Source organism: Tenacibaculum geojense, assembly GCF_042676005.1.
GTDB classification, from domain to species: Bacteria; Bacteroidota; Bacteroidia; order Flavobacteriales; family Flavobacteriaceae; genus Polaribacter; species Polaribacter geojense.
Window position 1 is genome coordinate 230,687 of sequence record NZ_JBHTJR010000051.1, and the last position, 115,343, is coordinate 346,029.

The following is a 115,343-nucleotide window of genomic DNA, read 5'->3' on the forward strand; positions in this document are numbered from 1 at the left end:
AACTTACTTAACGATGAATATTATAAATCCCCTGACTTTGTTGAACTTGGTTTTAAAAGTAGCTATATTTTTAAACTACCAAAACTAAAAAGTAATGTGGAGATCTCGGGAGGTGTTAAAAATATTTTAGACAGTTATCAAACAAACTTTGATACTGGAAAAGAAAGAGATAGTAATTTTATTTACGGACCAGCAAATCCAAGAACATTCTTTATCGGGTTAAAATTCACAAACAACTAAAGTAATACAATCACAATACATACAAAAGCTCTTAACATTAAATAAACATTCTAATAATGCAAGCATAATTTGGTAGTAACATTGTATTAACAATATACCCTCACATTTGCAGGGTATAAAAAAATACAAATATTTATAATGAAAAAAGTACTACTAATTGCTTTATTAAGCATTTGTCAGTTAATTTTCTCTCAAGAAAAAGGAACCGTAGCTGGTATGGTTACTGATAAAGAAATGAATAGTGAACCTTTACCGTTTGCTAATATTTTTATAAAAGGAACATCTATTGGAGGGACATCTGATATGGATGGAAAATATTCTATACCTGTTCCTGCTGGAAATCATGTTTTAGTTTTTAGTTTTATTGGTTATGAAACAATTGAAAAGCCAATTATAGTTGTTGCTGGTAAAACTTTAACAATTAATCAAGAATTAGGTGCTAGCCAAGGTGTAGCACTAGACGAAGTAGAAATAAAAGGAACTACTAGTAAAGAAAAATCAAGTGCTTTATTACTTGAACAGAAAAAAGCAACCGTTATTAAAGAAAGTATTGGTGCTGAAGAATTATCACAAAAAGGAGTTAGCGACGCTGCAAGTGCCGTGTCTAAAATCTCTGGTGTTTCTAAACAAGAAGGATCTAGTAATGTATATGTACGTGGTTTAGGCGATAGGTATTTAAACACTACCATGAATGGTTTATCATTACCTTCTAATGATATTGCAAAGAAAAATATAGACTTAGGTTTATTCCCTTCAGATATTATTCAAAATGTTTCTATCAGTAAAGCATATTCTTCTAGTTTTTATGGTGATTTTGCTGCTGGTAATATTGATATTTCTTCAAAAGAATATAACGGTAATGGTTTTTTTGATTTAAATATTGGAACTGGTGTTAATTCAAGAGCAGCTGGCGAAAATTTCAAAAAAAGCGAAGGTACTGGTCAATTTGGTTTCTATAATAGATATCAACACAATCCATTCGCTGTAGTATTATCTCACGGAATAGATCCAGTTGATGCTGGAAACCCAATTAATGGTTCCATTGGTTTTAATGCAGGAAAATCATTTGAATTTAAAAACGGATCAAGATTAAGCCTTTTTGGTACTGCTTCATTTGATAGAAGTTTTCAATATAGAGAAGGACCATTAGTAGATTATACAAATGTATTTAAAAAGGTGTTTCCAAACTCTAAAGAATACGAATATTCTACAACAACAACAGGGATGTTAAGTGCTACTTACAGAATTAACAGCGACCATAAATTAAAATACACTTCATTATTTTTAAATAACTCAAGCGATCAAACAGGATACTATGGTTATAAAGGTTTAGGTCAAAATCGTGATGCTTTAATTAACACTGATCAAGGTTTTTATCAAATGAATGTTCAGTTTAACCAAGATTTAGTTTTTGTAAATCAAATTACTGGTGAGCATAAATTTTATAATGATGAAGAAAGAGAAGATTTAGAACTTACATGGGGAATAGGATATAATAATGTATATGCTCATGAACCAGATAGAAGGAGAATTAGTATTGAAAATTATCATTTAGCTTTAGATAATAACACAGCTACTAATCCTGTTTTCTTTATTAACAACTCTTTTGATAATCAGAGATATTTTCAAAAAATCATTGATGAAGAACTTAACAGTAGAGTTAATTTAGCGTATAAACCAACCGAAAAGTTAACATTTAACTTTGGTTATAACGGAAGAACAAAACAAAGAAATTTTGAAAACATCAGATACGGTTATGAAGTATTAGATAGAAATGCTACTCCAATTACAGATGTTAACAATTTAGATGCACTATTTGATATTAATAACATTCAATTTTTCCAGAATCAATCAGGAAAATTATTCAGATTAGATGTATTTAATCAAATTCCAGGATATAACGGAGACAACATTGTTAGCTTACCTGGTGTTAATGAAAATGAATATGTTGGAGACTTATCAATACATGCAGGTTATGTTTCGTCAGAAATTAAAGCATCTGACCGTTTAACTTTAATTCCTGGTATTAGATTAGAATCATTTACTCAAGAAGTTAAATACGATGTAATAAACATTGATCCAAGTGATCCAGGAGCAAGAAAAGTAACCGAAACTTTCTTTTTACCTAACTTAAATGTAAAGTACTCATTAACGGAAGACCAAAACTTACGTTTTAACTTTAGTAAAACTGTTTCTGTACCTGAATTTAAAGAAGTAGCCCCTTTTATTTATGAAGGTATTGGACAAAGAATAGCTGGTAACCCTAACTTATTAGATGACCCTTCGTTTTCAGAGATATACAATGCAGATATCAAATACGAATGGTTTATGTCAAGAGATGAATTATTATCATTTGCTACGTTCTTTAAGCAAATTAACGACCCTATCAACTTAGTTGCTGAAAGTAGTGCTGCAGGTAATCAACGTTATTTCAGAACCAGTGAAAGTGCTGAAGTATTTGGTTTAGAAATTGAGACTAGAAAAAATATTATAAAAAATGAAGATGAAGAAACTCAATTATCTGCTGGATTCAACTTCACTTATATGTACACCAATCAAGATTTAATTCAAACAATTCAGGGTGGATCTTCTCAATTTACCACTTCATTTAATAGAAGCAGTGATAAACTACAAGGAGCATCAGACATTCTTTTAAATGCAAATTTAAATTATAGCCCTACTCAATTTGATAATTACAAACCAATTGCCTCTTTAGTGTTCTCTTATTATTCTGATAGAATTTCAGCATTAGGTGCTGGTACGCTAGGAAACATTATAGAAAAAGGAGTGCCTACATTAGATTTTGTATGGAAAAATAAATTTGGAGAAAACTGGGAACTGAATTTAAGTGCAAAAAACTTATTAGACCCTTCTATAACTAGAGTTAGAGAGGACAAAGCCTTAGGAGATATCATAATTTCTGATTTCAAAATAGGGAGCACAATATCATTAGGATTAAAATACAAACTATAAAAAAGAATATTAAACTATTAAATTAAACTTAAAACGATGAAAAATAATTTATTACTTGGCTTGGCTTTGGCTGCAACTATTTTCACCTCTTGTGGAGAAGATGGTACATCTGATATTGTAATTAACGATAACAGTGTAAACAACAACAATAATGGTGGTGACAATGGTGGACAAACTACTGGTGAAACTATCGAATTAAATGGTAATTATACTGAGAGTATGACGTTAGACCCGATTAATAATTATATTATTACTGGTCCTGCTATTTTTGAAGATGGAACTACATTAACAATTCCTGCTGGTATGACTATTACCGCTGCTGCAACTGGAGCTGATGTTTATTTAGCTATTGCTCAAGGAGCAAAAATAATGGCTGAAGGTACTTCAAGTCAACCAATTATCTTTACTTCTGCAGCGACTACTCAAAATGCTGGTGATTGGGGAGGTTTAATTATTTTAGGTAAAGCTCCAATCAATTCAGTAGCAGGAGGAACTGCTACTTCAACTTCAGAAATAGCTAGTTTACCATACGGTGGAAATGTTGCTGATGATAATTCAGGAATGTTACGTTATGTACGTGTAGAATATTCTGGAGGTAAGGCTGACGGTCAGTCTGAAAACAATGGTTTCTCTTTCTATGGTGTAGGAAACGGTACTGTTGTTCAATATATTCAAATGTTTGAAGGTAAAGATGACGGTGTTGAATTTTTTGGTGGTACAGTAAACGTTAATAACGTATCTGTTGTAAACGCTCAAGATGATTCTATTGACTGGACTGAAGGTTATACTGGAACAATTACTGATGCTTATGTTAAGCACGGTACCAATCATGATAAAGGTATTGAAGCAGATGGTTACAATACTGATATAGGTAACTTATCTTCACCTGTATATTTTTCAAAGCCTACGGTAAATAACTTAACTATTGTTGGTTTAGGTTCAGGAACAGAAAATGAAGCTATTAGGCTAAGAGCAGGTACTCAAGGAGTGTTTACAAATGTATTATTAGATGGTTTTGCTGAAGGTTTTGACTTAGATGGTGATAATGGAAACAACCCAACAGGAGCTGGTGTATTAAGTGGAGACTTAGTGGTTAACTCTGTATCTTTCTTAGATGTTACTTTAAACTTAAAGAATGATACTGGTGAAACTTTTACTGATGCAGATTTTTATACAGAAGATACTAACGCTACAGGTACTGACTATGAAACTTGGGGTGCTGGTTGGACAAGACAATAATTATAATTATTAGTAAATAATACAAAACCCCGAGATTATATCTCGGGGTTTTGTATTTGTTATCCGCTTAAAACTACTTAACTGCTAACTTAGTATCTTCTTTCCAGTGTTGAACACTAGCTATTGTAGCATCTTTATAGTCAATTTCTTTAAGGCCATCTTTAGTCCACATAAACCACTTTCCTACTTTCTTTCCATTATTATAATGTGCTATGGCTGTTTTGTTTCCTTTTTGGTCAAATGACATCCAAGTACCAGTAAGTAATTTATCTTTATAAAAGCCCTGTTGTTTAACGGATCCATCTTCATAATAAAAAGTAACTTTTACTAAATCTCCTGCTTTCTCATATTGAGGCTTCACTTCTTGTGCGTTTATTAAACTACCCGCTAATAAACCTGCAATTACTACTAATTTTTTCATCTTAAACATTTTAACCGTTAACATTTATATTACAAATATATAATTTTTTTTACGTTTAAACAACTATTTAGTAACATTAAATTAACATTAGAGTTAAGATAGCTTTATCATTCAATTACGAAACATAAATTGTATATTTACTATGTATTAACTTAAAAAAATTATTATGGCAGTAATGAAAGTTATTGAAGTGTTATCTAACTCTGAAAAAAGTTGGGAAGACGCTACGAAAAAGGCTATTAAACAAGCTTCTAAATCGGTTAAAAATATTAAATCAGCATTTGTACAATCACAAAGTGTTGTTGTAAATGATGATGAAGTTGCTGAATTTAGAGTAAACCTTAAAATAACCTTCGAAGTAAATTAACTATTAAACTTAAAACCTATGGAAAACCATAGGTTTTAAACTTACTACTACAATAAAGATCATTAACAATTAAAAAAACTATAATGGAAAAATACTTGGAAAAAGCACAAGAACTATTCATCGACTATGCGCCAAAAGTAGTTACTGCTTTGGCAATTTTAATAGCAGGATTATTTATTATTAATCTTATTATTAGAGCTACAAAAAAAGTTATGACAAAACAAAACGTAGATATTACGTTACAAAAATTCTTAACTAACTTGCTTAGTTGGACTTTAAAGGTTCTACTTATAATCACTGTAATTGCTAAATTAGGTATTGAAACTACTTCTTTTGCTGCAATATTAGCTTCTGCTGGTTTGGCCATAGGATTGGCTTTACAAGGATCTTTAGCGAATTTTGCAGGAGGTGCTTTAATTATGGTTTTTAAGCCTTTTAAAGTAGGAGACTTTATAGAGGCACAAGGAGTAAGTGGAAAGGTGAAGGAAATTCAAATTTTTACTACACACCTTAACACTCCACAAAATAGGTTGGTTATTTTACCAAACGGATCTTTGTCTAATGGCAACATAATAAATTTTACAGCTGAAAATAAGTTAAGAGTTGATTTAACTTTCGGTGTTGGATATGAGTCTGATATTAAAAAAACGAAACAAGTGTTAATGGAAGTATTAACTTCTAACTCTAAGGTTTTAAAAGACCCTGCTCCAGCTGTAATGGTTAGTGAATTAGCTGATAGTTCTGTGAATTTTGTTGTCAAAGCATGGACTGATGTTGCTGATTATTGGGATGTTCATTACGAAACGATAGAAAACACAAAAATAGCATTAGATAAAGCTGGAATTGACATTCCATACCCACACTCTGTTGAAATTCAAAAACAAGGTTAATTAAACCTTCTTTTTTTCAGGAGTTACCACAAAATCTTTTAAGTAAAAAGGTTCAAAATAAGCGACATCTTCGATGTCGTTTTTTTTGTACTTAACAAAACTTAATTGGGCCATTTGATTGGCAGAAGGAAATTTATCATCAATAAAAAAAGCATTTTCATGCTTTAAAATGTCTTTACATTTTTCAGCACCATCACCAATAAAATAAACTTTATTACTGTTTAAATAATCAGAAAAAGAATGTTCATCAATAATTTCGGCTTTAATTTCTCTAACTTGATTATAAGAACTATCATAAACAGCAGCGTAAACCTCCATTCTTCTAGCATCTAACATAGGTACTATAAACCCTTCATCTATGGTAGTTGTATTAGCAAGTGAAGTTAGCGTTTCTACACTAATTAAGGGTTTATCATAAGCAAAACATAACCCTTTTGCTGCTGAAACACCAATACGTAAACCTGTATATGAACCAGGGCCTTTACTCACAGCTATTGCATCTACTTGAGAACTAATAATATTAAGCTCGTTTAACAACTCTTGAATAAAAGGGTGTAATGTTTCAGCATGAGAATAATTACCATTATTTAACTCTTTAATACCAATCACTTCACCGTTTTTAGCAATACTTACTGAACAATTTTTGGTAGCAGTTTCAATGTTTATAATAATAGCCATTTAAGTAAAATTTTAGCAAAGATAATTATAGCTAAAAGAAAAACCTCATAAAATAAATTTATGAGGCTTAAAATGTATAAAAACTATTATATTAATCTAAAACATCTTCTCCAAAATAAAATTTAAGAACTTTAGTTTTAAAAACATAGTCGTATTTAGCTCTAATTAGTGCTGCTTCTGCATTTACTAATCTATTTCTTACTTGGTCGAAATCAAATAAAGTCATAGCTCCGTAATTGAAACTTTCTTGTGCATTTTTAAATGCTTCTTTCTGTGCGTCTAATGAAATTTGAGCAGCTTCAAATGCTTTTGCGGCAGCTTTAGCATCAAGATAAGCTTGTTCTATAGTTTGCTGTAAGCGTAGTTTTTCATTTTCTAACGCTAATTCTGATTGCTCTTTATTAATAATAGACTTAGCAACTCTATTTTTTGTCTGAAAACGATTAAATAACGGAACATTTAAAGAAATCCCAATATTATATCCTAATTCATCATTTAGTTGTTTAAAAAAATATTCATTGCCTCCAAAGGTTGTGTCAAATCTATTTACATAATTTGTTCTTGCTCCTGCTCCAAAACCAATAGTTGGATAATATGCTCCTTTGGCTAATTCAATTCCTAAATTAGAATTTTCAATATTTAACTTTGCTCTTTCAATTTCTGGTCTATTTGTTAATGCTTTAGCATAAACCATATCTGCATTATTATATAATAAGGCGCCTGATGGAGAATCAACTTGAATTTTTTCAACATCAAAACCATTGGATGTAACTTGTAATAATTGTGCCAACCTTAATAATGATAAGTCTAAATTATTTTGTTGTGTAACAACACTCTGTGCATCTGATACAGCTGTTGATTGAACGTTTAATAAATCTCCTTTAGGAATAGCTCCTGCATCAAACTGAGCTTTGGCTCTTTCTATTTGCTTTTTACTTATTTCAGCTTGAAATTGAGAAGCAAGTAGATTCTCTTTAGCAAATAAAACATTTAAGTAAGAATTAATTACTTGTAAAGAAATATCGTTTTCTATTACCTCTAAATCTAACTTACTAGAAGCCACTCCTAATTTAGCTTGCTTATATGTATTTAAATTTCTAAATCCATTAAATAAAGTAGTTCTAGAGTTTAAGTCAAAAGAAGTATTGAAATTATCTGTAGAAACTCTAGCACCATTTTGTACACTTAAACCAAAACTTAAACCAGAGTTCGCAGAACCATTTAAATCCGGTAAAAAATTACCTCTGGCAATAGCTACATCTTTTTCAGCAAGTTGAACATTTAATTTATTTTGCTCAACAGTTAAGTTATGTTTAAGAGCATAGTCGACACACTCTTTTAAAGTCCATTTTTTTTGAGCAAAAGTAGCTAGTGTACTAAATGAAATGGCTAGTAGTAAAAGTTTAGTTTTCAAAATGTATTTTTTTTTGCTATTGATATGACGACTAAATTTAGCAATTGTTACAATAACTTTTACTTTTATTTTGTTTTACTCAAATTTTTCTTGTGTCTGTATAAAAAATAGAAAATAACACCTACCAAAATATATGGAAAAACCATCAAATAAGTAATTCCATTATTAACTCCTTCTGCTATGGTTTCATTACCTCCTTCAACCACTGCTTTACACATTGCACATTGAGCTTTTATAGCCGATGTTGTTAGTAAAAAGAATAAAAAAATAAAACTTTTTTTAATGTACATAATACGGAGATATCATTAAATAAACTATAACACCTGTCACTGCTACATATAACCACAATGGAAAAGTAATTTTTGCAATTCTTTTATGAGCTTCAAAACTACCTAATCTAGCACGCATATATGTAAACAAAACAAACGGTATTATTACTATTGATAAAAGAATATGAGTTATTAGGATAAAATAATACACATATTTAATCACCCCTTCTCCGCCAAATTCTGTAGAATCTGATGTCATATGATAAGCCACATACATAACTAAAAATAAAGCAGAACATATCAATGCAAGAGTATTTAACCGCTCATGTTGCAATCTGTTTCCTTTTTTAATAGCAATTACTGATGCAACTAACAAAACCGCTGTTAATCCGTTAATGGTTGCATAAATTGGCGGCAAAAATGATAAAGGCGCTACATTAGGAATTTTAATTCTAAATAAAGCTGCTACAGCTACTGGAATAACCACAGAAACTATAGTTATGAATTTCTTATATTTTTTTTCTTGGGAAATTACACTACTCATCTAATAAAGTTTTAATATCTTCTTTTAATTCTTGAATTTGATGATCGAATCCTTGTTCATTTAATGCTCGATAATACATAATTGGATTACCATACTCATCATACCTAGAACGAATATAACCATCTTTATCTACTAAAGCAAAAAGTCCAGAATGCTCAAAACCTGCATGGGCTTCATCTCCAGAACCTGCATATAATTTAAATCCGTGATTGGATAATTTATAAACTTCACTCTCGGGCTTACCAGTTAATAAATGCCAATTTTTATGAGTTATTTTATAATTATCTGCATATTCTTTTAAAACTTTAGGAGTATCAATTTCTGGTGTTATTGATATGGAAGCTATTCCAAAATTTGGATTTCCAAAAAATTCATTTTGGATGGTTAACATCTTTTGATTCATTAATGGGCAAATAGTAGGACAAGTGGTAAAGAAAAACTCAACTACATAAACTTTTCCCTCATAGCTTTTATTATTGATTGTTTTACCATTTTGATTTATAAATTCAAACTCTGGTACTTTTGTAAATTTATGTAAGCTTGGTTTTTGAAAGTGTGCTACAATTTTTGGTACAGAATAAATACCAAATAATAATATTATAAATGATATTCCTATGTATGAATAATTTGATTTCTTCATGTAATTAATAGCTTAAAACATTAGATTTCTCTGTCGGCATTATTCTTCTTAAGTGCCAATCTATACTCTGCTAAAACCACTTTAACATCATCTTTCATCTTGTCATTTAATTCACCCACAGATTGCATATTGTAACCATATAATAAACCTTCGGCAACATCATCATCGTCATTTCTTCCTCTTAGATTAAGTTCTTTATCAATAATAAATGCTTTAGAAGTATGTAAGTTAACATCTAATGATTGATTAACCTTGAAACTCTCATAAATAATTTTTATTTCAGCATCAGAAGCATAAATAAAATTCCATTTTACCATAGGAGTAAACTGACCTATTTCTTTAAATAATTTTTCAGCAGCTTCTTTGGCATCATTTGGAACAAATACAATCATTTGAAAATCTTTAAAGCCATAAAAAGGCTTGTAAATTTTTTGATTAAGATTAAATAATTCTCCTTTTACCTTGTCAATGTCTTTTCCTAAAAAAGTAACAATAGATATCCTTTTTTCAAACTGATACTTGTTATCTATAGCAGACACATCTGTTACATTAGTAGTTAATACTGGTAATTTTGCAAAATTGTTAATTCCCATTGATAAAAAAATATAGAATAATAAGGGAACAATAAACAAGCAGAATAATACTACGTATTTTTGAGTTTTGCTCATAATAAATAAAGTTAAATGCAAAAAAAAGGTGGTTAAAACCACCTAATTTTTTATGAAATTACCATTTAATTAATGGTTTTAATGTTTCGTGTAAATAGTCTCCTTCAATTAAAACTAAAGTTACTAAGTAAGTAATTAAGAAAACTGCTGTCCAAACAATTGATCTTCTTAACCAAGTTTTTTCACCTTCTAAGTGCATAAAAGCCCATGCAATATAGTATGCTTTTACTAATGTTAAAATAATGAATATCCAGTTTAACCAACTTGTTCCAGGACCATGTAAGTGTAGAGCTTCCGGTTTAACAATACCTAAACCTACTTCTACCGCTGTAACAATAGATAAAATTGCTAAAACAACCCAGATTCTTTTTGTATTTGATTCGTGTGCGTGACCTGCCATTTTTACTATTTTTTATAATTATACTAAGTAGAAGAAAGTAAATACAAATACCCAAACTAAATCTACAAAGTGCCAATATAAACCTACTTTTTCTACCATTTCATAGTGACCTCTTCTCTCGTAAGTTCCAAGAACCACATTAAAGAAAATGATAATGTTTAAAACTACTCCAGAAAATACGTGGAATCCGTGGAAACCTGTAATAAAGAAGAAGAAATCAGCAAATATAGGGTTTCCATATTCGTTAACTCTTAAGTTAGCTCCTTCAACTACCTCTTTAGCTGTTGCTAGTTTAGCTAAACTTTCTTCTCTAGATAATATGATTTTTTGTTTTGTTTCAGGGTTAATTTTTTCTAACCTTAAAAGTAAAGAAGGATCATTTTTAAACGCTTCTTGTACTTGTGCAATTGAATATTGAGAAATTGTCTTTTCTGATTGAAACCAAAGACCATTCTTTTTAGAATGTTGTACTCTTCCGTCTTGTCTTTCTCCTTCAATAAAATCAGCTAAAGCAATTTGATGACCGTCTTTAACAAACTGTACTATGTGGTTATCGGCTGTTTTAACAGCACCGTAAGAGCCATTGATAAAGTTTTTCCATTCCCATGCTTGAGAACCTAAGAAAATTGCTCCGAACACAATAGTGAAAAACATATACCAAGCTACTTTCTTTTGTTGCATTTTATGACCTGCATCTACAGCTAATACCATTGTTACCGATGATATAATTAAAATAAATGTCATTAATGCTACATAGTACATTGGTGCATGTACACCGTGTAACCCTGGAAAGTGGGTAAATACTTCATCAGCAATAGGCCAAGAGTCTATAAACTTAAAACGTGTTAAACCATATGCTGCTAAGAAGCCAGAAAAGGTTAATGCATCTGAAAGGATGAAAAACCACATCATCATTTTACCATAACTAGCGCCAAGTGGTTTAACTCCACCTCCGCCCCAGGTTTCTTTGTTGTCAGAATTTACAGCAATATTTGCTTCCATAAATATCTATTAGTTAATTTTTGTTAAATCGTCCGCCAAAATTACGCAATTTTCATCATCTAATAAAATAGAAAAAGAAAAATAGGTAAATCCATAGTACATCTACAAAATGCCAAAAGATTGCACCTAGTTCAAATCCAAGCATATCAGCAGATGAATACTTCTTTTTAAAATGATTATAAATTACTACAAATAAAACTATTACTCCAGCAATTAGGTGTAAAACGTGCATAAATGTAATGCCGATAATAAAAGAGGTTGACACTGTACTTTCTGGTCCAGTAAAATATAAACCAACCGCTTTTAACTCATTAAATCCTACATATTGATACCAAACAAAGCCAGTACCTAACACAAAAGTAAGTATTAAAAAGGCTAAAGACTTTTGTAAATCGTCTTTTTTTAGTAGTTGTTGTGAAATAAATAAACTTGCACTACTTAGCAAAATTAAAACAGTACTAATGTAAAATGCTTGAGGTAAATCAAAAGTAACCCAATCTTCTCTATTCATGCTAACAACATAGGCACTAGTTAAACCTGCAAAAAACATAACCATACTAATCATAGAAACCCATAGCATTGGTTTTGCTGATTTTCTTTTACCTTGTCTCAACTCTTCATTTATAAGCTCTCTATTCATTAGTGTAAAAATTTATCAATAACATATATAATTGGTAATGCTGTAATGTAAAAAACACTAGCTAACATTAATTTTCTTGCGTCTATATTTGATTCTGACTTATATAATTTAATTGCATAAAACAACATTAACAACCCAAGTACAAAAACTAACACTGCTGTTATTGGGTAAATATATAAGTTACCTGTTACCTTTAAAACTGGCGCTATAGAAACTAAAATCATGATACAGGTATAAAAAATCATTTGTACAATAGCTCCTTTGTCTTTTTTATCCATAGGAAGCATATGTAAACCTGCTTTATTATATTCTTCATATTGAAGCCAACCTATTGCCCAAAAATGAGGAAATTGCCAAAAAAACTGAATCATAAATAAAAACCCAGCTTCTATACCGAAATTACCGGTAGCTGCTACCCAACCTAACATAAATGGTATAGCACCTGGAATGGCTCCTACAAAAACAGCTAAAGGCGTGATAGCTTTTAAAGGGGTATAGGCACTTGTATAAAGAAATATAGAAACTGCACCAAATAAAGCACATTTAGGATTAATTGCATATAAAATGGCTAAACCTGTTAGTGTAAACAATGTTGCAATTGTTAGTGCTGTAATGGATTTCATTCTACCAGAAGGCAATGGTCTGTTTTTTGTACGTTGCATTAACGCATCTATATCTTTTTCTATAACTTGATTAAAAGCATTCGAGGCACCAACCATTAAATAACCTCCTAGAGCTAATTGGAAAATAATAGCATAATTAATGGTTTCAGCACCTAATAAATAGCCCGCAATAGAAGTAAATACTACACTTATAGATAAACCAACTTTGGTAAGCTGCTTAAAATCAAGAAAAACAGTTTTAAACAATGTTATATTATTTACTGATGAAAAAGAATACACTATGTGTTTTTACAAAAAATTTTTGCAAAGATATTTTATTATTGACGAACTACCATAAGTTTTAAGATGAAATAATTTAGAAAAAAATTAAAAACTGCTTTGTTTTTAAAAAAATGGTGTTATATTTGCACCCGCATTCACAGTAATGCACGTTCATTAAAATAATTTATGACTATGCGAAAGTAGCTCAGGGGTAGAGCATCACCTTGCCAAGGTGAGGGTCGCGGGTTCAAATCCCGTCTTTCGCTCAGAGTTTTTAAAAAGCACATGCTGAAGTGGTGGAATTGGTAGACACGTTGGACTTAAAATCCAATGAGCCGTAATGCTCGTGCGGGTTCAAGTCCCGCCTTCAGTACTAAAGCCTCAAGAGGTTTACTTTTGAGGCTTTTAATTACGATAGTCAAAGCACAAAGATATACGCAGAAGTGGTGGAATTGGTAGACACGTTGGACTTAAAATCCAATGAGCCGTAATGCTCGTGCGGGTTCAAGTCCCGCCTTCTGTACTAGAAAGCCAAAACAATTAATTGTTTTGGTTTTTTTTATGCTTAAAAATCACATTTCACAATTCAATAATCCGATTAATTTAGCAATTGGCCCAAAAAACAAAACCCACTCTAAATGAGTGGGAAAAATTGCTATGAAAAAGAAAAAGAAAGTGGTTTAATAACCACGTTTCAAAGATAAAACCTTTTTTCTCTTCTACAAATCTTTTTAACACAAAATTAACTAGTTATTAACTTTTAACACAAAGCCATCTACTAGCTTATACGCATCATTATTTTCTGGGCATTTTGCCATTCCTTCATCGTCAAAATTTAAACGATGTCCATACTCACTAACCCAACCTATTTGTTTAGACGGATTACCAACCACCAATGCAAAATCTTTAACTTCTTTAGTAACAACAGCTCCTGCTCCAACCATAGCATACTTACCTATAGCATTCCCACATACTATAGTAGCATTTGCACCAATACTAGCTCCTTTTTTTACTGTAGTAGCTTTAAATTCATCTTTTCTATTAATTGCACTTCTTGGGTTAATAACATTAGTAAACACCATTGATGGACCTAAAAAAACATCATCTTCACATATAACGCCGGTATAAATAGACACATTGTTTTGTACTTTAACATTGTTACCTAGAATCACATCTGGTGAAACAACTACATTTTGACCAAGATTACATCTGTCGCCAATTACACAGTTACTCATTACATGACTAAAGTGCCAAATTTTAGTATCGTTACCAATAGTACACCCTTCATCTATCACAGCTGTTTCGTGTGCAAAAAAATTATTTGAATTACTCATAATAACAAAAATAAAAAACTCAATCATTTAGATTGAGTTTTTGAATATTATTCCACCATAAAAGTTATGGGTAACATATATTTAACCTTAACTTTTTTTCCATTTTGTTCTCCAGGAGTAAACTGTGGAATTTTTGAAACTATCTTTATAGCTTCTTTCTCCAATGCTTTATGTGGTGCATTAATTCGACTCACAGATACATTTCCATCTTTATCAATAATAAACTCCGTAAAAATTCTTTTTTTTCCAGGTGATAAACCTAAGTCTTCAGCAATAGAGGCATCAAAATAACGCTGTACTAATCTTTTCATCTTAGTATCAAAACATTTTTTTGATGCTTCTTTTGACAAACCTTCACAGCCTTTAAAAATAGGTATAACTTGTACACTATTGAAAGAAGTTGGCTCATCATCAGGATTAATAAAATCATCTTCTTTCATTGTATGACTCTGTAAAAACTCATCTAAATCATTTGTTTTTTCTGGTGTAACATCTATAACTGTCTCTTTTGTTACATCAGTATTATCAACAATATCAACTTTATCTGCTAAAGTTTGTTTAATCTTTGGCTGAACATCTTTAGGTTTGTGCTTTGGTTTTGGTTTTTCAATATCAAAATCGAAAGGTTTATCAAAATCTATTTTCTTTACAACTTTGCTATCACTTTCAAGAGTTGGAATAGCAACAATCTCCGAAGCATATTCTAAAGAAATATAAACAACAAATAAGACAAGCACTAAGCCTATTTGCATAAAAAGATTAGAAAATTTTTCTAATTGAAGATTCGGATTTTTTTTAACATTTTTCATAATACGTAGTTTTAAAGTTAATGAAATGTTAAAAACAAAAAATATGCCAATAAAAAAAGCAACTATCACTAGTTGCTTTTTTTAACATATATATTGTAAAATACTATTCTACATTAAACGTAATAGGCAATGTATAACCTACACGTACTGCTTTACCTCTTTGTCTACCAGGAGTCATTTTAGGTAATTTTTTTGCAATCCTAATTGCTTCTGCTTTTAATCTTGGATGCGGTGCTCTAGCATTGATACTGGTAATAGATCCATCTTTATCAATCTTAAACTGAACGTAAATTCTTTTTTTACCAGGAGGTAAACCTAATTCGTTTGCTAAATCTGCATTAAAGTTTCTTTGTACGTGTTTAGACATTTTTTTATTTAAACACGCTTTCTTTTGAGCATTAGTTCCTGTACATCCAGGGAAAACTGGTACTTCTTCAATAATTGAGAAAGGTACATCTTCTACAACTTCTTCTTCCTCTTCTATCTCAACAATCTCATCAACTTCAACAGCTTCTGACTCATCTGTTTCAGTAGATTCAATTACAGTTTCTTCAATCTCCTCTTCATCTTCTACAACCTCAATCTTCTCAGGTGCTGGTGGTGGTGGAGTTTGTGGCGGTGGTGGTGGAGGTGTGTTTTGAAGTACAATTGTTTCTTCTTCAACCTCTGATGCCATATTTGCTGCATCTAATTGTCCGTACTCTTTATCGTATGTTTTATTTTCAATAGCTACATACGTAACGAACAACGCCAAAACTAAACCAAGTTGCACAAACAACTTACTGTAGTTTTCTAAGTTAGATTTTGGGTTTTTCTTGATTTCCATCCTAGAATGTTTTTAATAGTGCGCTAATTTAATTAATTTATTTCAACTTATACAAGCTAATTGCTAATTACATTATGTTTTTTAACAAAAACATTGAAAATTAACAACGCTAAAACACTTCCTATTGAGTTTGCTATCATATCTAAATAATCAAAACTCCTATAAGTTGTAACTGTTTTTTGTAATACCTCAATAATTATACCATATAAAATGCACAAAACAGTTACTAAAACTATTTTTTTAGGGCTAATTTTAACTGCTAATAACCACATAAAAGTTAAAACAAAATAAGCCACACAGTGAAAAACTTTGTCTTTATGAGATAAATTAACCGGTATGGGTTGTAATTTAAGCAAGCTTAAAAAAGCAATAAATACCGTTGTAAATATGGCTAATAATAAACTATTACGCTTTGATAAGTTCTTGATAAGCTGTAGCATCTAACAAACCTTCTACTTGGCTAGCATCTGATAATTTAATTTTTATCATCCAGCCTTGTCCGTAAGGATCTGAATTTACTAACTCTGGCTCGTCTTCTAAAGTTTCATTAAACTCTACAATTTCTCCAGATAATGGCATGAATAAATCTGATACAGTTTTAACAGCTTCTACAGAACCGAATACTTCTTCAGCATCTAAAGTTTCATCTAATGTATCTACATCAACATATACAATGTCTCCTAACTCACTCTGAGCAAAATCTGTAATTCCTACTGTAGCTACGTCTCCCTCTACCTTTACCCACTCGTGGTCTTTGGTATATTTTAATTCTGATGGTAAGTTCATTGGTTGTGTGGTTTATTTATTGTTTAATTTCCTAAATTATATACTATATTAAATCCGGCGTTGATTGATTGTCTTGGAAAGTTTGTTGATATAGCGTACTCAAACGTATTGTGATTATAGTAAAAAGATGCTGTTAAGTTTTTACTTAAATTATAATCTGCTATAAACTTTAAGCCAAATAACCTTTCTCCTCCGGTAATTTGATTGTTATTTTCATCTACAGAACGTATCAATGTTAAATTATCTCTTAATGAAATATCTGCTCTAAGATTAACATCTCCTTTTAAGGTTTCTTTTTTACCTGTTATTCTTGTCACAAATTTAACATCTCGTATTCTATACCCTAAACCTAAAATAAACTCTGTACCTTTAATATCTGTTAAGGTATTGTTATTAAAGTTTAATGTTAAACTTCTATCTTTTCTAATTTCTCCTTTAAAAGAAAATGAGTTTCTCATTTTCATATCTACTCTAATAAGTGGAGAAAATTCATCGATTAAAGTTGCCGCCGAAATTAATAATTTAGGTTGATAATTACCAGTAATATTTGTTTGGGATGCATCTTCTGCATCATACTGTAAATTATTCGTGTAATTACCTAAGGTATAAGATGATTTATAACCATGTGATAATGTGAAAGTACTAAAGTTTTTCTTAAACCACTTATATTTCATCAAACCATTGTATCTAAGTGTCCAGTTTGGTATCGGAATATTTCTAAAAATACCCGTGTCAACACTATTTGGATCTGTACCAGAATAGGCTGCTAAAAATGCTGGAAGCATAGCTTGTTGCCCATTAGTTTTAAAACCAGGATTATTATTATCTGTTGAAAAATTATTTGTAGCAACTCCTCTTTCTGATGCTATTCTTTGAGATATAGTTTCTCTGTAATTTAAAAAGTTTTGATATAACACTTCACTATCTGTAAATGCAGTGCCTAGCATGTAGTGGCTTATGCTAAAATTACCCGTTTCAAACGCTTGTAATTCTTCATCTAACTCCCCATTTACAACATCTATTTGTCTATTAAGATTACTAGTTTTAATTCTGTTTCCAATAAAATCTATACTAAAATCTTTTAACGGTTTTACAGAGATATTATAATCTAAATTAGTAGCTTCTGTTCTACCATAATTTTTGTTGTAGTATTCTTCATCGTCAGATCTTGAAACTAACCAATCGTTAGCAATTGCTGTTCTTAGTATTTCTGTTTGGCTTCCAAATACAAAACCTAAAGTTGGTGCTAAACCTCCGTTGTAATTATTTCTCCCTAAGAAACCTACAGAAGGTCTATAACCTTGCAATAACGTTCCGTTGTTTTGTGAATAACTAATTTTTGCTCTTTTCACAGATGTTAACACATCGTAAGTACCTTTAAGTATCTTTTGTGTAAATGATGCATTCTTTTTTAATTTGGCTTTAGTATTTGTCTGTTTTTTACCCCCTAAAGCTACACTTCCTTTTTTTACTGGTTGCTTCTTTTTGGTTCCTTTTAACATAAGCTTGTCTAAACCTATAGCTTTATAAAAACGATCGAAGGTAATGGTAGTATTTAAGTTATGCGTGTTGGCATTCTGAATCATATTCCCAACTTTATCTGCATAAGTTTCACCTGTAGCAATTCCCGTAGATTCATCAAATAAAGGCGCTTGTGAAGAACCTTGCCAATCAAAATCTGCTGTATAACCATAATCAGCATCAATAAAGTTTAAAAATGGTATTTTGCTTATTGGTAATTTGTAAGTAGCATTTAATTTTTGATGATATTGATTAGCTCTACCAATAGTAAAAAACTTATCGTAAATTTCTAAATCTTCATCTCTACCAAAACCGTCATAGATATAATTATTGGTAGCATTAAAATTTAAATTTAAAGACTTTGTTAAATCAAAACCTATTGTGTAATCCCAATCAAATAAAAATCTACGCTGAATTAATTCTGGTTGTGCTGTAAATCCAGAAACTAAATTTCTTGACTGTTGAGCATTATAATTTCTGTTGATTCTTGAATTTACAACTAATGATTTAGGAACAGGATTAAAATTAATATCTCTAATAATTTGCCAATATTTTCCTTTAAGCTTTTCTGATTTCTTGAAAGGCTCTATAACAAACGGCAAAAAGTTAAAGTTATAGCTTGCACCTGCCATTAAATTCTGATTTACATATCGCTGTATGTTAAAATCTCTATGGAACTCTTCATTAAATGAATACGAAACCGAAAAGTTTTCTACATCATAAAATTTAGGTTTCTTCTTACTTTCTGGATTTCTATTTTTCTTTACATTAATAAAACTGATACTTTTTCTACGTGTATAATCTTGAGCATTCTCAGCATTATCTTTTACCTCATCAGAACCTGAATTTAAAGCATCTTCTTGTTCTACATCTTGGTACTGTGGATTGTATTGTGGGTCTTTAAACTCCTCACCATAGGTAACACTCATTGGAACTTGCATATTCCAGTTTTTAGGCATCATTTTACCTAATTGTACATTGGTTGCCACATTATACTGCTTTACTTCTTCAATACTTCGTTCTTGAACCCTGTCTTCTACATTACCAAAACCTACAGTAGACATTCTACCAGCTAAAGAAACATCTGCAACATCTGCAAAATTAGCATCAGCATTTAAAACAGCAGCCCAACCTCCTTTATTATCAAAACCAACTGCGCGTAACTCGTTAAACCAAACTTCCGCACTTTTATTAGTTAGTGCACTATTTTTAACCCCTAGCATTACCGTTCTTATTTGAGCAAGCGTTGGGTTACCTTTAACAGCAATAGTTAAACCATTAGTTGAGACACCTTCATAAACAGTTCCAGCGGATAATCCTGCACCATCTCTAAGCACTTTTAAATTTGCTAATTCTTTTAATGGAATATCTAAATTATTTTCTGATAACCATACTTCTTCAGAAGAAGGATTCACAAATGTGGTTGATAATTTTAGCGGTTTTTCAATCTCGTAATAGTTATCATTTAAATCGGTACCAAAACGAATGATTGCTACCATTTCATCATTTGAAGCAGATTGCGGTGTGCCTTCAGGTCTACTTTCGGCATGTAAGAACATACGTAAATTATTATATCTACGCATATCTATACTTATGTTTTTATAAATAGCTCTACTTTCTTCACTAGGTAAATCTGTAACTTTTAAGGTTACCGATTGCTCATTTTGTCTTTGCACTCTGTTAGTACCTTGCAATTGTTCACGTGGAACTCCTGGTGGTAATGCATATCTTTCTTCGTTTTGCTCTATACTTACAACACCAACTTCAAACTTATTAATTTCATCAATATCTAGGTCGCTATTAGCATCATCTAAAGTTTTTGTATATCTACGCCAATCACCACGTACTAACTCTAACTCTCCAAATCGTAAAACTACAGGCATTTTAAAGCCTGTTAAAAACATTCGCATAAAACGAATACTGTTAAAATCTGTAATACCTCCAACTCTATCTGTAAAACCACTTCTTACAGGAACTCTAAATTGATACCAAGTTGTTGTTCTCGATTCACCGTTAGGTAAATCGATAGAAGTAGTTTTAGTATCTACTATATTGTTAGTCCCTAGAGCTAATTCTGATTTGTTTAATGATATTTCATACTCAAAATAAGCACTAACAGGATTCATTGTTTGATCTTTGTTAATGTCTTCTGTATCTGGGTATGTAGTAGATGATGTTGGGAAAGCTTCATCTGACTGTGCAGCTGTTGGTGAGTTGCCCTCGGTACCATTATAGTTTTTATAGCGTGTTAAAATGGAAGCATTAATTGCATCTAACTCACTTCCTCTAAAAAACTGGAAATTATCGGCTGCAGGATCTTGTTCTGCAGCAAAAGCTGGAAATTTGTTACGCTCGGCCTCGTCATTTAATCCATCTAGTCCAATATCTTGCTGCGTTCTTTCATCATTAGCATTACTAAATGCATAAACAATTGATGGGCTTACCGGTACATTTCCCCATATAGTTTCTTGAACTTGAGTGGGGTTTTGAGTAGTTGGTAATCCGTTTTCATATTGTTTGTATCCGTCACGTAATATATCTTCAGAAATATTTCCTAAATTAATAACTAGTTTCCCTACTTGATTTGAAAGGTCTTGTGGATTAACTCCTGCTGGTAATCCTTCATCTTGATTAATTGAATAATTCTCATAAGGATCCATTAACCAAAACTGAATATACTCTACATTAGCCTGCTCAAAGTTATTGGTAGTTAAGGCACGCATAATACCACCCCAGTTTTCTTCAGGTTGAGTGGTATCGGTATTAAAATTATACGGTCCTCGCTCTGACGGATAGTAAGCTAAATCTAGAGTTCTAACTAAGTTTAACTGAGTAATATCTAAATCTGTTTGAGAAAATAATTCAGAATATCTAATTTGACGAACCTCGTTTCTAGATAATTCTATTTCATTGATATTAGAAGGCCTGTTGCTACTTGAAGTATAAAACAACTGATCTATATTATACCATGCTAATTTAGATCTGTTATCGTTAACAGAAATATCATAATCATTCCCATTAAACCCTTGAGAAATTGGTGTACTGGCTAAAAACCACTGTTGCGGTGAATTTAAGTTAATAGGAATTTGTGTTGCTTCAAAATCATCAACATAAGAAGTGGCTGTACCATTTACATCAATTCCACTTGGTGAACCCGGAATTAAGTATGCCATATCTGCTCTAACCGATAAATTTGAAGGAACCTCTGTATCAACAAATGGTAACTTGTTGGCTAACTTTGTAAAATATGGCACTTCTGTGCTGTAATCTACATTTAAACCTAACATTATATTGTCTATAGGTTCAGCACCATAATTAACCTTTGGCGTTATTGGTTTTTCACTTACATTTAAAAAAGTTCCTCCTAACACAAAGTTTTCATTAAACTTATGCTCTACATCAATACCTATAAATGTTTTTCTTTGTTGATTAAAAAAGGTGTTATTTTCAACCGATGCATTAATAGGAACTCCAGAAGCTTCTAATCCTGGATCTAAAATTTGTACACGTCCTAATTGATAATCTACAACATAATCCACACCTTCTACTAACTGCCTTCCTCCTGCTGAAACTCTTACAGAACCTCTTGGAATATTAAAAGCTCCTAATGAAATTCCTCTACTAGTTTCTGATTTAAAATACCCTTTTAAAAAGAATTTATCTTTATTTTGATATTCATTTTTTGCTTGAATTTTAGTAGTTAAATACAGCTCATTAAACAAATATTTAGTTTCGTCATCTGGATTGGTTAATTTTTCATCTAAATCTTCACCAAAAGGTTCAGTTTCTGGAAAATAAATTAAACCTCTATTGGAGTTTACTGTAATCCCCTCTACAAAATCAAAAAAACCATCTCCTCCTTGAACTGCGTATTGACTTTGATCTAGTCTATCTAATCTTAATAAATTAATAATAGTTTGATCTCTTAAAGCTACTTCATTTGCCCTTTGTAATGTATTTTGAAGCACTCCACTTTCATCATCACGATACATTAACTCAAACCTAAAGCCTTCTTGTTGTAACGGGTAAGCACCTAAGGCATATACGTTTTTCATCATTAATTGCCAAGTTGGAAAAGCTTCATTTGAGTTTTCTCTGGTAGTTGTTAAAATTTCACTTCGTAACAACTTAACCGCAATATTTTTAGGAGCAGTTATACCATCATTAGAAAATTCTCCTACTTTAAAAGTAGTTTCATTATTAGATGCTCCAACTACTGTATACTCATAAGCTACCGCTAATGCTTCTCCATCATTCAATCTTCTATTTAAAGAGATAAAACCTAATTGTGGATGCAAAGTATACTCATTAGGCTGAAGTTTTCTAGCATTTTGCAGGTACGAATAATCTTGACCTTGCACCATACCCGGTGGCAAGGTTGAATTTAAAGTACCAACATCTCTAATTCCGTTATCTGGAGTTAAAAATGTAGCAATATTATTCGCATTATTATCCGGTAAATTAGCTTGCACACCGCTAAAGTCTACACTTGCTGGTGTAGTTGGTGTTACAAAGTTATCATCGTCAACTAAATTGTTAGATCCGTTGAAATTGGTTTCTCCTATATCTGCAAAAGCTACAATACTTCTGTAATCTTGTACATTTTGATTTTGATTGGTAACCCAAACTTCTACTCTAGTAATGTTAACTGGACTACTAACTAATGGATAGTTTAACAATGCTCTATCGTAAGTTTCTCTAAAGAAATGAGATAAAAAGAAGTGACGATCATTATCATAATCTGTAGCACGTAACTCAAACTCTTCAACTACAGCGCCTCCTTCTGCCACTACTGTTTTTCTTTGAGAATTTTGTTGAGAAAATGCGGTTCTAATGGTAGTTTTACCAAATTGTAAATCTGTACGTATACCAAATAAGGCTTGTGCACCGTTAATTAACGAGTTTTTAATAGGGAGATTAATGTTACCTGCATCTATTTTTTGAATAATATCATCTTCAGTAGGCGTATATTCTAATTTAATTACATTCTGAAAATCAAAAGTTGATTGTGTATCATAATTAGCTGTAACCTGTAAACGTTTTCCTACTTTAGCTTGTAAACTTGCACTTATTTGCTGGTCAAAATCAAAAGTAAAACTGCTTTGATTTTCTACAGAAATTCTTGGATCTTCTGTGTTTTGATATACTCCACCTAGTTTTATATTAATTTGACCACTAGGGATAACTTCTACTTCGTTTCCACCAAATATTGATTCAAAAAATTTAGAATTTACATAATACTTTGGGAGTAAGTTTTTTCTCGCATCACTACTTCCTTTTTTACCAGAAGCTGCATCTACTTTTTCTTTAAAATAATCTTTCATATCGTTTTTTAAACGATACTTATCATACTCTCTGGGAGTCATAAAAATTGGAGTTCCTACATAATAGTCACCAATTTTTTCTACCAATACAAATTTGTTAATGTCTTTATCAAAAGTAACCTGAAGATTTGATGGGTAATTTAAAAACAAGCTGCCTCGCTGCTTGTGTGAAAAATTATACTTAAGCGGAACAGTATCTATTTTTCTAATAGTTAAACTATCCGATTTCTCTATACTTTGTGAAAACGAAACAACACTTACAAAAAAAGTAAGTGCTGCAATTAGTGTATGACAAAAATTATTTCTCAACTTTTTTTACAAGTTTTTTAAAGCCTCCTTTAATAGAGTTTCTACATTAGCGCTTGGGTTTTCTTTTAAAATGTTTGTTAACACCTTGTCTGCTTGTTTCCTAACAAAACCTAAAACCTCTAATGCTGATAACGCTTCTTCTTTATTTGTATTGCTTTGACTTACTGAAACTTCATCAATATCAAACGTTTTTAATATTTTATCTTTTAAATCAACAATAACTCTTTGGGCTGTTTTAGCCCCAATACCTTTTACTGTTTGGATTAAAGCTACGTTTTCTGATGCAATTGCTTGCTGAATTTCTTCTGAAGTCATAGAAGACAACATGGTTCTAGCTGTACTAGGACCAACACCAGAAACAGATGTTAACAATCTAAAAACCTCTCTTTCTGTTTTACTAATAAAACCAAAAAGTGTGTGTGCGTCTTCTCTAATATTAAGGTGAGTGTATAACAATACATTTTCATCGCTTGGTAAAGCACTGAATGTGTTAAGTGATATATGTAATAAATACCCAACTCCGTTGCAGTCTACCACTACATATGTTGGATTTTTTTCTACAAGCCTCCCTCTGATTTGTGTTATCATGTAATCCCCTCTATTCTTAGGGTTTAAAAGTAGGAAAATTATTTTGTATTGAAAATTAGAATTTTCCTACTAAAAAACTATCTGTAAATATTCTTTTCACGCTCTTGCGCATCAACAACAGCTACTGCTGCCATGTTTACCATTTCGTCTACACTAGCTCCTAATTGTAGTACGTGAACTGGCTTACTTAAACCAAGTAGAATTGGACCAATAGACTCCGCTTCATCTACTTGTTTTAACAATTTATACGTAATATTTGCCGACTCTAAGTTTGGAAATATCAATACATTAGCTCTTTTTCCGTTTAATTTAGAAAAAGGGAATTCTTTAGCCAATAATGCTGGATTTAAGGCAAAATCTGCTTGTAACTCACCATCAACTACTACATTTGGGTGATTTTTATGCATATACGCTACAGCCTCTCTTATTTTAGCAGAACTTTCAGATTTTGTAGAACCAAAATTTGAAAAACCTAGCATAGCTACGTTAGGTTTCATACCAAACATTTTAGCTAAAACGCATGTATATTGGGTAATTTTAGCTAAATCTTGAGCAGTTGGGTTGATATTAATAGTGGTATCTGCTAAAAACAATGGCCCTTGTTTAGTGAGCATCATATTAGTAGCTGCTACTTTATTAACACCTTTGTCTTTTTCTACCAATTCTAAAACTGGTTTAACAACAGATGAATATGGTCTTGAATATCCTGTAACTAAACCATCTGCTTCGCCTTCATTTACCATCATAATAGCAAAATAATTGCGTTCACGCATCTGTTTTTTAGCCTCTAAAAAAGTTACTCCCTTTCTTTGACGTGCCTTCCAGTATTTTTCAGCAAAGCGCTGTCTTCTCTCGTCTTCTTGAGGTGTTTTTGGATCTATAATAGGTACATCAGCCTCAAAACCTAATTCTTCTTTAAGTTCTAAAATAATTTCTTTATTACCTAATAATATAGGCTTTGCTATGCGCTCTTCTAAAACTCTTTGCGCTGCTTTTAAAACATCTAAATGATCAGCTTCCGCAAAAATAATACGCTTAGGATTTCTTCTAGCACGGTTATGTAATAAGCGAACTTCTTTACTACCAGACCCAGATCGATCCATTAATTCTTCACGATACTTATCCCAGTCTTCAATAGGTTCTTGTGCTACACCACTTTCCATAGCTGCCTTGGCGATTGCAGGTGGAATTTCATAAATTAACCTTGGGTCAAACGGTTTCGGAATTATATACTCTTTACCAAAAGATAAACTTACCTCATCATATACTATATTCACCTGCTCTGGTACCGTTTTTTTAGCTAAATCTGCCAAAGCATGCACCGCTGCTAATTTCATTTCTTCATTAATTTTAGTAGCTCTAACATCTAAAGCACCTCTAAAAATAAATGGAAAACCTAAAACATTGTTAACTTGGTTTGGATGATCTGACCTTCCTGTTGCCATGATAATATCTTCACGAGCATCAACTGCTAAATCATACGATATTTCGGGTTCTGGATTTGCCATAGCAAACACAATAGGATTGCTTGCCATAGAGCGAATCATATCTTGTGTTACTAAACCTCCTACAGATAATCCAAGAAAAACATCTGCACCTTTCATGGCCTCTGCTAAATTGCTGTAAGATTTATTAGTAGCAAATTTTTGTTGGTTTGGTGCTAAATCGGTTCTATTTTCATGTAATAAACCATTTACATCAAACATAATAATGTTTTCTGGCTTAGCCCCTAAAGACAAGTATAACGTAGCACATGATATTGCTGCTGATCCTGCTCCGCTTACTACAATCTTAACATCTTCAATATTTTTTTCTGCCAGTTCTAAGGCATTTTTTAAAGCTGCTGCAGAAATAATAGCTGTTCCATGCTGATCATCATGCATTACAGGAATATCTAGCTCTTCTTTTAATCTTCTTTCTATCTCAAAAGCTTCTGGCGCTTTAATATCTTCTAAATTAATTCCTCCAAATGTAGGCGCAATAGCTTTTACTGTTTCTACAAATTTATCCACATCAGTAGCGTCTACTTCAATGTCAAAAACATCAATATCAGCAAAAATTTTAAATAGTAGTCCTTTTCCTTCCATTACAGGTTTGGATGCTTCTGGTCCTATATTTCCAAGACCTAAAACAGCTGTTCCGTTAGATATTACTGCTACTAAATTACTTTTTGCGGTGTATTTATAAACGTTTGTTTTGTCTTTTGCTATTTCTAAACAAGGTTCAGCTACTCCTGGCGAATACGCCAATGATAAATCGTGCTGAGTTGCATATTTTTTGGTGGGTACAACTGCTATTTTTCCTGGTTTAGGTTTAGCATGATACACCAAAGCTTCGTGTCTTTTACGAGAGTTTCTCATAAGTTTTCTTGTTGTTTGTGAACTGACAAATATACGGTTTGTTATTGAGTATCATAATTTATTAAAAATGATAAATATCATTTTGCATGTTTTAAATGTTATAAAACTTTGCTGTGAACAAACTTAAATAATACGTTATGAATACTACAACCCCCGTTACCATTATTAATGAAGAAGTAACATGGAACAAAAACAAAACTATTGTTAGTAAAACTGATGTTTATGGAACCATTTTATATGCCAATGATGTTTTTTGTGAAGCTAGTGAGTATAAAACCCTAGATCTTATTGGTGAACCTCACAATAAGATTAGACATCCTGACATGCCAAAAATAGCTTTTAAGCTGTTATGGGATGCTCTTAAACGTGAAGAAAACTTTCATGCTATTGTTAAAAACCTAACAAAAACAGGGAAATTTTACTGGGTTATTACAGATTTCACCATTGATAAAGACAAGACTGGAAAAGTTACTGGCTATACTGCTAGAAGAAAAGCGGTTCCAAATAGTGTAGTTGCTAAAATTGAACCTTTATACAAAACACTATTAGAACTTGAAAAAACAAAAGGTGAAAAAGTGAGTGAAATGTACTTTAAAGCTTATTTAAATGAAGAAATTGGGAAAAGTTATGATGAATTTGTAGTTGATTTATTTGAAGAAGAATCAAAAAAAGAAAAGAAATTTATAGAAAAAGCTAAACGAATTAAAGGCTTACAATGGTTCTTTTTTAGTGAATATGATTACTAAAAAACTATCAATACAAATACCTGAATGAAAATATCATTCGGGTTTTTGTACTGGTTTTATAAAGTTTATGTTTCTTGTTAAACCTGAATATTTTGTTCTTTTGACAGCTGATTTTTTAAACACCTTTTTAAAGGTCTCTTCTGTAATTTCTTCCCAGTCTTTTTTGGAAAAAGACAACATATTTTCTTTAGGTTGAAACAATGGTTCTTGATGTGATTTTGAAAAACGATTCCATGGACAAACATCTTGACAAACATCACAACCAAACATCCAATCATCCATTTGGTCTTTAAATTGTATTGGAATACTGTCTTTTAATTCAATGGTTAAGTAAGAAATGCACTTACTACCATCTATTTGATTATTGGGTAATATTGCTTGAGTAGGACATGCATCTATACATTTAGTACACCTTCCACAATGATTTGTTGTGAAGGGATGATCGTGAGCCAACTCTAAATCTATAATTAACTCTGCTAAAAAGAAAAAAGAACCTTGTTGTTTTTGAATTAACAAAGTGTGTTTGCCATTCCAGCCTAAACCTGCTTTTTCTGCCCAAGCACGTTCTAAAACAGGTGCTGAATCAACAAAACACCTTCCGTCTACCGCCCCTATTTCATCTCTAATGCTCGTTAATAATTCAAATAATTTATCTTTTACTACCTTATGATAATCTTCACCATAGGCATACTTGGCAATTTTATAAGAATTATCTACTTGTTTTTCTTCCGGGTAATAATTAAAACTTAATGAAACTACTGATTTTGCTCCCTCTACCAACAACCTTGGGTCTAGTCTTTTATCAAAGTGATTCTCCATGTATTGCATACTACCATGATGCCCATTTTTTAACCACTGTTCTAATTTGGGAGCCTCATCCTCTAAAAAGTCCGCCTTCGCAATACCACAGGCAGAAAAACCCAAACGGCGGGCTTCTTCTTTGATAAACTGTGAGCGTTGTTCTAAGGATTTCAAAAATTAAACATTTTATTAACTACAATATTACAGATATCTTTTAACTTTATACTTTTGTTTGGTTCAAGATATTTTTCAACATAAACTCCCTTCAGTTATGAAAAAAGCGCTTAAAATTGGCGGTATATTTATTGGTTTTGTAATCTTAATTTTAGCCGTTATTCCATTTTTATTTCAAGACAAACTAGTTGCATTGGTTAAAGAAACCGTTAACAACAACATAAATGCAAAGTTTGAGTTTTCGGATGCAAATTTAAGCTTGTTGTCTAGCTTTCCAAAGGCTTCTGTTACTTTAAATGATGTTTTAATAACCAATTTTGAACCTTTTGAAGGTGATACTCTTGCTTACGTAAAAGATGTTCAGTTAAAATTAAAAATTACCGAAGTATTTAAAGCTGCAAATTCACAATTAAACATCAATTCTTTTACTATTGACAATGCAAAGGTTAACATTCTTGTTGATGAAAAGGGAAATGCCAATTATGATATTACTAAAAAAACTACCACTTCAAGTAGCACAGAAAACAATAACGAAACTGCTAGTAGTTTTAGTTTATCGCTACAATCTTACGCAATTAACAATAGTAGCTTATTGTATAGTGACAAACAAGGTAAAATGCATGTTGAACTTAATGAATTTAACCATTCTGGTAGTGGTGACTTTTCTCAAAAAATTACAGAGCTTGATACACAAACCACTACTTCTATTTTATTTGAAAAAGATGGCAGTGTATACGTAAATAACCAACATTTAGATTTAGCTGCTATACTGGAACTTGATTTAGAAAACAGCAAATATTCTTTTTTAAAAAACGAAGCGCACATTAATCAACTTCCTTTAATTTTTGACGGATATGTTCAGTTGCTTGAAAATGAAACCCAAGAAATTCATCTAAATTTTAAAACACCTTCTTCAGAATTTAAAAACTTCTTAGCGCTCTTACCAGAAACTTACGCTAAAAATATTTCTGATGTAAAAACCACTGGAAACTTTGATGTAAAAGGTAAAATTGATGGTAAGGTTACTGCTAATACTATACCAACAATTGATGTTACAATAACTTCAGACAACGCTTCTTTTAAATACCCTAGCTTACCAAAAAGCGTACAAAACATTGCAATTAACACACAAATTAAAAATACTACAGGAAATATTGATGATACTTTTTTAGCCATAAATAAACTTGCCTTTAATATTGATAAAAATAAATTTAGCGGAAATGCTAGAATTAGCAACTTAACTAAAAATCCATATGTTAATGCTACTGTAAATGGAAAAATAGATCTTGCTGATATTAAAAAAGTATATCCTGTTGAATTAGAAAATGAATTAAGCGGAATTATCACAGCCAACTTAACATCTAGTTTTGACATGGACGCCGTTCAAAACAATAAATATCAACGTATTAAAAACAATGGTAACATTGAAATTAATAATTTTCTTTTTGATGGCGATGCAATGGCTAATTCTTTAAAAATTCATAATGCTAAAGTTGATTTTGCTCCATCAAAAATTTCGTTAACTAATTTTGATGCAATTACTGGTACCAGCGATTTAAAGGCAACAGGAACTTTAAATAACTTTTTAGGTTTTATTTTATCTGATAAAAAATTACAAGGAAATTTTACCTTAAATTCTTCCACATTTAAAGTAAGTGACTTTATGACTGCTGATGTTACTAATTCTGAAAAGAAAGAAACTCCATCAGAAGAAAATAAAAAAGAAGAAAAATTAAAAATCCCTGCATTTTTAGACTGTGTAGTTAAAGCCAACGCAAAAGAAGTTTATTACGACTTATACAAATTAAATAATGTTAGCGGAACTCTTATTTTAAAAGATGAAACAGCTACTTTAAAAGATGTTAATGGAAATATGTTCGGAGGTAACATAGCTTTAAATGGAGCTGTAAACACTCAAAAAGAAACTCCTGTTTTTAATATGACCTTAGGCGTAAAATCATTTGATATCGCTCAATCTTTTACCAACATTGAATTATTTAAATCATTAGCACCTATTGCTACTATATTAAACGGTGAACTTAACACCAATATTAATTTATCAGGTAAATTAAAAGATGATTTCACTCCTAACCTAGCCTCTTTAAGCGGAAAAGCATTGGCTGAAATTTTAGCAACCAACATAGATCCCCAAAACTCAAAAGCATTAAGTTTACTTGATAATAAATTAAATTTTATTGATCTTAAAAAACTTAACTTAAAAAACTTAAAAACAAACTTATCTTTTGAAGAAGGAAAAGTAAATGTAAAACCATTTAACTTAAAATATAACGACATAGATATTACAGTAGCTGGTAGTCATAGCTTTGATGAGCTAATGAATTACAATGCAACTTTTAATGTACCTGCAAAATATTTAGGCAAAGAAGTTACAGGGTTATTAGCCAAAGTAGGTAATAATCAACAAAACACTACTGTACCTGTTACTGCTAATTTTTCTGGAAGTTTTTCTCAACCTAATTTAAAAACAGATTTAAGTGATGCTGTTACTAAACTTACTACTAGCCTAATTGAAAACCAAAAAAACAAACTTATTAATAATACTTTAGGAAACATTTTAGGTGGTAAAAAAAGTGATGAAAAATCATCTGCTACCGATACTAATTCTGGTGATAAAACAGTAAATAAAGTTAAAGATGTTTTAGGCGGTCTTTTTGATAAAAAGAAAAAAGATACTACTAAGAAAAAATAATTTAACAACATTTAAACAATAAAAGTATGCAACATATTATAAGTTCGTACTTTTATTGTTAAAGTTTATGATATGCAAAAAATTACTTTTCTAATTTTAATCTTGAGCTGTACTGTTATAAATGCTCAAATTAAAGGTAAAGTAACAGATAAAAATAATAATCCGCTACCTTACGTTAGTATTTTTATTCAAAACACTCTTGTTGGAACTACAACCAACGATAATGGCTTTTATGAGTTACCTATTGCTAAAAAAGGCGAATACACTGTAAACTTTCAATTTTTAGGTTATAAAACAATTAAAAAGAAAATTTCAGTATCTCAATTACCTTTTACATTAAACGTAAAAATGAGTGAAAAGCAAGAGCTTCTGAATGAGGTGTCTATACAAACCAAAGAAAATCCTGCCAACGCAATCATCAGAAAAGCTATTGCTAACAAAAATAAAAACACTCAAAAATCTGGAACATATACAGCAGATTTTTACTCTAGAGGTCTTATTAAAATTAAAAACGCGCCTAAAAAAAGACTTGGTTTCGAAATTGGTGACTTAGGTGGAGGGTTGGATTCTACTCGTAGTGGTATAATTTATCTTTCTGAAACAGTATCTAAAATTACAGCTCAAAAAAAACCTAAAAATTTTAAAGAATTTATTGTAGCCTCTAAAGTTAGTGGCGATAACAATGGCGTTTCATTTAATCAAGCAGCAGAAGTTAACTTTAACTTATACAACAACTTAGTACCTTTAGCTAACAATGATTTATTTTCTCCAATATCTGGATACGCTTTTTCTTATTACAGATTTAAACTTGTTGGTTCTTTTTATGATGAAAGTAACAGGTTAGTTAATAAAATTCAGTTACTCCCCAAAAGAGAAAACGACCGTGTTTTTGGTGGATACATCTATATTGTTGAAGACGATTGGGCTATTTATGGTGCTGAACTAACTGCTACTGGCGCACAAATTAATAATCCTGCAATAGATATATTACACATTAATCAAAATTACACCTATGATGCTCAAAGCAAGGTTTGGGCTTTAATGTTACAAACTATTGACTTTAAAATTGGAATTTTAGGTTTTAATATGAACGGACGCTTTTCTGCTTCATATTCTAATTATAATTTTTCTCCAACAATTACTGAAAATACATTTACTAAAGAAATTTTATCTTTTGATGAAAATGCTACAGACAAAGACAGTAGTTATTGGAGAGAACTAAGAAAGGTTCCGTTAACTTCAGAAGAGCAGAATGATTATGTAAAAAAAGATAGCATTAGTAGCTACAGAAACTCTAAAAAATATTTAGACTCGGTTGACACAAAACGCAATAAATTTAAAATACTAAGTCCTATTTTAGGATATACCTTTAGAAATTCTCATGAAAAATGGAATGTAAGTTACACGGGGATTTTAGGAGATTTAAACTTTAACACTGTGCAAGGTTTTAACACTTCTGCTGGTCTAAATTATACAAAAAGACTCAATGATAAAGGCAATGCATACACAATTGGTGCAAGCGCTAATTACGGTTTAGCAGATAAAAGATTAAGACCTAGTGTTTTTTTTAATAAAAGCTGGAATAACTTTAGCAAACCATATTTAAGTTTTGAGGCTGGTGTATCCGTTCAGCAATTTGATGATAGAAACCCTATAAGTACATTATACAACTCATTATATTCTTTATTTGCTAAAGAAAATTATGCAAAGTTTTACGAAAAATCTTTTGCCAAAATTAGTTACTCTAGAGAGCTAAAACCAGGAATACGTGTGTATTCAAATTTTGAATATGCCAGAAGAAACTCTTTATTTAACAATACAGATTATTCATTTTTTAATAGAGATGGTGAATACCAAACCAATAACCCGTTTGACAATAATGATTCATCAGCTTCATTTAATAAACATTATGTATTTACAGGACAAATTGCAGCACAAATTAACTTTGGTAGCAAATACATTACCTATCCAGACTCTAGGTTTACAGTAACTAGTAGAAAATTTCCTACTTTAACACTTGGCTATAGAAAAACTTTTGGATCTGGAATGCCTTCTTTACATTCAGATTTTATTTTCTCTCGCTTACAACAACAAGTTAGTTTTGGAAATTTTGGACAATTAAATTATAATGCACGCGCAGGTATGTTTTTTAACACAGATAATCTTCCTTTTATAGATTATTATCATCCGTTAGCAAATGAAATTGGGCTTGCAAATTTTGACAGGTTAAGTGGTTTTAATATAATGCCTTATTATAAATTTAGCACAAATGATCAATATGCCGAAGCGCATATACAGCATAATTTCAAAGGTTTTTTATTAAGTAAAATACCTCTTGTAAACAAACTAAATTTCCACACAGTGGTTGGATTTAAAGGTTTTTACTCAAACAAAAAACCATATTCAGAATACACTCTTGGATTAACTAATATTGGATGGGGAAAATGGCGTTTTTTACGTTTTGATTATGTAAAGTCATTTCACAACAACAACACGCATGATCAGTTTTTATTAGGCATCACTATATTTAATAACTAATATTATGGAAGTACAAATATTGTTATTTGGCATTACTACGGATTTGTTAAATACTAAAGAACTACTGATTACTTTAGAAGAAAATAGCAATGTAGCTGAGTTTAAAAAGATGTTATCTGAAAAATATCCGCAGTTAAAAAGCTTACCCAGTTATGCTGTTGCCGTTAATGAAGCTTACGCAGATGATTCGTTACTTCTTAAAAAAAATGATATAATCGCAATTATACCTCCAGTAAGTGGAGGTTAATTTATATCTTAAACAAGATTAATCTTATTCTTCCCTATAAAATATAGTTTTAAATTATTTCCATCTATTTCTTTAAAACGGGAAATCTGGCTAAAACTATAAAGCTCTATTTTAAAAGCTAGATTCTAATGAAACACCTTCTTTTTAATACCTATAGAAGAATAGTAACTTGAATTAACCTCATTACTTCTTTAAATATTTTCCAACAAAAAAGGTTCCGAAAGGAAGCAAAGAAAGCAAACAAACAATTCCGAATTCTTTATTATTCCAATTTAAAGTTGGCTTTAATAAAAATGCCAAAACTATATATGCTACAAATAATAATCCGTGAGGCATTCCAAACATTTTCACGTAACTAGGATCGTTACCTAAACTTTCTAAATACTTATATGGCATTCCTAAAAAAACTAAAAGTAAATATGAAATACCTTCTAAAAAGCTGACAATTTTGAATAATTGAATCATAATAATAATATTTAAAAATTTGCCATTAAAGACAATGATAGGTTTCGTCCTGGTGCAGAAATACTAGATGCGAACTCTTTATAATGTTCATCAAAAATATTGGTTAATCTTGCTTGTAAGGCAAAATTTTTATTAACGGTATATTTAGTAAATAACCCTACGGTTGCCCAACTTGGTGTTCCGTAATATTTATCAACATCATTTTCAGCATCTGGATTAATAATAGGTGTTTGATTTTGATTATCTATACCTTCTTCTAAGTTATAATCTTCTATATTTTTTTTAGCATTAAAACGAAGATTTGCTCCTGCTTCAAACTTTGAAAACTTATAATTAACGTCGAAATTTCCAAATAATGGTGGTATGGAAGACATTGGTAAATTGGTGTCATAAGCCTTACCTTCTGTATAAGTTACAGAACCAGAAGTTGTCCACTTATCACTTAACTTTCCAAAATAACTAGCTGTAAAACCAGCTACGTAAGCTTCCCCTTTATTAACGTTCGCAACAATATTACCTTCTTCTCCATCGTATGTTATTGTTGAACTTCCGTTTAGCATAAAATCTTCTCGGTAGATATAATTGGTAAGTAATGTGTAATATGCATTAACTCCAGCCTTGAACTTTCTTTTATTAAAGTACTTAAAAAAACCCATTTCTAAACTATAAGCTTGTTCTGGCTTTAATTGTGTATTTGGTACTGTTACATCTCCATTTTTTTCACGAACCTTACCAACATCATCTAAATTAGGGGATCTAAATCCAGAGGATAACACTGCGTTTAGTTGCCAAGTTTTATTTGGTTTATATACATAACCTAAAGTAGCTGTTAACGATGTATTACTAACATCAAAATCTGATTGTGGAAGGTTAATAAATGTATCATCTAACCATGTAGCACTTAATTGGGTGTTTGTTAACCTTGCTCCAGTGTTTAAGGTAGATTTCTTACTTAAATCTTGCCTGTAATCTACATACAAAGCTGAGCTTAAATAGCTACTTCCTCCATCTGGATAACGAGATTGTACTGCAAAATCGCCATCAAAACCAGTAATATTACCATTTTCTACTTGAAGAACTTTGCCAAAAGAGTTTGATGACACATCGTTATAAGCAACCTCAAACCCGTAACCTAAATTTCTATTTTTAGCGGTAGTTACCATAAAATCACCATTAACACTAAATACATCAACTTCTTCTTCTCTGTATGATCTTTCTAAACTGTTAAATTTTCTTTGAATTCGGCTTTCTTTTATATTTTGATATCCTAAAGTTATGGTTCCTGATTGCATCCATGACTTTTTAGGATTAATTTTTAACTGGGGAGACAATAACAAACGTTGTTGCGGACCGTAATTCCATTCAGCAAACTTTAAACTACCATCTTTATATTCTGTTAATCTATCAAACCTAGGAATATCAGATGATGTAGAGTATTGAATGTTAAACTTAAAATCTGTATTTTTCGAAAACGGAACATAAAACTTTTGAAGAATATCCGTTTGAGAGTGGTTTGTATTTCTTTGTAAGCTGGTATTTTTATTTTCTGTTGGATTTTCGGCATAATTACCATTTACATTTTCTGAATAGAAATAAACTTTGCCCCAATCAGTAAACCCATGCGATCTATTTTCTCCCATTACTAAATCTCCAAAATCGGTATATGATACACTTGTAAAACTTGCCCATTTTGGAAAACTTAATTCTGCAGATACTACATTGGTAATTTCGTTGTTTATGGTTGAAAACCTAGAAAACAAACTACTTTTAACTTTTTTTTCAGAAGACAGCTTTGGAGTTTTGGTATAGTAATGAATAACTCCCCCTAACGCATCTGAACCATACATAACTGATGTAGGTCCAAAAACAACTTCTGTTTTGTCTAATAAAAACGGAGCAACTGTTATCGAATTTTGTAGATGGCCTTTTCTGTAAATAGCATTGTTTAATCGTACACCATCTACAACTAATAACACACGATTACTTTCCATACCACGTAAAACAGGACTTCCGCCACCAAATTGTGATTTTTGAACTTTAATACCTGGAATATTTGCTAATAAATCTGCCGATGTTTGTGGTGATATTTGTGCTATTTGTTTTGCTTTAATAATTTCTACTTGTTCTGCTATTCTACTTCTTTTAGCCTCATTTCTAAGCACAGAAACTACAACCTCATCTAGTTTTTCAGAAAATTTTGATAAATAAACCTGATAATTATTTGCTATAATTAGTTTTTTTGTTGTGATGAACTCGGCATAAGAAACATGAGAAAAATAAATTACTTCATCATCAGCAAAAGCATCTACTGAAGCTTTTCCGTCATCATTTGTCACCTCATTTTTTACTTTACTTTGGTTTGTTAGTGTTGCTCCTCCAATTGGTTTGCCTGATTCAGCATCTAAAACAGTTATTTGCTGCGCAAAAAAATTGGTAACAAAAAATATAAATAGTGTAGTTAGTGTTTGTTTCATAAATTAATTAAATACCGTTTCTAAAACCTCTAAAGATTTAGGAGTTTTAAAGCCATCCAAATGTAATTCAAAATATCTAATAATTGTTTTTAAGATAGTTTGCCTTTCATTTTTACTGAAAGAAATTGTATGAATTGCATCAAAATTTATGCCTAATAGCTTTTTAAACTGTACTAATTCATCACCTGTAATTACTAATTTATCATAGGTTAAGTGTGTAAAGTTGCCTTCTACTAAATTGAATGCCATAGCATCAGAATCTGTAGTATCTGGATAAAAACCTAAATAACGGGTTAAATTAAGTAAAAACAATAAGTGAAAATTACTTACAGAATTATGTGTATCTAACCAAATTAAGGCGGTTTCTATGTAATTATATAATGATTGATTTTCTTCTTCTTCCTTTATAATACCCGATAAAACTTCTGATAAAAAAAGGACAATAGTTTGTTTTACAATAGAGATATAGATAGTATCATAATGATGAGTAACTTGTGCATCTCTTATACTATTTAAAGTTCCCTTGTTATTATGACTAGCTGTTATAGATAATTGTGTAAGTGGTTGAAAGTATGCTGGCTTTAATTTTCCTTTTTTAGATTTTAAAACACCTCTTATTAAATATGATTTTACGCCTTCAGCCGCAGTAAAACATTTTACTATTAAACTGGTATCACCATACTTTATAGCGCTAAAAACAATTGCTGGTGTAGTTACTATTGCCATTAATTTACAATTGCAATTTTAGTTGTAGCACTCTCACTACCGTCTTCTGTTGATAACAAAACGATGTAAATGCCTGATGCAACTTTATTACCTGCTAAATTTCTTTTGTTCCAAACAACTTTTCCTCCTTGCAACTGCTCTCCCTCAATAACATTAGTTTCATAAACCAAATTACCTGCAACATCTAATATCTTAACATTTGTACCTTTAGGTAAACTTGTTCCGTTTCTTCCATCAATAGTTACGTTATCATGAGTAGGTAATACTGGGTTTGGATAAGCGTATACTTCTTCTAAACTTGCTCCGAAAGGAGAAACGTTGCTATTATACGCTACAATACCTTTATCTGTAGCAAAATATACTTTACCTGTAGAGTCATCTACAGCTATTTTAATAATTTTATTGGATGGTAATGGTGAATTATCTTTGCTAAAATTAGCTATTGTGGTTTGTCCATTAGGGTTTGTGTACAAAGCCCCTCCATTATCTGTCCCAAACCATTTATTATTTGCTCCATCTACTTTTATAGTATTTATAGTTTGGTCACCTAATAGTTTCTTTGGTATACCATCATCTAAAATAATTATTGGTGCTGCATCATAAATATTTGCATCAAAAACACCCGCTGCGTTATTATAAACTACTAAGCCCGATAATGTACCTAACCAAATTCTATTATTAGCATCTACCGCTAAAGTTCTTACATTTAAATTAGGTAAACTTCCTCGAGTAGGTTCTGTAGTAAAAGCTCTTTTCCTATCACCATTTTCATTATAAATAAACACTCCATTACTTCGGGTTCCAATCCAGATACTATTACTATTATCAACAACTATCTCGTTCATTCCTGGACGATTAACTTGATAGAGGTCATTAATGTTATAGCCAGTCCATTGACCGGTTGGTGATAATTTTTTTATACGCTGATTAGCAATTAAATTAGTTACCCATAAGTTGCCTTGACGATCAAATATCGAATTTGAAACACGGATAGTTACTCGATTAGGATCTGAAGGAACAATATCTTCCAACGGACTATTTAAATGATTGTAAAATTGTGTAACATTATCATCTACAATTTCAAACAAACCTCCTGTTAAAGGAGTATTAACTAGGTTTGTATCGCCGAAAGCACTTATAAAAACCCTATTTTCTGCATTTTTATCTATGGTTACTCCCACTAAATCTCCAAAAGGGTAACTACTATCAAACGGAGTATTTATCCAATCTTGCCCGTTAAAATGAGAGAAACCTTGCCTATTTTCAACAGGTGTATACGTAGCATCATACCCTCCGTAAACAATCCATAAATTATTATTATAGGCATCAACAGAAAAAACCTGATTAGACAATGGGCCTTCAGGATGAATTTCTGTATAATTAGCTGCATTTAAAGCTGCATTTAAAATACCATATTCATTGGTTGCAATCCATAAATTATTTCCATCAAAAAAACTATTGTTTAAACTAAAATTAAACGTTGTGTTACTTGTATTTTGTCCAATAGTATTAAATGAAGTATTGAAAACTTGGGTGCTATTTTGTAAACCTACGGTTATATTACTTTCTGACGCTTCTAACGATTTTATATTTTCTGAAAAAACTTGAACCTGATCTAGCGTATTTCCGTTAAGTCTTAATAATCTTTGATTTTGAAAAGTATAAACATCATTACCAAAATTGATTAATTCTGAGAAGTCTCCAGCATATTGCAAACGCCAATTAGCAGCATCTATTAAATTTGGACTATTTACATCAGCTACATAAATGCCGTTGGCTGTTGCTGCATATATTTCATTATTTAAAACTGTAATATCTTTAACATCTACACTAGTAGAGCCTGCTCCTATAAAAAAAGTATCACCAAATTCTAAATTTTCAATATCATAAACTACAACTGCAAATGATGTTGCCAAATACAACAAGTTATTGTACTCATAAATTGCATTAATCTTTTTTAATCCCGATTGATTAAAATTAGTAATATCTGGAGATATGGTAATTCTTCCATCAGTATCCACCACTTCTATCAAACCATTCTCATAGCCTACCACTAACCTATCTGTTGTTTTGTTAAAATGAATAGCGGATGTTGTTTCACCAGAAAGTCCATTAACGGATGATAGTTTTGTTATTTCTTGACTTTGTATATTATAAGTAAAAACAGCATTGTCTGTTAATGCAAAAATAACCTCATCAACAATTACAAAATCTTTAACCGAATTGTAAGAAAAAAAGTCTTCCCATTGGCTGCTATAATCGGTTTGAGCTTGCCCAAAAAACGATAAAAAAAGTATAAAACCGAGTAAAATTCTCCTCATATCATTGTCAAAGATATTTAATAATAACGATAAAAAACGATACATTCGTACAAATTTGAATTCTGATATTATGAGCTTAGAGATAGAACGTAAATTTTTAGTTACTTCTGATGATTTTAAACAAAATGCCTATCAAAAAACCTATATAAAACAAGGCTTTTTAAATTCAGATAAAAACCGTGTTGTTCGTGTTAGAATTACAGATACTAACGGATTTCTTACCATTAAAGGAAAATCTAATACAAGTGGCACCACTCGATTTGAATGGGAAAAAGAAATTTCATTGCAAGAAGCCACACAATTGTTGGCTTTATGTGAAGAAGGTATTATTGAAAAAACTAGATACTTTATAAAACAAAACAAGCATATTTTTGAAGTAGATGAATTTTTAGGTGATAATTTAGGTTTATGTATTGCAGAAATAGAACTTGAAAATGAACATGAAGTTTTCACAAAACCCGATTGGTTGGGTAATGAAGTTACTGGTGATGTTAAATATTACAATAGCGCTATAAGTAAAAACCCTTATAAAAATTGGTAATAAAAAAAGACGCAAAAGAGTTTTTGCGCCTTTTATAAGTAACATAAATAATAATCCCCTAATTTATTATGAACTCATTTTAAACTTAAATCAAAAACGAGGCCAAAAAACATTTTTAGAGGTTAAATTTCACAAAAAACATCAATTTTAACAATTTATAAGTAGTAAATAGCTAAAAAATGGCTCAAGCTTCCTAACAAAACAAATACATGAAAAATAGCATGATTGTATTTAATTTTTCCAATAGAGTAAAATATTGCTCCAATTGTATAAAAAACTCCGCCAGCTACTAAAAATGTAACTCCCTCATCAGAAAGTGATTTAACAAGTGGCTTTATAAAAAAAACAACTTGCCAACCCATTAGTAAGTACATTAATGTAGAAACTTTATCAAACTTACCAGTAAAAAAAAGTTTTAAGACAACTCCAACCAAAGCAAAAAGCCAAACAAATAAAAACATATACCACCCTAACTTAGAGTTTAAAGCTATAAGACAAAATGGCGAATAACTTCCTGCTATTAATACATAAATGGCAGCATGATCAAAAATATTAAATCGTCTTCTTACTACAGGTTTTGTAGATGCATGATAAAATGTAGATGCTACGTAGAGTATTATTAAACTTAGTCCGTATAAAATTAGGCTTACTTTACTCCAAATAGCCCCATAATTAAAAGCTTTTTGTAATAAAAAAGGAAAAGCTATCAAACTAGCCAATAACCCCAAGCCGTGTGTTATTATATTTAATCGTTCTTCTTCTCTAGGATATCGGTGATTTAAATTCTCGCTCATTATTAGGCCTGTTAGTATCTTTCATATATAACTTGTCATTCGTTAACTCATTGTGCATTAAATCAAATGTTTGCTGTTTTAATGCTTCTCTATCCTCGTTTGTTAAACCTTCTGTAGTAATAAATTTACATTGCTTTACTCTAAAAGTACCCGGTCTTCCTTTAAAAAAATCCCAAGAAAACAATCGTTTACAATCATAATATAATTGCGGCACAACAGGTATTTGTTGTTCTATTGCCAAACTAAATGCGCCGTTTTTAAAGGGAGATAATACTACATTTTCTGTTGGTACTAATCCTTCTGGAAAAATAGCGATACTGGTACCGTTCACCAATCTAGCTTTTGCCATTTCATAAACCCTTTTTCTACTTTTAGGACTACTTCTATCTACCATAATCACTACTTTTTTGTAGAAAAAACCAAAAATTGGAATTTTAACAAGCTCTTTTTTTCCTACAAAAACAATTGGGTTTTTACTTAGTGCACACATTACCCAACCATCTAATAAAGATGCATGGTTGGCACAAAACATATAACTTTGATTAGGATCTAACTCTTGCTCTCTTTCCACTTTTAAACGAAAACCCATCGCATAAATTAAAAAAAATGACCATGCGCGTAATAATTTCCAAAATACAGGGTAAAATTTAACATGCGAAGTTAGTATTAACATAATGGGAGACATCAACACTACAGAACCAAGTATTAAGACATAAAACCATATTCTCCACACTAGTCTAATAGGAAATAAAAGGTATTTCATGTATCTATTTTTATTTTCAAAAAACACAGAAGATTAAATAGTACACTGCTAAATACAGCTCCTTTAATTTTCTTAGATGCTAAGGTAGTAATTTCTTTTGTTTGATTATTTTTGTTGCTCAAATTATAAAGAATGGCAAGAATTTTAACAGGCGTACAAAGTACAGGAACCCCACATCTTGGAAATTTATTAGGAGCAATTTTACCAGCTATAGAAATGGCTAATCAACCAGAAAATGATGCGTTTCTTTTTATTGCTGATATGCACTCGTTAACCCAAATTAAAGATGGTAATCAACTACGAGAAAACACCTATAGTACAGCTGCAACTTGGCTTGCTTGTGGAATTGACATTAATAAAACTGTTTTTTACAGACAAAGTGATATTCCTGAAACTACTGAATTAACCTGGTATTTAAGTTGTTTTTTTCCATACCAAAGACTAACATTAGCTCATAGTTTTAAAGATAAAGCAGATAGATTACAAGATGTTAATACTGGTTTATTTACTTACCCAATGTTAATGGCTGCAGATATTTTATTATACGATGCAGAAGTTGTACCTGTAGGTAAAGATCAATTACAACATCTAGAAATGACTCGCGATGTTGCTAACAGGTTAAATAATATTGTTGGTGATATTTTAGTTCCGCCACAAGCAAAAATTAATGAAGATACCAAATTAGTACCTGGTACGGATGGTGAAAAGATGAGTAAATCTAGAGATAATATTATCAATATATTTTTACCAGATAAAAAATTACGCAAACAAATAATGGGTATTCAAACAGATAGCAAAGCTTTAGAAGAACCTAAAGATCCAGATACAGATAATGTTTTTGCTATTTATAAGCTACTTGCTAATGAGGAACAATTAGCTACTATGCGTGCTAACTATGAAGGTGGTAATTATGGTTACGGACATGCAAAGCAAGCTTTATATGAGTTAATTTTAGAAAAATTTGCTGATGTAAGAGCTAAATACAATCATTACATGGAAAACAAACATGAAATTGATGAAGCTTTAGCTGTTGGTGCCGAAAAAGCTCGTGTTATTGCACAAGACGTTTTAAAAAGAGTAAGAACAAAAGTTGGATATTAATCCAAATCACATATTATTTAATAAAAAAACCGAAGTAAACTTCGGTTTTTTTTATGCCTTTTTAGCTGCTATTAATTTTTCTAACATCAACTCAACCCCATAATTATTATTACTTTCAGTCATAAAATTTGCGGTAGATTTAACGTTTTCATGCGCATTTTCCATTGCAAAACTATAAGTAGCTTGTTGCAACATTTCTATATCGTTGTTATAATCGCCAAAAACCATGGTTTCAGCTGGTGATATGTTATGTTTTTGTTGTAGTTGAAACAATGCATTTCCTTTATTTGCCAAATTATGTGATAAATCTACCCAAACCTCTCCAGATACTTTAACTTTTAACTCAGGTTCAAAATGTTTCACTAATGGATATACGTTTTTTTCTGCACCAGACTTGTTACAAATAGCTATTTTTAAACATTGATCATCAACAACATCATGTAAATTATCCACAACCTCATAACGATCATAGAATTCAGAAAAGAAATTTTCAAAATCTTGACCATAATTTTCTATGTATCCTTTTTTTCTTCCGCAGAAAATAACCTGAGTATTAGGCAAGCTCTTAGCTGTTTTAATAATGTTTTGATATATCTCTTTTTGAAGCTCTTTAATTTGCAATTCTTGATTTTGCTTCATGGTAAGCGCCCCATTTTCAGCAATTACATAAATATCATCTTTAATTGGCTTTAGCTTTTCTATGATACTATAATACTGTCTACCACTGGCTGCAACAAAATGAACATTTAATGCCTTTAGTTCTTCAAACAACTCAAAAAAGCGTGAACTTACTTTTCCTTCTGAGTTAAGTAAAGTTCCATCCATGTCTGTTGCTACTAATTTCACTTTTGATAAATCCATATGATGATTTTTATTCATTAAAAAACTCTAAAGTTATACACCTTAGAGTTTTACTATTATTTATTAAAATTAAATATATATTAAATTATGGTGCTGGATTAGGAATAGCAGCATGAACCGCTTCTATTTCAGCTAAAATTTCTTCAGATAACTCTACGTTAATTGAGTTAATATTTTCTTTTAACTGATCCATTTTAGTTGCACCAATAATATTACTAGTAACAAATGGCAATTGATTGATGTAAGCTAATGACAATTCAGACAATGTAAGTCCGTATTTATTAGCTATTTTTAAGTATTGCTCTACTGCATTTTGAGCGCTATCTGTCATATAGCGAGCAATAAACCTTGGAAACAAAGTTCCTCTAGCTCCTTCTGGCTGACCGCCATTTAAATACTTACCAGATAAAACACCTTGTGCCAGCGGTGAATATGCTAACAACCCAATATTTTCCCTTAAAGAAACTTCAGACATTCCGTACTCATACGAACGGTGAATTAACGAGTAAGAGTTTTGTACCGTTACCATTCTTGGAAGTCCTTTTTCTTCAGCAGCTTGTAAATATTTCATAGTTCCCCACGGTGTTTCGTTAGATAAACCAACGTGTTTAATTTTACCTTGTTTAACTAATTGTTGAAGCGCTTCTAATATTTCTAAATGATTTTCTGCTTCTTTGGCAGCTGTTTTGTAAGGATAATCTCTAACTCCAAAGCAGTTAACTCCTCGGTTAGGCCAATGTAACTGATATAAATCTATATAATCTGTTTGTAAGCGTTGTAAACTTCCTTCAACGGCCTCAATAATATTACTTCCTGTTAAACCGCCAGATCTAATATGCTTGGTATAATCACCTCCTCCAGCAATTTTAGATGCTAAAACTACTTTATCTCTGTTTCCTGTTTTTTTAAACCAGTTTCCTATTATTTTTTCAGTTGCACCATAGGTTTCCGGCGTAGCTGGAACTGCATAAAGCTCAGCAGTATCAAAAAAGTTGACACCTTGATCTAATGCGTAATCCATTTGTTCAAAACCCTCTGCTTCTGTGTTCTGTTTTCCCCAAGTCATGGTTCCTAAACATATTTTAGAAACTTTTACATCTGTATTGGGTAATGTTGTATATTTCATCAATTATATTCTAATGTCTAATTAAAAATTCTGTTTCTGTTCTATTTTTCAATTTACTTATTAATGATAAGCTGCAAACTCCTAGTAAAAATAAATAACCTAAAATTATTTTTACTGTTCCAAGTTGGGCTAAACCAACAAATAAATTAGAAAGACCCTTTCTTGCTCCATCACTATATTCATAAATAAGACCACTTTCAATGTCAACAGCTAAAAAATAAACCCATAAAAATATCAATGTTACAAATACTATTGAAAAGAATTGTGGTTTTATATGTTTAAAAACTTTTGGTTTTTCTAACTTATATTCAAATTGATTTAGTTTGTTTTTTAACTCAAAAATAATTTCTGCTTTTATTTTATGAATTTCTACTGTAAACTCTTCTTCACTATCCTTTCCATATTGAATCAAAATATTTTTATTATTTAAAGGACTTTCAATCTTTTTTATATAAGAAAAAGGAATTCCAAATAAAAAATCTGGTACTTGATTATTATCTAGAACTTCTTGATTTTTTTTTCTATTCTCTTTTCTAATACTTCCAAAAAACAATTTATCTGTTGTAATTACAACAATGTAGGTTGCATTATGGTTTACATACCAATATTTCATATTACAATTTTAGCCTTACTACTTCAAAATAGCTTCTATACCAGGTAACGTTTTACCTTCTAAGCTTTCTAACATGGCACCACCACCTGTTGATACATAACTTACTTTGTTACCAAAACCAAATTGTTTTACTGCCGCTACTGAATCTCCTCCTCCAACTAAAGAGAATGCTCCATTTTCTGTAGCTTTTGCAATTGAATTTCCTAATTCAATTGTACCCTTTGAGAAGTTTTCCATTTCAAAAACTCCTAAAGGACCATTCCATAAAATAGTTTTAGAGTTGTTAATTACTCCGTCAAACAATTCAATAGTTTTTGGACCTACATCTAAGCCCATCCAACCTGCTGGAATTTCATTTGTATTTACCACTTTTGTTGTAGCATCATTAGAAAAAGCATCTGCAATAACCGCATCTACAGGTAAGTAAATTTGTACTCCTTTACCCTTGGCCAATTGTATAATATGTAATGCTAGCTCTAATTTATCATCTTCTACTAAAGAGTTTCCTATGCTACCTCCCATGGCTTTTATAAACGTAAATGTCATACCTCCACCAACAATAATATTATCTACTTTATCAATAATATTTTCTATAATGGTAATTTTTGATGATACTTTAGCGCCTCCTAAAACAGCCGTTACTGGTTTTTCTGAATTATTTAAAACTTTGTCGATACTTTGAATTTCTTTAGACAATAAACTTCCAAAACATTTATTATCAGTAAAAAACTGAGCTACAACTGCGGTAGAAGCATGTGCTCTATGTGCTGTACCAAAAGCATCATTTATATAAATATCTCCTAACTTTGATAATTTTTCTGCAAAAGCAACATCTCCCGCAGTTTCTTCACTATAAAAACGCAAGTTTTCAAGTAGTAAAACCTCTCCATTAGTTAAATTAGCAACTGCTTCTTCTGCAGTTTCACCAATACAATCATCAACAAACTTTACTTGAACTCCTAAAACATTTGTTACAGAACTAACTATATGCTGCAATGAAAACTTTTCTTCTACTCCTTTTGGTCTTCCTAAATGTGAAACTAATACACAACTTCCTCCATCTTCTAATACCTTAATAATTGTATTTTTAGCAGCTTCAATTCTAGTAGTATCTGTTACTTCAAAAGAATCATTTAAAGGCACGTTAAAATCTACACGTATTAAAGCTTTTTTGTTTTCAAAGTTAAAATCAGCAATTGTTTTCATTAAATATTGTTTTAGTGTTTGTTCTTATTTAAAAGTGTTTCACAACAAAAATAACTAATCTATTTTACAATAAACATGTGTATTGAAACCTTTATATTTGTTTTATGAATTGTATTTCTGTACAAATAAGTGCCGAGCCCTTAAATCAGCAATATTGTTATAATTTTGTTACTGATGATGCTTGTGGTGGTATTGTAACTTTTGTTGGAACTGTTAGAAACAACACTCAAAACAAAGAAGTAACTCAATTAGACTTTAGTTGCTATAAACCTATGGCTATTAAAGAAATGCAAAAAATTGCCGAGGCTGTTTTAGACAAATTTGATGTAAAAAAAATAGCCATTCATCATGCAGAGGGTTTATTACAAATTGGAGATGTACCTGTTATTATTGCTGTAAGTGCCAAACACAGAAAAGAAGCCTTTAAAGCATGCGAGTTTGCAATTGACACACTAAAAACTAGCGTACCTATTTGGAAAAAAGAATATTTTATAGATGGTGAAGTTTGGGTAAACGCACATCCTTAATTTTGGGGCATTAGCTCAGTTGGCTAGAGCGTTTGACTGGCAGTCAAAAGGTCATCGGTTCGATTCCGATATGCTCCACAATTTAAAAAGCTAATTCTTGTGGCTCTTTAAACGGAATATTTACATTGTAAATTTCTTGAATTAATACTTTTATTTCTTCTAAAAACGTTGCTAGCTTTTCTGGTGTTACTGCTAAGTCTTTTGTTCTGGATGCAGAAAAATTCATGGATAAAAATCCGCTGTTTAAATTTTTAAACGAATAAATTCCAGCTTGTATATCTTGTGAATTATTATGTGTTTGATTGTACATATAAGCATACAGTAATACTTGTATTGCTTTACTAAACTTATAATCTCTAATTACAGAAAAATCTTTCACTTTTAAATCGGATGCCTCCACTTTTCCTGTTTTATAGTCTATAATTCTTATCACACCATTTAATTCATCAACCCTATCAACTTGTCCATGAATTTTAATAGGAAAATCTATACCTTCAACATGAATAGAGGCACTGTAATCTTTTTCTGTAGCTATAATTTTTAATTTATTAATATCATTTTGTAATAATTCTTTTTCTTTTTGTAAAAAATTATGCACAAACCTAATTGCTACTTCATAAATTAATCGATTTTTTCCGGTAGATATATCACCATTTTTAAAGTGTTTCGAAAAATACTTTTCAACCAAAAGCGCTACATCTTTCTCCATTTTAACTATAGTACTATGAGTTATAAATTTGCCTTCAAAAGGAGTATATAACTCATCTAATGTATCATGAACTACCGTTCCTAATGTATTAAAAGCTACTTCTTCTTCTACTTCATCAAATTCTTTAATTTTTAATACTTTTTGTTTGTAAAATGCAACAGGATTGTACAAATAATTGGTAAGTGCAGAAGGAGAAATTCCTTTGGCAGCTAACTCTTTTAGCTTATTGAAAACTTCTTCATTTTTAGAAATTTCTTGTAACTTTTTTGCTTCTGTAACTACTTTAGGACTCACTGTTTTTACTTTTATTGAGTCTTTTAACAATGATAATTGTGTTACAAACCTACTTTTTTCACCTCCTCCAAAGGCATCACTCTCTGTGTTGTACAATAAAGTAATATTTTTAGCTCGCTGAATTAATCTGAAAAAATGGTAGGAAAAAATGGCGTCTTTTTCTTTATACGTTGGCATTTTAAATGCAACCTTTGCGTCAAAAGGAATAAATGTAGTTTGCTTTGTACTTGCAGGTAAAATTCCTTCGTTTACAGAAACTAAAATAACCGTTTCGAAATCTAACACACGAGTTTCTAACATTCCCATTAATTGTAACCCTTGTAAAGGCTCTCCTTGAAATGATAAACTTTCTGATGCTATTAACTGTTTAAAAAACTGGTGTAATGTTTTTAAATCTAGAAAATAAGCATAGGTTTCTTGAAAGTTTTTTAACTGTGTAAAGGCTGTATGAAATCGAAATAAAAATTCTTTTTCTAAACCTTCTACAACATCTTTTAAAACAGCTATTAATTGTAAAATACGATCTATAAATTCATTTACAGATTCATATTTTTTAAAGACCATTGTTATCGCCTGTTGGGTAGTAGTTTCAATATTCGATAAAAAAGATGCAATATAATTTGAAGATACAAAGGTGTTATTTTCTTTAGATATATCTTCTGAAATAACATCTGATATCGAATTATCATTTGATAATAATAACCTGTAGATTAAAGGTTGCTTTAATAAACGTGTTACATCTTTATAATAAAACAGGTTTTGTGTTGTTTTAGATAATTTTTCTTGGGTAATAAATAACTGAAAAACAGAAAGCAACAAGTTCGTGGTTGGCATATCTTGTAACGGATATCCCATTGTTATATTAATCGCCGCTACTTGTTGAGGGAGAGAGTTTAAGGTAATTGGTAATAAACTTTCATCTGCTAAAACTAATGCCGTATGATTATAATTAGATTTTTGAGCTAATACTTCCGCAGCATATTTTACTTGCGTAATGTTTTTAGAGGCGCCAACTAACTCAATATTTTTAGGCTGACTAAACCAATTTCCAATAATTTTAATTTCATTTTGCTGATAATATTTCCAATTTTTTTGATAGCGTCTTACATAATTTCCAGCTGCATGATTAGAATTTAAAAAGGTAGCGTCTATATCCCAATAAACTTCTCCACTTGCCAAAGTAACTGATTTTTGAAATAATAATTCCTCTGCAGCATTTAATGCGTTAAAACCAATAAAAAAGAATTTCTTTTGATTGTTATTCGCCAAATAAGCATCTATTTTTTCTGTTGCTTCTCTATATAAAACACCTTGATATCCTATTTTATTGTCAAGTAAATAAGCATAGAAGGCATTGTATAAATCGTTTAACTTTTCTGTAAACGAATAATGATCTTTCATTAATTCGGTTTCCTGAAAACTACCTTTAACAGACCATTTTTTTAATCGTTCTACATCGCGGATATACATAAAAATTTCTCGCGTGTTAATTAAATGCTGATCTATTTCATTAAAATCTTGTAACACTGTAAATGCCCAAGAAGAGAAGACATCAAAAGAATCTGGATTTTCTTCAATTGTTTTATAAATACTGTAAAAATGAAAAAGCAATTGAACGCTATCTGCTTTTTTAATACCCGAAACTCTAGTAATAAATTCCTCTATGTTAATAACCTCTGGTAGAAAACCACTGGTTATTTCATTTTTTAATTGCTGTTTTACAAACACTCCTGCTCTTTGCGATGGTAATACAAAAACAACCTCTTCAAAAGAGCTTGTTGTTTTTAAAATATCTTGAATCGTTTCTGATATAAATGTTTGCATTAGTTACAGTTTTATATGAAGCAAAATGGATATCGAAAATACAATATTTATATTATTTTTGATTAGAACTCTTTTTTGTTTTTATTGATGAATACTGAAAAAAACCTTCATGTTGCTTTACTACAAACCGATTTGGTTTGGGAAAACCCAGCTAAAAACATTGCTAATTTTCAAAACTTATTTAGCAAGTTACCTCTTGAAACAAATTTAGTAGTATTACCAGAAATGTTTTCTACTGGTTTTAGTATGAATGCTGAAAAATTAGCTGAACCTATGAATGGTGAAACAGTAAGATGGATGCAACAAATGGCATCAAAATATACTACTGCAATAGTAGGTAGCTTAATAATAGTGGAAAATAATAATTATTACAACCGATTACTATTTGTGCATCCTAACAGAAAAATTCAGTACTATGATAAACGACATACTTTTACTTTGGCTAACGAACATAAAGTATATACAAAAGGGAATGACATTCAAATTATTGATTATTTAGATTGGAAAATTTGTCCGTTTATATGTTATGATTTACGTTTTCCTGTTTGGAGTAGAAATACTTCAAAATATGATCTATTAATTTATGTGGCTAGCTGGCCAAAAACAAGAATAAATGCTTGGGATGCTCTTTTAAAAGCCAGGGCTATTGAAAATATGAGCTATACAATTGGGGTAAATAGAATTGGTATCGATGCTAATGGATACGAATATATAGGATATAGTAATGCTTATGATTTTCTGGGAAAATCTTTAGGTAAAAATTCCAACAATAAAGAAAGTATTATAACCATTACCATAGATAAAAAAGCACAAAATGATACTAGAAATAAATTAGGCTTTTTAGATGATGCGGATCAATTTATTATACAATAAAAAAGAGCCTACTTAAGGCTCTTTTTTATTTTTTATGATGGAATCATCCATTTAAAATCGAATTTGGTATCAGGCACCACAATTCTTTCGGTTATCCTATACATTCTATCTGGTAATTTCATCAAATAATCTCTAGCTTTCTCAGCTTCTTCTGTTAACCCAGTGATTTTATCAATTTCCCAAGTTTCGTTCAATTTTCTCAAAATGTCAACATAATCAAAACCAGTATACACACCTATTCTTTGTGCAACTGTAGAGAAATCATCAAATAAACTTCCTTTTGCTCCAAAAGATTCTCTTAAATGCATAGCAGGCATAACAATTTTATGTTTCATCATATGCTCAAAAGCCAACATCATTTCACTAGGATCTATTTTAAAGATCTCATTTACAAAAGCGGTATAAGCTTTATGATGACGCATTTCATCACCAGCAATAATTTTAGACATTCTGGCTAATAATTTATGGCCTTTTTTACGAGCTATTTTTGCTACATTGTTATGAGAAACATAAGTTGCTAACTCCTGAAAACTAGTATATATAAAGTTTTTATACGGATCTGTAGAAGTTCCAATATCAAAACCATCTGCAATTAAGTGTTGCGTAGAAATTTCTACTTCTCGCATATTTACTCTTCCTGATAAATACAAGTATTTATTTAAGACATCTCCGTGTCTATTTTCTTCAGCAGTCCAAGCTCTTACCCACTTTGCCCATCCATTGTCTGGATCTTGTTGAACACCATCTAGGTCCAACAACCAAGATTCATATGTTGGTAATGCTTCTTCTGTAATGGTATCTCCCACTAAAACAACCCAAAAATCATCTTCTAATTCTTTAGAAATTTCTTGAATTTCCTTTACCTCTTCAATAAAGTTATCGCTTTGTGAATTTGGTAAAAAATCGGTTGGTTGCCATATTTTTTCAACGGGTATTAGGTAATCTTCAACAAAACCATGGATTTTTTTTTCCAAGGTTTTCATTACCTCTTTTCTAATGTTATTTAATGACATTTATATTACTTTTTATTGTGTTTTCAACTTCTATTAAAACTTCTTCCGTATTCTTATCTTTTAAATGAATAGGTTTATGCACTTCAATATGCAATGGGCTGAATATTCCTAATGGAAATTTCCCGTATTTAAATATCTTCCAAGAGTTATTAATACTAATTGGTACAATATAAGCTTCTTTATTATGGTTAATAATTGTTTTTAAACCTCCTGTGGAAAACTTTTTAGGTGCACCATTTCTACTTCTTGTACCTTCTGGAAAAATGACTGCAGACCAATTATTCTTATTAATTCTTTTTGAAAAATTAGTTAATTCTGTAATCGCTTGAAGCCTGTCTTTTCTGTCAATTAAAGCAGCTCCTCCGTGTTTTAAATTATACGATATACTTGGTATTCCTTTTCCTAATTCGATTTTAGAAACAAACTTTGGGTGATGTTTACGTAAATACCAAATTAATGGTGGAATATCAAACATACTTTGATGGTTGGCCGCAAAAATAATAGTAGTGTTTTCAGGAATTGTTTGTTTATTAATAAACTTAACACTAATACCTAAGCATAATAGACTTTTAACCAAAAACCAATTTAGAGTATCTACAGACCATTTATGTGCTTTATAACCAAATACATTAAAGCAAATCCATTGTATTGGGTGAAATATTAATAAGATTAAAAAAAAGGTGATAGCAAAGATTACCGATAAAAAATAGCTTATTATTTTCATAGGAATAAAAAAGAAAACCCGCTTTCGCGGGGTATAATTATATTGTTTGGAACCAATTAGACCAAGGTATTCTTGCCAATACTAAGAGTAGGGCTATACCGTAAAAAATAGCAAAAGTTTTAAATTTAGATTCGCTTTTAACTACTTTTTTATGTTTAGACCATCCTATGGTTATTAAAACAATGGCTAAAATCATTGTAAAAGGATGTTCTACTGCTAATAATCTTACAGAAGATTCTCCCATAGCAGTCGCTGCGTCTGATTTTAATGTTTTATACCAAGGAGACATAAAATACCATCCAAGACCAATTAATAACTGAATATGAGTTGCTATTAAAGTAAACAACCCTAACCTAAAATCTTTATGCGTAAATTCTTTTTTTTGTTTTAACCCCATAATAGCATTTACTACTGCTAAGATTAATACAACTAATACTATATATGCCCAATAAGAATGAACAGTTTTCATCATAATTTAGTTAGTTTAAATATATGGTAAAGGTACTGAATTTTATGCATAAAAAAACCACCTCAATTGAGGTGGTTAATAAATTTATTGTCAAATACTATTCATTAAGAATATACTCTGTACCGTTATTAATAAGCTTCATTTCTAAAACTCCATCACCTGGCATCCAAACATTGTAAGAAACAATAAACTTTTGTCCTTCTCCTAATTCAGGAAAATTGTTTAACAATATAGTGTTAATCTTAACCCTTCTTGATTCTACTGTCTCTTCACTTCTACCTGGACGGATATCAAAATTACCAAACCTTCCATTACCAACTAACTCATAATCTGCATCTGTTAATGTATATTTAATAGTATTATCTGGAACCCATTGTCCATCTTCAAAACCAAACTGTAAAGATGTTTCTATAATTAAAGGTACAGCACTCCATGAATTTCCATCAAAAACAAAGTTTGCAATTACTATATCATTACCAGATCCAGTAAAAGACTTATATTCTAATGCTAAGAATTGGTCTACTGAAGCAAAAGGGTACTTTTGACCTAAGAAAACCTCTAATAATCTAAGAGCCTCTGCTCTAGCTTCTTCAGATCTTCCATCAAAGTTATTAAAACGTTGACCCATCTGAGCATAATCTTCATCTGTAACCTCATATGGAGCACTCCATTCAGAAGTGTAAACAAACGTACTTGTTGTTTCAACTGGAACGAATGTGTAGAATTCATATGTTAATGCTGTGAATATGTTCCAATTCGTACCGTCAAATCTTAAAAGCATTTCTCTAGTACCAGCTGCTCCATCATAGATTGCATAAGTTACTAAGAAGAAATCTCCATCTACTGAAGTTGGGAAATTATTTAATAAAATAGTTTCTATTTTTTCTCTTCTTACTTCAATTGACTCCTCTGCTCTACCTGGACGAATGTCAAAATTGTAATATCTCCCATTACCAACCAACTCATAATCTGCATTTACTAATGTGTAATCAGCAACATTGGTTGGTGAATTATCAGTTAACACAACTTGCATAGTATCCTGACCTACTGAACCATCGTAAGTAGCATAAGTTACTTCATAAATAATACCTGGAAGGTTATCAGGAAAGTTATTTAAAAGTATTGTCTGGATTTTTTCTCTTCTTACTTCAATTGACTCTTCAGCAGCTCCTGATCTGATATCAAAATTATCAAAACGACCATTACCAACTAATTCATAATCTGCATCAGTAAGCTCATAGTTAACAATTTCAGGAACTGCATTATAAGTTAGGTATACAACAGAACCTTTGTCAGTAACATTTGGATATTTAAAAGAGAAAAAGCTTTCAAAGTCTCCTTCAGAATCAAAATATGTAAATCCTAAATCGCTATAATCTGCATCAGTAACTGTATAAGAAGATACAGAAACCTCATTATTTAAATTATAGTTAACAACTACTGATGAACCTGCACCCCATACTGGATATAATTCACTAATAAAAGATGGTAACGTTTCTTTAGCTTCATCTTCTGAGTCAAAATAATATCTACCTAAATCTAGTAAATCATAATCATCATTTGTAAGAGTAATTGTTGCATCACCAACTATTGTGTCATCAACAGCTCCTACTTCATTATAAACGTCTTCTAATGGATCACATGCAGTGAATACAAGTGATAACATTAAAATTGAATAAATTATTTTTTTCATTTTTACTTATTTTTTAAAACTTAATTTTTGCACCTAAACTGAAAGTTCTTCCAGCACCATACCACACCTGCGCACTTGCAGCGTTATTATCAGATCCATTTACTGCATCAGAAATATACTCAGTATCAAATATATTGTTTACTCTTAAAGTTAAAGTTGTGTCAAAATCACCAATTTTAAACCCGTGACGTAAACTTGCGTCAAAAGTGTGATAATTTGGCATTTTCCAAGCACTTGAAGCAACAGGAATATCTTCAACAGGAATTGGATCTTCTGAATCATTTGAACTAACCTCAAAATCAGCATATAAATCTCCAAAATAGTTGTAATCTACTGTTATGCTAGTCTTTTCCCAAAACTTGTATAACATTCCTAACGCTAATGTAGTTTGAGCAGCATCTCCTACTTTAACATCATCAATTATAGCGTTGATAAAACCTAATGACTGTTGTTGTTGATTAAAAGCTTCTAAGTTTTCAATTCTAGTGTTCCAAGTCCAATCTCCAACTGATGCCATACCTGTAATATTTAACTCTGGTAAAGGCTTCCAAACAAAATCAAATTCAAGTCCCATATGTAAAGCATTTACACCTGGTACATTAACAAAAACTTGCTCATCGTTCTCTTGGTCATATAATTGTACTGATTCAGATCTATCATCCCATTTAGTATAATATGCATTGAAATTTGCACTAAACTTTTCTGATCTTAAACCATATCCTAACTCAAATGATGTAACTTTTTCATTTTCAGCATCTGTATTGATATTTTCTATTTCGTTATCAAAAGCTGTAAACACATTTCTAAAGAATGGAGCTCTTTCAAAATATCCTACGTTTGCAAATACATTGTGTACTTCGTCAAATCTGTAATTAACACCACCTTTAGTACCAAATCCTATAAAATCGTAAACGTCAGTTGTTTGATTAGGATCTGAATCTAAATAGTTAAAGTAATCGATTCTTTGATAAGATGTATTAGAAAGCGATGATGAAATAAATGCATTAAAATTGTCATTAGAATATTCAACTTGAATAAAACCACCTAACCAATCTACAATACCATCATTATTGTATGCAATAACGTCACCAACTTTCGCTGCATTGTTTGGATTATTAACATCATTATTATCTAAGAAATAATCACCACCTAATAAATCAGTTACCTCTTGGTAATGTAATCCTTCATAGTGTCTGTAATCTATCCCTGCTAAGAAATCAAAATTATCATTAATCTCTGTTTTAAAGGTAGATAATACTCCATACCAGTTATGCTCGTTTTTAGAAGCTCTTAATACAGACTCAGCACCTTCAGCACCTCTTTCTCTGTTTATTGCAACTATATTATCAATATCAACTGGCTGATCGAAACCTCCAAGTCTTACATTAAACAAGTCAGAATTACCAGCGGTTCCTCCTCCACCTCCTCTACCGATAGAGAAATATGCAGCCGTAGACAATGAAGATCTTTCATCAATATTCCAATAGTGGTTTAAAGATGTTTGGTTTTTGTGGTAAAAGTTATCTTCAATATGAACAACTTTACCTCCTCTTAATCCCCAGTCTGGGTTAAATCTAATTCCTGACTCAGCTTCTCTGTAAGTTTGGATTGAGCTTCTATTTTGTCTTTGCCCATGTCTTTGTGGAGCACCGAAAGTAGTTAAAGATAACGTATGGCTATCATTAATTTCTTTAGAAATATTTAAAAAGTAATTCCATCCATCAAATTCAGTACCGTCAACAAAACCGTCTCCTGAAACTTTAGCAACAGAAACTGTAGATGCGAAACCATTATCCATTTTACCTGTAGATAAAGTGAATCCGTATTTTTGGTAACCATCGTTACCAGTAGAAGCAATTATACTTCCTCCTTTTTGTGAATCAGTTGATTTAGTTACAATATTAATTGTACCTCCAATAGATGGCACAGCAACTTTAGAAGCACCTAAACCTCTTTGAACCTGTGTTGTTGAAGTAACATCACCTAAACCAGCCCAGTTAGACCAGTAAACTCTACCATTCTCCATATCATTTACAGGCACTCCGTTAATCATAACAGCAACGTTTTCTGAGTTAAACCCGCGTAAATTAATTCTACCATCACCAAAACCTCCTCCAGATTTAGTTGCGTAAACACCAGGAGTTGATTTCAAAATCTCTGGAAACTCTTGATTACCAAGCTTTCTTTCAATATCAGAAGCTTTAACAGTTGAAACTGCAACTGGAGTTTTTCTGTCAATTGCTAAAGATGTAGCTGTTACAACAATTTCGTCTAAAACTTGACCATCTTCTTGTAATTGAATTGTACCTAAATCACCAGCTGTAGTATACACAACTTCTTTATTTAAGTAACCTACAAAAGATACTACTAATGTACCACTTCCTGATTTAGCGTTTAACATAAATTTCCCGTCAAAATCTGTAGCTGTACCATTTGTAGTTCCCTTCTCTACTACACTTGCACCTGGCAATGGTTCTCCTGTTTCATCGAGAATTGTACCAGATAATTTGGTTTGAGCTAATACTGTAGCCGATACAAAAAATACTGCTACAAGTAAAAAATTTTTAATGTGTTTCATTTTTTATTTAATTGTTATTAAATGCCCTGCAAAAATCTAGTTTTTACACAGCACCAATGTTAACATAATGTTAAGTTTTAACAAGTTATTAAGACCTACACAACAAAACAAAAACCCTCTATAACAGAGGGTTTTGTTATATTTTCTTTAAAACAGGAGGTGTTTTTAAGTGATAAAAAATGTTAACATATGATTTGTAATTATGAAGACTTTAAAATTTTGTTGGCTAATTCTTTTCCTAACTCAACACCAAATTGATCATAAGAATAAATATTCCAAACCACACCTTGAACAAATATTTTATGTTCATACGTAGCTACTAACATCCCTAATGTAAAAGGTGTTAACTTATTAAACTTAATAGCGTTACTTGGTCTATTACCTTCAAATACTTTAAAAGGTAATAATTGACTTATTTTTTCTTCTAACCCACAAGTTTTTAATTCTAAATGAACTTCTTCTTTTGTTTTACCAAAAGCTAAAGCTTCCATTTGAGCCTTGTAATTGGCCATTAATTTTTTATGATGATCTGTCAATCCATATAATGATTCTGAAAAACCAATAAAGTCTGCAGGTATTAATTTCGTTCCTTGATGAACTAACTGCATAAATGCATGTTGCATGTTTGTTCCTGTGCTTCCCCAAACAATTGTGCCTGTTTGATAACTTATCACGTCTCCATTTCTATCTACACCTTTACCATTACTTTCCATTATAGCTTGTTGCAAATAAGAAGGTAGTTTTGATAAGTATTGTGTATATGGCAAAATTGCTTCTGTTTCTGCGTTGTAAAAATTATTATACCAGATACTTAGTAAAGCTAATACTACTGGTATATTCTGATCAAAATTTGCAGATCTAAAATGAGTATCCATTTTCTCTGCGCCTTTTAATAAATCTTGGTAATTGTCAAAACCGATAGATAGTGATATTGACAAACCAACCGCAGACCATAACGAGAAACGTCCACCTACCCAATTCCACATTGGGAAAACATTATTTTTATCAATTCCAAAATCATATACAGCTTCTAAATTAGTAGAAACTGCTACGAAATGTTTAGCAACATCAAACACAGAGGCAGATCTCATAAACCAATCTTTAATAGTATTGGCATTACTTATGGTCTCTTGAGTTGTAAATGTTTTAGATACAATTACAAATAATGTGGTTTCTGGGTTTATCTTTTTTAATACTTCTTGTACATGGTCACCATCTACATTAGAAACAAAATGTGTTGTTAGTTTATTTTTATAAAACTGAAGTGACTCAACAATCATATCTGGTCCTAAATCAGATCCTCCAATTCCAATATTTACTACATCTGTAATCGCTTTACCAGTATAACCTTTCCATTTACCTGAGATTACTTTATTACTAAATGCTCTAATTTTTTTTAAGGTAGATTGAATTTTAGGTTTTATATCTTTTCCTTCAACTAAAATAGGAGCATCAGAAAAGTTTCTTAAAGCTGTATGGAGTACTGCTCTTTCTTCTGTTACATTAATAATATCTCCTGTAAAATACTTTTCTATAGCATCTTTTAAACCAACTTGCTCTGCAAGTTCAACTAACAAATCAATAGTTTGTTTATTAATTCTGTTTTTTGAAATATCTACTGATAATTCATCTAAACATAGAGTAAAATCTGACTCTCTTTGTTCATTTTTCTGAAATAATTCTTTTATAGTTATTGAATTTGTTTCATTAAAATGCTTTGTTAACTCATTCCAAGCAGCCGTAGTTGTTGGGTTGATATTTTGTAGTGCCATGTTAATGCGTTGCTAAAATTTCTTGTGGTACAATTAACTCTTTTTGTTCTGTAGGTAAAGCTATATTATCTAGCTGATGTTTAAGTGGTTTTATAAACTCAAAGAATTTAGGTTTTAAACTATCTTCCATTGGTTCTGCTGAAGGCAAGTCTTCTCTAAACGGATCTACTTCTCTACCATTTTTCCAAAAACGATAACATACATGGGGGCCACTTGTATTACCAGTCATTCCTACCCATCCAATAATATCACCTTGTTTTACATATTCTCCAACTCGTACCTTTCTTCTTTTCATATGCAGGTACTGTGTTGTGTATGTACCGTTATGCCTAACCTTTACATAGTTACCATTACCTCCTCTTCTTGCAGACTCTATAACTGTCCCGCTAGCGGTTGTCATTATAGGAGTACCATAAGCAGCTGCAAAATCGGTACCTCTATGTGGTCTTATTTTGTTACCATATAACTTAATTCTTCTTCGTAAGTTATACCTCGATGAAATTCTGTATTGAAATTTAATAGGTGATTTTAAAAATTGTCTACGCAATAAGCCTGCTTTATCATCGTAATATTCTGGAATTTTTAAAATAGAATCTGCTACATATCTGTAGGCATACAATTCTTTTCCATTGTGATTAAATACAGCTGCTTTTATTTTTCCGTAACCTACAGAAATAGTGTCATTAATAAACTTTTCATCAAAAATAAGCTTAAAGGTATCATCTTTCTGAAGCCTATAAAAATCTACAGTCCAAGAATATATATCGGCTACTGTGTTAGCTAAACTTGGTCTAAGCCCAAGTGTATCCATAGCTTCAGAAAAATTATAAATTATTTTACCAGCGACTTCTCTTTCTACTAATTTTATTGGTTTTTTATAGGTATACGCTTTTATAATAGAATCTTTAAAATCTATTATTGTTGATGAAACTCTATTGTGTTTATAAATAAAAACCTTGGCTTGTTCTAATGTATCTTTAGATGCTAAAATGGTATATGCTTTACCAGAACGGACTCTTCTAACATCAAAAGTGTCTTTAATAGTAGTTGCTATTTCATTAATTTTAGGATACATTACATGATGTCGATCCAGTATAATACCAAAACTCTCTCCGTTTTGTATGGTATCATTAATTACTTTATAGTTATCAAAATTAAAACCATATTTAATAGTTGGTTTTGGTTTAACTTCTTTAACTACGGTTTCTATAGCTATTTTCTCTTCTTCTTTACAAGCAAAAAGGAAAAAGATAATTAGCGAAGGAATTACTATTTTTAGCTTCAATGATTTGTATTTTTTTATGCAACGATCAAAAATACAAATTAATGCATTTCTTAGTAATTATTTAACAAATTGTAACGTTTTTAGTTTAGTTTTTATCGAAAACGATTTCAAAAGGGTTTGCTAAACCTTTATAAGCATCTAGTTCTGCTCTTAAAGATCCTACCGCTAATGAGGCTTTCATTTTTACTGGAATTTTATTATCATCGGCAGTAATCCAAATGGTTACACTTTCTTCTGCCTTAAAAACTCTTCCTGCTTGTACTAATGGTCTAAATTTTTGTGTTTTAATTTTACCAAATTTAGTATCTAAAGTCTCTGTTCCTAAAAACTTTAACTTGAATGGATATGTTTTATTATCTAAAAACATATCAACATCTACTGCCTGCCCTTTTATCAGACTCTTAGTATCGTACGCACGTAAAAAATAAAAAGTTGAAATCATATCTTGCACACTTTTTATTGAAATTACAGTGTCCTTTTTCTTCAATAAATCTCGAACACTTGCTGTGCTATTTTCATGATTAAAGCTAACATGTCTATGTTTTTTATAACCTCCTTCATTTATTTTTCTTTTAAATAAATAAGGTTTCACTTCACTTGTTTCAAAATAGCTTTCATACGTATCATCAACTTTAAAAAACCAACCTATCACACTTGAGGTTCTACCTTTACCAATGGCATGTAGTACTTTTTTTCCGTTGTAAGTAGTTTCTTTTAAGCTTAATTCAGCTGTTCCTGCTTTTAAAAATCCGCTGTAGCTCATTCTATACTTAAGCCATTCACCATCTTTAAATGCTGTTGTTTTTTCTTGTCCATAACCTGCAATTGTTATTGCAAATAATACTATATGTAGCGCTATTATTTTTTTCACGATATCAAACTTATAAAAAAACCTTGACAATATTCATTCCAAAAACAAAAAAAGCGACACTAATAAAATATTAAGCCGCTTTTTTACAATGATTTAACAAAGCATTAAAATTCTCCCCAAGCTTCTAACTCATCATTAGACCATAAATAAGGGAAGAATACTCTTTTTTGATACTTAGGATGTAAATATTTTCGCCAACTACTTCCTCCTGTGGCTTCTAAATCTTTATTACTACCGCCTAAATATTTACCTGCCGCATTGTAATGAGCCATTACCCATTTTACATTAACCGTATAATCATAATGACGCATCGCTTTTATTAATGTTTCGTCTTCTTGAATTTCTTTTGGTAATTGTTTAAATTTTTTAGAAAGATTACAATCGTTATAATCTTCCATAAAATCTATAAATTCACCCATATATTTCTTTTCAAAAAGATTTAATAAAGTAGTTTTCTGTCCTGTACTATAATTTTTTCCTGCCGCCTGCCAATACAAGTGATCGTAGGCATTTTTAAAAGATGAATTTCTATCAATAGAGTCTCTGTATCTTGCGTCTATTAAATTAATTAATTCTGTTGATGCAAATTCTACTTTTCTATACTGTGCACTTTGAAACCCACTTGCCGGTGTTAAAGCATTTCTAAATTTTAAATATTGCTCTACATCCATTCCATCAGCCATTACATTAAATGAGTTACACAATACATCAAAATAACGACTGATTCTCATTAAATGTTTGGTAAATTTTTCTGCAGAGATCTCTACGCTCTTTGCTACTTGATCTATTTCCCAAAGAATCATTTTGAACAACAGTTCATTTACTTGATGATACATAATAAAAACCATTTCATCTGGCTCTGTTGTTCTTGGAATTTGCAACCCTAATAAAGCATCTGTTTGGATATAATCCCAATAAGTAATTGGTTTACTGTGTAACAAACCTTCCAACATTGCATCTACCGGAACTCCAAGCTTTTCATACTTATCTTCGATAGCCTTTAATAATTCTTCTCTATTCATTTTTATAGATTCAGGAAAAAAAGAACCAAGACACAAGTATTATATTACTTGACTCTTGGCTCTACTACTAATTTTAGTAAAATATTATAAAGTTCCTCTTCTTTGTTGTTCTCTTTCAATTGATTCGAAGAGTGCTTTAAAGTTTCCAGCTCCAAAACCTCTTGCTCCCATTCTTTGAATAATTTCAAAGAATAATGTTGGTCTGTCTTCAACAGGTTTGGTGAAAATTTGTAATAAATATCCTTCTTCGTCTGCATCAACTAAAATTGATAATTCTTGAAGTTTAGAAATATCTTCCTTCATCATATCTTTATGTGCACCTAAACGCTCAGGAATCATATCGTAATATGCTTGTGGTGGTGGTGGTAAAAATTCAACACCATTAGCTCTTAGTTGTGATACGGTTTTAATAATATCATCTGTAGCAACTGCAATATGCTGAACTCCTTCTCCTTCGTAAAAATCTAAATATTCTTCTATCTGAGATCTTTTAGCTGCTTTCGCTGGTTCATTAATTGGGAATTTCACTCGTCCATTTCCATTACTCATCACCTTACTCATTAAAGCAGAGTATTCTGTATGAATTTGTTTGTCGTCAAATGATAAAAAGTTTTCGAATCCCATAACATCTTCGTACCATTTTACCCATTTATTCATTTGCCCCCAACCAACATTTCCTACCATGTGGTCGATATACTTTAAACCAGCTGATGGTGGATTATAATCTGATTTCCATTCCATGAAACCTGGCATAAATGTTCCTTTGTAGTTTTTACGCTCTACAAACATATGAACTGTTTCTCCGTAAGTATAAATTCCCGAACGCACTACTTCTCCATGTTCATCAGTTTCTACAGTTGGCTCCATGTAAGATTTTGCTCCTCTTTTTGTAGTTTCTTCCCAAGCAGAACGAGCATCTTCAACCCAAAGTGCTACAACTTTAACTCCGTCTCCATGCTTCACTATATGATCGTTAATTGGAGATTTACTGTTTAATGGCGTTGTTAACACTAAACGAATTTTATCTTGAACTAATACGTAGCTTACCTCATCTTGAGATCCTGTTTCTAGACCTTTATAAGCTAAGGATTGAAATCCGAATGCTGTTTTATAGAAGTGTGCAGCTTGTTTTGCATTTCCTACGTAAAATTCAACGTAATCTGTTCCTAAAAGTGGAAGGAAATCTTGAGCTCCTTCGAATATTTTTTCTAAACCGTAGTTTACTGATTTTATATCTTTACTCATTGTAATAAGCGAATTTGATAATTAGCAGATTAGCGAATTATTTTTTCGAACTGCTAACGATTTTATTTAATATTTTAATTATAGTATTTAATTTATCAATTAAAGAATTTGTACTTGGATATGAATCTAGGTTTTCACATAAAAACAACCAGTATTCAGTTTCATCAGCTTCTTTTAATGCTATTTTCATCTTATGGATAAAATCTGCTTTACTTTCAGCATTTTGAGCTTCTTTAACATTTGCCCCTATTGAAGTTCCTGATCGAATAATCTGTTTTGCTATAGCGAACTTTCTTTTTTCTTCAAGCTTTTCAGAATATTTTACAATCATTAATGAAAACTCAAAAGTTTCTTTAAGTATTGGATTACTCTGATATTTTTGACTTCTAGAAAAAATCATTTACTCATTATCTAATTTACAAATTTACTAATCGATTTACTCAAGCCAAGATTGAAAATACTTCTCATCGGCTATTTTCATCGCTTCTTCTGTAACCATTAAAGGCTTAAATGTATCTACCATTACAGCCAACTCTTCTGTTACTGTTTCACCAATACTTCTCTCTGTTGCTCCAGGGTGTGGACCATGAGGAATTCCAGCAGGATGAAGCGAAATATGTCCTGCATCAATATCATTTCTACTCATAAAATCTCCATCAACATAATACAGAACTTCATCAGAATCAATATTACTATGGTTATAAGGAGCAGGAATCGCTTGTGGATGATAATCATACAATCTTGGCACAAAGCTACAGATTACAAAAGCATCTGTTTCAAAGGTTTGATGCACTGGTGGTGGTTGATGAATTCTTCCTGTAATGGGTTCAAAATCGTGAATGGAAAATGCATACGGATAATTAAACCCGTCATAACCAACCACATCAAAAGGATGCGATGCATATACCATTTCTATAATTTCGTCTTGTTTTTTAATTTTCATTAAAAAGTCTCCCTTTTCATTATATGTTTCTAACTCATAAGGTTGACGAATATCTCTTTCACAAAATGGAGCATGTTCTAATAACTGCCCGAACCAGTTGCGATATCTTTTAGGTGTGTAAACTGGGCGATAAGATTCAACAATAAATAAACGATTATCTTCAGTGTCAAAATCTAATTTGTAAATCATACCACGAGGAATTACTAAATAATCTCCATATTTGAAATCCAAATTTCCCATATGAGTTCTTAGCTTACCTGTTCCTCTGTGCACGAAAATTACTTCATCTGCATCTGTATTTTTATAGAAATAATCTTTTGTTGAAGATTTTGGAGCCGATAGAATAATGTTACAATCAGAATTGGTTAAAACAATCTTTCGACTATCCAAATAATCTTCTACCTGAGGAACCTGAAATCCTCTGAAACGATACGATTGGATATTATTTTTCTTCGCAATTTTTGGAGCTACCGAATACTGCTTTCTAATTTCTTTAACTTGTGTCGGTCGTTGTTCGTGATATAAGTTTGACGACATTCCGTCGAACCCAATTGTTCCAAATAATTGCTCATAATACAAGCTTCCGTCTTCTTTACGGAATTGCGTATGTCGTTTAGGTGGTATTTTTCCTAATTTATGATAAAAAGGCATAATAGTAATTATTAAGTTGTTAATACAGCAATGTAAAACCTGTAATTTATCTAGATTGATATTTTACAATGGTATTACATTATTTAATTTTTTGCAATTGCCATATCGTAATTACTCTGGATTACGCTTTATCAAGAATTTTAAGTATGATAATAGTCCTGACCAATACATTTTTAGAACTTTAGTTGTTTATACAAATATAAGAAAACTAGTTTCATTTTGTGGAAGCCACAGCGCTTTGTTTAAACTAGCAAAAAAGCAAAAAAAATCCGAAGCTTAATAACTTCGGATCACAATATTGTTGATTATTCTTTTGGCAAACGCTCATCAATCATTTTAAGAGGCATCCCTTCCATTAAATCAAACACATCTAAAATACTTCTCATTGTGTCTTCCTCTTCTACTTGTTCGTTAACAAACCATTGTAAAAACACCTCAGAAGCGAAATCATCAACACTACGTGCTTTTTTAAAGCATTTGTAAATAGACTGTGTTACACTTATTTCTTGCTCTAATGATTTTTCGAAAATGTCTCTTAAGCTCTCAAAGTTATTGTTTACATTGTGAACTTCAGGTGACATAGCTGCCCCGCCAGCATCATTAATAAATTCAAAAATTTTCATAGCATGTTCTCTCTCTTCTTCAGCTTGTTTATAGAAGAAAGATTTACTATTCAATAATTCTCTTTGATCGCACCATGAAGCCATTGCTAGGTAAGATGCTGATGCGTGCATTTCCATTGCTATTTGCTCATTTAACACATCCATAACTTCTGGATGAATCGTCATTTGTTTTCTTACTGCTGTTTTCATGATTTTTCTGTTTGTAACAAAAATACCACTTAATTAGCTGTTAAAAAACTGGAATCAAAATTTGAAGATGGTCTAAATAAGCGTATTATTTAGATTAAAACTGATTTAACAGAACCAAAAAAGCTATCGATAGAATTTCTTAAATAAATTAACTGAGGAATATCTAAATACAAAAGGTGTTGCTTATCGGCCACAAACAATAAAACAAAATTATCTGACTCAATAATATCTAACATACCATAATGAGATGATAATTTATAAACATCATTACGTAATTGTAATAATTGAGGAAAACTTAATTCAATAGTTTTTTGCAATGTTTGTAATTGATACTTACAAAATGTTATTTCTTGTAAATGTACTGAATCCAAAATATTCTAATTTATTAGAATGCAAAAATATGAATTTATTTAGAATAAATAAAGATTAACTTTCTGGAGCTAAAGTTACTTCCAAACCTTCAAGTTCAGTTGACATATGAATCTGACACCCTAAACGGCTGTTATCTTCAACATAAAAAGCTTCTGCCAACATTGCATCTTCATCATCTGTCATTTCAGGTAATTCATGATCTGAATTTACGTAACATTGACAAGAAGCACACATTGCCATTCCTCCACATATACCTATGGTACCTTCTGGAGCTAATTCATAAGATCGAACTACCTCCATTAGGTTCATATTCATATCTGTAGGAGCTTGAACTGTATGTGTTACTCCTTCTCTATCTGTAATTTTTATAGTAATATCAGACATTATTCAATTTTCTTAACAACTGCTTTAGGTGCTTCTTTTTTAGTACCATCAAAACCTTGTACGCCTCCAACTGTTGTATATTTCATGACATATTTTTTATCTGGATAGATACGTTGAAAAGCACTTTGACACATTAACGTAGCTTCATGGAAACCACATAAAATTAACTTTAACTTTCCTGGGTACGTGTTTACATCTCCAATTGCATAAATTCCAGGAATGTTAGTTTGATAGTCTAAAGCGTTATTAACTTTAATTGCATTTTTCTCTATTTCTAATCCCCAATTAGCAATTGGACCTAATTTTGGAGAGAGTCCAAATAATGGAATAAAATGGTCGGTTTTAATTACAAAAGGTTCTTCGTCTTTTTTATGCACCTCAACACCTTCAACCTTATCAGAGCCAATAATAGCTTTAACTTCTGCCGGAGTAATTAAATTAATCTTACCTTCATTTTTCAACTCTTGAACTTGGTCTACAGAATCTAAATGACCTCTAAACTCATTTCTTCTATGAATTAAAGTAACTGAATTGGCAACATCTGCCAAGAAGATAGACCAATCCAAAGCAGAATCTCCTCCACCTGCAATTACCACATCTTTATCTCGATACATTTCAGGCTCTTTAATCATGTACTCTACCCCACGATCTTCAAAGTCAGCAATATTTGGAATTAATGGTTTGCGCGGTTCAAAACTACCTAAACCACCAGCTATAGCAACTACTGGTGCTTGATGTTTTGTTCCTTTATTGGTAGTAACTATAAAAGTACCATCTTCTTGTTTTTCTATAGTATCTGCACGTTCTCCCAAAGTAAAACCAGGTTCAAACTGTTTTATTTGCTCCATTAACTTATCCGTTAAATCACCTGCTAATATTTCTGGATACGCAGGAATATCATAGATTGGTTTTTTTGGATAAATTTCTGAACATTGACCTCCTGGTTGTGGTAATGCATCTATTAAATGACAACGTAATTTTAATAATCCGGCCTCAAAAACGGTAAATAAACCTGTAGGACCTGCTCCTATTATTAATATATCGGTTTTAATCATGTATGTGTACTTGTTTTGTATATTGCGTTAGGGATTAAGGTATTGTTGAAGCTCTTTTTGGTGTTTTTAAACCCAAAAAAGCGACTACCGAAAGCCCGACCGCAGGGAACGCCCAAATTTATAATTTGGAACTATATTTTTACTGATTTTTATCAGTTACGCAACGTTGATTACTTCTTCTATCTCTGGTGCGTATTTTTTAATCGTAGCTTCTACTCCGTTTTTAAGCGTCATTTGATTAACAGAACATCCGCTACATGCGCCCTCTAACTGAACTTTCACCACGTTATCTTCTACGGATAATAACTTTATATTTCCGCCATCACTAACTAAAAATGGTCGTATTTCTTCTAAAGCTTTTTCTACGTTATTCACTGTTTCTTTTGTTGCCATTTTTATAAATTTATTTGGTACTACAACCACTCATTGTTGAAATTCTAACAATTTCTGTTGGTGGTAAATTTTCGTTTCTTTTAATTAATTCACTTACCATATTTTTGGTAATGCTATTAAATGCTTCTTCTAAAGGAGTATTTTCTTGTAAAGCAACCGGGTGACCAACATCTGCTCCCTCTCTAATACTTTGTACTAATGGAATTTCTCCTAAAAATGATGTAGCTATATCTTCAGCTAAATTCTTAGCTCCACTATCACCAAAAATGTAATATTTATTATTAGGTAATTCTTCTGGTGTAAAGTATGCCATATTTTCAACAATACCTAACACTGGTACATTAATAGCTTCTTGCTGAAACATTGCTACTCCCTTTTTAGCATCTGCTAATGCTATATTTTGTGGAGTACTTACTACAACTGCTCCGTTAATTGGCACGGCTTGTACTATTGATAAATGTACATCTCCTGTTCCTGGTGGAAGATCTATTAATAAAAAGTCTAACTCGCCCCAATCTGCATCAAAAATTAATTGATTTAAGGCTTTAGACGCCATGGGTCCTCTCCAGATTACAGCCTGGCTTGGATTGGTAAAGAAACCTAACGATAATAATTTTACTCCGTAATTTTCAACAGGTTTCATTTTTGAACGCCCATCTACATTAACTGCTAATGGTTTTTCATTTTCTACATCAAACATTAAGTGTTGTGATGGCCCATAAACATCTGCATCTAAAACCCCAACTTTAAAGCCCATTTTTGCTAAAGTTATGGCTAAATTAGAAGTTACTGTAGATTTACCAACACCTCCTTTACCAGAAGCCACTGCAATAATATTTTTTATGTTTGGAATCTCTTTACCTCTAATTTGTTGTGCCTTGTCTTCTTTTGGAGGAACTACAGCCTTAACATTAACTTTAACATCTATTTTTTGATCTACATGCTCATGAATAGCTTTCATGATTTCTACTTCAACTTTCTTTTTTGCTTGCAAAGAAGGATTGCTAATTGTTACATCTACAATTACTTCTTTTCCAAAAGTTACGATATTAGTAACATTTTCGTTTTCTACTAAACTTTTACCTTCACCAGGTGCTGTTATAGTTTCTAACGCTTTATATATATCTTGTTTTGTAAAACTCATTAAATTTCTTACTTATATTTAATCTAAATTGCAAAGATACATTTTAGCTATCAGAAAATAAAAGGTTTACATTTCGATTTTTTATGATATTATAAGTGGTATTTATTTCAAATTAATTTTGATTTTATAACTCCTTTGATGGATCCCAAAAAAGAGTAGTAAAATTTTTAATTTGATTGTCTTTTACCTCAACACCTTCACTTTCTAATAATTGCTGCATTAAATTTGATCCTTGAAAATGATGCTTTCCTGTTAACACACCATTTCTATTCACAACCCGATGTGCTGGCACATTTTTATCTGAAGAGTTATTCATGGCCCAACCCACCATTCTTGCAGATTTTGCCGTACCTAAATACTTGGCTATTGCTCCGTAGCTAGTTACTCGACCACTTGGTATTAACCTGGCAACTTCATACACTTTTTGAAAAAAATTAGTTGACGTTTTACTCATTTTATAAAAGTAAAAAATCCTGCGTAAAAGCAGGATTTTAATATTTTAATTTGAACTTTATATAAGTAATTGGTTTACCTTGTTCTAAGTATTGTTGCTCGTAAAAAGTTTGTGTACCTGTTACTTCTTCTGGTGAATAATAGTTTTTGTATACATCGTGGTTGGCATGTAAAATTTCATGACCTTCACCGTGTAACAAACCTAAGGTGTAACCATGCATAAATTCACTGTCAGTTTTTAAGTTTACCACACCATCTTGTTTTAAAATACCATGGTATTTTTTTAAGAAATCTGTATTGGTTAACCTATGCTTGGTTCTTTTATATTTAATTTGAGGATCAGGGAAGGTTATCCAAATTTCATCTACTTCATTTACATCAAAAATACAATCTATTAACTCTATTTGTGTTCTAATAAAGGCAACATTATTCATGTTATTATCAATTGCTGTTTTTGCTCCACGCCAAAAACGAGCACCTTTAATATCTATACCAATATAGTTTTTATTTGGATTTTTTTCTGCTAAAGCAATTGTATACTCTCCTTTTCCACAACCTAATTCTAAAACAATTGGATTGTCATTTTTAAAAAAAGTATTCCATTTACCTTTTAAAGAAAAATTATTTACAACCTCTTCTCTAGTTGGCTGAATTACGTTTTCAAACGTTTCATTTTCTCTAAAACGTTTTAATTTATTTTTGCTTCCCAAAGTAAAATAGTAATTATGCTCTGTCTTCTGTTCCTTCGCGTTTAAACTTAAGAGCTTGACTTATCCAATAGTATAATAAAACGAATAAGATTAAAACAAAAAACCAGTTAACTGCGTTAGAAGTCCACCAACCTGAATCGGTTTTAGCTAAAGTTAATCGTAACCAATCAAAAGGAGCAAATAATACTTTGAATAAATCTCCTATTAATCTAAATATATTTAATGCTAACATAACTTGTTTATCTTTACAGTTGCAAAAGTATAAAAAGAATACATGTTAACCAACTTTTTCAGTAAATCTAAACCCGTAACTTCTGTTGCCATACTATTGTTATTTGTATGCTTTTTTTTGGCTGCCTTTTTAAATAGCACAAGCTTATTAAAAACCGCTAGCTACTTACCGCTATTTTTATTAATTCTTGGAGTTTTTAACTTTATCAATAGTAAAAATAGTTTAACTTTTGATAACTCTTTTGCGTTTCTGTTTTTTACATTATTGTTTGGGTATTTCCATCAAAGTTTTGCAATTAATCAACATACCTATGGACATTTAACCTTACTCTTATTTTTAAGAAAGGTTTACAGTTTACAATCTGACAAAAACTTAACTTTAAAATATTTTGATGGTGGCTTATGGTTAGGTATTAGTTTTTTAACAGTACCAACTACTGTTATTTTTGCGCCATTGCTATATGTTAGTATTTTATATCATCAACGTTTAACAATACAATCTTTTTTAAGTCCTATTATTGGTTTTTTTGCTCCTGTATTTTTGTATTTTACCTATTGCTATTGGTATGAGCTAGACAATACTTTTTATAGTCTTTTTAATTGGACTACAGTAACAGATTATAGCTTATATCAAAAACTGTTTTTCCTCATACCTTTTATTGCATTTTCTACAATAACACTGATTGGGATAGTTTTAAAAACTCCAAAAGCACTAGCTATTAAGAATTCTTTCAGGATTAATTGGTTATTACTACTTTTTAATTTGGCTATAGCTATTATTTTAGTTTTACTAATACAACAAAAAGATGGTTCTGAATTGATATATTTATTTTTTCCAACCGCTATTATAATTGCTAACTTAATAGAGATTTTACAAAAAAAATGGCTGAAAGAAATTATCCTCAGCCTATTTATTGTTGGTGCTTTTATTATGCTTTTTATATAGTTACATTTTTGCGCCGTAACATAAATCTCCAGCATCTCCTAAACCAGGAATTATATATCCTTTTTCATTAAGTTCTGGATCAATATCTGCAATCCATAATTCGGTTGAATCTGGAAAATTTTCGGCAACAAAATCTACCCCTTGTTGTGAACCAATAACACTTACAATATGAATTTTTTCTGGTGTCCCATATTTTTTAACACCTTCATAAACCGCTGCTAAAGATCTTCCTGTTGCTAACATTGGGTCTACTAAAAGTAGGGTTTTACCATCTATAGATGGAGAGGCAAAATATTCAACATTAATTTCGAAGTATTCATCATTGTTAGGATGATGTCTGTAGGCTGAAATAAAGGCATTGTCAGCATCATCAAAATAATTCAACATACCTATATGCAATGGTAAACCTGCTCTTAAAATAGAACACAAAATTAAATTCTCATGTGGTAGATTTATTAACTTACTTCCAAGTGGCGTAGTTATCTCTTTAGAATTATAAGGCAAGCTTTTACTTAGTTCATAACCCAACAACTCTCCAATTCTTTCAATATTTCTTCTGAAGCGCATTCTATCTTTCTGAATATCTACACTTCTTATTTCTGATAAAAATTTATTTAAAATTGAATTCTCTTGTGCAATGTGATGAACTTTCATAATGTTAAATTTTGTGCAATTTACAAAAGATGTTACTTATAATTTTATAAAATAACGAAGAGCAGATAGTAATTGCTCATAATCTTCTATATGACTCATATGACCATTATCTAAAGTAATAAGCTCCGAATTAGTTTCAAGAGCCTCGTTTTTAACTGTAGTATAATCCAATATAGGATCATTTTTTCCTGCAATTATCATTTTATTACATGATGCTTTTCGTAAAACATCCGTAGTTTCTTTTCTTATTTTCATACCTTCTGTACAAGCAATATAACCTTGCAAAGGAGTATTTAAAGCTTCTTTTTTACATTTAATAATCTCTTTTTTTAACAGTGATGATGATGCCGATGAAAATAAATTGGCAACAGACATTTTTACCAAACTCTCATAATTTTGTTGTGCCATTTTAATAGCTCTATCTCTTAACTGAACACGCTTTCCACTATCTGCCTTTGAGGTAGAATTTACTAAAGCTATTTTTTTAACATTTACTGGAAATTTTTCTAAAAAAGACAATGCTACATAACCTCCCATAGAATGGCCTATTAGCGATACTTTTCTTAATTTTAAATGATCCATCACCGCTTTAACTTGATTTGCCATTTCATCCATAGTATGAACATAGCCTAAGCATGATGTTTTTCCGTGGCCTAATAAATCTATACAAATTACCCTGTAATTAGATTTAAAAACATCAGCTACCCTTTCCCACATCGAATTATTTTCCAGAAAGCCATGTAAAAAAATAAGTGCACTTCCTTTACCAACTTCAGTAAAAGCCACGCTTGCGTTTTTGTATTTGATAAAATGTTGCATGTTGCAAAAATATGTATCTTTCCAGTTTTGAGATTTACTTTTTTATAACTTTAAAAAAGAAATTAACAGTCAAAATTAAAGTCAGTCAAAATCAATAATTAACCATCTAAATTGACTTATTATGAATTCTAAAAAACAAGTTTTAATAACTGGTTTTGCCTTATTTTCTATGTTTTTTGGAGCAGGGAATTTAATTCTACCTCCTTTTTTAGGAAAAAACGCAGGTGAATCTTGGCTATGGGTTACTATTGGTTTTTTTTTAACAGCGGTAATTATTCCTTTTTTAGGAATTTTAGCTCACGCTAGAATTCAAGGCACCATGTATGACTTTGCAAAAAAAATATCTTCAACTTTTAGCACGTTTTACTGTGTAATTATGTACACAATTGCAATTACACTTCCTGCACCTAGAACAGCATCGGTAACTCATGAAATTGCAATTGCCCCTTTTTTTAACACCAGTTCTTTGGTAACAAGTAGCATTTATTTTTTAGGAGTTTTGTTATTTGCCATAAACAGATCTAAAGTATTAGATTACCTTGGTAAATTTTTAACTCCTATTATAATAATTATTATTGCAAGCATCATTTTTGTAGGTATATTTTCATCTCCAAATGAAATATCTGCAGGAATATATGATGCACCTTTTGTGGCTGGCTTGCTTGAAGGTTATCAAACTTTTGATGCTATTGCTGCTGTTGTTGTTGGTGGAATTTTAGTTATTTCTTTAAATATAAATACCAACGGTAGTTTTCAGGATAAAAAACAATTAATTACAAAGGCTGGTATTATTGCTGGTTTAGGTTTACTATTTATATATGCCGGATTAATTATGAATGGCGCTTTTTGGAGTACTAATTTTGCTACTGATGCTTCTAGAACAACCATATTAAATGGCTTAAGTACTTATACTCTTGGTAAAATAGGAACTTCTTTTTTAAGTGTTTTAGTTGCTTTGGCTTGTTTTACTACTGCTGTTGGAATTGTTACTGGAACTGCCGATTTTGTAAAAGGTTTATTTAACAATAATTCAAAAGCTTACACTATAACTGTTGTGTTAGGATGTATATTAGGTGTTTTGATTGGACAATTTGATGTTTCTTACATTATTGATATTGCACTTCCTGCTTTAATGTTTATTTATCCTATAACCATTGTACTAATAATTTTAAATGTTCTGAATCCAAAATACACTTCAGTAATTGTTTTTAGAGTAGTGGTTTTAATTACTTTTACTTTTAGTATTCCTGATTTTCTTCAATTTTTTATTGATGAATCTCAACTAAATACTATTCAAAAAATAATCCCTTTTGCTAAACATAACTTAGGCTGGGTACTCCCTGCAGTTTTTAGCTTTGTAGTTACAAACTTATTATTTGCACAAAAAAAACCTGCTGTTTAAAGCAGGTTTTTTGTTTGATATTATTTTGTGTTAAAATCTATATCCTAAATTTACACCTACTCTTGGTACTACAGATGGTGATTCATCTGTAAACATATTTCTACCAATACCTCCTAAAATACTAACAACAAAGCCTCCGTTAGACACATATTTTGTTCCTACAGATATACCTAAGGCTCCATCTGTATAGTTTTCATAAGCTTTAGTATCATCTAGTAAGGTAACTTCATACTCGCCAGAATTAATACCTAAAAAAACTTCTCCAAAGTAATTCCAGTTTCTACTATTTGTAAAATAATGGCGGAAAAATGGGGTTATCATACTGTCTTCATTATATCTAAAATCAGAAGTTCTTCCTTCAAAATTAAACAAAGCAGAAACACCAAATGAAGACTGATCACTTACATAATACTCGTAAGAAACCTCTAAAGATTTCATCACTAAAGCATCTGCAATATCTAAAGTTACTTCTTGTTGTGCTTGGGTAGCTAATCCAAAAGATAAAGCTAAAATGGCAATTATTTTTTTCATAATTATTTCTTGTTTCTTAGCACAAAAGTACGTCATTTATTTAAAAATTTGCTCGTAATTGTACCATACCAGTATGAATAGTTTTTGCTGTTGGACTCTTTCTACCTAAATATGATAAGTTTAAGGTTAACAATGAGTTTATTTTCTGGTTTACAAGCACATTCCAGGTATAATTTTTCCCTGGTTGTAAACCTTCTAACATTTGATATCCAACTGGAGAGTTTTGATTACCAGTAAAATTGTTTTGAAACAAGTTAAAGTTAGCACTTATTTGATTCTTTTTTAAAGAACTAAAAAAATATTCCAAACCAATTTTGTGCTGTAACAACTCCTCAAATGATTCTAATGTATTCACCTTCTCTTTATACTGATAAAAAGCGGTTAACCTATGATTTTTATTATATAGAAAACTTAACTTTGGCTGTAATTCTTGAACTTTTAAGTCGAAATTTCTGTTAGAAAAATTTTCAGTAATCAATTTATTGTTGGCTGTAGATACTAAACACTGGAACAACCAGTATGTTGAAAATTTATGATGAAAATCTAGCTGATGAATATCTGAAGTACTTTCTTGATTCCCAATATTGAATTGTTGCTTACTTTTTGTAGTTCCGTAAGTGTAAACCCAACTGTAATTTTGCAAATTTCTATTGTAATAAAAGCTATTTCTAAAATTGTATGTTAATGCAAGTAGTTTATCTTCATCAAAATCAAACGGATTTAAATTAAAACTACTACCAACTCTTTTTTGTTCATTATCTATCAACCAATTGGTTTGATTGTAAAAATGAGATAGCCATTTTTTTAGTCCTTTTTGTTGTTTCCAGATACTTGCATTTAAAATAACCGTTTGTTTCCATTTGGCTTTTTGTGTTGGTAAAAAGGTAATATTTGGTAATGCTACTCTTAAATAATCTGCCTGATCTTGAAATTGAGCTATTTCAAACTCGTCAAATTGCTGTTCACCATCATTATTATAATCTATCCAAGTATAATATCCTTGCCCTGGCTCTACTTTTATATATACAAATTCTTGTTGCGCTATATTTCCTGAAGATGTCTCATAAACAGAAGAAAGTCTAATAAACTTTTTAAACAATAATTGATTATATGTTAATCTAGAATTTAACGATTTTTCATTATTCTGAAATCTATTTTCGGTAAATCTGTAATTCGCAAATACCGATACATTTGTATTCTTATTTTTTATAAGTCTGCTATTAACGTAAAATGTTTTTCGGTTATTAATCTGGGTAAATTGATTGTTTTTAATACTATCATTTTCCCTGTAATTCACTCCAAATTTGGCGTAGACTTTTGTGCTATCTCCAATTCCATAAAATGTTTCAAACTCTTTAAACTGATGACTGTTCAGCTCATAAAATTCAGTACTTTTATTAAATCGTTTGTTCCTTTCAACACTTGTTAATCCTCCAATCCATGATCTTTTAAAAGAATGTACTAACTTGCTTTGTGCTCTAAAAAAAGTATCATCATTTATAGTACCTGAGTTAGTTAAAAAACTACTTTTTAGCACAAATTTAGTTCTTTTCTCACCTAATTGAGCAGCTAATGAGTGTTTTACTCCATTAAAGTCATTAGAAAAAGATAGTTGATTATATCCATAATTTATAAAACTATTCTTCTTGTTTTTATAACTAAATGATACACCAAATAATTGTTGGTTACCTTCTGGATTAAAAATATTCCAATCTCTATTAAACTCTACAGTTCTAAACCTTTGTACAGTAGTAAAGTTATTTTGTACAAACTGATAATTAACTGCGCTTTCTAATTGCCATTTTTTATCAATTAATACTTGTTTCCAGTTAATATCAGTAGCCATTGTTTTATTTTCATCATCGCTAATTGATGAAAATAAATTCTTGTCATTATTACTTAAAGCAACCTCAGCGTTTATTGTTGTTTTAGGTGTTGGTTTATACGACGTATTTATAACAGCTACCTGAAGTTTGGTTGGTGCGATTAATCTAGTAACAGGTAAAAAACTCCCCAAATTCTCTCCTACATATTCATAAACAGTTCCTGTTGCTATAGTTTTAAGTACATTATAACTTCCAAAGCCAGATCCCACATTGGTGAAACTCACTGTATACACATCTTCATTTTCATCGGTTGTATATTCAAAAAACTCAACTCCGTTGTTAGTAACTTTTCTATACTGAATTCTATTAGGAGCATACGAATCCGGATAAGCACTTGGTGCAATCATTTGAGATTCATCATTCCCTGCATTGGCTAAAATTTCTTTTTGCGCTGCTGTTAACGATTGTTGAAGTGGTTGGCTTTTAGCATCATTTTCACTGTAAAAATAACCTCCTATTGAAAATTTATCAGACGTAAAAGTTGTTTTATCATAAGTAATAAATCGAGTGTAATTTTGTTCTGAAAATTGATATTCTACTCGAATTCTCATATCATTGGTTATTGGATATGTTGTGTTAAATCGAATTTCAGCAAGATTATAATCAATAACATAATCTTTATTTTCTCCTCGTTCTAACAAAACTCCATTCACATAAACTCGGTCGCTTCCTGCTACCAGAACTAAAAACGTTTGATTATTGGGACCAAATATTTTATACGGACCTTGGTTACCTTCAACACCAACAAAATTATAAGCAGAAAACTGACCTCTAACAACTGCTCCAGATGCTAATACATTTCCTTTATCGCCAATGGCAGCTTCAACCTCAACTCCGGCTACCTTTTTATCAAAATTTAAAAAAAAACTTTCCTTATTAGACAATGATATATCACCTCCTCTAATACGCCACTTTTTACTAAAAAGCTCAATAAAAATTCGATCAAAATCAGTAATATTTTGAGAATATCCTCCTTCTTGTAACGGAAAATTAGTATCAAAAATATTTGCTCTTATTCCTACTTTTGGTGATAACTTACCTTCAATGGTTAAATCTAAAGCAGAGTTTGTTACAGCATTTTGATTGTTTCCTGCTGTAACTCCTCTAGTAATAAAACCTTTGGTATTAATATCATCAAAAAAATCAATTTTTGTTTTCTTCTTATTAGTAGTTTGACTGTAAAGCTTATTTGTTACAGAAGTATTAGGAACAATTACAGAGGCATCAATTGGCGTATAAACTTTGGTTATAAAATCTGGAAAACGATAGTAGTTAACCTTAATTTTAGAGTATTTTTTATGGTTAATTGTTAATTCTGCCTTTTGAAAATCAATTTTATAGTCATCAGGTGAAATTAACGAATCTTTTGAAGCAAACACTTGAAAATCTTGTGAATTGATAGTTAAACTATCAACCTTTACCAAATCTGATTTTAGTGTAAAAATTTTAGACCTAAAATTTTGATTCTTTATCTGACTTGCAACAGGCAGTAAAGAAAAAAATAATAATAAGGTTATTAACTTTTTGGTCATAGTTTACAAACGTACTACTCGCAAAAATAGTTTATTATGCTTAAGAGCAACCACAATCTGTTCCGCAGTTGCTTTTTTTCTTAGCTGGAATAAAAAATTTCTTTATTAAAAAGGCAACTGCTAATAATACCGTTGTATATGTTAAAATTTCTTGCATTAACTAAATATTTGATAAACTACAAATGCTGCAATATAAGCCAAAGCTCCCATTCCTACTAGTTGTATTAATGGCCATTTCCAACTTTTAGTTTCTCTTTTTACAATAGCTAGTGTTGCCATACACTGCATTGCAAAAGCATAAAACACTAATAATGACATTCCAGTAGCAAAATTAAATCGTTTTTTACCTGTAGTCGGATTTATTTCTGCAATCATACGTTCTTTTATAGTTGCTTCGTCTTCTACTCCTTCTATGCTGTATATGGTGGCTAACGTGCCTACAAAAACTTCTCTAGCGGCAAAAGAGGTTATCAACCCTATTCCAATTTTCCAATCGTAACCTAATGGTTTAACAACTGGCTCTATTGTTTTTCCTGCAATACCAATAAATGAGTTTTCTAACTTTGCTGAGGCTATTTTTTGCTCTAGCTCTTCTTCAGACAATGACGCAATATTTTCTGATGTCTGAATTTCTTGATCAATTGTATCATATCCGCTTGGACCGTGCGTAGCCAAAAACCAAAGCACTATAGAAATAGCTAAAATTATTTTACCGGCTCCAAATACAAATGCTTTTGTTTTGTCATAAACATCAAAAAATACATTTTTAAGAGAGGGTAATTTGTAATTAGGCATTTCTGCAACAAAAAAAGAGGTCGTTTTTACATTTAATGTTTTATTTAAAATAGCTGCTGCAACAATGGCTGTTGCAAAACCTAAAACATACAATCCTAATAAGGTTAACCCTTGAAGTCCTAAAAAACCAATTATTTTTTTCTCAGGAATTATAATAGCTATTAAAATTGCATAAACTGGCAATCTGGCTGAACATGTGGTAAACGGAGTTACTAATATGGTAATTAAGCGCTCTTTCCAGCTTGATATAGTTCTGGTAGACATTACAGCTGGGATGGCGCAAGCAGTTCCAGATATTAGAGGAATTATACTTTTTCCACTCATCCCAAAACGGCGCATAATTTTATCCATTAAAAAAACTACCCTACTCATATAACCAGTTTCTTCTAATAGAGCTATTAAAAAGAATAAGATTACTATTTGAGGTATAAAAATAACCACTCCACCAATACCAGGAATTATACCATCTGTTAACAAATCTGTAAACATTCCTGCTGGTAATAAGCTTTTTGTATACTCAGAAAATTCTGCAAAAACACTATCAATAAAATCCATAGGTACAGAGGCCCAATCAAAAATGGATTGAAACATTAATAATAGTATTCCAAAGAAAATTACATAACCAAAAATTTTATGCGTAAATACGCTATCTAACTTGCTTCGCAAATCTGTAGCTATAGATTTATCTACTGAATAGCAAGATTTTAATACCTGATTAATTTCTTGGTACCTGTAGATAGTTTCTTTATGCTGATACCTTTTAATTACACCAAATTCTGATTGTAAACTTTGTATTTTTTCTTTTTCTGAAGCTGTTAAATTAGATGGAAATAAATTTTGTGTTACCATTAACCATAACTGATACAAGCTGTAATTTGGAGTTATGCTTTGTATTTTACTGAAAAAATCTGCATCAATTTTACTGGTTATTTTTTCAAAAGTAGATTCTTTTTGGGTTAAATCTATTGAAGCAATCTTTTCTTTAACTTTTGTGATCTCACTCCCTTTTCTAGCACTAATTAAAACAATTTCTGTGTCCAATTTTTTAGAAAGCGCTTCAATATCAATTGAAATACCTTTGCGTTGCATTTGATCAGCCATGTTAATAACTAATAACGTAGGTATTTGTAAATCTTTAACCTGACTAAATAACAGTAAATTTCTTTTTATGTTCTCTACATCAACTACTACAACAATTAAATCAGGATAATTTTCATTTTCAGGATCTTGTAATGTTTTTAAAACAATACTTTCATCTAAAGATGTTGGGTTTATACTATAAGTTCCTGGTAAATCTGTAATAATAGCATCCGCAGTACTATTTAATTTACATGTTCCTTGTTTTTTATCCACAGTAACTCCTGGATAATTTCCAACTTTTTGTTGTAAACCAGTTAACTGATTGAATAATGATGTTTTTCCTGTATTTGGATTACCAATTAACGATACTTTTATACTTTTTTTACTCATCTATTCGTTTTTGGCAATGGTTATTTGTACTGCAGTTTCTTTTCTAATAGCTAAATAACTTCCGTTAATACAAACATATAACGGATCATTAAGTGGTGCAATTTGAAGCAACTCTACCTCTGCTCCAGGTAAACAACCCATTTCTAATAATTTTAAAGGAATATTGTCCAAACAGTCGTCTAAAACAATTCCTTTTTCTCCAATTTGTAAAGATGCAATCGTACTCAAAAATAACGCTTTATAAAGTTGCCTCAGCCTTTGCTGCAGCAGTAATTCATTGGCAAATATACTAAATTAGAATCATTCTAAAGAAGTTGATTTAAACTAGTTAATTATATAGTATATTTGCTCTATGACATTTGATGCTATAATTGGCCAAGAACATATAAAAAAACACCTTATAAAATCTGCTGAAAATGGCAGAATTCCACATGCGCAATTATTTGTTGGTAAAGAAGGTAGTGGTACCTTACCTATGGCAATCGCCTATGCACAACATTTAATTACTAGCACATCTAATAATCCAGAAGTTAGTGCTATTAAATGTGAAAAACTGCAACATCCCGACTTGCATTTTGCGTTTCCTGTAACTACTAATGATAGTGTAAAAAAACACCCTATTAGTAATTTGTTTTTAGAAGACTGGCGTACTTTTTTAAACGAAAATCCATACGGAAGTCTTTTCAACTGGCTTCAATCAATTGGAGTAGAAAATAAACAGGGTCAAATAGGTGTTGATGAAGCAGAAGACATTGTAAAAAAGCTAACCCTAAAATCATACGAAGGTGGTTTTAAAGTAATGATTATTTGGATGGCGGAAAAAATGAACACTGCTGCTGCCAATAAACTTCTAAAACTAATTGAGGAGCCACCTAATAAAACAGTTTTTATTTTAGTTGCAGAAGACGAAGGTCAAATTATAAACACTATTAAATCTAGATGCCAAGCCTTACACTTCACTCCTTTAAGTGAAAACAGCATTGCTGAACAATTAACCTATAAAGGTGCTAGCGAAAATGAAGCTTTAAAAATAGCTCAACAAGCAGAAGGAAACTTTAATAAAGCTTTACACATATTTCAGCAAGACTCTAAAGATTTTCAGTTTGAAGAATGGTTTATCATCTGGATCAGAAGTGCATTTAAAGCTAAAGGAAATGCGGCTGTTATTCAAGATTTAATCGGTTGGAGCGAAGCCATTGCAAAAACTGGTAGAGAAACTCAAAAACAATTCATTCAATATTGCTTACATTTTTTCAGACAAGCATTATTGATGAACTACGGAGCAAATAATTTAGTGTTTTTAGAAACCGAAACTCCCAATTTTCAACTTGAAAAATTTGCTCCTTTTGTACATAGTGGCAATATTTTAACTATTGAAAAAGAATTAAATGATGCACAATATCATATTGAACGAAACGGAAACGCTAAAATAATTTTGTTAGATCTTTCTATAAAGCTTACGCGTTTATTACACACCAAAGAAGAAAAAATAAATACCTAATGAAAACAGCAAAAACCTTAATTTTACTTTTACTTATAGCCGCCTGTACTTCACCTTCTAAAAATAATCTTCAAGACTATATGGTTGGTTCATGGGAAACAGAGTATATTAAAATTGAATACCCTACAATTCAAAAATCAGATAGTTCATATGTTTTTGAAGACGATTTTAGCAAACCAAATGTTGGTAGAGCTCAGTCTTTATATAAAAAAGATGGCACGTTTTCTGCATGGTTTAAACAACCAGACGGTACAAAAGTTGGTGAAAGTAGTGGTTTATGGAAAACAAAAGGTGATAGCTTGTTTGTAGACTACACCTATCAAGGGAAAAAAGTAGAAGCTTGGTACATTATTAAACAAACCGACACGGGTTTTAACGGTACCGTAATTTATGATTGGGATGGAGATGGTGAATTTGACGACAAACTTTTTATGAAAACAAAAAAAATAACCAAATAATTGGCAATTCTAAACAATATATCTTTACGTAATCGGATTTTTTTATCAATGATTGTATTGGTGTTATTAACATCAATATTAATTGTTACCGTTACTATTATTCAATACGATGAACAAACCAAAGATTACAATGTTCAACGATTTGGAAGAAAAGAAGATGCTACAAAGCAAGATATTGAAATAAAACTTCAACAAACCACATTTCCTATAACTACAGAAAATATTGCAAATATTTTTGAAAGTAATATTTATGAAATGGCACGAGTACATAAACTTACCATAAGTATGTATGATATGTATGGTTGTTTATTAAAATCATCAGTACCTGTTGCTTTTGAAAAAATTGAAGAAAACTCATTATCTCCAGATATATTATACGATTTAGGAAAAAGTTCAGAGTACAGAATTACTCGAGATAAAGAAGAAAAAGGTACTACTTACCAATCATCTTACACTTATATAAACGATACACGTTTTAAAAGAATTGGTATTTTAGAATTACAAATAGCTCAAGACAATGAACTGCAAAAAAAAGAGCTTCGGGAATTTATCTCAAGGCTATCTTTGGTATACCTTTTAATGTTTTTAATTGCCATTTTATTAGCTTATCTATTATCTAGCTACATCACAAAGTCTATACAAGAAATTTCTCAAAAAATTAAAGAAACACGCTTAAATAAACGCAACGAAAAAATTGTTTTAGCCTCTGCAAGCTCCGAAATAAACTCATTAATAGAATCATATAATAATATGATTGATCAATTAGAAGATAGTGCTGCAAAATTAGCCCAAAGTGAACGAGAGCAAGCCTGGAAAGAAATGGCAAAACAAGTAGCCCACGAAATAAAAAACCCATTAACCCCAATGCGTCTTACGGTTCAAAGTTTTGAAAGAAGATTTGATCCTGAAGACCTAAATATCAAAGAGAAAGTAAAAGAATATAGCCAAACATTAATTCAACAAATTGATGTAATGAGCTCCATTGCTTCTGCCTTTTCAGATTTTGCGAAAATGCCTTCTCAACGAAAAGAAAATTTAGATGTTGTTGATGTTGTAAAACATGCTTTAGATATTTTTCAAGAAGATTTTGTAAACTATCAACCTCATGAAAAAGAAATTTACGCACATTTAGACAAAACACAACTTGTACGCATAGTTACTAACTTAGTTAAAAATGCTACACAAGCGATAGATACAAATCATGAAAATCCACAAATTAAGATAGAAGTTTTAACAGAAGTAAATAATGTAAAAATTATAATTACTGATAACGGAAAAGGGATTTCAGAAGCTAACAAAAAACTAATTTTTGAACCTAAGTTCACTACTAAAACAAGTGGTATGGGATTAGGCTTACCAATGATAAAAAATATTATAGAAGCCTATAATGGCTCTATTTCATTTACTTCTAAAGAAGGAGTAGGAACTCAATTTATTGTAATTTTACCAAAAAATTAACCAGATATGACTTTTGAAAACATTTTAATTGAAAAAAACAATCAATTAGCAACCATAACCATTAACCGTCCTAAAAAATTAAACGCTTTAAATAAAGCTACTATTGAAGAACTTCATGAAGGCTTTAAAACTTTAGATGCTGATGCTGATGTAAAAGTAATTTTAATAACAGGTAGTGGTGAAAAAGCTTTTGTTGCCGGTGCAGATATTTCTGAATTCTCAAATTTTTCTGTGGAAGAAGGAGGGAAATTAGCTGCAAAAGGTCAAGAAATATTATTTGATTTTGTAGAAAACTTAAATACTCCTGTAATAGCATTAGTAAATGGTTTTGCTTTAGGTGGAGGTTTAGAATTAGCAATGGCTTGTCATTTTAGAATCGCAACAGATAATGCTAGAATGGGATTACCTGAAACTTCGTTAGGTGTAATTCCTGGTTATGGAGGTACTCAACGTTTACCACAACTAATTGGTAAAGGAAAAGCTATGGAGTTAATCATGACTGCAGGTATGATTTCTGCAGAAGAAGCAAAAAGTTTAGGTTTAGTGAATTATGTTGTTTCTCAAGAAGAATTATTACCCTTAGCAACCAAAATTGCTGGTAAAATAATGAATAACTCATCTGTAGCTATTAGCAAAGCTATAAAAGCTGTAAATGATAGTTTTAGAAATGTAAACGGATTCGAAACCGAAGTTACAGAGTTTGGTAATTGTTTTGGAACAGAAGACTTTAAAGAAGGAACAACAGCATTTTTGGAAAAAAGAAAAGCTGAGTTTCCAGGTAAGTAATAAAATAAAAAATAAGGTTCTCAATAAATGCGGGAACCTTATTTTATTTGGGGATTAAATACTCTAACATTACTTTGTTAACGATGTAAACATATTAATTGTTTATTTAAAAAACAAAACTTTTCTTAAAAAAAATAAAACGCCGCTGAAATCAGCGGCGTTTTATAATACCATAATTAAAATAATCCCCATTTTATCAACTATGATTAGCGAGGGTAACCTCACCACGAAGCAAATATACATTACAACCTGATTGTTAAAACATTACATGTATAATTGGTAGTAAAAAATACATAATTGGTAATAATTTAATTAAAACAATCAAAATCTAATGTTTTATTAAAAAAAAAGAAAGAGGTAGATTGCAACTTTTTATGTATAAATTGCAATAATTATGCTATAAATTGTAATTTTTTCATGATTAATGTTAATTTTTTATTGTTATTTCTACATTAAATACTATTTTTATAGCTTAAAAAAATGCTTGCACATGATAAAGTGTATAATTGTAGACGATGAATCTAAAGCTATCAAGAGTTTATCTTGGGAGCTCTCCAATTTTAGTGAAGAAATAGAAATTGAAGCAACTTTTACTGAACCTGAAAAAGCTCTAACTTATTTAGATTCTAATAAAATAGATTGTTTGTTTCTTGACATTGAAATGCCTACTATGGACGGTTTTCAGTTTATTAACAAATTAAAGAAAAAAGATTTTGCTGTTATCATTACCACCGCTTATAATGATTATGCTATTGAAGCTTTAAAAAATGAGGCAATAGATTATCTTTTAAAACCTGTGGATACTGATGACCTTGAAAAAGCCCTAAATAAAATTAAAAAATTTAGCACTAGGCAAACTCAATTTGAAAGCAACGAGAAGTTTGAAGAAATTCTTGTAAAGTTTAACGAGAAATTTAACAGTAAAAAAATTATTATTAATGCTGATGGTAAATTACTGTTCTTAAATCCTTGTGAAATCTTATATATAGAATCTGACGGTAACTACTCTACTGTTTACACTACAAATGGTAAAAAAATAGTTATCACAAAAAAATTAAAAGAAATTAATCAGTTAGTTCCTGATGATAGTTTTTTTAGAATACATAACTCATACATCATCAATTTAGATAAAGTAAAAGAGTTTTACAAAACAGATGGTTACGTGGTAATTGAACAAAACCATAAAATACCAGTTTCTAGGCAGCGAAAATCAGAGTTTTTAGACAAATTTTAATGAGAACAACGTTTTTACTTTTTTTAACAATTTTTTTATTCTCTTTTACGACATTTAGTCAAAAAGATAATGATGAAGTTATTGAAAGTATAAACACAGTAATTGATGAAAAACCTAAAGATTATTTTATATTGTTTGACTATTTCGACAATGCTAAATTATCTTCAGACGAAGCACAATTACTGTTTGATAAAAGTTTAGAAACCAAATATGTACTTGGTCAAATTTTCGCTTTAAACGCGCTTGGTAGAAACGAGAAATATCAAAGTAATTTTAAAGAAGCTTTAAACTATTATTTTCGCTCTTTAAAGCTTTCTGAAATTACCAATAACAAACCCACTCAGGTTTTAACAAAAAACATAATTGCAGGTATTTACAAAAGTCAAGATGATATTAGAAATGCATTAGACTATTACCAATCGGCAATTTCCATAGCAAAAGAAATTAAAAATCCATCTCTAGAAAATAGAAAAAGCATTAGTGTTGCACACAATAGCATTGGTAATATATATATCAGCATCAATCAATACGAATTAGCTTTGGAGAAATTTCTTCTTTGTATTAAAATTGAAGAAGAACTCAACGATAAAACTGGACTTGCTATCAACTATCAAAACATGGGTAAGGTTTTAGAGTTAATGGGAAGTTATGATGAAGCTATAGAAAACTACACAAAATCATTAGAATTTAATAATGATATAAGCTCTAAAACAGGAAGAGTAATTTGCTATAATAGTATTTGTAGTGCATTGGTAAAAAAAGGTGATTATCAAATTGCTTATGATACCATTCTTAAAATATTTCCTGAAAGTCAAATGTTAAGAAATAAATTTTTCGCTATTCAAACGCTAACTAACTTAGGCTTAACAGAATTAAAATTAAAAAACTACAACCAATCAAAATCTTTTTTAAAACAAGCTTTAGAAACAGCCAATGATAGAGGTTTTATTGAGAATGAAATTAATGCTTCGTTTCATTTATCTGAACTTTATGAAGCTCAAGATTCAGCCAGACTGGCTTTTAAATATTACAAACGAGCTGATAAACTTCAAAAGAAAACCACCTTACAAAAAAATATAATTTACGTAAACAATTTAATATCAAAACACGAATTACAATCTAAAGCCAACGAAATAAACACTTTAGAAAACAGAAGTAAAATACAAACCCTACAATTAGCAAGAAATAGAAATATTTTAATAATTACATTAATTACTCTTGCTCTAATTAGTGTTGCTCTGTATTCATTATACATTCACAGAATGTTAACCAACGAGCAAAAAATATTATTATTAGAACAACAAGCGTTACAAACACAAATGAATCCTCATTTTATATTTAACGCATTAAACTCAATTAAACTCTACATAATTAATAACGAGCAAAAAAATGCTGTTTATTACCTAAATAAATTTTCTAAACTAATTAGAAACATACTAGATGTTTCTAAAATAAAAGAAGTGGCTTTAAAAGAGGAACTCAATACTATGGATTTATATATGAGTATTGAAAATATTAGGTTTAATAATGAAATTAACTATATAGTTGACGTTGATAAAAAAGTAAATACAGATACCATAAAGGTGCCTCCTTTAATTTTACAACCTTTTTTAGAAAACGCTATTTGGCATGGATTATCCTCAAAAAAAGGGGTAAAAAAAATTAATCTTTTAGTTAGAAAAATATCAAGCTCCCTATTAGAGGTTACTATAGAAGATAATGGAATTGGTAGAGATGCAGCAGGCGCCATTAAAAAAGAAAAATCATTAAAAAGAAAATCTATAGGGATTGATTTAACCAAAGAAAGACTTAAAACATTCGCTAATGATTATTCAGGTGATTGCTCTGTAATTTACACTGATTTAAAAGATAAAGACAACAAACCAACCGGCACTAAAGTTTCATTAGTGTTTCCATTAAATTAAAAGTCGAATTTCAATTGCACCCAAACGGGTGCTTTTTTTTCGGTATTTAAATTACTAAAAGAAATACCCAATAATCTAACAGAGTTTTCTAATACATCTTGATACAATAACTCTTTAACCAACGGAAAAAAATCATTTTTAAGTTGTAAAAACTCAGCAACTGTTTTGCTTCTTGTTTGCTGCGTGAAATCAGAATATTTAATTTTCAAGGTTATCGTTTTCCCTTTTGTTCCTGTTTTAAGCATTCTTTTTTCTAATTCATCAGCAATAAACTCTAAACGCTGTAACATAAATACTTCAGATGATATATTCTCTGCAAAAGTTCTTTCAGCCGCTATTGATTTTCTAATTCTGTTAGGCTTTACCAAACCATTATGTATTCCTCTTACAATTTGATAATAATGCAAGCCGGACTTTCCAAATAGACTTGTTAGTTCTTCTAATGTTCTTTTTTTTAAGTCATTACCATTAAAAATACCCAAATTATGCATTTTAGCTGCGGTTACCTTACCTACTCCATAAAATTTAGCTACTGGTAAATCTTCTAGAAAAGGAATAACATCTTCAGGGTTGATTGTTTTTTGTCCATTTGGCTTATTAATATCAGAAGCTACTTTAGCTAAAAACTTATTAATAGAAATACCTGCCGAAGCCCTAAGCTGTAACTCTTCCCAAATCCTATCTCTTATCTCTTGCGCAATTAGGCTTGCAGAAGGGTTCCCTTTTTTATTTTCTGTAACATCTAAATAAGCTTCATCTAAAGATAATGGTTCAACTAAATCTGTATAATCATAAAAAATAGCCCTTATTTTAGAAGATACTTCTTTATAACGTGAAAAACGTGGAGGTACAAAAATAATATGGGGACATTTTTTTTTTGCCAAAAAACCGCTCATTGCAGATCTAACCCCATATTTTCTGGCCTCATAACTTGCAGCAGACACTACTCCTCTAACTTCACTACCACCAACCGCAACAGGTTTTCCAATTAAATCAGGGTTATCCAATTGTTCTACTGATGCATAAAAAGCATCCATATCTACATGAATAATTTTACGATATGGTGGCTGAAGTTCCATAAAGTAAAATTAAAAAAAAGCGCTCTAAATAGAGCGCTTTTTCATATTATATACTACAGGAGTTTCCTTTTTGAAACTTTAACTTTTCGGATCTTCCTTTCTTAAAAATCTTATTACTTGCGTGTTTTCCTTTTCTTAATTCTTTCTGTTCTTCATATGGTAAGTGAATTATTTCTTGACACTCAGTAGAACAAGTATTTTCCATTTTCTCAGCACAATCATCACACTGTATGAATAATAAATGACAACCTTCATTTGCGCAATTTGTGTGAGTATCACAAGGTTTTCCGCATTGATGACAATTTGAAATTACGTCATCAGAAATACGCTCAGCTCTTCGGTGATCAAAAACAAAGTTTTTCCCTAAAAATTTATTTTCTAACCCTTCGTCTTTAACTTGTCTCGTATATTCTATAATACCACCTTCTAATTGAAAAACATTTTTAAAACCTTTGTGTTTATAATAAGCAGAGGCTTTTTCACATCGAATACCTCCTGTACAATACATTAATAGGTTTTTATCTTCTTTATGTTCTTTTAAATCTTCTTCAATTATATCTAAAGAGTCTCTAAAAGTATCCACATCTGGAGTAATTGCACCATCAAAATGACCAATTTCGCTTTCATAATGATTTCGCATATCTACACAAATCGTATTAGGATTTGCTAACATTTCATTAAACTCTTTTGCAGAAAGATGTACACCTTTATTCGTAACATCAAATGTATCATCATCTAAACCGTCAGCAACAATTTTATTTCTAACCTTAACTTTAAGTTTTAAAAATGATTTATTGTCTTGTTCAACAGCTACATTTAAACGAATATCTTTTAAAAAAGAAATACTATCTAATTGTTCTTTTAAGGCTAAGAAATTCTCTGCTGGTACAGAAATCTGAGCATTTATTCCTTCGTAAGAAACATAAGTTCTTCCCAAAACATCTAGTTTATCCCACTCGATAAACAATTTATCTCTAAAAATTTGTGGATTTTCTATCTTGAAATATTGATAGAATGAAATTGTAATACGGTCTTTGCCCGCTTCATCAATTAATTTAGCGCGTTCTTCTGCGCTTAACTTGTTGTACAGTTGCATGCTATACCCTTTTAAGTTAAACATTATTTTAAAGCTGCAAATGTAGGGATTTTATATATTTTTAATAGCCTTTTACAAAACTTGTTTAAAATTAAACAGTTGGTTAATTTTTACTATTTTTTAAATGCTTCGGATGTTTTTTTTATTGAAATTTGCATCAAGAAAATACACCTGTTGTATGATAAGAAAAGTAACATTACAAGATGCTAATCAACTGAAAGACATTTATAATTATTATATAAATCATTCTGTTGCAACATTGGAAGAAACTGAAATTTCAGAAATGTATTTTATAAATCTTATCAAGACTATTACGCCAAAATTCCCATGGTATGTTTATGAAGTTAATAAAGAAATTATTGGCTTTGCAAGCGCTAGCCCTTGGAAAGAAAGAAGCGGCTATAAAAATAGCGTACAATTATCTGTATATTTAAGACCTAATAATCATCATAAAGGAATAGGCACAAAACTATATACAAAAGTAATTGATGATGTTAAAAAACAAGGAATAAAAGTGTTAATGGGAGGCATTTCATTACCAAACGAAGCTAGTGTTAGGCTTCATGAAAAGTTTGGATTTGTGAAAGCAGCTCATTTTAATAAAATAGGATACAAATTTAATAAATGGGTTGACGTAGGTTATTGGCAACTTATTTTAAATGAATAAACATGAGAGTAGCAGTAGTTGGTGCAACAGGAATGGTTGGAAACGTTATGTTGCAAGTTTTAGCAGAAAGAAATTTCCCGGTAACAGAATTAATTCCAGTTGCTTCTGAAAGATCCGTTGGAAAAAAAATAAATTTTAAAGGAACAGCTTACAGTATTGTAAGCTTACAAGAAGCTGTTAGCATGCAGCCAGATATAGCCTTATTTTCAGCAGGTGGTAGCACATCATTAGAATGGGCTCCAAAGTTTGCAGAGGCAGGAACAACTGTAATTGATAATTCTTCTGCTTGGAGAATGGACCCATCAAAAAAATTAATTGTACCGGAGATTAATGCATCAGAATTAACTGAAGACGATAAAATAATAGCCAATCCTAATTGTTCTACCATTCAAATGGTCGTAGCATTAGCTCCTTTACACAAAAAATACACTATTAATCGTTTAGTAATTTCAACTTACCAATCAATTACTGGTACGGGTGTAAAAGCAGTTCAACAATTAGAAAATGAAGCTAATGGTATAGATGGCGACAATGCATATCCATATCAAATTCACAAAAATGCATTACCACATTGTGATGTATTTGAAGAAGCTGGTTACACAAAAGAGGAATTAAAACTAGTTAGAGAAACTCATAAAATATTAAACGACCCAAGCATTGGAATTACTGCAACAGCTGTAAGAATTCCTGTAGTTGGTGGACATTCTGAAGCTGTAAATATCGAATTTGATAATGAATTTACTACCGAAGATGTTAAAAATATTTTAAGCCAAACCGATGGAGTTACTTTACAAGACGATATAGACAATAATATATATCCAATGCCATTTTTTGCAGAAGGAAGAGACGATGTTTTTGTTGGTAGAATTCGTAGAGACTTATCTCAGCCGAACTCACTAAACATGTGGATAGTTGCAGACAATTTACGCAAAGGAGCAGCTACAAACACTATTCAAATTGCCGAATATTTAGTAGCTAATAATTTAATTAAAAGTTCTATTTCTATATAAATAGATATAATTTTTATTCTTGATGAAAATCCTGTTAAAATAATTTAACAGGATTTTTTTATGTGTAATTTTGACCTATGGATAAACAACAAGTTATAAACAACACTATTCTTTATGTAAAAGAAACGCTACAAGGAGCTGAAGGTGGTCATGATTACTTTCATATAGAAAGGGTATACAAAACTGCCCTAACAATAGCTAAAACAGAAAATGTAAATAATTTTATTGTAGCACTCGGAGCATTATTACATGATATTGCTGATAGTAAATTTTATAATGGTGATGAAACTATTGGGCCTAAAAAAGCAAGAAAGTTTTTAGAAGCACAAGGTGTTAATGAAGAGATAATAATTCATGTTGAAAAGATTATTAAAAACATATCATTTAAAGGAGGGAACTTTAAAAAAGAATTCACTTCTAAAGAATTGGAAGTAATTCAAGATGCAGATAGATTAGATGCAATTGGTGCCATAGGTATAGCCAGATGTTTTAATTATGGTGGTTTTAAAAACAGAGCTTTATACGATCCAGATATCTTACCAAACTTACATATGACTAAAGAAGAGTATAAAAAATCAACTGCACCAACAATTAATCATTTTTACGAAAAGTTATTATTATTAAAAGATAGAATGAACACAACAACTGGTAGAAAAATTGCTGAAGAAAGGCATAATTTTATGCAAACCTTTTTAAATCAGTTTTTTAAAGAATGGAATGGAAATTGAGTTTCGTTAATTAGTAGTTAATAAAAATCGTTTTTTATTAAAAATTTTTCATTTTTTTGAAAAAAAGTTTGCACATATATTAAAATAAGTTATATTTACATTGTTGATACATAATCCCCAAGTATTAATAATCCCCAAGAATAAAAAAACGCTCAACTTTTAAAGTTGAGCGTTTTTTATTTCTTATCAGTTAATTTCTTAAGCTTCAAATGGAACTATAGAAACATATGATTTGTTATCTTTTTTCTTTTGGAATTGTACAACACCATCAACTTTAGCATGTAAAGTATGATCTTTACCCATGTAAACATTTTCACCTGGATTGTGTTGAGTTCCTCTTTGACGAACAATAATATTACCTGCAATAGCAGCTTGTCCTCCAAAAATCTTTACTCCTAAACGTTTCGATTCTGATTCACGACCGTTCTTCGAACTACCGACACCTTTCTTATGAGCCATTTCTTTGTGAGTTTATTAGGTTAAAAAATTATTTATTTAAAGCTTCAATTAATTCAGCTTTCTTTAAAGACGTATAACCAGAGATTCCTCTCTCTTTAGCGATAGCCTTTAATTCAGCAACAGTTTTGCTAGATAAATCATTTGAATCTTCAGCCTTTACTTCTTTCTTTGGTTCAGCTTTCTTAGCAGCTTTAACTCCAGAAGCAGCAATGCTTTCAATTTGGATTTCAGTTAAGTACTGACGGTGACCATTTTTCTTTTTGTAACCTTTTCTTCTTTTCTTCTTGAAAACGATTACTTTTTCACCTTTTAAGTGACCTAAAACCTTTGCAGTTACTCCTGCTCCTTCTATAGCTGGGGCGCCAACAGTTACATTTCCGTTATCTTCAATAAGCATTACTTTATCAAATGTTACATTTGATCCTTCTGCCTCTTGTAAACGGTGAACGTATACTTTTTGGTCTTTTGCTACTTTAAATTGCTGCCCTGCTATCTCTACGATTGCGTACATACTAATTTGTTTATGCGTTTATTTTTAAATAATTACACTTTCTTAAACAGAAAATGCGGGTGCAAATATACATCTTTTTTATTACAATACAATCTGTTTTTCAGAATTTTACAGACGCAAGTAACAATGATTATTTTAGTATTTTTGATTGCATTATTTTTTTTTTAAAAAAAACGTAACAAATGTTAACAGCTGACGTCAAATATACAATTCAATCAAATATTTTAAATTAAAATAACCAATGAAAAGAAGAATTTTAACTCTTGCTACTGCCGCTTTTGCCCTTGTTGCAAACGCTCAGAAAGTAGATTTTGAAGAGTACGGTTTAAACAATGGTATGCATGTAATTTTACATCAAGATAAATCAGCTCCAGTAGTTACTGTTGGAGTTATGTACCACGTAGGTGCAAAAGATGAGGCTGATGGAAAAACAGGTATGGCTCATTTTTACGAACATTTATTATTTACCGGTACAAAAAATATTGGCCGTGGCGAATGGAATAAAATAGAAGCTGCTAATGGAGGCGCTGGAAATGCTAATACTAACTGGGATAGAACTTATTATTATGAAACTTTTCCTTCTAATAATCTAGAATTAGCCTTATGGATGGAATCTGAAAGGTTACTTCATCCTATCATCGACCAAAAAGCTGTAGACACACAAAATGAGGTTGTTAAAGAAGAAAAAAGACAACGTATGGACAATGCTCCATATGGAAAAATAATTTACGGTGATGTATACCGTCATATTTTTGACAAACACAATTATGGAAGACCAATGATTGGTTATATTGAAGACTTAGACGCTGCAAAATTATCAGAGTTTAAAGCTTTTTATGACAAATGGTACATGCCAAACAATGCAGTTTTAGTGGTTGCCGGAGACTTTGAATCTAAAGCAGCAAAAAAAATGATCAAAGATTATTTTGGCCCTATTCCAAAAAGAACATTACCAAAACGTGAAAAAATTGTAGAACCAGAAAGAACTCAAGAGAAGAGAGTTAAAGAATATGATAGCAATATTCAATTACCTGCAATTCTACTTGCTCACAAAACTCCTTCAATGAAAGAAAGAGACGCTGTTGTATTAAGCGTTATTTCTACAGTTTTAAGTAACGGAAAAAGTTCAAGATTATTTAAAAAGTTAGTGGACGATAAAAAGAAGGCTTTACAAGTATTCTCTTTTGCTAGAGAACTTGAAGACTATAGCGTATATAATATTGGTGCGATTCCTTTAGGTAAAACTTCTTTAGAAGATTTAATTAAAGAAATGGACGAGGAAATAGAAAAGTTACAAACAGAGTTAATTTCGGACCGTGATTTACAAAAAGTTCGTAACAAGTTTGAAAACAACTATGTTGCCTCTAACGCAAGTGTACAAGGTATAGCAAATTCTTTAGCTAGAAATTACATGTTAGTTGGAGATACAAATAGAATTAATAAAGAGTTAGAAATTATTAACTCTATTACCAAAGAAGAAATTAGAGACGTAGCTAAAAAGTATTTAGCAAAAAACCGTCGAGTAGTAATCGAATATTTACCAAAAAAGAAATAATCAATTAAACTGAATTTAATGAAAACGAAAATATTTTCAATCGTAACAATATTATTTCTATCATTAACTGTTTCAGCACAGATTGATAGAACAAAACAACCAAAACCAGGTCCAGCTCCTAAAATTAATTTAGGTTCACCAGAAAAGTTTACTTTACCCAACGGACTACAAGTTTTAGTTGTTGAAAACCATAAATTACCTAGAGTTGCTGCTACATTAACCATTGACAATCCTCCTATGACTTATGGAAATAAAAAAGGAGTAGAAGGTTTATTAAGCGGAATGTTAGGTACTGGATCTACAAATATGCCTAAAAGTAAATTCGACGAAGAAGTTGATTTTTTAGGTGCTAATATTTCTTTTTGGGATGAGGGTGCCAGAGCAAGTTCATTAACTAAATATTTCCCAAAAGTTTTAGGCTTGATGGCAGATGCTGCTTTTAACCCTGTATTTACTCAAGAAGAGTTTGATAAGCAAATGACTCAAACTTTAGATGGTATTAAATCTAACGCGAACAGTGTTACTGCTGTTGCAAGTCGTGTTGAAGATGTATTAACATATGGTAAAGATCATCCTTATGGTGAATTTACTTCTGAAGAAACATTAAAAAATGTAACTCTAGAGGATGTAAAAAACTTATACAATAAAACTTACAAGCCAAATAACGCTTATTTAATTATTGTTGGTGACATTAATTTAAAAACTGCTAAAACGCTAGTAACCAAATTATTTTCTAACTGGGAAAAAGGAATGTTACCAAACAACGTATTACCTCAACCAAAGGCTCCATCTACTACAGAAATTAACTTTATTGACATGCCTAATGCTGTTCAGTCAGAATTATCTATAGTTAATACCGTTAATTTAAAAATGGGCGATAAAGATTACTACGCTGCCTTATTAGCAAATCAAATTTTAGGTGGTGGTGGTACCGGAAGATTATATAAAAATTTACGTGAAGACAAAGGATACACCTATGGTGCGTATTCTGGAATTGGATCTAGCAGATATGTAGCCCGTTTCAAAGCAGGTGCTTCTGTAAGAAATATGGTTACAGATAGTGCAATGGTTGAAGCCTTAAAAGAAATAAACAAAATACGTTATCAAGGTGTCACTAAAGAAGAGTTAGAAATAGCAAAAGCTAAATACATCGGTTCTTTTGTAAGAAATGTTGAAAGACCTGAAACTGTAGCTTCTTACGCTTTAAATATTTTAACTAATAAGTTGCCTCAAGATTATTATAAAAACTACTTAAAAAATATTAATGCTGTTACGTTAGAAGATGTACAAAATGCAGCTATTAAATATTTTAGAGGTGATAAAGCAAAAATAATCATTACTGGTAAAGGTATTGACGTACTTAAAAATTTAGAAAAAACAGCTGATTACACTATCAAGTACTTTGATAAATACGGAAACCCAACAAGTAAACCAGCTATGACTCTTCCAATTCCAGCGGGAGTAACTGCAACCTCTGTTGTAAACGATTATTTTAAAGCTATTGGAGGAAAAGACAAAGTAGCTGGCGTAAAATCTTTAGTAATCTCTTCTAAAGGTAAAATACAAGGTACAGAATTAGCTTTAACTCAAAAGTATGCAAACCCTAACAAATCATTAACTACCGTTAGTGTTATGGGTAATGTAATGCAAAAAACTGTTTTTGATGGGGCTGCAGGATATACAGAGGCTAGAGGTCAAAGAATTGATTTAACCGGAGATGATTTAACCGAAGCTAAACAAAGTACCACTCCTTTTGCTGATGAAGCATACAAAACTGCTAAATTAGATAGAATAGAGCCAATAGATGGCAACAACGCATATGTTATTGTTGCTGGTACTAAAGAAATTTTTTACGACGCAAAAACTGGCTTAAAAATCAAAGAAGTAAAAACTCAAAAAGGACCTCAAGGTGAAGTAAAGGTTCCTGTAGAATATTCAAATTACAAAGAAGTAAACGGAATTAAATTTCCACATACCGTAACTCAGTCAATGGGACCAATGAAGTTAGTATTTAATGTTGAAAGCATTAGTATTAACCAAGGTGTATCGGACGCTGATTTTAAATAGTTACTAAGTAACTAAACTACTACTACGCTAACCCAAGTCTAACGTAAGGCTTGGGTTTTTTTATTTCTTTTTATTTGCTAAATACACCCCAATTAAAATAACAACTCCTGCTAGTAACTGAATAATGCTTAGTTCTTCTCCATCTAAAATTCCCCAAATCACTGCTATAATTGGTATTAAATAAGTTACCGAAGTTGAAAAAACTGGTGAACTCATATGAATCAGTTTATTAAACATCACTTTAGCTATACTAGTTCCAAATAATGATAATATTACGATATAAAAAAATGAAGATTGCGTGGTGGTATTCCATTCAAAAGAACTAAAAAAACCTGTTAATACTAACACTAAAAGGGTAGGTATAATTATTAACACAAAATTCCCTGTTGTAATCGCTAATGGCTCTAAATCTTGTAAATACTTTTTAATAATATTAACGTTAAAAGCATAACCTAAAGATGAAATAATTGGCAATAAAGCCAACCAATAATTCTGGTTAGGATTCATATCTGCACCTTTAGCTATTAAAATTATCGTTCCAAACAACCCAATTAAAATACCAAATAACTGTTGTTTTTTAAAAGCAAAACCAAAAACCAAAGCTCCAATAATTAGTGTGTTAAAAGGTGTAAATGAATTTAAAATAGACGCAATAGAGCTATCAATTCCAGAAATTGCATAGGCAAATAAAAAAGCTGGAAAAAAAGTTCCTAATAAGGCACTATAAAAAACATATTTCCATTGATGTTTTTTTATTTTTTTTAAACTCGTAAAACCAATAAGCACTAAAAAAACAGATGCTGTTAAAATTCGTAAAGCACCTACATGAACAGGAGACATACCGTTTAATGCTTTTTTCATTAAAATAAAAGAGCTTCCCCATACTAGAGAAAGCACTATTAAAAACACCCATTTTAATTGATCGTTTTTCATTTGTTTGGTTTTGTTGATACAAAAGTCGGGTATTTTATATTCTTAGATTTGTTTTTTTAATAAATTTGCATAATAATTTAATAGTCAGAAAGTATGAAAATTCAAAAGATATTATTTGCATTAGTGTTAGTTGCATTTGTAACTATCAGTTGTAAAAATGAAACAACAAAAAACAATGCTGAAAATAACACAGAGTTAAAAGAAGCAAAAGCAGAAACTGTTGCTTTAAATATTTCTGGTATGACCTGTGAAATTGGATGCGCAAAAACAATTCAATCTAAATTAGCTACTAAAGAAGGAGTGTTAGATGCTAAAGTTGTGTTTACAGACAGTATTGCCACTGTAAAATACGACGCTAATAAAACAAGTAAAGAAGATTTAATTGCTTTAGTTGAAGGTATTGGCACAGGTGAAATGTATAAAGTTACTCTAAACAAAGGTAAAAAGGCATGTGCTACTGATTGTAAAATGGCTTGTTGTGAGCAAAAAGAAGAGAAAAAAGCGTGTGCTGCCGACTGTAAAATGGCTTGCTGTGAAGAAGGTAAAACTGAAAAAACAGCAAAAACTACAGCTTGCAACCTAGACGCTAACAAAGAATGTTGCGCTACTAAAAAAGCATAATTTAAAATTATTTTTAATAACAAAAAGCTCTCTGAAAACAGAGAGCTTTTTTTTGTTTGCCGTATCTTTGTATAAATTTTTTTTAGATGAAAAAACACTTTCCGTTACTAGTAAAAATCACATTAATTTCTGTGTATTTAATTTTTTTAGCGGGAGCTATTGTAAGAATGACGGGCTCTGGTATGGGTTGTCCTGACTGGCCTAAATGTTTTGGATATTATATCCCTCCTACTTCTGAAGAACAAATTACATGGCAACCAAATAAAGCATACCAAAAAGGAACCATTATAGTTAAAGATGAAACCCTATTTGTTGCTGAAAAAGATTTAACAACCGCACTAAAATTCAATATTGATAATTGGAGTAAATACACAAAACATAACTATGCTAAATTTAATAAGTATCACACATGGACAGAATACATTAATAGATTAGCTTCTGTTTTATCTGGCTTCGTGTTTTTATTTTTTGTTTATGTAGCCTCAAAATTTTGGAAAGAAAAGAAAAATTATACTTTAATTGCTTTTTTTGCTTTCTTTTTAATGTTATTTGAAGCTTGGTTAGGTAAAACCGTTGTTGACACCAATTTAAAACCTGCAGTAATTACCATTCACATGGTTGTTGGACTTATTATTGTTGCCTTATTACTATGGTTATTATTTTTAGTAAAAGAAAAAAACACCACTTACAAGTACCATGCTTTATTCAATAAACTTTTAATTATTTCTGTAGTATTCTCTTTAATTCAAATAGCCATGGGAACACAAGTAAGGCAATTTATTGATGAGCAAGTAAAATTATATGGTTTTGAAAACAAACAATATAGTTTGTTAAACCCTAGTTTTAAATTCTATTTTCATAGGTCTTTTACCATTGCTATTGTTTTAGTAAACTTTGGTATGTTTTACCTAAATCAAATTAAAAACTTAGGTTTTAGACTAGTAAATTGGATTGTTTTCTTGATTTTTTTAGAAACCATAACAGGAATTTTAATGTATTATGCTGAGTTTCCTATTGGTACACAAGCAGTTCATTTACTTGCTGGGGCTATTTTATTTGGTTTGCAATTTTATTTGTGGCTACAAAGCAAAAAGATAAAATAAACCAACCTTTTTATCTAAATTACAACACTTTAACATCAGCACAAATAATAATTACATAATCTTATTTTCAATAGATATATGTAAAAAACAAATACTAAACAAATAGAGAAAAGATACGAAACCTTTAAGAAAGCACTAAATTATTTTTGCCATTGTAAAGACTCCATAATTCGTACCATATCTTTTTTTAGATAATCTACCGCTGGTAATATACTATCGTAGTTTGGTTTGGTTTTAAAAAACAATGAAGCTTTTAAAAAATGATTCGTACTATCTGTTACATGAAACTGTACTTGTGAAGCAGAATTCCCAGCTATATCATATAATGTTCCGTAAACATTATTTTTAGTGTTTTCAAAGTTATTTGAAGAAATTTGATCCGCTTTAATAGCATGCTCAAAAACTAATTTTTCGGCTTCAATTAATAACTCTTTTAAGTTATTATTAACAGGTCTGTATGTTATATCTATAGATGCTTTTAACGATGGATACGCTACTTTTAACCAGTTTTTAGGTAATTTTTTTACAGTTGCATTTGTAGAAACATCAAAAATATAAGGTCTTTTAACTTCTAACTTTTTATATGGAACTGTTGGATAATTAAGACTTAAATAAGCTTTAGGTTTTGGTACAAATTCTTTTTCGCAGCTTACTACTAAAATCAACACCAACACTAATAACAATCTATACATTACGGGTAGCTTTTACTTGTTTAATTCGTTTTTTATCTATTGCTTCTATGGTAAACGTATATTGATTAAAGTTTATTTTATCTCCTTTTTTAGGAAACTTTCCAGAGACCTCAAGAATAAACCCTGCAATTGTTTCACTTTCTCCTTTGGCTTCTTCAAATTGCTCTTCATCATCTTCATCTAATACTCTGCAAAAATCTTTAATGGTTATTTTACCTTCAAAAACGTAATTATTATCATCTATTTTTGAATAGGTTAAATCTTCATCATCAAACTCATCATTAATATCACCTACTATTTCTTCTATTACATCTTCTAAAGTTACAATTCCACTTGTTCCGCCATATTCATCTACAACAACCGCTAAATGGTTTTTCTTTTCTTGAAACTCACTTAATAAATCATCCAACTTTTTATTTTCGGGAACAAAAAACGGATCACGCAACAACTCTTGCCAATTAAAATCTTTTTTGTTTAAGTGTGCTAATAAATCTTTTGCATACAAAACACCAATTACATTATCTATATTTTCTTTATAAACTGGATTTCTTGAATAACCATTCTTAAGAATAATATTCAATACATTATCATAAGGCTCATCAATAGAAATAGCACATACATCCGTTCTAGGTTTCATGATTTGTACGGTTTCTGTGTTTCCAAAAGTCACAATTCCTTCTAAAATTTTTTGTTCATCTTTGGTTGTAGCGTCATCGGAGGTTAACTCCAGTGCCTGTGATAATTTTTCTACTGATAAAATATTGTTTTTATTCCCTAATTTATTTTCAATACTATTGGTTAAACCAGTAAGCGGTTTACTTATTGGAGTTAAAAAAATATTTAAAATATGAATTGGTTTAGACATAGAAACTGCAAACTCTAATGAGTTTCTTGTTGCATACACTTTTGGTAAAACCTCCCCAAACAACAATATTAAAAAAGTTACTAATCCTATTTGAATAGCAGCTTTTACAAAAAATGCTGATATGGTATAAAAACCCAAATCTATTGAGAAATTAATGCCGCCAAACATAAATTCTTCTAAAGACGCAAAAAGCAGTACTATTAAAATATTTATGAAATTATTAGTTACTAAAATGGTACCTAACAGTTTTTTAGGATCGTTTAACAATTGTACAACCAAACTATCTCCTTTTGTTTTTTCTGATAATTGATCTAACTCTGTTTGAGATAATGAAAAGAAAGCTACTTCTGTTCCGGATATTAATGCAGAACATATAAGCAGCACTAATAATGCTAAAAAATGAAGTGTAGTAATTAAATTAAAACCTGTAAGTAAAAGTTGGGGCTCTGGATCCAAATTTCAAATTTTAGTTAAACTAGAATGGTAAATCATCTTCCTCTTGCGGCTCCATGGTATTTGGTGCTGGTTGAGGATTTGGTGAATGACCTGCATTGGTTGCCATTGGCGTTGAATTTGGGTCTTTTTTAGTTGTTAAAAACGTCATTTCTTGTGCATGAATTTCAGTAGTATATCTTTTTTGACCCTCTACTTCATACTGACGATTTTTAATTTTTCCTTCTATATAAACCTTATCACCTTTAGTTAAATATTTCTCGCAAATTTCTGCCAATTTGTTACGAACAACAACATTATGCCAATCTGTATTGGTAACTTTTTCTCCCGTTTGACGATTGGTATAACTTTCATTAGTAGCTAATGGAAATCTTCCTATTGCATTACCTCCTTCAAAATAATGCATTTTTATTTCGTCTCCTAAGTGACCTATTAATATTACCTTATTAATTGTTCCTGCCATAGCAAAAAATTTATGTGTTAAACCAAAGGTACAAAATTAGTTTTTTAGTAAAAAAATTGGTTTAAAAAGTTAGCAATTAAAACAGGAACTGGATATTTTTCCAAATCCGAAACCGCAACCTCCTGACCTGAAGCGTTTTCTGTATTAACAATCCAGAAATTAGTGTATAAATGTTGATGCGACAACTTATGAACTACTGGTTCAATGTTATATAATACCAAAGAAGCCTCTTTATTAAATAATGATTTAAAAACACTGTGATCTTCTATAACTTTTGAGTCTTTAACTTCTTTTAATGTCTCTATTAATGGGAATTGATAAAGACCTTGCCATATACCTCTACTAGTTCTTTCTTGCAATATTGTTGTATTGTTAGGAGATTTTAAAACTAAATAATTAAAATATCTTTTTTTAACCTTAGTTTTTTTCTCCTTTACTGGTAATGATGAAATAGTATTGTTAGCTAATGCCAGGCAACTTTGAGCAAAAGGGCATTCATTACATAACGGATTTTGAGGTTTACACAAAGTTGCACCAAAGTCCATTATTGCTTGATTGTACATCCCTGGTTGTTTATCATCTATAAGTGATTGTGCTAATGCTTTAAACTCTTTTATTCCTTTTGTTATATTAATAGGAGTTGCAATTCCAAAATACCTAGACAAAACCCTATAAACATTACCATCTACTACTGCCGTAGATTCATTAAAGCATATTGACGCTATAGCAGAAGCTGTGTAATCACCAACACCCTTTAGCTTTTTTAAATCGGAAAAATTATCTGGAAAAATTCCTTTTAAATCGTTAGATATATATTTAGCGGTATAATGTAAATTTCTTGCTCGAGAATAATAACCCAACCCTTGCCACAATTTTAGCACAAAACTTTCGTTAGCATTAGCAAGATCATGTACTGTTGGAAATGCCTCTATAAACTTTAAATAGTATGGCAAACCTTGTGCAACTCGAGTTTGTTGCAGCATAATTTCACTCAACCAAACATAGTATGGATTGGTAGTTTTCCTCCAAGGCAAATCTCTTTTATATTGTAAATACCAGTGAATAAGAGTTTTATGAAAAATCATTTTTGTAAATTAGAGGCACGAAAATAATGCTTTTTATTAAGATATTTTTAAGTACATTTATTTTCGGAATCGATTAATTATCATATATTTGCAGCCTTGAAAAATTTAAATACAATAAATAAAATATATTATAATGACAAAAGCAGATATCGTATCGAATATTTCAGACAAGACGGGCATTGAAAAAAATGATGTATTAGCTATAGTTGAAGCATTCATGTCTGAAGTTAAAGATTCTTTAGAGAGTGGGGATAATGTATATTTAAGAGGTTTTGGTAGCTTTATTATCAAAAAGAGAGCAGAAAAAACAGGTAGAAACATCTCTAAGAACACAACTATTAAAATACCTGCTCACAACATTCCAGCATTTAAACCAGCTAAAACTTTTACAGAAGGTGTAAAAACTAAAGTTGTTGTAAAATAATTAACTAAAGTATTAATTAACCCTTATGGGTTGCTAAAAACAGATAACTATGCCAAGTGGTAAAAAAAGAAAGAGAGCTAAGATCTCTACTCACAAAAGAAAGAAAAGAGCAAGAGCAAATCGCCACAAGAAGAAAAAGTAAGCTAACGCTTACTTTTTCGTTTGCTTAAACGAAACGTTCATTGACATTGAGGTGTAACCTCAACCGGTATTTAAAAATTAAATACCTGATTACAATTTTAATCCGTCACCGTACTTAGTACGATGGCACAAAACTCATTCAGAATGAAAACAGAATTAATTATTCGTGCCAATTCTTCTGATATTGATTTTGCCTTACTGCGTGATGGTAGATTAGTTGAATTAAATAAAGAAACAAGCGATAACAAATTTTCTGTTGGTGATATTTTTCTTGCTAAAATAGGAAAAGTAATGACCGGCTTAAATGCTGCTTTTGTTAATGTTGGCTACCCAAAAGATGGTTTTTTACATTACCATGATTTAGGTCCACAGGTACAATCTTTAAACAAATTCATTAAAAGAGTAAGCTCAGGTAAATTAAAAGATTTCACTTTAAAAAACTTCCCCTTTGAAGAAGATATCAACAAAGACGGAGGTATTAGCGATGTACTTAAATCAGGTCAAAATTTATTAGTACAAATTGTAAAAGAACCAATATCTACCAAAGGGCCACGTATTAGCTCAGAACTTTCTATTGCTGGTAGATATTTAGTTTTAGTTCCTTTTTCTAACAGAGTGTCTGTATCACAAAAAATATCAGACAACAAAGAAAAAGAACGTTTGAAAAAATTAGCAAAAAGTATCCGACCAAAAGGTTTCGGACTTATTTTACGTACTGTTGCTGAAGGTAAAAAAGTAGCAGAACTAGACAAAGACTTACAAAACTCGTTAGAGCGTTGGAAAACAATGTGTAGAAGAATTCCAAACAACAACACACCAACCAAAGTATTAAGCGAGTTAAATAGAGCATCTTCTATTTTAAGAGATGTTATGAATGACACTTTTACAAGCATTGTTACAAACGATGAATCTTTAAAATTAGAAATTAAAGAGTATTTACAGGAAATATATCCTGAAAAAGAAAAGATTGTCAAATTACACAAATCACAAGTACCAATTTTTGAAAAGTACGGTATCGAAAGACAAATAAAAACATCGTTTGGCAAAACAGTTTCTATGAGCAAAGGTGCTTATTTAGTTATTGAGCATACCGAAGCTTTACACGTTATAGATGTAAACAGTGGTAACCGATCTAACAAAGCCAAAAGCCAAGAAGAAACTGCTTTAGAAGTTAATTTAATTGCGGCAACAGAAATTGCCAGACAATTACAACTTAGAGATATGGGAGGTATAATTGTTGTTGATTTTATTGATATGAAATCGGCAGAAAACAGACAAAAGTTATATCAGCATTTAAAAGAAGCCATGTCTTTAGACAGAACTAAACACAAAATACTGCCACCGAGTAAATTTGGTTTAGTACAAATTACACGCCAGCGTGTAAGACCTGAATTAGAAATAAAAACTCGCGAACCAAACCCTAACGAAAATGGAGAAGTTGAAGCTCCAATTGTTTTGGTTGATAAAATTGAAGCGGAACTAGAAAAAATAATGAATAGTAACAAAAACTATAAGAGTATCACGCTAAATGCTCATCCTTTTGTTACAGCTTATTTAACCAAAGGTGTTAGTTCTATCCGTTTTAAATGGTTTAAGAAATACAAAAAGTGGATTAAAATTTTACCTAGAGATGCTTATCAATATCTACAATATAAATTCGATTTAAAAACCGAAAAAAGTAGTAAATAAGGCATATCTTATTATGAAACAAACCTCCAAACCTTATGTTTTGGAGGTTTTTTTATGCCTTAAAACCAAAATCCTAAATTAAACAAAAAGAAACCTCTACTATGATCTGGAGACCATGAATACTTCAATTCTACGGGACCAATAAAGGTTTCAATACCATAACCTAAAGCATATCCAGATTTAATATTTTCAAAAAAATTAGTGTTGCTAAAAATATCATTTTCTACCCTTGCTAAATTCCCAATTAAAGAAACATAATGCTTGTTAAAAATATTATATCTTATATCTAATGAAGTTCTTATAAATGATTGATTCGTTAATTCTCCTATTTCATAACCATAAAATGGTACAAAATTATTTATATAGTTTTGATTATATCCACCTAACCTATAGTCAAAAATTCCAGAATTTTCTTTTCCTAATGAAAATCCAAAATTATTTGTGTTTTGAAATGTTAACTTATCCCAAATAGTTGATGCAAAACCAATGCTTCCGCTAAGTTGAGAATATTGACTAAATGGTACTTGACTATTGTTAGCGAATCTATTTAATGAAGTGTTTCTATCTGACCACATAAACCATCTAAAACCAAAATTTGCATAAAAACCTTTTTTAGGAAACATTGCTTTATCATAAGTATCTAAAACTAATGAAGCATAGGAGTTTATATAGTTACTGTCTTCAAAATAAGAGCGCTCATCATTGTCTAAAATGGTTTCAGAAGTAATTTCTACATTCTTATGTTCTAAGCCCAGTGAGAAAGCAAACTTTTTATCAATAGTGGTTTGAATAAACAATCGGTTAGTAAAATCATTATAATCAATATTAAGTTTATCTATATTATTAGCATTAAACAACACATTAGACGAAAATGAATTGTACCTAGATGAGATTCCGTAACTTAATAAATATCCGTTATCAATAAAATATTGAATATCGTATCTAACTTTATCACCAACCACAAAATCCGCAGATAATTCATCATTTTGAAAAAGTAACTTTTTATGGTTATAATTTAGTAAAACACCTGTTTTGTATAACTGATCATAGTGAATACCAAGACGTAAATATGCTTTAATATCCTCTTTTAAGCTTAATTCTAATTTTTTACCCTGAAAAGATGGCTTAAAACTATAATCAATCCTTTCAAAATTATTAGTCGCAACGAGTGTATTAATTTTTCTTGAAATACTTTTATAAGAAACAGAATCACCTTCTGCTAATTGCATTTTACCAAGAATATAGTTTCTATTGAAGTTTTTATTTCCTTTAATGTTAATTCTGTCAACAACAAAATTACCTTGCTTAACCTCTACTCTTTTAACAGGTTTTTTATCAGTTTGTAGGCTTGAAATTTCATTAAAAACCTCTCTATATTTAACAGCTGCTTTAACACCTTCTGCCAAAATTTCATCTTTATCCTCAAAAGATGTTACACCGTAATCTGCAACTTTAGGTCTAATATATATATTTACTAATTTTACTTGTTCATCAACCTTTTCATAGATTTTAAAGCTAATTATCTGACTTAAAATAGATGAAACCGATGAAAGTTCATTTCTATTATATAACTGACCTTGTACATTTACTCCAATGATAATATCAACACCTTTCTCTTTCATTTTATCAACAGGAAAATTATCTACAACTCCCCCATCAACTAAAATCTTATCATCAATTTCAACTGGATTTAATAACGTTGGAAATGAAGCACTAGCTCTCACAGCTAGTGGTAATGAACCTTTTTCTAAAACAACTTCGTCACCGGTTTCAATATCTGTTGCAATACAAAAAAAAGGAATTGGTAATAACTTAAAATCTTCAACCTCTTGAACAGGAGCAAAAACCTGAGTTAATAAATTAAGAGCATTTTGACCTCTTGATAAACCTAAAGGTAAACCTACAGAACCTTCTTTTAAGTTGATAGGTAAAGATATTGCATGTTTTTCTTGATATGCTTTTTGAAAATACGGTTTATCTCTTCGTGGAATAATATCTTGTAAAATACCTGAAAAGTCAGTGTTATCAACTAAGTAGTTTATTTGATCTGCAGAATATCCAGCTGCATACATAGCTCCTACAATAGCTCCCATACTCGTTCCTGCAACATAATCAACCTGCACTCCGGCTTTTTCTAACTCTTTAATTACGCCAATATGAGCAAAACCTTTGGCACCACCACCACTTAACACCAAACCAACTTTGGGTTGTTTTTGCGCATGTAAAATACTCGTTGTAATAAAGAGAATTAGTAGCAGTTTTTTCATAATTATTTGCGGTGGTAGTAGTTATATATAGCAGTGGCTCTTGCCGAGCCTACCACATTGGTTAGTTCTTCTAGAGTAGCGTTTTTAACTCGTTTGACTGATTTAAATGTACGTAATAAATTTGTAATAGTTTGTTGCCCAACATTAGGTATTTGCTCTAATTCTGATTTTATGGCACCTTTACTACGCTTATTTCTATGGAAAGTAATTCCAAACCGGTGTGCTTCATTACGTAAAAACTGAATAATTTTTAACGTTTCGGACTTTTTATCCAAATACAACGGTACAGAATCTCCAGGATAATAAATTTCTTCTAAACGTTTAGCAATCCCTATTATAGCTATTTTACCTCGTAAGCCTAATAAATCTAAACTTTTTAATGCTGATGATAATTGCCCTTTACCTCCGTCTATAACAATTAACTGCGGGAGAGGTTTTTCTTCTTCCAAAAGTCGTTTATATCTTCTATAAACAACTTCTTCCATAGAAGCAAAATCATCTGGACCTTCAACTGTTTTAATGTTGAAGTGTCTGTAATCTTTTTTACTTGGTTTCCCATCTTTAAAAACTACACAAGCTGCAACAGGGTTTGTACCTTGTATGTTTGAATTATCAAAACACTCTATATGTCTTGGTTCTTCTCGCAAACGTAAATCTTTTTTCATTTGAGACATGATTCTTTTTACATGCCTATCAGGATCAACAATTTTAATTTGCTTAAATTGCTCTTGTCTGTAATATCTTGCGTTTCGTTCAGATAATTCTACAATACGTTTTTTGTCTCCTAATTTAGGTACTGTAACTTTTATATTTGAGCCTACGTTAACCTTAAAAGGAACAAATATTTCACGAGAAAGTGAGGTAAATCGCTGTCTTGTTTCTACAATAAACATTTCTAACAGCTCTTTATCTGTTTCATCCAGTTTTTTCTTAATTTCTGTTGTGTAAGCTTGAACAATTGCTCCGTTCATAACTTTAAAAAAGTTAGCATATCCATGTGTTTCATCTGAAATAATTGAAAAAACATCTACATTATTAATAGAAGGGTTTACAATAGTTGATTTGGCTTGATAATTTTGAAGCGCTTCTAATTTTTCTTTAATTTTTTGTGCTTCTTCAAATTTCATTTCAGCAGCAAACCCCATCATTAAATCGTGTAAACTTTGTAAACTTTCTTTAAAGTTTCCTTTAATAATATTCCGGATAGCTTTAATATCATTTAAATAGTCTTCTTCGGATTGATTGTCATCACAAGGTCCTTTGCAATTTCCTAAATGATACTCTAAGCACACTTTGTATTTACCAGCATCTATTTTAGCTGCACTTAAATCATAATTACAAGTACGTAATGGGTATAGCTCTTTAATTAAATCTAAAAGCGTATAAACGGTTTTAATATTAGTATAGGGTCCAAAATACTCAGATCCATCTTTAATAACTCTTCTTGTAGTAAAAACTCTTGGAAAACGTTCTTTTTTAATACAAATCCACGGATAAGATTTATCATCTTTTAATAAAATATTATATCGTGGTTGGTATTTTTTAATTAAATTATTTTCTAGCAATAATGCATCAGTCTCTGTATCTACCACAATATGCTCTAACCTAACAATTTTTTTTACTAAAATTCTTGTCTTTGCATTATCATGGTTTTTAGTAAAATAGGAAGCAACTCGTTTTTTTAAATTCTTTGCTTTTCCAACATAAATAATCACATCATCTTTATCAAAATATTGATAAACTCCTGGCGAGTTCGGTAGTGTTTTTACTTGTAATTCTAACGGTGTTGGCATACAACGAAGTTACGATTTTTTAGCTTTTTAAGCTGCTTCGGTATAGAATTAGTATTTTTACATTATGAGTACATTGGTAGATAATTTTGGCAGGCAAATTAATTATGTTCGATTAGCAGTTACTGATCGTTGTAACTTACGTTGCCAATATTGTATGCCAGCAAACGGAATAGAAATTGTACCTAGAAAAGAGTTACTTACCTACAAAGAAATGTACCGAATTATTAGAGTGCTCACAGAACTTGGTGTTCAAAAAGTTAGACTTACAGGTGGTGAGCCATTTGTTAGAAAAGATTTTATGTCGTTTTTAGAAATGTTATCATACAATGACCTATTACACGATATTAACATTACCACCAACGGAGCGCTAATAAAAAAACATATTAATACCTTAGAAAAACTACCCAAGGTTAAAAACATCAATTTAAGTATTGATAGTTTACAGGCGGATAAATTTGCAAAAATTACGCGTCGTGATGTTTTTAATGAGGTAATGGATACGTTTTATGCGTTAGAAAAAAGTTCGTTACAACTCAAACTAAACGTTGTGATTCAATCTGGTATTAACACCGATGAAATTACTGATTTTGTTGCTTTAACAAAGCACAAAAATATAGCCGTAAGGTTTATTGAAGAAATGCCTTTTAACGGTAACGGATTAAGAGCAACCAATGAAAATTGGTCTTTTCAAAAAATACTTACAACCATTAAAAACGATTATGAAATTCAGGAAATTACTCCTGAAAAAAGCTCAACGTCCCGAAATTATAAAATAAACGGACATATAGGTTCCGTTGGAATTATACCAGCTTTTACAAGAACAATATGTAACGATTGTAACCGAATTAGAATCACCTCAACGGGTACGCTAAAAAACTGCTTATTTGATGATGGTGTTTTTAATTTAAGAGATTTTATTAGAAAGGGTGCTAGTAATAACGACTTAAAAAACCTCTTTTTACAATTAGTTAAACAAAAACCAGAAAATGGTTTTGTTGCTGAAGCCAATAGAAAACAACATGTAAGTGAAAGCATGAGCACAATTGGTGGATAAATAAGCACAACCCATCCAATACTTTTAAGAATGATTACAGTAGAAGAAGCAAAAGAAATTATATTACAAAACACTCAGGATTTTGGTGTAGAAGAAATTCCTTTTTTAAACTCATTAGGAAGAATACTAAAAGAAGATATTGTTGCAGACAGAGACTTCCCTCCTTTTAATAGAGTTGCCATGGACGGAATTGCCATCAACTATCGGTTTTTTCAATATGGCGTACGCGATTTTAAAATAGAAGGAATTCAAGCCGCAGGGTCACCTCAAGAAACATTAGAAAATGCTGCACATTGCTACGAAGTAATGACTGGAGCTGTTTTACCTAACAATTGCGATACTGTTATTAGATATGAAGACATAAATATTCATACTCTAATGGCATCTGTAAATATTGACCAAATAAACGAAGGTCAAAATGTTCATTTACAAGGAACAGATAAAGCAAAAGACACAATATTAATTCCTAAAAATACTCCAATTACAGCTGCAGAAATTGGAATTTTAGCAACCGTAGGAAAAGTAACCGTTAAGGTAGCCAAACTTCCTAAAGTATTAATTATTGCTACTGGAGATGAATTAGTAGCTGTTGATGAGCAACCACAGCCTCATCAAATTAGAAAAAGTAACATATACACGGTAGCTGCATTATTAAAAAACTTATATATTGATGCAGAAGTAGCACACTTAAAAGATGACAAAGAGATTTTACAACAAAAAATAGCTACCTATTTACATACTTTTGATGTACTAATTTTTAGTGGTGCTGTTAGTAAAGGTAAGTTTGATTTTTTACCGGAAGTTTTGACTAATTTAGGTGTTGAAAAATTATTTCATAAAGTTGCCCAACGTCCAGGTAAACCTTTTTGGTTTGGAAAACACGAAAACAATACTAAACATACCGCTGTTTTTGCATTCCCAGGCAATCCTGTTTCTACTTTTGTAAATTGTTTGGTTTATTTTTATCCTTGGTATTTTAATGCAACTCAAAACACACAGAAAAAATTAACAGCAACGTTAACTGAAAACGTAAACTTTAAACCAGCATTAACCTATTTTCTTCCTGTTACAATTAAAAGTGAAAACGGTCAATTAATGGCCACACCTGTGAAAGTTAACGGATCTGGTGATTTAGCAAGCCTTACTAATGCAGATGGTTTTCTTACACTTCCAAAATCTAATAAGACAGATTATAAAAAAGATAGTGTACATGAAATTATACTATATAAACACTTTACTATTTAACTTTATTTAATTTTTTATAAAATGAGCAGTTTTTCTCATATTAATGATGAAAATCAACCAAAAATGGTGAATGTTTCCGATAAAAAAATCACCAAGAGAACAGCAACAGCCAAAGCTACTATGTTTTTAGGAGAAGAAATTATTAGCAAGTTTTCTAATAATGAACTTACTACTAAAAAAGGGCCTGTATTTCAAACAGCTATAATTGCGGGTATTCAAGCAGTTAAAAAAACAGCAGATTTAATACCCATGTGTCATCCTTTACTAATTAACGGAGTTGACATTCAAATTAATATTACTGATAATCAGCATGCTCAAGTATTATGTAAAGTTACCATTGAAGGTAAAACAGGGGTAGAAATGGAAGCGCTCACTGGCGCAACCACAAGCTGCTTAACAATTTATGATATGTGTAAAGCCATACATCAAAACATTACTATTAAAGAAGTTAAACTAATTGAAAAAACTGGAGGAAAAGCTGATTTCTCCATCTCTAAAAATTAATATAACAACAATGACAAAGCATCAAAAACACACTAATATTACCAAAAAACATACCGATAACTTTGCGCCAAACGAAATTGCTATACTAGGTACTAATTGTACAATTATAACCGATTTAGTAAACAAGCTTAGCCAAAATTTATCTCAATACAATATTGGGTACTTTGATGCATCACACGCTAAAGATGTAGCTCCAAACACACTTTCTACATACACATTTCATCATGAAGGTAATGTTGACATTGCCTCTAAATTACCTATCAACAAATATGTACAGCGCCTTCAATTTTCTCAACATGACATTGTTTTTATAAATGGAAATCACTATCAAGGTGCTAAACAAATTTTAATTTTAGACGAAAAAAAAGAAGCCTCTGTAGAAAAACGTTTAAGTCAAATAACCAATATTCAGTTTATTATAAAACTCACTGATGACGTTGTTTTTTTTCCGTGTTTAGAAGAAAAGTTCCCTCATATAAAAAATATTACTACTTATCACATCAATGATATTGATGCAATTACTAAACATACAAAAGCTATAGTTGAGGCTTTAACACCTCCTGTAAATGGGTTGGTTTTAACTGGTGGAAAAAGCACAAGAATGGGTAGTGACAAGTCTTTACTAAACTACCATGGAAAACCCCAAAGAGAGCATGCTAAAACCCTTTTGAATCAAAAGTTAGATAAGGTGTATTTTTCTGTAAAAAACACCACAAATAAGGAGGCAGAAATTGCTGATAGCTTTATAAACCTTGGCCCTTTTGGTGGAATATGCTCAGCATTTCAACAAAATCCTAATACTGCTTGGTTTGTATTGGCAACTGATTTGCCTTTTGTTAATGAAACTCTAATTCAAAAAATAATTACTGAAAGAGACCCAAGCAAAGTAGCTACTACTGTAAAAGGTATAGATAATGAGTTTCCTGAACCATTAATCACTATTTACGAACCAAAAGCATATCCAATACTATTGCAATATTTGGCCCAAGGATATTCATGTCCTAGAAAAATGTTGATTAATAGTGATGTTAAAGTTATTGATGTTCCAAATGTATTAATTCAGAATATTAACACTCCAGAAGAATATTTAAACGCTAAAAAGGAAATAATAAGAAATAAAAAACTTACAACTATTTAGTTTTTAGTTGTTTATTTTTTTAAATTTATACTAAAGTTTCTTTCTAACTTTAAAAAAAATATTTTTAAAAATGGATCAATTGTATGAGTTTTTTGAAAAGTTTTTTAATACCTCTGACTGGCCTCCTCGATGGCACTGTGGTAAATGGAGTGATTTTCATGGATGGCTTTATATTGGAAGTGATGTTGCTATTTGGTTAGCCTATTTTTTAATACCTGTTATTCTTATTTGGTTTTTACAAAGAAAACCTAACGTTCCATTTTTACCTGTTTTTTGGTTATTTAGTGCATTCATCATTCTTTGTGGTGCTACACATATTATTGATGCTATTATTTTTTGGAAACCCCATTACCGAATTAGTGCTGTTGTAAAATTTTTAACAGCAATTGTAAGCTTTTTAACTGTTTTTGCATTAATAAGAGATCTTCCTAAAGCATTAAATATTCAAACAGAAGATAACGATTTACTCAAAAAAATTAATGATCAAGAGGAAACAATACAGCAACTAAAAGAAGAAATTACCAAACTAAAAAGTAATGACTACTAGTTATACAAATAAAGATTGGATACAAAATGGAATATTATTTTTTTTAGCAACCTTATTAACGTGTACTTTATTTATAGCTCACATAAATATTTCTAAAAATATTCCGTTTGGAGCATTGTACTGCATGGTAATATTATACAGTTGGTTATTACCTTGGAAAAATACTGCAATTTATGCAGGGATCATTTGTAGCATATTAATATTTACAGCAGTTTTATTTAGTTATAATGATTATCAATCAACAGATTTAGTAGGTATCAATACTACTATTTCACTCATTACCTTATGGATTACCGTAAGCCTTGTGACAATAGCTAAAAGAGGTTTTGAAGAGTTAGAAATTATAAAAAACAATCTAGAAAAAACCGTTAAACGTA

105 protein-coding genes and 4 tRNA genes (2 of these 109 running past the window's edge) are annotated in these 115,343 nt (G+C 30.8%); 40 read left to right on the plus strand and 69 right to left on the minus strand.

From position 1 onward, the window contains the following. The 3 genes from ACFQ1U_RS11730 to ACFQ1U_RS11740 all read left to right on the plus strand — a co-directional run. Positions 1-240: the 3' end of a TonB-dependent receptor gene (locus ACFQ1U_RS11730; protein ID WP_386108584.1), read on the plus strand. It extends 2,088 nt beyond the left edge of the window; the window shows 240 of its 2,328 coding nt (coding positions 2,089-2,328); its start codon lies off the left edge, out of view; it ends in the stop codon at positions 238-240. 138 nt (positions 241-378) lie between these two features. Next, entirely contained in the window at positions 379-3,213 is a 2,835-nt protein-coding gene (locus tag ACFQ1U_RS11735) for a TonB-dependent receptor (RefSeq protein ID WP_386108586.1), read from the plus strand. Positions 3,214-3,249: 36 nt separating this feature from the next. Next, the gene (locus ACFQ1U_RS11740; protein WP_386108588.1) at positions 3,250-4,452 is read left to right on the plus strand and encodes a multidrug transporter; all 1,203 of its coding nucleotides are present in this window, start codon (positions 3,250-3,252) and stop codon (positions 4,450-4,452) included. A gap of 73 nt (positions 4,453-4,525) precedes the next feature. Here the strand turns inward: ACFQ1U_RS11740 and ACFQ1U_RS11745 are convergent, their stop codons facing one another. Beyond that, on the minus strand, positions 4,526-4,873 hold the full coding sequence (locus tag ACFQ1U_RS11745; RefSeq protein ID WP_386108590.1) for a toxin-antitoxin system YwqK family antitoxin: 348 nt from the start codon (positions 4,871-4,873) through the stop codon (positions 4,526-4,528). A gap of 166 nt (positions 4,874-5,039) precedes the next feature. Here ACFQ1U_RS11745 and ACFQ1U_RS11750 point away from each other — a divergent pair, with 166 nt between their 5' ends. Both ACFQ1U_RS11750 and ACFQ1U_RS11755 read left to right on the plus strand, forming a co-directional pair. Beyond that, the gene (locus ACFQ1U_RS11750; RefSeq protein ID WP_386108592.1) at positions 5,040-5,240 is read left to right on the plus strand and encodes a dodecin family protein; all 201 of its coding nucleotides are present in this window, start codon (positions 5,040-5,042) and stop codon (positions 5,238-5,240) included. Between the two features lie 83 nt (positions 5,241-5,323). Further along, positions 5,324-6,130, plus strand: a complete 807-nt coding sequence (locus tag ACFQ1U_RS11755) for a mechanosensitive ion channel family protein (protein ID WP_386108594.1) — start codon at positions 5,324-5,326, stop codon at positions 6,128-6,130. On the opposite strand, the gene tsaB is transcribed toward ACFQ1U_RS11755, so the two are convergent. The 10 genes from tsaB to cyoE form a co-directional block, all read right to left on the minus strand. Next, positions 6,131-6,808: a tRNA (adenosine(37)-N6)-threonylcarbamoyltransferase complex dimerization subunit type 1 TsaB gene (tsaB, locus tag ACFQ1U_RS11760; protein WP_386108596.1), complete on the minus strand. Its 678-nt coding sequence runs from the start codon at positions 6,806-6,808 to the stop codon at positions 6,131-6,133. 91 nt (positions 6,809-6,899) lie between these two features. After that, complete coding sequence (locus ACFQ1U_RS11765) at positions 6,900-8,222, minus strand: TolC family protein (protein WP_386108598.1); 1,323 nt, start codon at positions 8,220-8,222, stop codon at positions 6,900-6,902. A gap of 65 nt (positions 8,223-8,287) precedes the next feature. After that, the gene (locus tag ACFQ1U_RS11770; RefSeq protein WP_386108600.1) at positions 8,288-8,440 is read right to left on the minus strand and encodes a hypothetical protein; all 153 of its coding nucleotides are present in this window, start codon (positions 8,438-8,440) and stop codon (positions 8,288-8,290) included. A gap of 61 nt (positions 8,441-8,501) precedes the next feature. After that, positions 8,502-9,035 carry a DUF420 domain-containing protein gene (locus ACFQ1U_RS11775; protein ID WP_386108602.1) on the minus strand — a complete coding sequence of 178 codons (534 nt, stop codon included), beginning with the start codon at positions 9,033-9,035 and terminating at the stop codon, positions 8,502-8,504. Next, positions 9,028-9,675, minus strand: coding sequence for an SCO family protein (locus ACFQ1U_RS11780; RefSeq protein WP_386108604.1), 648 nt, complete (start codon positions 9,673-9,675; stop codon positions 9,028-9,030). Before ACFQ1U_RS11780 ends, ACFQ1U_RS11775 begins: the two co-directional genes overlap by 8 nt. 20 nt (positions 9,676-9,695) lie before the next feature. Further along, on the minus strand, positions 9,696-10,268 hold the full coding sequence (locus tag ACFQ1U_RS11785) for a hypothetical protein (protein WP_386108606.1): 573 nt from the start codon (positions 10,266-10,268) through the stop codon (positions 9,696-9,698). Between the two features lie 133 nt (positions 10,269-10,401). Next, positions 10,402-10,743: a cytochrome C oxidase subunit IV family protein gene (locus tag ACFQ1U_RS11790; RefSeq protein ID WP_386108608.1), complete on the minus strand. Its 342-nt coding sequence runs from the start codon at positions 10,741-10,743 to the stop codon at positions 10,402-10,404. Positions 10,744-10,761: 18 nt separating this feature from the next. After that, complete coding sequence (locus tag ACFQ1U_RS11795) at positions 10,762-11,745, minus strand: cytochrome c oxidase subunit 3 (protein WP_386108610.1); 984 nt, start codon at positions 11,743-11,745, stop codon at positions 10,762-10,764. A 55-nt stretch (positions 11,746-11,800) separates the two neighbouring features. Then, positions 11,801-12,385: a cytochrome c oxidase subunit 3 gene (locus tag ACFQ1U_RS11800; protein WP_386108612.1), complete on the minus strand. Its 585-nt coding sequence runs from the start codon at positions 12,383-12,385 to the stop codon at positions 11,801-11,803. Further along, on the minus strand, positions 12,385-13,254 hold the full coding sequence (gene cyoE, locus ACFQ1U_RS11805) for a heme o synthase (RefSeq protein ID WP_386108614.1): 870 nt from the start codon (positions 13,252-13,254) through the stop codon (positions 12,385-12,387). Before cyoE ends, ACFQ1U_RS11800 begins: the two co-directional genes overlap by 1 nt. Before the next feature lie 209 nt (positions 13,255-13,463). Here cyoE and ACFQ1U_RS11810 point away from each other — a divergent pair. The 3 genes from ACFQ1U_RS11810 to ACFQ1U_RS11820 all read left to right on the plus strand — a co-directional run bounded on the left by ACFQ1U_RS11810 (position 13,464) and on the right by ACFQ1U_RS11820 (position 13,792). After that, positions 13,464-13,535, plus strand: a tRNA-Gly gene (locus ACFQ1U_RS11810). A gap of 21 nt (positions 13,536-13,556) precedes the next feature. Next, positions 13,557-13,642 (plus strand) — tRNA-Leu (locus ACFQ1U_RS11815). 64 nt (positions 13,643-13,706) lie between these two features. Next, positions 13,707-13,792: transfer RNA gene (locus ACFQ1U_RS11820), tRNA-Leu, on the plus strand. 223 nt (positions 13,793-14,015) lie between these two features. Here ACFQ1U_RS11820 and ACFQ1U_RS11825 read toward each other — a convergent pair. The 8 genes from ACFQ1U_RS11825 to ACFQ1U_RS11860 form a co-directional block, all read right to left on the minus strand. After that, positions 14,016-14,630 carry an acyltransferase gene (locus ACFQ1U_RS11825; RefSeq protein WP_386108616.1) on the minus strand — a complete coding sequence of 205 codons (615 nt, stop codon included), beginning with the start codon at positions 14,628-14,630 and terminating at the stop codon, positions 14,016-14,018. Between the two features lie 20 nt (positions 14,631-14,650). Next, a complete protein-coding gene (locus ACFQ1U_RS11830; protein WP_386108618.1) occupies positions 14,651-15,412 on the minus strand; it encodes an energy transducer TonB in 762 nt (253 codons plus the stop codon). A 103-nt stretch (positions 15,413-15,515) separates the two neighbouring features. Then, positions 15,516-16,238 (minus strand): energy transducer TonB, encoded by a 723-nt coding sequence (locus tag ACFQ1U_RS11835; protein ID WP_386108620.1) that lies wholly within the window; start codon positions 16,236-16,238, stop codon positions 15,516-15,518. Positions 16,239-16,294: 56 nt separating this feature from the next. Next, positions 16,295-16,678, minus strand: a complete 384-nt coding sequence (locus tag ACFQ1U_RS11840) for a VanZ family protein (protein ID WP_386108622.1) — start codon at positions 16,676-16,678, stop codon at positions 16,295-16,297. Beyond that, positions 16,644-17,024, minus strand: a complete 381-nt coding sequence (gene gcvH / locus ACFQ1U_RS11845; RefSeq protein WP_386108624.1) for a glycine cleavage system protein GcvH — start codon at positions 17,022-17,024, stop codon at positions 16,644-16,646. Before gcvH ends, ACFQ1U_RS11840 begins: the two co-directional genes overlap by 35 nt. A 23-nt stretch (positions 17,025-17,047) precedes the next feature. Continuing rightward, the gene (sov, locus tag ACFQ1U_RS11850) at positions 17,048-24,178 is read right to left on the minus strand and encodes a T9SS outer membrane translocon Sov/SprA (RefSeq protein ID WP_386108626.1); all 7,131 of its coding nucleotides are present in this window, start codon (positions 24,176-24,178) and stop codon (positions 17,048-17,050) included. A 6-nt stretch (positions 24,179-24,184) separates the two neighbouring features. Beyond that, positions 24,185-24,766: a Holliday junction branch migration protein RuvA gene (ruvA, locus tag ACFQ1U_RS11855; RefSeq protein WP_386108628.1), complete on the minus strand. Its 582-nt coding sequence runs from the start codon at positions 24,764-24,766 to the stop codon at positions 24,185-24,187. Between the two features lie 77 nt (positions 24,767-24,843). Then, positions 24,844-27,126, minus strand: coding sequence for an NADP-dependent malic enzyme (locus tag ACFQ1U_RS11860; RefSeq protein WP_386108630.1), 2,283 nt, complete (start codon positions 27,124-27,126; stop codon positions 24,844-24,846). Between the two features lie 137 nt (positions 27,127-27,263). Here ACFQ1U_RS11860 and ACFQ1U_RS11865 point away from each other — a divergent pair, with 137 nt between their 5' ends. Continuing rightward, positions 27,264-27,872, plus strand: coding sequence for a PAS domain-containing protein (locus tag ACFQ1U_RS11865; RefSeq protein WP_386108632.1), 609 nt, complete (start codon positions 27,264-27,266; stop codon positions 27,870-27,872). A gap of 33 nt (positions 27,873-27,905) precedes the next feature. Here ACFQ1U_RS11865 and queG read toward each other — a convergent pair whose 3' ends face one another. Further along, on the minus strand, positions 27,906-28,847 hold the full coding sequence (queG, locus tag ACFQ1U_RS11870; RefSeq protein WP_386108634.1) for a tRNA epoxyqueuosine(34) reductase QueG: 942 nt from the start codon (positions 28,845-28,847) through the stop codon (positions 27,906-27,908). 97 nt (positions 28,848-28,944) lie between these two features. Here queG and ACFQ1U_RS11875 point away from each other — a divergent pair, with 97 nt between their 5' ends. The 3 genes from ACFQ1U_RS11875 to ACFQ1U_RS11885 all read left to right on the plus strand — a co-directional run bounded on the left by ACFQ1U_RS11875 (position 28,945) and on the right by ACFQ1U_RS11885 (position 34,342). Further along, positions 28,945-31,557 (plus strand): AsmA-like C-terminal region-containing protein, encoded by a 2,613-nt coding sequence (locus ACFQ1U_RS11875; RefSeq protein WP_386108637.1) that lies wholly within the window; start codon positions 28,945-28,947, stop codon positions 31,555-31,557. A gap of 72 nt (positions 31,558-31,629) precedes the next feature. Further along, positions 31,630-34,095 carry a DUF5686 and carboxypeptidase regulatory-like domain-containing protein gene (locus ACFQ1U_RS11880; protein ID WP_386108639.1) on the plus strand — a complete coding sequence of 822 codons (2,466 nt, stop codon included), beginning with the start codon at positions 31,630-31,632 and terminating at the stop codon, positions 34,093-34,095. 4 nt (positions 34,096-34,099) lie between these two features. Beyond that, positions 34,100-34,342 (plus strand): MoaD/ThiS family protein, encoded by a 243-nt coding sequence (locus ACFQ1U_RS11885; protein WP_386108641.1) that lies wholly within the window; start codon positions 34,100-34,102, stop codon positions 34,340-34,342. 183 nt (positions 34,343-34,525) lie between these two features. Here ACFQ1U_RS11885 and ACFQ1U_RS11890 read toward each other — a convergent pair whose 3' ends face one another. Genes ACFQ1U_RS11890 through porZ form a run of 4 tightly spaced genes read right to left on the minus strand, consistent with a single transcriptional unit; the run spans position 34,526 to position 40,373 of the window. Continuing rightward, entirely contained in the window at positions 34,526-34,807 is a 282-nt protein-coding gene (locus ACFQ1U_RS11890) for a DUF3817 domain-containing protein (RefSeq protein WP_386108643.1), read from the minus strand. A gap of 11 nt (positions 34,808-34,818) precedes the next feature. Further along, entirely contained in the window at positions 34,819-37,281 is a 2,463-nt protein-coding gene (locus ACFQ1U_RS11895; RefSeq protein WP_386108645.1) for a TonB-dependent receptor, read from the minus strand. Positions 37,282-37,284: 3 nt separating this feature from the next. Then, positions 37,285-38,007 (minus strand): DNA repair protein RecO, encoded by a 723-nt coding sequence (gene recO / locus ACFQ1U_RS11900; RefSeq protein WP_386108647.1) that lies wholly within the window; start codon positions 38,005-38,007, stop codon positions 37,285-37,287. Continuing rightward, positions 38,007-40,373, minus strand: coding sequence for a type IX secretion system anionic LPS delivery protein PorZ (gene porZ / locus ACFQ1U_RS11905; protein ID WP_386108649.1), 2,367 nt, complete (start codon positions 40,371-40,373; stop codon positions 38,007-38,009). The genes recO and porZ overlap by 1 nt, the downstream gene beginning before the upstream one ends. 25 nt (positions 40,374-40,398) lie before the next feature. On the opposite strand from porZ, the gene ACFQ1U_RS11910 reads away from it, so the two are divergent. Beyond that, entirely contained in the window at positions 40,399-40,869 is a 471-nt protein-coding gene (locus ACFQ1U_RS11910; protein WP_386108651.1) for a CYTH domain-containing protein, read from the plus strand. Between the two features lie 155 nt (positions 40,870-41,024). Here ACFQ1U_RS11910 and trhA read toward each other — a convergent pair whose 3' ends face one another. Beyond that, positions 41,025-41,663 (minus strand): PAQR family membrane homeostasis protein TrhA, encoded by a 639-nt coding sequence (gene trhA, locus ACFQ1U_RS11915; protein WP_386108653.1) that lies wholly within the window; start codon positions 41,661-41,663, stop codon positions 41,025-41,027. Continuing rightward, on the minus strand, positions 41,632-42,426 hold the full coding sequence (locus ACFQ1U_RS11920; RefSeq protein WP_386108655.1) for a lysophospholipid acyltransferase family protein: 795 nt from the start codon (positions 42,424-42,426) through the stop codon (positions 41,632-41,634). Before ACFQ1U_RS11920 ends, trhA begins: the two co-directional genes overlap by 32 nt. A gap of 132 nt (positions 42,427-42,558) precedes the next feature. Here ACFQ1U_RS11920 and trpS point away from each other — a divergent pair, with 132 nt between their 5' ends. Next, a complete protein-coding gene (gene trpS, locus ACFQ1U_RS11925) occupies positions 42,559-43,527 on the plus strand; it encodes a tryptophan--tRNA ligase (RefSeq protein WP_386108657.1) in 969 nt (322 codons plus the stop codon). A gap of 51 nt (positions 43,528-43,578) precedes the next feature. On the opposite strand, the gene ACFQ1U_RS11930 is transcribed toward trpS, so the two are convergent. The 4 genes from ACFQ1U_RS11930 to ACFQ1U_RS11945 form a co-directional block, all read right to left on the minus strand. After that, a complete protein-coding gene (locus ACFQ1U_RS11930; RefSeq protein WP_386108659.1) occupies positions 43,579-44,388 on the minus strand; it encodes an HAD family hydrolase in 810 nt (269 codons plus the stop codon). 85 nt (positions 44,389-44,473) lie between these two features. Beyond that, the gene (locus tag ACFQ1U_RS11935; protein WP_386108661.1) at positions 44,474-45,514 is read right to left on the minus strand and encodes an NADP(H)-dependent aldo-keto reductase; all 1,041 of its coding nucleotides are present in this window, start codon (positions 45,512-45,514) and stop codon (positions 44,474-44,476) included. A 10-nt stretch (positions 45,515-45,524) separates the two neighbouring features. Next, on the minus strand, positions 45,525-46,127 hold the full coding sequence (locus ACFQ1U_RS11940; RefSeq protein WP_386108663.1) for a hypothetical protein: 603 nt from the start codon (positions 46,125-46,127) through the stop codon (positions 45,525-45,527). Between the two features lie 18 nt (positions 46,128-46,145). Then, positions 46,146-47,333 carry a phosphoglycerate kinase gene (locus tag ACFQ1U_RS11945; RefSeq protein WP_386108665.1) on the minus strand — a complete coding sequence of 396 codons (1,188 nt, stop codon included), beginning with the start codon at positions 47,331-47,333 and terminating at the stop codon, positions 46,146-46,148. A gap of 104 nt (positions 47,334-47,437) precedes the next feature. Between ACFQ1U_RS11945 and ACFQ1U_RS11950 the strand changes: the two genes are divergently transcribed. Both ACFQ1U_RS11950 and ACFQ1U_RS11955 read left to right on the plus strand, forming a co-directional pair. Beyond that, on the plus strand, positions 47,438-47,860 hold the full coding sequence (locus ACFQ1U_RS11950; protein ID WP_386108667.1) for a molybdenum cofactor biosynthesis protein MoaE: 423 nt from the start codon (positions 47,438-47,440) through the stop codon (positions 47,858-47,860). Positions 47,861-47,864: 4 nt separating this feature from the next. Further along, a tRNA-Ala gene (locus ACFQ1U_RS11955) sits at positions 47,865-47,938 on the plus strand. 4 nt (positions 47,939-47,942) lie between these two features. Here ACFQ1U_RS11955 and ACFQ1U_RS11960 read toward each other — a convergent pair. Beyond that, entirely contained in the window at positions 47,943-50,687 is a 2,745-nt protein-coding gene (locus ACFQ1U_RS11960; RefSeq protein WP_386108669.1) for a PD-(D/E)XK nuclease family protein, read from the minus strand. A gap of 87 nt (positions 50,688-50,774) precedes the next feature. Between ACFQ1U_RS11960 and ACFQ1U_RS11965 the strand changes: the two genes are divergently transcribed. Further along, positions 50,775-51,560 carry a nitrilase family protein gene (locus ACFQ1U_RS11965; RefSeq protein WP_386108851.1) on the plus strand — a complete coding sequence of 262 codons (786 nt, stop codon included), beginning with the start codon at positions 50,775-50,777 and terminating at the stop codon, positions 51,558-51,560. Between the two features lie 32 nt (positions 51,561-51,592). On the opposite strand, the gene ACFQ1U_RS11970 is transcribed toward ACFQ1U_RS11965, so the two are convergent. The 21 genes from ACFQ1U_RS11970 to ACFQ1U_RS12070 all read right to left on the minus strand — a co-directional run bounded on the left by ACFQ1U_RS11970 (position 51,593) and on the right by ACFQ1U_RS12070 (position 71,381). Further along, positions 51,593-52,573, minus strand: coding sequence for an acyl-ACP desaturase (locus ACFQ1U_RS11970; protein WP_386108671.1), 981 nt, complete (start codon positions 52,571-52,573; stop codon positions 51,593-51,595). Beyond that, positions 52,560-53,297, minus strand: coding sequence for a lysophospholipid acyltransferase family protein (locus tag ACFQ1U_RS11975; protein ID WP_386108673.1), 738 nt, complete (start codon positions 53,295-53,297; stop codon positions 52,560-52,562). Before ACFQ1U_RS11975 ends, ACFQ1U_RS11970 begins: the two co-directional genes overlap by 14 nt. Positions 53,298-53,334: 37 nt before the next feature. Further along, entirely contained in the window at positions 53,335-53,766 is a 432-nt protein-coding gene (locus ACFQ1U_RS11980; RefSeq protein WP_386108853.1) for a hypothetical protein, read from the minus strand. A gap of 97 nt (positions 53,767-53,863) precedes the next feature. Then, positions 53,864-55,459: a hypothetical protein gene (locus ACFQ1U_RS11985; protein WP_386108675.1), complete on the minus strand. Its 1,596-nt coding sequence runs from the start codon at positions 55,457-55,459 to the stop codon at positions 53,864-53,866. A 13-nt stretch (positions 55,460-55,472) separates the two neighbouring features. Then, positions 55,473-58,037, minus strand: coding sequence for a TonB-dependent receptor (locus tag ACFQ1U_RS11990; RefSeq protein WP_386108677.1), 2,565 nt, complete (start codon positions 58,035-58,037; stop codon positions 55,473-55,475). A gap of 200 nt (positions 58,038-58,237) precedes the next feature. Further along, positions 58,238-59,809: a glucose-6-phosphate isomerase gene (gene pgi, locus ACFQ1U_RS11995; RefSeq protein ID WP_386108679.1), complete on the minus strand. Its 1,572-nt coding sequence runs from the start codon at positions 59,807-59,809 to the stop codon at positions 58,238-58,240. 1 nt (position 59,810) lies between these two features. Next, positions 59,811-61,094 (minus strand): peptidoglycan DD-metalloendopeptidase family protein, encoded by a 1,284-nt coding sequence (locus ACFQ1U_RS12000; RefSeq protein ID WP_386108681.1) that lies wholly within the window; start codon positions 61,092-61,094, stop codon positions 59,811-59,813. 85 nt (positions 61,095-61,179) lie between these two features. After that, a complete protein-coding gene (locus ACFQ1U_RS12005) occupies positions 61,180-61,965 on the minus strand; it encodes a DUF3108 domain-containing protein (RefSeq protein ID WP_386108682.1) in 786 nt (261 codons plus the stop codon). A gap of 104 nt (positions 61,966-62,069) precedes the next feature. Next, a complete protein-coding gene (locus ACFQ1U_RS12010; protein ID WP_386108684.1) occupies positions 62,070-62,987 on the minus strand; it encodes a tryptophan 2,3-dioxygenase family protein in 918 nt (305 codons plus the stop codon). An 84-nt stretch (positions 62,988-63,071) separates the two neighbouring features. Further along, positions 63,072-64,232 (minus strand): 4-hydroxyphenylpyruvate dioxygenase, encoded by a 1,161-nt coding sequence (hppD, locus tag ACFQ1U_RS12015; protein ID WP_386108685.1) that lies wholly within the window; start codon positions 64,230-64,232, stop codon positions 63,072-63,074. Positions 64,233-64,269: 37 nt separating this feature from the next. Then, positions 64,270-64,632: a four helix bundle protein gene (locus ACFQ1U_RS12020; RefSeq protein WP_386108687.1), complete on the minus strand. Its 363-nt coding sequence runs from the start codon at positions 64,630-64,632 to the stop codon at positions 64,270-64,272. Positions 64,633-64,668: 36 nt separating this feature from the next. Continuing rightward, the gene (locus tag ACFQ1U_RS12025; protein WP_386108689.1) at positions 64,669-65,826 is read right to left on the minus strand and encodes a homogentisate 1,2-dioxygenase; all 1,158 of its coding nucleotides are present in this window, start codon (positions 65,824-65,826) and stop codon (positions 64,669-64,671) included. 305 nt (positions 65,827-66,131) lie between these two features. Next, the gene (locus ACFQ1U_RS12030) at positions 66,132-66,638 is read right to left on the minus strand and encodes a ferritin (RefSeq protein WP_386108691.1); all 507 of its coding nucleotides are present in this window, start codon (positions 66,636-66,638) and stop codon (positions 66,132-66,134) included. Positions 66,639-66,727: 89 nt separating this feature from the next. Continuing rightward, positions 66,728-67,009, minus strand: a complete 282-nt coding sequence (locus tag ACFQ1U_RS12035) for a hypothetical protein (protein ID WP_386108693.1) — start codon at positions 67,007-67,009, stop codon at positions 66,728-66,730. A gap of 55 nt (positions 67,010-67,064) precedes the next feature. Next, positions 67,065-67,394, minus strand: a complete 330-nt coding sequence (locus ACFQ1U_RS12040; protein ID WP_386108695.1) for a 2Fe-2S iron-sulfur cluster-binding protein — start codon at positions 67,392-67,394, stop codon at positions 67,065-67,067. Next, positions 67,394-68,449 carry an NAD(P)/FAD-dependent oxidoreductase gene (locus ACFQ1U_RS12045; RefSeq protein ID WP_386108697.1) on the minus strand — a complete coding sequence of 352 codons (1,056 nt, stop codon included), beginning with the start codon at positions 68,447-68,449 and terminating at the stop codon, positions 67,394-67,396. The genes ACFQ1U_RS12040 and ACFQ1U_RS12045 overlap by 1 nt, the downstream gene beginning before the upstream one ends. Positions 68,450-68,605: 156 nt before the next feature. Continuing rightward, positions 68,606-68,842 (minus strand): NifU family protein, encoded by a 237-nt coding sequence (locus ACFQ1U_RS12050; protein ID WP_386108699.1) that lies wholly within the window; start codon positions 68,840-68,842, stop codon positions 68,606-68,608. A gap of 10 nt (positions 68,843-68,852) precedes the next feature. Then, positions 68,853-69,986 carry an Mrp/NBP35 family ATP-binding protein gene (locus ACFQ1U_RS12055; protein ID WP_386108701.1) on the minus strand — a complete coding sequence of 378 codons (1,134 nt, stop codon included), beginning with the start codon at positions 69,984-69,986 and terminating at the stop codon, positions 68,853-68,855. A 124-nt stretch (positions 69,987-70,110) separates the two neighbouring features. Then, positions 70,111-70,440, minus strand: a complete 330-nt coding sequence (locus ACFQ1U_RS12060) for an MGMT family protein (protein ID WP_386108704.1) — start codon at positions 70,438-70,440, stop codon at positions 70,111-70,113. Positions 70,441-70,477: 37 nt separating this feature from the next. Then, on the minus strand, positions 70,478-71,149 hold the full coding sequence (trmB, locus tag ACFQ1U_RS12065; protein ID WP_386108706.1) for a tRNA (guanosine(46)-N7)-methyltransferase TrmB: 672 nt from the start codon (positions 71,147-71,149) through the stop codon (positions 70,478-70,480). Positions 71,150-71,162: 13 nt separating this feature from the next. Continuing rightward, positions 71,163-71,381, minus strand: a complete 219-nt coding sequence (locus ACFQ1U_RS12070) for a DUF6341 family protein (RefSeq protein ID WP_386108708.1) — start codon at positions 71,379-71,381, stop codon at positions 71,163-71,165. A 42-nt stretch (positions 71,382-71,423) separates the two neighbouring features. On the opposite strand from ACFQ1U_RS12070, the gene ACFQ1U_RS12075 reads away from it, so the two are divergent. Next, a complete protein-coding gene (locus ACFQ1U_RS12075; RefSeq protein ID WP_386108710.1) occupies positions 71,424-72,326 on the plus strand; it encodes a DUF6427 family protein in 903 nt (300 codons plus the stop codon). On the opposite strand, the gene upp is transcribed toward ACFQ1U_RS12075, so the two are convergent. Next, positions 72,327-72,980, minus strand: coding sequence for a uracil phosphoribosyltransferase (gene upp / locus ACFQ1U_RS12080; protein ID WP_386108712.1), 654 nt, complete (start codon positions 72,978-72,980; stop codon positions 72,327-72,329). It lies immediately after the preceding gene. Positions 72,981-73,016: 36 nt separating this feature from the next. After that, positions 73,017-73,799, minus strand: coding sequence for an alpha/beta fold hydrolase (locus tag ACFQ1U_RS12085; protein ID WP_386108714.1), 783 nt, complete (start codon positions 73,797-73,799; stop codon positions 73,017-73,019). Positions 73,800-73,920: 121 nt separating this feature from the next. Here ACFQ1U_RS12085 and brnQ point away from each other — a divergent pair, with 121 nt between their 5' ends. After that, on the plus strand, positions 73,921-75,201 hold the full coding sequence (gene brnQ / locus ACFQ1U_RS12090; protein WP_386108716.1) for a branched-chain amino acid transport system II carrier protein: 1,281 nt from the start codon (positions 73,921-73,923) through the stop codon (positions 75,199-75,201). A 30-nt stretch (positions 75,202-75,231) separates the two neighbouring features. Here brnQ and ACFQ1U_RS12095 read toward each other — a convergent pair whose 3' ends face one another. The 4 genes from ACFQ1U_RS12095 to ACFQ1U_RS12110 all read right to left on the minus strand — a co-directional run bounded on the left by ACFQ1U_RS12095 (position 75,232) and on the right by ACFQ1U_RS12110 (position 81,643). After that, positions 75,232-75,732 carry a DUF3575 domain-containing protein gene (locus ACFQ1U_RS12095; protein ID WP_386108718.1) on the minus strand — a complete coding sequence of 167 codons (501 nt, stop codon included), beginning with the start codon at positions 75,730-75,732 and terminating at the stop codon, positions 75,232-75,234. A 40-nt stretch (positions 75,733-75,772) separates the two neighbouring features. After that, the gene (locus ACFQ1U_RS12100; RefSeq protein WP_386108720.1) at positions 75,773-79,150 is read right to left on the minus strand and encodes a hypothetical protein; all 3,378 of its coding nucleotides are present in this window, start codon (positions 79,148-79,150) and stop codon (positions 75,773-75,775) included. Between the two features lie 156 nt (positions 79,151-79,306). After that, entirely contained in the window at positions 79,307-81,415 is a 2,109-nt protein-coding gene (feoB, locus tag ACFQ1U_RS12105) for a ferrous iron transport protein B (protein WP_386108722.1), read from the minus strand. Continuing rightward, on the minus strand, positions 81,416-81,643 hold the full coding sequence (locus tag ACFQ1U_RS12110) for a FeoA family protein (RefSeq protein ID WP_386108724.1): 228 nt from the start codon (positions 81,641-81,643) through the stop codon (positions 81,416-81,418). A 124-nt stretch (positions 81,644-81,767) separates the two neighbouring features. On the opposite strand from ACFQ1U_RS12110, the gene ACFQ1U_RS12115 reads away from it, so the two are divergent. From ACFQ1U_RS12115 to ACFQ1U_RS12140, 6 genes are all read left to right on the plus strand, one after another. Then, on the plus strand, positions 81,768-82,916 hold the full coding sequence (locus tag ACFQ1U_RS12115; RefSeq protein WP_386108726.1) for a DNA polymerase III subunit: 1,149 nt from the start codon (positions 81,768-81,770) through the stop codon (positions 82,914-82,916). Beyond that, the gene (locus ACFQ1U_RS12120; protein WP_386108728.1) at positions 82,916-83,374 is read left to right on the plus strand and encodes a hypothetical protein; all 459 of its coding nucleotides are present in this window, start codon (positions 82,916-82,918) and stop codon (positions 83,372-83,374) included. The genes ACFQ1U_RS12115 and ACFQ1U_RS12120 overlap by 1 nt, the downstream gene beginning before the upstream one ends. Positions 83,375-83,422: 48 nt before the next feature. After that, positions 83,423-84,832, plus strand: coding sequence for a sensor histidine kinase (locus tag ACFQ1U_RS12125; protein ID WP_386108730.1), 1,410 nt, complete (start codon positions 83,423-83,425; stop codon positions 84,830-84,832). A 6-nt stretch (positions 84,833-84,838) separates the two neighbouring features. Further along, on the plus strand, positions 84,839-85,618 hold the full coding sequence (locus ACFQ1U_RS12130) for an enoyl-CoA hydratase/isomerase family protein (RefSeq protein WP_386108732.1): 780 nt from the start codon (positions 84,839-84,841) through the stop codon (positions 85,616-85,618). 490 nt (positions 85,619-86,108) lie between these two features. Continuing rightward, positions 86,109-86,852: a LytR/AlgR family response regulator transcription factor gene (locus tag ACFQ1U_RS12135; RefSeq protein WP_386108734.1), complete on the plus strand. Its 744-nt coding sequence runs from the start codon at positions 86,109-86,111 to the stop codon at positions 86,850-86,852. Next, positions 86,852-88,777 (plus strand): tetratricopeptide repeat protein, encoded by a 1,926-nt coding sequence (locus tag ACFQ1U_RS12140; RefSeq protein WP_386108736.1) that lies wholly within the window; start codon positions 86,852-86,854, stop codon positions 88,775-88,777. The genes ACFQ1U_RS12135 and ACFQ1U_RS12140 overlap by 1 nt, the downstream gene beginning before the upstream one ends. Here ACFQ1U_RS12140 and dinB read toward each other — a convergent pair. Both dinB and trhO read right to left on the minus strand, forming a co-directional pair. Beyond that, on the minus strand, positions 88,774-89,856 hold the full coding sequence (dinB, locus tag ACFQ1U_RS12145; protein WP_386108738.1) for a DNA polymerase IV: 1,083 nt from the start codon (positions 89,854-89,856) through the stop codon (positions 88,774-88,776). The genes ACFQ1U_RS12140 and dinB overlap by 4 nt on opposite strands. A 46-nt stretch (positions 89,857-89,902) precedes the next feature. Beyond that, positions 89,903-90,952, minus strand: coding sequence for an oxygen-dependent tRNA uridine(34) hydroxylase TrhO (gene trhO, locus ACFQ1U_RS12150; protein WP_386108855.1), 1,050 nt, complete (start codon positions 90,950-90,952; stop codon positions 89,903-89,905). Between the two features lie 178 nt (positions 90,953-91,130). On the opposite strand from trhO, the gene ACFQ1U_RS12155 reads away from it, so the two are divergent. The 3 genes from ACFQ1U_RS12155 to ACFQ1U_RS12165 all read left to right on the plus strand — a co-directional run bounded on the left by ACFQ1U_RS12155 (position 91,131) and on the right by ACFQ1U_RS12165 (position 93,357). Continuing rightward, positions 91,131-91,619, plus strand: coding sequence for a GNAT family N-acetyltransferase (locus tag ACFQ1U_RS12155; protein WP_386108740.1), 489 nt, complete (start codon positions 91,131-91,133; stop codon positions 91,617-91,619). Between the two features lie 2 nt (positions 91,620-91,621). Further along, the gene (locus ACFQ1U_RS12160) at positions 91,622-92,629 is read left to right on the plus strand and encodes an aspartate-semialdehyde dehydrogenase (protein ID WP_386108742.1); all 1,008 of its coding nucleotides are present in this window, start codon (positions 91,622-91,624) and stop codon (positions 92,627-92,629) included. A gap of 77 nt (positions 92,630-92,706) precedes the next feature. Next, positions 92,707-93,357: an HD domain-containing protein gene (locus tag ACFQ1U_RS12165; RefSeq protein ID WP_386108744.1), complete on the plus strand. Its 651-nt coding sequence runs from the start codon at positions 92,707-92,709 to the stop codon at positions 93,355-93,357. Positions 93,358-93,555: 198 nt separating this feature from the next. Here the strand turns inward: ACFQ1U_RS12165 and rpmA are convergent, their stop codons facing one another. Continuing rightward, on the minus strand, positions 93,556-93,816 hold the full coding sequence (gene rpmA, locus ACFQ1U_RS12170; RefSeq protein WP_386108746.1) for a 50S ribosomal protein L27: 261 nt from the start codon (positions 93,814-93,816) through the stop codon (positions 93,556-93,558). Positions 93,817-93,844: 28 nt separating this feature from the next. Further along, positions 93,845-94,327 (minus strand): 50S ribosomal protein L21, encoded by a 483-nt coding sequence (gene rplU / locus ACFQ1U_RS12175; protein WP_386108748.1) that lies wholly within the window; start codon positions 94,325-94,327, stop codon positions 93,845-93,847. 241 nt (positions 94,328-94,568) lie between these two features. On the opposite strand from rplU, the gene ACFQ1U_RS12180 reads away from it, so the two are divergent. Further along, complete coding sequence (locus ACFQ1U_RS12180; protein ID WP_386108750.1) at positions 94,569-95,882, plus strand: M16 family metallopeptidase; 1,314 nt, start codon at positions 94,569-94,571, stop codon at positions 95,880-95,882. An 18-nt stretch (positions 95,883-95,900) separates the two neighbouring features. Further along, on the plus strand, positions 95,901-97,949 hold the full coding sequence (locus ACFQ1U_RS12185) for a M16 family metallopeptidase (protein ID WP_386108752.1): 2,049 nt from the start codon (positions 95,901-95,903) through the stop codon (positions 97,947-97,949). A gap of 60 nt (positions 97,950-98,009) precedes the next feature. Here the strand turns inward: ACFQ1U_RS12185 and ACFQ1U_RS12190 are convergent, their stop codons facing one another. Further along, positions 98,010-98,882 carry a DMT family transporter gene (locus ACFQ1U_RS12190; RefSeq protein ID WP_386108754.1) on the minus strand — a complete coding sequence of 291 codons (873 nt, stop codon included), beginning with the start codon at positions 98,880-98,882 and terminating at the stop codon, positions 98,010-98,012. A gap of 93 nt (positions 98,883-98,975) precedes the next feature. Here ACFQ1U_RS12190 and ACFQ1U_RS12195 point away from each other — a divergent pair, with 93 nt between their 5' ends. Together ACFQ1U_RS12195 and ACFQ1U_RS12200 are read left to right on the plus strand one after the other, a co-directional pair. Beyond that, the gene (locus ACFQ1U_RS12195; protein WP_386108756.1) at positions 98,976-99,503 is read left to right on the plus strand and encodes a cation transporter; all 528 of its coding nucleotides are present in this window, start codon (positions 98,976-98,978) and stop codon (positions 99,501-99,503) included. Positions 99,504-99,589: 86 nt separating this feature from the next. Next, complete coding sequence (locus ACFQ1U_RS12200; protein WP_386108758.1) at positions 99,590-100,606, plus strand: COX15/CtaA family protein; 1,017 nt, start codon at positions 99,590-99,592, stop codon at positions 100,604-100,606. A gap of 140 nt (positions 100,607-100,746) precedes the next feature. On the opposite strand, the gene gldD is transcribed toward ACFQ1U_RS12200, so the two are convergent. Genes gldD through mutY form a run of 4 tightly spaced genes read right to left on the minus strand, consistent with a single transcriptional unit; the run spans position 100,747 to position 104,164 of the window. After that, positions 100,747-101,298 carry a gliding motility lipoprotein GldD gene (gldD, locus tag ACFQ1U_RS12205; protein WP_386108760.1) on the minus strand — a complete coding sequence of 184 codons (552 nt, stop codon included), beginning with the start codon at positions 101,296-101,298 and terminating at the stop codon, positions 100,747-100,749. After that, complete coding sequence (gldE, locus tag ACFQ1U_RS12210; RefSeq protein WP_386108762.1) at positions 101,291-102,619, minus strand: gliding motility-associated protein GldE; 1,329 nt, start codon at positions 102,617-102,619, stop codon at positions 101,291-101,293. Before gldE ends, gldD begins: the two co-directional genes overlap by 8 nt. Before the next feature lie 19 nt (positions 102,620-102,638). Next, positions 102,639-103,079 carry a single-stranded DNA-binding protein gene (locus ACFQ1U_RS12215; protein ID WP_386108764.1) on the minus strand — a complete coding sequence of 147 codons (441 nt, stop codon included), beginning with the start codon at positions 103,077-103,079 and terminating at the stop codon, positions 102,639-102,641. Between the two features lie 44 nt (positions 103,080-103,123). Further along, positions 103,124-104,164, minus strand: coding sequence for an A/G-specific adenine glycosylase (gene mutY / locus ACFQ1U_RS12220; protein WP_386108766.1), 1,041 nt, complete (start codon positions 104,162-104,164; stop codon positions 103,124-103,126). 133 nt (positions 104,165-104,297) lie between these two features. Between mutY and ACFQ1U_RS12225 the strand changes: the two genes are divergently transcribed. Continuing rightward, positions 104,298-104,588: an HU family DNA-binding protein gene (locus tag ACFQ1U_RS12225; RefSeq protein WP_386108768.1), complete on the plus strand. Its 291-nt coding sequence runs from the start codon at positions 104,298-104,300 to the stop codon at positions 104,586-104,588. Positions 104,589-104,873: 285 nt separating this feature from the next. Beyond that, entirely contained in the window at positions 104,874-106,418 is a 1,545-nt protein-coding gene (locus tag ACFQ1U_RS12230; RefSeq protein WP_386108769.1) for an Rne/Rng family ribonuclease, read from the plus strand. A 59-nt stretch (positions 106,419-106,477) separates the two neighbouring features. Here the strand turns inward: ACFQ1U_RS12230 and ACFQ1U_RS12235 are convergent, their stop codons facing one another. Further along, positions 106,478-108,685, minus strand: a complete 2,208-nt coding sequence (locus ACFQ1U_RS12235; RefSeq protein WP_386108771.1) for a patatin-like phospholipase family protein — start codon at positions 108,683-108,685, stop codon at positions 106,478-106,480. Positions 108,686-108,687: 2 nt separating this feature from the next. Further along, entirely contained in the window at positions 108,688-110,478 is a 1,791-nt protein-coding gene (gene uvrC / locus ACFQ1U_RS12240; RefSeq protein ID WP_386108773.1) for an excinuclease ABC subunit UvrC, read from the minus strand. Positions 110,479-110,542: 64 nt separating this feature from the next. Between uvrC and moaA the strand changes: the two genes are divergently transcribed. The 6 genes from moaA to ACFQ1U_RS12270 form a co-directional block, all read left to right on the plus strand. Continuing rightward, positions 110,543-111,532, plus strand: coding sequence for a GTP 3',8-cyclase MoaA (gene moaA, locus ACFQ1U_RS12245; protein WP_386108775.1), 990 nt, complete (start codon positions 110,543-110,545; stop codon positions 111,530-111,532). Positions 111,533-111,562: 30 nt separating this feature from the next. Continuing rightward, on the plus strand, positions 111,563-112,777 hold the full coding sequence (locus ACFQ1U_RS12250; protein WP_386108777.1) for a molybdopterin molybdotransferase MoeA: 1,215 nt from the start codon (positions 111,563-111,565) through the stop codon (positions 112,775-112,777). A gap of 21 nt (positions 112,778-112,798) precedes the next feature. Continuing rightward, positions 112,799-113,281 carry a cyclic pyranopterin monophosphate synthase MoaC gene (gene moaC / locus ACFQ1U_RS12255; protein ID WP_386108779.1) on the plus strand — a complete coding sequence of 161 codons (483 nt, stop codon included), beginning with the start codon at positions 112,799-112,801 and terminating at the stop codon, positions 113,279-113,281. A 10-nt stretch (positions 113,282-113,291) separates the two neighbouring features. Next, a complete protein-coding gene (locus ACFQ1U_RS12260) occupies positions 113,292-114,419 on the plus strand; it encodes an NTP transferase domain-containing protein (protein WP_386108780.1) in 1,128 nt (375 codons plus the stop codon). A 70-nt stretch (positions 114,420-114,489) separates the two neighbouring features. After that, on the plus strand, positions 114,490-114,966 hold the full coding sequence (locus tag ACFQ1U_RS12265; RefSeq protein ID WP_386108782.1) for a hypothetical protein: 477 nt from the start codon (positions 114,490-114,492) through the stop codon (positions 114,964-114,966). Continuing rightward, positions 114,956-115,343: the 5' portion of a PAS domain-containing sensor histidine kinase gene (locus ACFQ1U_RS12270; protein WP_386108784.1), read on the plus strand. The gene runs 1,481 nt beyond the window's last position; only the first 388 of its 1,869 coding nucleotides appear in the window; its start codon is at positions 114,956-114,958; the stop codon falls past the right edge of the window. The genes ACFQ1U_RS12265 and ACFQ1U_RS12270 overlap by 11 nt, the downstream gene beginning before the upstream one ends.

Coding starts and splice junctions, on each gene's coding strand:
- ACFQ1U_RS12155 (WP_386108740.1), top strand. CDS start 91,131: ATGATAAGAAAAGTAACATTACAAGATGCTAATCAACTGAAAGACATT.
- ACFQ1U_RS11880 (WP_386108639.1), top strand. CDS start 31,630: ATGCAAAAAATTACTTTTCTAATTTTAATCTTGAGCTGTACTGTTATA.
- ACFQ1U_RS11875 (WP_386108637.1), top strand. CDS start 28,945: ATGAAAAAAGCGCTTAAAATTGGCGGTATATTTATTGGTTTTGTAATC.
- ACFQ1U_RS12100 (WP_386108720.1), bottom strand. CDS start 79,150: ATGACCAAAAAGTTAATAACCTTATTATTATTTTTTTCTTTACTGCCT.
- rplU (WP_386108748.1), bottom strand. CDS start 94,327: ATGTACGCAATCGTAGAGATAGCAGGGCAGCAATTTAAAGTAGCAAAA.
- ACFQ1U_RS12125 (WP_386108730.1), top strand. CDS start 83,423: ATGATTGTATTGGTGTTATTAACATCAATATTAATTGTTACCGTTACT.
- ACFQ1U_RS11920 (WP_386108655.1), bottom strand. CDS start 42,426: ATGAAATACCTTTTATTTCCTATTAGACTAGTGTGGAGAATATGGTTT.
- ACFQ1U_RS11960 (WP_386108669.1), bottom strand. CDS start 50,687: ATGCAAACATTTATATCAGAAACGATTCAAGATATTTTAAAAACAACA.
- ACFQ1U_RS11970 (WP_386108671.1), bottom strand. CDS start 52,573: ATGTCATTAAATAACATTAGAAAAGAGGTAATGAAAACCTTGGAAAAA.
- rpmA (WP_386108746.1), bottom strand. CDS start 93,816: ATGGCTCATAAGAAAGGTGTCGGTAGTTCGAAGAACGGTCGTGAATCA.
- ACFQ1U_RS11775 (WP_386108602.1), bottom strand. CDS start 9,035: ATGAGTAGTGTAATTTCCCAAGAAAAAAAATATAAGAAATTCATAACT.
- trpS (WP_386108657.1), top strand. CDS start 42,559: ATGGCAAGAATTTTAACAGGCGTACAAAGTACAGGAACCCCACATCTT.
- upp (WP_386108712.1), bottom strand. CDS start 72,980: ATGAAAGTTCATCACATTGCACAAGAGAATTCAATTTTAAATAAATTT.
- ACFQ1U_RS11865 (WP_386108632.1), top strand. CDS start 27,264: ATGAATACTACAACCCCCGTTACCATTATTAATGAAGAAGTAACATGG.
- ACFQ1U_RS11950 (WP_386108667.1), top strand. CDS start 47,438: ATGAATTGTATTTCTGTACAAATAAGTGCCGAGCCCTTAAATCAGCAA.
- ACFQ1U_RS11895 (WP_386108645.1), bottom strand. CDS start 37,281: ATGAAACAAACACTAACTACACTATTTATATTTTTTGTTACCAATTTT.
- ACFQ1U_RS12045 (WP_386108697.1), bottom strand. CDS start 68,449: ATGATTAAAACCGATATATTAATAATAGGAGCAGGTCCTACAGGTTTA.
- ACFQ1U_RS12095 (WP_386108718.1), bottom strand. CDS start 75,732: ATGAAAAAAATAATTGCCATTTTAGCTTTATCTTTTGGATTAGCTACC.
- ACFQ1U_RS12190 (WP_386108754.1), bottom strand. CDS start 98,882: ATGAAAAACGATCAATTAAAATGGGTGTTTTTAATAGTGCTTTCTCTA.
- ACFQ1U_RS12115 (WP_386108726.1), top strand. CDS start 81,768: ATGACATTTGATGCTATAATTGGCCAAGAACATATAAAAAAACACCTT.
- ACFQ1U_RS12215 (WP_386108764.1), bottom strand. CDS start 103,079: ATGGCAGGAACAATTAATAAGGTAATATTAATAGGTCACTTAGGAGAC.
- ACFQ1U_RS11755 (WP_386108594.1), top strand. CDS start 5,324: ATGGAAAAATACTTGGAAAAAGCACAAGAACTATTCATCGACTATGCG.
- brnQ (WP_386108716.1), top strand. CDS start 73,921: ATGAATTCTAAAAAACAAGTTTTAATAACTGGTTTTGCCTTATTTTCT.
- ACFQ1U_RS11785 (WP_386108606.1), bottom strand. CDS start 10,268: ATGGGAATTAACAATTTTGCAAAATTACCAGTATTAACTACTAATGTA.
- moaA (WP_386108775.1), top strand. CDS start 110,543: ATGAGTACATTGGTAGATAATTTTGGCAGGCAAATTAATTATGTTCGA.
- ACFQ1U_RS11985 (WP_386108675.1), bottom strand. CDS start 55,459: ATGAAAAAAATAATTTATTCAATTTTAATGTTATCACTTGTATTCACT.
- ACFQ1U_RS11780 (WP_386108604.1), bottom strand. CDS start 9,675: ATGAAGAAATCAAATTATTCATACATAGGAATATCATTTATAATATTA.
- moaC (WP_386108779.1), top strand. CDS start 112,799: ATGAGCAGTTTTTCTCATATTAATGATGAAAATCAACCAAAAATGGTG.
- ACFQ1U_RS12020 (WP_386108687.1), bottom strand. CDS start 64,632: ATGATTTTTTCTAGAAGTCAAAAATATCAGAGTAATCCAATACTTAAA.
- ACFQ1U_RS11935 (WP_386108661.1), bottom strand. CDS start 45,514: ATGAAATATACAACATTACCCAATACAGATGTAAAAGTTTCTAAAATA.
- ACFQ1U_RS12225 (WP_386108768.1), top strand. CDS start 104,298: ATGACAAAAGCAGATATCGTATCGAATATTTCAGACAAGACGGGCATT.
- ACFQ1U_RS12250 (WP_386108777.1), top strand. CDS start 111,563: ATGATTACAGTAGAAGAAGCAAAAGAAATTATATTACAAAACACTCAG.
- ACFQ1U_RS12200 (WP_386108758.1), top strand. CDS start 99,590: ATGAAAAAACACTTTCCGTTACTAGTAAAAATCACATTAATTTCTGTG.
- ACFQ1U_RS11885 (WP_386108641.1), top strand. CDS start 34,100: ATGGAAGTACAAATATTGTTATTTGGCATTACTACGGATTTGTTAAAT.
- ACFQ1U_RS12165 (WP_386108744.1), top strand. CDS start 92,707: ATGGATAAACAACAAGTTATAAACAACACTATTCTTTATGTAAAAGAA.
- ACFQ1U_RS12060 (WP_386108704.1), bottom strand. CDS start 70,440: ATGAGTAAAACGTCAACTAATTTTTTTCAAAAAGTGTATGAAGTTGCC.
- ruvA (WP_386108628.1), bottom strand. CDS start 24,766: ATGATAACACAAATCAGAGGGAGGCTTGTAGAAAAAAATCCAACATAT.
- uvrC (WP_386108773.1), bottom strand. CDS start 110,478: ATGCCAACACCGTTAGAATTACAAGTAAAAACACTACCGAACTCGCCA.
- ACFQ1U_RS11750 (WP_386108592.1), top strand. CDS start 5,040: ATGGCAGTAATGAAAGTTATTGAAGTGTTATCTAACTCTGAAAAAAGT.
- ACFQ1U_RS12070 (WP_386108708.1), bottom strand. CDS start 71,381: ATGTTAGCATTAAATATATTTAGATTAATAGGAGATTTATTCAAAGTA.
- ACFQ1U_RS11825 (WP_386108616.1), bottom strand. CDS start 14,630: ATGATTGAGTTTTTTATTTTTGTTATTATGAGTAATTCAAATAATTTT.
- ACFQ1U_RS11835 (WP_386108620.1), bottom strand. CDS start 16,238: ATGGAAATCAAGAAAAACCCAAAATCTAACTTAGAAAACTACAGTAAG.
- ACFQ1U_RS11980 (WP_386108853.1), bottom strand. CDS start 53,766: ATGAAAACTGTTCATTCTTATTGGGCATATATAGTATTAGTTGTATTA.
- ACFQ1U_RS11930 (WP_386108659.1), bottom strand. CDS start 44,388: ATGGATTTATCAAAAGTGAAATTAGTAGCAACAGACATGGATGGAACT.
- tsaB (WP_386108596.1), bottom strand. CDS start 6,808: ATGGCTATTATTATAAACATTGAAACTGCTACCAAAAATTGTTCAGTA.
- ACFQ1U_RS11910 (WP_386108651.1), top strand. CDS start 40,399: ATGAGCTTAGAGATAGAACGTAAATTTTTAGTTACTTCTGATGATTTT.
- ACFQ1U_RS11890 (WP_386108643.1), bottom strand. CDS start 34,807: ATGATTCAATTATTCAAAATTGTCAGCTTTTTAGAAGGTATTTCATAT.
- ACFQ1U_RS12140 (WP_386108736.1), top strand. CDS start 86,852: ATGAGAACAACGTTTTTACTTTTTTTAACAATTTTTTTATTCTCTTTT.
- gldD (WP_386108760.1), bottom strand. CDS start 101,298: ATGTATAGATTGTTATTAGTGTTGGTGTTGATTTTAGTAGTAAGCTGC.
- ACFQ1U_RS11735 (WP_386108586.1), top strand. CDS start 379: ATGAAAAAAGTACTACTAATTGCTTTATTAAGCATTTGTCAGTTAATT.
- gcvH (WP_386108624.1), bottom strand. CDS start 17,024: ATGAACTTACCATCAGAATTAAAATATACCAAAGACCACGAGTGGGTA.
- ACFQ1U_RS11990 (WP_386108677.1), bottom strand. CDS start 58,037: ATGAAACACATTAAAAATTTTTTACTTGTAGCAGTATTTTTTGTATCG.
- ACFQ1U_RS12055 (WP_386108701.1), bottom strand. CDS start 69,986: ATGAGTTTTACAAAACAAGATATATATAAAGCGTTAGAAACTATAACA.
- ACFQ1U_RS11800 (WP_386108612.1), bottom strand. CDS start 12,385: ATGAATAGAGAGCTTATAAATGAAGAGTTGAGACAAGGTAAAAGAAAA.
- pgi (WP_386108679.1), bottom strand. CDS start 59,809: ATGGCACTACAAAATATCAACCCAACAACTACGGCTGCTTGGAATGAG.
- ACFQ1U_RS11740 (WP_386108588.1), top strand. CDS start 3,250: ATGAAAAATAATTTATTACTTGGCTTGGCTTTGGCTGCAACTATTTTC.
- ACFQ1U_RS12265 (WP_386108782.1), top strand. CDS start 114,490: ATGGATCAATTGTATGAGTTTTTTGAAAAGTTTTTTAATACCTCTGAC.
- ACFQ1U_RS12130 (WP_386108732.1), top strand. CDS start 84,839: ATGACTTTTGAAAACATTTTAATTGAAAAAAACAATCAATTAGCAACC.
- trhA (WP_386108653.1), bottom strand. CDS start 41,663: ATGAGCGAGAATTTAAATCACCGATATCCTAGAGAAGAAGAACGATTA.
- ACFQ1U_RS12050 (WP_386108699.1), bottom strand. CDS start 68,842: ATGGCAACAAAAGAAACAGTGAATAACGTAGAAAAAGCTTTAGAAGAA.
- ACFQ1U_RS12025 (WP_386108689.1), bottom strand. CDS start 65,826: ATGCCTTTTTATCATAAATTAGGAAAAATACCACCTAAACGACATACG.
- ACFQ1U_RS12030 (WP_386108691.1), bottom strand. CDS start 66,638: ATGAAAACAGCAGTAAGAAAACAAATGACGATTCATCCAGAAGTTATG.
- recO (WP_386108647.1), bottom strand. CDS start 38,007: ATGGCAATAGTAACTACACCAGCAATTGTTTTTAGCGCTATAAAGTAT.
- mutY (WP_386108766.1), bottom strand. CDS start 104,164: ATGATTTTTCATAAAACTCTTATTCACTGGTATTTACAATATAAAAGA.
- feoB (WP_386108722.1), bottom strand. CDS start 81,415: ATGAGTAAAAAAAGTATAAAAGTATCGTTAATTGGTAATCCAAATACA.
- ACFQ1U_RS12180 (WP_386108750.1), top strand. CDS start 94,569: ATGAAAAGAAGAATTTTAACTCTTGCTACTGCCGCTTTTGCCCTTGTT.
- ACFQ1U_RS11830 (WP_386108618.1), bottom strand. CDS start 15,412: ATGAAAAATGTTAAAAAAAATCCGAATCTTCAATTAGAAAAATTTTCT.
- trhO (WP_386108855.1), bottom strand. CDS start 90,952: ATGCAACTGTACAACAAGTTAAGCGCAGAAGAACGCGCTAAATTAATT.
- ACFQ1U_RS12235 (WP_386108771.1), bottom strand. CDS start 108,685: ATGAAAAAACTGCTACTAATTCTCTTTATTACAACGAGTATTTTACAT.
- ACFQ1U_RS12075 (WP_386108710.1), top strand. CDS start 71,424: ATGTTAACCAACTTTTTCAGTAAATCTAAACCCGTAACTTCTGTTGCC.
- ACFQ1U_RS11790 (WP_386108608.1), bottom strand. CDS start 10,743: ATGGCAGGTCACGCACACGAATCAAATACAAAAAGAATCTGGGTTGTT.
- hppD (WP_386108685.1), bottom strand. CDS start 64,232: ATGAGTAAAGATATAAAATCAGTAAACTACGGTTTAGAAAAAATATTC.
- ACFQ1U_RS12185 (WP_386108752.1), top strand. CDS start 95,901: ATGAAAACGAAAATATTTTCAATCGTAACAATATTATTTCTATCATTA.
- ACFQ1U_RS11945 (WP_386108665.1), bottom strand. CDS start 47,333: ATGAAAACAATTGCTGATTTTAACTTTGAAAACAAAAAAGCTTTAATA.
- ACFQ1U_RS12085 (WP_386108714.1), bottom strand. CDS start 73,799: ATGCAACATTTTATCAAATACAAAAACGCAAGCGTGGCTTTTACTGAA.
- ACFQ1U_RS12260 (WP_386108780.1), top strand. CDS start 113,292: ATGACAAAGCATCAAAAACACACTAATATTACCAAAAAACATACCGAT.
- ACFQ1U_RS12160 (WP_386108742.1), top strand. CDS start 91,622: ATGAGAGTAGCAGTAGTTGGTGCAACAGGAATGGTTGGAAACGTTATG.
- ACFQ1U_RS11940 (WP_386108663.1), bottom strand. CDS start 46,127: ATGAAATATTGGTATGTAAACCATAATGCAACCTACATTGTTGTAATT.
- ACFQ1U_RS11840 (WP_386108622.1), bottom strand. CDS start 16,678: ATGCTACAGCTTATCAAGAACTTATCAAAGCGTAATAGTTTATTATTA.
- ACFQ1U_RS12040 (WP_386108695.1), bottom strand. CDS start 67,394: ATGTCTGATATTACTATAAAAATTACAGATAGAGAAGGAGTAACACAT.
- porZ (WP_386108649.1), bottom strand. CDS start 40,373: ATGTATCGTTTTTTATCGTTATTATTAAATATCTTTGACAATGATATG.
- ACFQ1U_RS11965 (WP_386108851.1), top strand. CDS start 50,775: ATGAATACTGAAAAAAACCTTCATGTTGCTTTACTACAAACCGATTTG.
- dinB (WP_386108738.1), bottom strand. CDS start 89,856: ATGGAACTTCAGCCACCATATCGTAAAATTATTCATGTAGATATGGAT.
- ACFQ1U_RS11975 (WP_386108673.1), bottom strand. CDS start 53,297: ATGAAAATAATAAGCTATTTTTTATCGGTAATCTTTGCTATCACCTTT.
- ACFQ1U_RS11860 (WP_386108630.1), bottom strand. CDS start 27,126: ATGAGAAACTCTCGTAAAAGACACGAAGCTTTGGTGTATCATGCTAAA.
- ACFQ1U_RS12135 (WP_386108734.1), top strand. CDS start 86,109: ATGATAAAGTGTATAATTGTAGACGATGAATCTAAAGCTATCAAGAGT.
- ACFQ1U_RS12195 (WP_386108756.1), top strand. CDS start 98,976: ATGAAAATTCAAAAGATATTATTTGCATTAGTGTTAGTTGCATTTGTA.
- ACFQ1U_RS12120 (WP_386108728.1), top strand. CDS start 82,916: ATGAAAACAGCAAAAACCTTAATTTTACTTTTACTTATAGCCGCCTGT.
- ACFQ1U_RS12230 (WP_386108769.1), top strand. CDS start 104,874: ATGAAAACAGAATTAATTATTCGTGCCAATTCTTCTGATATTGATTTT.
- ACFQ1U_RS11795 (WP_386108610.1), bottom strand. CDS start 11,745: ATGGAAGCAAATATTGCTGTAAATTCTGACAACAAAGAAACCTGGGGC.
- ACFQ1U_RS12010 (WP_386108684.1), bottom strand. CDS start 62,987: ATGAATAGAGAAGAATTATTAAAGGCTATCGAAGATAAGTATGAAAAG.
- ACFQ1U_RS11770 (WP_386108600.1), bottom strand. CDS start 8,440: ATGTGTAAAGCAGTGGTTGAAGGAGGTAATGAAACCATAGCAGAAGGA.
- ACFQ1U_RS11745 (WP_386108590.1), bottom strand. CDS start 4,873: ATGAAAAAATTAGTAGTAATTGCAGGTTTATTAGCGGGTAGTTTAATA.